Below are 100,030 nucleotides of genomic sequence, written 5' to 3' on the forward strand. Positions count from 1 at the left end.
ATGAACTCGCGCCCGCGCATGAGCCCGAAGCGCGGCCGCACCTCGTCCCGGAACTTCGACTGGATCTGGTAGAGGTTCATCGGCAGCTCGCGGTACGAGCGCACGTCGCGGCGCACGAGGTCGGTGATGACCTCTTCGTGGGTCGGTCCGAAGCAGAAGTCGCGGTCGTGGCGGTCCTTCATGCGCAGGAGCTCGCGGCCGTACTTCTCCCAGCGCCCGCTCTCCTGCCAGAGCTCGGCCGGACAGATCGCGGGCAGCAGCACCTCCTGCGCGCCTGCGCGGTCCATTTCCTCGCGAACGATGCGCTCCACCTTGCGCAGCACGCGGACGCCGAGCGGCAGGAAGTCGTAGATACCGCGCGCGACCTGGCGGATCATGCCGGCGCGCAGCATCAGCTTGTGGCTCACGACCTCGGCCTCGGCGGGCACGTCGCGCAGTGTCGGGATCAACGTCTGGGATTGGCGCATCCGGCTCTTATAGCGTGCCCACCGTCGATTGCACCCTCGTCGCCGCTGTCGACGCGCGGGGCAGAATCGTCGCGACGATGCGCTCGGCGCTACGTCGCGCGGGGTCGCTCGACGGGCAGATCGGTGCGATTCCCCCACTCGTTCCACGACCCGACGTAGCACCGCACGCGGCGATAGCCGGCCTCGCGGAGCGCGATCCAGCTCTGCGCCGCGCGGTAACCGCCCTGGCAGTACGTGATCACCTCGCGGTCGGGAGAAACGCCGAGCGCCTCGTACATGCTGCGCAGCTCGGACGGCGCGCGATAGCGGCCGTCGGGCGTCAGGTTGGCGGTGTACTCGAGGTGGACGGCGCCTGGGATCGCGCCGCCGCGCGCGGCGCGTACGACCGCACCCGTGTACTCGGCGCGCGAGCGCGCGTCGACGATCGCCACCTGCGGATCGTCGAGCGCGCGGAGCACGTCCTCGACGGTCGCCATCACCTCGGGGCGGCGCTCGAGGATCAACGTGGACGCCGTGCTCGGCTCGGCGAACGCCTCGCGCTCGCTCGGCCGGCGCTCGGCGCTCCACTGCCCGAAGCCGCCGTCGAGGAGGCGCGCGTCCGGATGGCCGAAGAACGCGAGCAGCCATACCAGCCGCGCCGCGCGCATGCCGGAGTCGTCCTCGTAGACGGCCACCGGCTCGTCGCGCACGACCCCGCGCAGCTCGAGCAGGTGCTGCATGATCCACTCGAAGGCCTTGAGCGGCGCCGGGCGGGTGTCGATCAGGCTTATGCCGAAGGGATCGAGGTGCAGCGCGCCCGGCACGTGCCCCGCGGCGAACCGCGACGCGGGCCGCGCGTCGAGCACGCGGACGGCCCGCTGCGCGATCCGTTCGGCGAGTTCGGCCGGCGTGATCAGCAACGAGGTCACCCGACGCTTCTACCGCCGGGCATCCGCGGAAGCCATCCGAGCGTGACCGCGCCGGCCGCGCTCAGCTGTGCGCGAAGTTCTCGAGGTTCTTCGCGCGCGACGGGTTGCGGAGCTTGCGGAGCGCCTTCGCCTCGATCTGGCGGATGCGCTCGCGCGTCACCTGGAAGCGCTGGCCCACCTCTTCGAGCGTGTAGTCCGATTTCTCGCCGATACCGAAGCGCAGGCGCAGGATCTGCTCCTCGCGCGGCGTGAGCGTCGCGAGCACCTTGCGGGTCTGCTCCTCGAGCGAGAGCGCCATCGCCGCGTCGGCCGGCGAGATGCTCTGGCGGTCCTCGACGAAATCGCCGAGCGAGCTCTCCTCGTCGTCGCCGATCGGCGTCTCGAGGGAGACCGGCTCCTTCACGATCTTGAGCACCTTGCGGATCTTGTCGGGCGGCATCTCCATCTGCGCCGCGATCTCGTCGGGGCTGGGCTCCCGTCCGAGCTGCTGCACGAGGTAGCGCGAGGTGCGGAGCACCTTGTTGATCGTCTCGATCATGTGCACCGGGATGCGGATGGTGCGGGCCTGGTCGGCGATCGCGCGCGAAACCGACTGGCGGATCCACCACGTCGCGTAGGTCGAGAACTTGTAGCCGCGCTGGTACTCGAACTTCTCGACCGCGCGCATGAGGCCGATGTTGCCTTCCTGGATGAGGTCGAGGAAACCGAGGCCGCGGTTGGTGTAGCGCTTGGCGATCGAGACCACGAGGCGGAGGTTCGCCTCGATGAGCTGGCGCTTGCCTTCCTGCGCCTTGTACTCGCCCCGGCGGATCGCGCCGAACGACTCGCGGAGCTCCTGCTCCGTCATCTGCGTCTCGCGCTCCACCGTCTTGATGCGCTTCTTCGCCTCGCGCACCTCGGCGGCCATTTGCGCGAGCTGCTCGGCCGACTTGCGGGGCGCGGTCGGCCGGGCAGGCTTCGCCTTCCCCTTGACCGGCGCGGCTTCCTTCTTCGGCGGCTCGGGCTCGTTCTTGCGGATCGCCGTGCGCTGCGCGTCGAGCGTCCCGATCGCCTCCTTCAACTTGTCGACGATCACGGTGACCTGGCGTGCCCCGAGCGGCACCTCGGAGAGCACGGAGTGGATGCTCGGCTTGATCGCCTCGAGCCGCTGATCGATCTTCAGCGCCGCCTTCTGCGAGGTCTTCTTCTTGCCGCGATCTTCGACGAGCTTCTCGCGCTCGTTCACGAGCCGGCGGAGCCGGGAGATGTGCTTCAAGAAGGCGCCGACGCGCGCGTCCTCGCGCTGCTCGGTGGCGCCTTCCGCGTTGGCCGCCTCTTCCTCGTCGTCGCCGAAGAGGTGCCGGCCGTCGATCTCTCCGTCACGCAGGCGATCAGCGAGGTTCAGCACGTACTGGAGCGCAAGCGGCAAGGAGAAGACGGCCTTGCGCACCTCGAGCTCGCCCGCCTCGATGCTCTTGGCAATGACGACCTCGTCCTCGCGGGAGAGCAGGGCGACGCCGCCCATCTCCTGGAGATACATGCGCACCGGGTCCGAAGAGTCGCGCAGGAGCGACGAGCGGTCTTCCCGCTCCTCCTTCTCCTCGGGGACCTCGGGCACCCACTCTTCGTCCTTTTCCTCTTCCGCCTCGGAGAACGGGCTGTCCTCGGCGGCCTCGACGGCGATCTCACCGTCGCCGTCGGCGTCGCCGAGCATCGAGATCACGCCGCCGATCTCCTCGGACGCTCCGGAATCGCCGCCGAACTGCTCACGCTCTCCGGCCGGCACGTACTTGCGCTCGCGGCCGATGTCGACGACTCGATTGAACTTCGAGCCCTTCGAGTTGTCGGCGTCGCTCGCGGCCTTGTCCTTCTTGGGTCGGGATATGCTCTTCATCGCCGAGAACGTTCTCCGATGACGGGTGCATGGACGTGGCGCCGCGGGAGCCGCGTGCGCCTGTCATGGGTCGGCACAGTGCAGCCGTAGCTGCTGCTGGCGGGAGCAAAAGACACGGTTCGAATCGCGAGTCTAAATTCCGAAGCCCGCGAAGTCAATACAAACTTTTGATCTACCGAAGGAAAAGGGCCGCTCGGGCGCGGGACATCCACGCCCTCTTGCGCGCGGCCACACGAAGGCGAATACGAGGCGAATGTCTGACCCGTCCGGCCGCGGCACCTCGCGCAATCCCGCCAACCGCTACGAGACCCTCCACGTCGAACGCGACGAGGCCGCTCGGGCCGACGACGACGCGGACGGGCGCGGATCCGAGCCGACCCGGTTCTATCGCGACACCAGCCGCTCGATACTCGCCGAGAACACGAGCCCCGACGTCGGCTTCCGCTTCAGCCTGAACCCGTACCGGGGCTGCGAGCACGGCTGTACCTATTGCTACGCGCGGCCTTCCCACGAGCACCTCGGCTTCAGCGCCGGGCTCGACTTCGAGCGGCGCATCATGGTGAAGGACGACGCGCCCGCGCTGCTGCGCGCGACCTTCCGCTCGCGCCGCTGGCATCCCGAGGTCGTCGCGCTCTCGGGCAACACCGACTGCTATCAGCCGGTCGAGCGGCGCTTGCGCCTCACGCGCCGCTGCGTCGAGGTATTTCTCGAGTTCCGCAATCCGGTCGCCGTCGTCACGAAGTCGGCGCTCGTCGCGCGCGACGCCGACCTCTACGCGGCGCTCGCCGCGCACGGGGCTGCCCACGTCCTGTGCTCGATCACGACGCTCGACGCCGAGCTCGTCCGCCGCCTCGAGCCGCGCGCCGCCAGCCCGGAGCGGCGGCTCGACGCGATCCGCGCGCTCACGGCGGCCGGGGTGCCGGTCGGCGTCATGGTGGCGCCGGTGATCCCCGGCCTGAACGACGCCGAGATCCCGCGCATCCTCGAAGCCGCGGCCGCCGCCGGCGCGCGGAGCGCCGGCTGGGTGCTGCTGCGCCTCGCGACGCCCCTCGACGAGCTCTTCACCGTCTGGCTCGCCGAGCACTATCCCGCTCGTCGTACGCGCGTGCTGAACCGCATCCGCGAGACCCGGGAGGGCCGCGTCTCGGACGCGCGCTTCGGACGCCGTATGCGCGGCACTGGCGTCTACGCCGAGCAGATCGCGACGCTCTTCGCGGTCGCCGCTCGCAAGCACGGCCTCGACCGTCCGCTGCCGCCGCTCTCGACGGCCGCCTTCCGCCGTCCGCCCTTGGTTGGCGACCAGATGCGCCTCCTGTAGAGCGTCGCGCATGGCCACGACACCCGCTTGCGAGGCCCGGGACTTCCTCGTCCGGCGCGGCGACCTTCACCGCACGTCGTTCGCGCCCGCCGTGCTGCCGCGGCTCGGCGACGGCGAGGCGCTGCTCGCGATCGACGCCTTCGGCTTCACCGCCAACAACGTCACCTACGCCGCGATCGGTGAGATGTTCCGCTACTGGGAGTTCTTCCCCGCAACCGACGGCTGGGGCCGCGTGCCGGTCTGGGGCTGCGCGAGCGTGGTCGAGTCGCGTCATCCGGGCGCCTCCGTCGGCGAGCGCTTCTACGGCTACTTCCCGATGTCGACCCACCTGGTCGTGCGCACCGACCAGGTACGCGAGGACGGCTTCACGGACGTGGCGCCGCACCGGACGGCGCTGCCGCCCGTCTACAATCGCTACCTCCGCGTGAGCGCCGACCCCGCCTACGACCCGGCGCGCGAGAACGGCTACATGCTGCTCCGGCCGCTCTTCGGCACGGCCTTCCTGCTCGACGACCTCCTCGCCGAAGAGGGGTTCTTCGGCGCGCGCGCGATCGCGCTCTCGAGCGCGTCGAGCAAGACGGCGATCGGCCTGGCGGCGCTCCTCGCCGGACGAGCCGACCGCGCCTACCGGGTCGTCGGCCTCACCTCGGCCGGCAATGCCGCCTTCGTCGGCGGGCTCGGCCACTACGACCGCGTCGTCGCCTACGACGCGCTCGACGGGCTCGCGGCGGACGAGCCGACCGTGTTCGTCGACATGGCCGGCAACGGCGCCGTGCGCGACGCCGTCCACCGCCGCTGCGGCGACCGGCTCCGCTACAGCTGCTCGGTCGGGCTCACGCACCACGACCGGATGGCGTTGCCGCCGGCGAACCTTCCGGGCCCGGCGCCGGCGTTCTTCTTCGCGCCCGACCGTATCGTGCAGCGCACGCGCGACTGGGGCGCAACCGGCCTCCAGGATCGTCTCGGCGGCGCGCTGAAGCGCTTCGTCGCGGACTCCGAGCGCTGGATGCGCGTCCGGCACGGGCGGGGTCCCGCCGACGTCGAGCGCGTCTACCGGGCGATGCTCGACGGCCGCACGGACCCGGCCGAAGGCCATGTGCTCGCGCTCTAGCACCGTCGCGGCGATCGTCGTATGACGCCGTCCATGACGCCCGAGTCCGTGGTCCTCGAGTTCTGCCGCGCCGTCACGCGCCGCGACGTCGACGCGCTCCTCGCGTTCTTCACCGACGACGCGGTCTACCACAACATCCCGCTCGCCCCGCTCACCGGTCGGGACGCGATCGCCGGCACGCTCGCGCAGTTCATCACGCCCGCGACGCACGTCGAGTTCGAGGTCACGGCGATGGCCACGACCGGCGCGACCGTCCTGACCGAGCGCGTCGACCGCTTCGTGATCGGCGACAAGCGGATCGAGCTGCCGGTCATGGGCGCCTTCGAAGTGACCCCGAACGGCAGGATCCGCGCCTGGCGGGACTACTTCGACATGCAGCAGTTCACCTCGCAGCTCGGGTGAGCGCACGCCCACCGCGATGGCCCGGCGGCGCGATCGCGCGGCGGCCGCCGCGCGGCGCGATCCGGCCGGAACGCCGGATCGCGCGCGCGCTCCTCGCCCTGATCGCGTTCGCCGCCGCCGGGTGCGCGTCGGTCGCGACCACCCGGCCCGGCGCGGTCGGCGTCGAGCGGCGCCAGTCGATGCTGGTCTCGTCCGCGCAGATCGACGGCGTCGCCGCGCAACAATACGCCGCGCTCGTCGCGCGGGCGCGCGAAAAGGCGGCGCTCAACGGCGACCCCGCGCTCGCGGCGCGCGTCCGCCGCGTCACGGGTCGGTTGATCCCGCCGACGCGCCACTTCCGCAACGATGCGCCCGGCTGGCCCTGGGAAGTGAACGTCTTCACCTCGAGCCAGCTGAACGCGTTCTGCATGCCGGGCGGCAAGATCGGCGTGTACAGCGGGCTCGTCCAGAAGCTCGAGCTCACCGACGACGAGCTCGCCGCCATCCTCGGACACGAGATCGCCCACGCGCTCCGCGAGCACGGGCGCGAGCGCGTCTCGCAACAGCTCGCGACCAGCACGGCGGTCGCGATCGGCGCCGCCGTGCTCGGCGTCGGCCAGACCGGCGCGAGCCTCGGCGCGCTCGTCGCCGACGTGACCTTCACGCTCCCGAACTCGCGCCTGCACGAGACCGAGGCCGACCGCATCGGCGTCGAGCTTGCCGCCCGCGCCGGGTACGACCCGGGGGGCGCGGTGACCGTGTGGCGGAAGATGGCGCGCGTCGGCGGCGGCAGCCCGCCCGCGTTCCTCTCGACCCACCCGTCGACCGAGCAACGCATCCGCGATCTCGAGGTGTACGCGGAGCGGGTGCGGCCGCTCGTCGGCCGGCGCTGAGCGCGGCGCCCGTGACGTCGGTAAGGCGCGCGTCGCGGTCGGCGCCGGAGGCTCGTCCGGAGCGCCCCCCTCGCGGCCTCACCACTGCTCGGCGCGCACCGCCTTCCGCTCGTAGCCGGCGGCCCGGAGCGCGTCGCGCAGCCGTCCCGGCATCGCACCGACCCCGCAGATCCAGAAGCGACGGGTGCGGTCGGCGTCGTGGCGCACGAAGCGTTCGAGCACGAGGCCTTCGAGCGCGTCGATCGAACCGAGCTCCGCCTCGGTCGTGAACAGCACGGGCTCCCATTCCAGGCGCGCATGACGGGCGGCCCACGATTCGAAGTCGTCGCGGTAGATGAACTCGTGCTCGTAGCGCGCGCCGTGGAGTACGGTGATCGGCCGCGTGCCGCCGCGCTCGAGCGCGCGGCGCACCATCGGCCGGAGCGGCGCCACGCCCGTGCCCTCCCCCACGAAGACGAGATGCGCCGGCGGCGGCTCGGCGAGCGCGAAGCTGCCGAAGGGTCCCGTGAAGGCGACTTCCGCGCCGGACGCGAGCCCGAAGAGGTAGGTCGAGCCGGGGCCGCCGGCGACGCGGTCGACGCAGATCTCGAGCTCGTCGTCCTCGGGGCTCGACGCCAGCGAGTAGGCGCGCACGAGCGGCGGATCGTCGCCGCCGTGCCCCCGGACCGGCAGCTCGCACGACACGAATTGCCCCGGTGTGAACGCGAGCCGCTCCCCCGCCGGCAAGCGCAGGAAGAGCGAGCGCGTGCCCGGCAGGTGCTCGTGGATACGGGTCAGCGTGGCACGGTGGACCGGCCGCGTCGTGTTCTCGCTCATCCGCGGGAAGCTATCACGCTCGCTTCGCTGGCTGCGACATGCAGGGCGTCGACCCATGCGCTTCGCGCCGGGTGGCGGCGAGGCCGGTCCGTACGCACGCATCCGCCGCCCGGCGGCGGCCCACGGCGACTGCCGATTGAAACGTGCATACCCATGTGTCATGCAGGTGTCATGGAAACCGTGAATGCACTGCAGCTCCGACAGTCCTTGGGGAACGTCCTCAAACGTCTGGCCAAGACCGGGCGTCCGATCCTTCTCGAGAAGGACCGCAAGCCCGCCGCCGTGATCATCTCGCTGGAGGATTACCGAACTCGATTCGTCGACGTCGAGGCGGACCGCCGCCGGACCGAGATGGTCGAACGCATCAAGGCAGCCACGCTGCGACCCCCGAAGGGCCGCACCGCGTCAGAGTTGCTCCGCGACGCACGGCGCGGCTGATGCTCGTGGTGCTCGACGCCTCGGTAGCAGTCAAATGGTTCGTGCCCGGTGAAGGCGGCCGTGCCGAAGCGCTCGACATACTCGACCAGGTTCATCATGCGCGCCACGCATTCGCCGTTCCCGAGCTCTTCTTCAATGAAATGTTGGCCGTGTTGGCGCGCCTCTCCGACAAGGACGTCGCCGTCGTCCGCTCGTATATGGAGGCGCTGCAAGACCTCGGATTCGAGCGCATCGGCAATGGTCGCGAGTTGCTGGCATGCGCCGCCGATCTCGCGTGCGCCCATCGTCTGACGGGTTACGACGCCGTGTACGCCGCGAGCGCCAAGCTCACCGGAGGCTGCTGGCTCACGGCCGATGCCCAGGCCCATCGGCGCGTCAAACGGCTCAACATCTCCAAGGCGGTGTGTCAGGGCTGAGCCGCACGCGTCACGAACCGCGGCTTCGTTCGCTCCTTGCTCACTCGCGGCTTCGCCGAAGCGGCGCGGCAACGACGCTCACGGCCGCAGTGAAAGCCGCCAGTCGATCGGCGTCTGCCCGTGCGCGACGAGCGCCGCGTTGGCGCGCGAGAACGGCCGCGACCCCGCGAACGCACGGTACGAGAGCGGCGACGGGTGCGCCGTCTCGATCACGGTGTGGCGGGCGCGATCGACGAGCGCCGCCTTCTTGCGCGCGTGGTTGCCCCAGAGGAGGAAGACGACATGCTCGCGGCGCGCGCTCACCGCGGCGAGCGCCGCGTCCGTGAAGCGCTCCCAGCCGCGGCGCGCGTGCGAGCCCGCGCGATGCGCCTCGACGGTCAGGACGGTGTTCAGGAGCAGCACGCCCCGGCGCGCCCAGGCGGCCAGGTGTCCGTGCGCCGGCCGGACGAAGCCCGGCACGTCGGCCGCGAGCTCCTTGTAGACGTTCACCAGCGAGGGCGGCGGCGCGACGCCGGCCCGCACCGAGAAACAGAGGCCGTGCGCCTGCCCCGCGTCGTGATACGGGTCCTGGCCGAGCAGCACGGCCTTCACGGCGTCGAGCGGCGTCGCCGCGAACGCGTTGAACACGTCGGGCTCGGGCGGAAACACCGGACCCGCCGCGCGCGCGGCGTCGACGAACCGACCGAGCGCGCGAAACCACTCCGCGTCGAGCTCGTCGGCGAGGGCCTCGCGCCACGACGGCGGCAACGCGACCTGCACGTGAACGGGCTCCGGGCTAGTGGCTGCCCGACACCTGGTTGATCGTGTACTTCGGAATCACGATCGTGATGTCGCCCTTGACGATCGCCTGGCAGCCGAGACGCGAGTGCATGGTGAGGCCGGGCGCGTTGTCGAGCTCGTCCTCCTCCTTCTCGGTGCTCGGCGAGAGATTCCGCTCGCCTTCCTTCACGATGACGTGGCAGGTCGTGCAGGCGCACTTCCCGCCGCAGGCGTGCTCGAGGTGGACGCCGTGGCCGAGCAGGACGTCGAGGATCGAGCCCGGCTCGCCGTCGTGATGGAACGGCCCCGAGCCCTCGAACTCGATCACCCGCTCGGGCTCGCCCGATTCGTAGATGATGCGGATCTTCGGCAAGGGCTCCGGTCCTACCATCACCACCGGCCGTGCGCGACCAGGCACGCCCGGGCGTCAGCGCGGAATCGTCGCGAGGTCCGCCCGAAAGCACGCCGGCAGCATCGCGACCGGCGAGTCGTCACCGGCGAGACGCTCGGCGGCCGCGGCGCACCACGGATCGAGGTAGCGCGCGCGGAGCTCGCGCACGAGCACGGCATCGTCGTTCTCGACCGCGGCGGCCAGTACCTCGCACGCGATCGCCAGGTGGTCGGGCGGCAACACGCGATCGCTCCAGGCCAGCCGCAGGTGGTGGATCGCGCGCAGCCAATCCTCGCGCGCCTGGGCGCCGTCCATCCCGAGGAGCGCGTGCGCCAGGAGCGGCACCGGCGGCGCCGGAAGCGCGGCGTGGAAGACGCGCCAGCACTCGGGCTCGAGCGCGTCCACGGATTCCGGCAGGCCGAGCGCGTCCCAGCTGGCGCGCTTCTCGTCGCGCGCGAGGAGGGGATTCCAGACGCGCGCCCACGCCGTGAGCAGCGCCACCGCCCGGTCGCTCAGGACAGCCGGATCCATTGCGGGGTCACCGACTTCAACCCGGCGCGCTCCCGCGCGGCGCCCTGCCACACCGCCACGGCGAGCCGCCGGAAGCGATCGAGCACCGTCCACCCGCCGAGGCGGAACGTCACGTACCAGAATCCGTCCTTCCACCGCGCCTCGGCGGTCCACTGCGGGGGCGCCGCCTGGCGCTCGACCGTACCCCACCCCCGCGCCGCGATGCGCAGCGGACGCTCGGCGTCGGCGCGCCAGAGAACGCCCTCGACGGGATCGGCCGGCGTGCCCATCGTCATCGCTTGCGCCGCCTCGGTGGCCGGGACCAGCAGCGCGGCGGCGTCGACGAAGCGCGCGGGATCGCCGTCGAGCGCGCGGACGGCGCGCGGCGCGTGCCAGGAGAGCGCGATCGTCCACGTTCCGGCCTCGCTGCTCGTCGCCAACTCGGCCTGCGCGGTCGTCGGCGTCACATGGTCGGCGTACGCGCGGGCCACGTAGCCGCCCGGAGAGAGCGCCGGCGGCGCGGCGCTCAGGACGAGGCTCGTGCGGGTCGTCATCACAGCACCTCGCGCGTGCCGGTCGGCAGGCGAAAGCTCGCGTTCCAGTCGTACGCGATCAGGAGATCCATGAGCTCGCTCGCCTCGCCGCGCCGCCGCCGGGCGCGCTCGTCCCGCACGACCCGGAGCGCCTCGTGCACGCGCGGACCGAAGAGGCGCTCGAGCAGCGCGTCCGGAATCCGCGGCTCGTCCTCGACGAGGCGCCCCGCCCCGTCGAACGCGACGGGACCGACCGGCGGCACGTAGAACACGTTCGGGCCGAGCCCGTACTCGGGATGGAGCGGCAGCGCGACCTTCCACCGCTCGACGAGCTTCCAGATCGGCCCCTCGGGATCGTCGAGGTAGCCGACGAAGCGCAGCCGTCCCGGACACTGACGGGCGCACGCCGGTGCGACGCCTTCCTCGATCCGCGGCAGACAGAAGATGCACTTGGTCGCGACACCGCGCTCGGGATCGAAGAAGACCTTCTTGTAGGGACAGGCCTCGACGCAGAAGCGGTAGCCGTGGCAGCGGTCCTGGTCGACGAGCACGATGCCGTCCTCGCCGCGCTTGCTGATGGCCCGACGCGGGCAGGCGTCCAGGCAGGCCGGGTGCGTGCAGTGGTTACAGAGGCGCGGCAAGTAGAAGTAGTGGTTGGTGCCGGGATGCTCGCCGGCGCCATGGTCCTCATCCCAGTTGGGACCCCACGTCGGCGGCGCGTCCGGGCGGAGCCAGGGCTTCCGCACGCCGCTGCCGATCTCCGTGCGCACCTGCTGGTGATTGAACGTCCACGCGCGTCCGTAGCCTTCGTCGATTCCCGGAACCTCGCCACGCTTCACCTCGCCGGTGGCCGTGCGGCCGCCCGTCTCCTCCCAGCGCCGCGGATAGCCCTCTCCCGGCTGCGTCTCGACGCTGTTCCAGTACGCGTAGGCGGTGCCGGCGTCTCGGTTCCAGAGCTTCTTGCACGCGATCGTACAGGTCTGACAGCCGAGACACTTGTTCAGATCGAGCACCATGGCGAGCTGACGCCCGCCGGCGACCCCCGCCGTTGCCATCGTCATGACGCCGACTCCTTCGTGGCCGCCGCCTGTTCCTTCTCCGCGCGCGCGAGCCACGCGTCGAGATTGCCGCGTCGGATCGACACGCGCGTGTCCTGCACGTGCGTCCCGGGCGCCCACACCCCGAAGCGCCACGTGAGCTGCCCCGCGTCTCCGGCGAAGTGCATGGGGTTCATGAGCCCCGGGGTGATCTGCTTGTAGCTCTTGTGGCCCGGGAACTGGTGCGGCTCCCAGGCGTGGAAGTAGTAGGCGACGCCGGGGCGGACCATGGTCGAGTGCTTCGCCCGCATCAGCATCGAGCCGTAGTCGTTGGCAAGCTCGGTCCAATCCCCGTCGGCGACGCGCAGGCGGGCCGCGTCGCCGGGGTTCAGGTAGATCAGCGGCTCGCCGCGCTGCAGGCGCAGCAGCATCGGATCGTCGCGCCACACGCTGTGGATGCTCCAGCGCGCGTGGCACGAGACGAGCTGGAACGGATGGTCGCCGCCGGCTTTCGGGCTTTCGATGTGGGTCGGCAGCGCCTCGCCCGCCTCCAGGAACCACGCGTGGTCGATGTAGAACTGCTGGCGCCCGGTCAGCGTCGGCCACCGCCACTTCTTCTCCGTGAAGAGCGTCGCCGCCCGCAGCACCCCGTCTCCCGTCCAGTCCTCGTTGAAGAGCTGGGGCTGGCCGCCGGTGGCGCCCGTCCCGGTGTACTTGGCGATGCCGGTTTCCTTCAGGCGCTCGACCGACATGCCCTTGGTCGACGTGCTCTTGTCGAGGATCTCCTGCGCGACCTTGGCCGCGTCACGGGGTCCGAAGACGCCGTGGTACGAGAGCTTGTCGGCGATCCGCTGCAGGTCGATCGGACGCTTGCCGCAGCCCGCGAGGATCGGCGTGCGGCGCGCCCGGGCGACGGCCTGCACGCGCTCGGCCAGCAGGGAAAAGATCTCCCACTCGTTCTTGGAGTCCCCGATCGGGCGGACCGCCTCGTCGCAGTAGTGGAGGTAGGGCACGTAGGCGACCGGGTACTTGAAGCCGGGCTTCTCGTAGTAGCCCGCGGCCGGCAGCAGGTAGTCCGCGTGCATGCCCGTGAAGGTGAGCTTCGGGTTCACGTCGACGATCAGCTCGAGCGCCGGCCACATCGTCTCGATCGCGCGCTGCGGGAGATTGGTGCGGCGGAGGAAATTGTTGCCGCCGGTGAACCACGCGCGCGGCGGTACGTTGCGCGGCAGCCGCGGCATCCACCCCTGCTTGCGGGATTCGTCGTCGTACTCGCTGAGGCTGCGCGGGTAGAGCCCGTGGAGCTCGCGGTCGAGGTCCCCGCGCACGCCTTGGTACGCGAGGTTCATGGACGCCGAGTTGGCGATGCAGGCGTTCCGCTCCTCGACGTGGCGCCCGAGCTCCCATTCGACCTGCGCCTTGCTCTTGCGGCGCATCACCTGGTCGAGCACCAGGTCGAAGAGGATGCCCTTCTCCACCAGGTCGAAGATCTCGAAGCGTCCGCGCAGCCCGGTGCGCTCGACGCCGGCCATCACGCCGTCGAACCCTTCCATCCCGACCCATCCGGTGTTGTGGAAGCCGCTGCCGCGCCGGCCCACCGCGCCCTTGAGCGCCAGGCAGAGGATCTTGGCGCGGTTCATGTGGTCCGAGTGGAGGTAGCGATTCGAGCCCCAGCTCGAGAGCACCATCGGACGCTTGGCGCGGGCGAAGCCGTCGGCGAAGCGCTCGACCTGGACGCGCGACAGGCCCGTCACCCGCGCGGCTTCGTCGAGCGTCCAGGGCTCCAGGTGCTCGCGGAGGAGCGCGCCGACCGGCGCGACGCCGACCTCCGCGCCGTCGGCGACGGTGACGGTGAACCGCCCTTCGAGCGCGGGCTCCAGCCGTCCGAGCGCGAGCTTGCCGTCGGCGGCATTGCCGGCGCAGCCGGGCGCGACCGCCGCCCGGCCGGCCGCGAGATCCCACAGGTACAGGATCTCGGGATTGCCGCCCGCCTTCAGGTCCGACTCGCGCAGGAAGCGTCCCGTGTCGAGGCGCACGAGCATCGGCAGATCGGTCTGCTCGCGGACGTAATCGTGGTCGACGTGGCCGCCGTCCCAGACGTAGCGCGCGGTCGCCAGCGCCAGCGCCGCGTCCGTGCCGGGCCGGAGCGGCAGCCAGAGATCGGCGTGGCTCGCCGTGGCGGAGTACTGCGGGTCGATCACGACGAGATCGGCGCCCGCATACTTCGCCTCGAAGAGGAAATGCGCGTCGGGGATCTGCGTGACCGCCGGGTTCATCATCCACACGACGAGATGGTCGGACAGGAACCACTCGTCGGCGCTCCCGCCCATGTGGGGAAACCCGAACGTCATCGTGGCGCCGACGTTCAGGTCGCCGATCTCCGCCCAATCGTCCATCATCGACGCGCCGAAGAAGCCGAAGAAGCGGGCGCGCACGGCCGTCGTCGGTCCCTGGTCGAAGTGCGGGCCGAGGTCGTGGACGACGGCGTCGGTGCCGTCGCGCTCCGCGATCGTCACGATCGTGGCGGCGATCTCGTCGAGCGCCTGCTCCCACGAGACGCGCTCCCACTTCCCGGCGCCGCGCTCGCCGACCCGTTTCAGCGGGACGGTCAGCCGGCTCGGGCCGTACATCACCTCGGTGTAGCAGGCGCCCTTCTGGCAGCCGCGCGGATTGAAGTCGGGTACGCCCGGCTCGGACGCCTCGTAGTTCGCGGACTGCTCCTCGCGGACGACCAGGCCGTCCTTGACGTAGAGATCCCAGTTGCAGGCGCTGCGACAGTTGAGCCAGCCGTGCGAGCCCTTCTTGACCGCGTCCCAGCTCCACCGCTCGCGATAGAGATCCTCCCAGGTCCCGAGCTTCGGGGGCCGACGCCCGGACCCGGCGGCGAGCGGCGCCCCGGCGCGGACGAGCAGGGAGCACCCCGCGGACGCAGCGGCGGTCGCGAGCGCCGCGAGGCGGAGGAAATCGCGCCGACGGAGCACCGGATCGAAGCGGTCGTTGACGTCGCGTGTCACGGCTCCTGCTCCTTTTCGATGCGTCACGGTGACCCATCGAACATCTACTTGTTGCCGACAAGCCAATTGCATCGGCAACTCACCATGTACAAGTGACCTATACGCGCAATTCCTTGTCGGCGACAACCGATTTCGCTAGCATCCCGTCCATGGCCACCCCCAGGGCCCGCCGCCGCGAGCCCCTCAGCCACCGGGAGCGCAGCGATCTGGCCGTCGGGCGCATGGTCTCGGCCGCCCTGCGGATGATGGGCGAGCAGGGCTACGAAGCCGCGACCCTGGCGGCGATCGGCGAGGCCGCCGGTTACAGCCGCGGCCTCGCGACCCACCACTTCGGCTCCAAGGCCGACCTCTTCGCGGAGGTGCTCCGCTCGGTCACGAGCGAGTTCATGGCGACCGTCGAGCGGCGGGTCGGGCGCCGGACCGGCGTCGACGCGTTGATCGCCTTCGTCGCCGCCCACCGCGAGCTCGCCGAGGGCGAGCCCGAGCGGGTGCGCGCCCTCTTCGTGCTGTCGTTTCAGTCGCTCATCGTGCACTCGCCCATGAAGGACGCCGCCATCCGCCAGCTCCTCGGCTATCGCGACTGGGCCCAGCGCATGATCGAGCGCGGCATCGCCGACGGCGTGGTGCGGCGCGACGTCGATCCCCACGCCGAGGCGATCCAGTTCTGCGGCGCGCTCTTCGGCCTCACGTTGCAGTGGTTGATCGACCCGGTCGGCACCCCGCTCGACCGCGCCCACGCGCAGCTCAACGCGCGGCTGGAGCGCGACCTGCGCGCCGTCGGGTCGCGTCGCGTCCGCGCGCCGCGCGCGTGAGCGGCACGCGTCGGACCCCCGCCTTCCGCGCCGACGCCTCGATGTACTTCCGGCTCACCGGCGAGAGGTCGTACGGGTCGACGCGGGTCTCGATGATCGCGAAGCCGTCGGCGCGCTCGGCGTCGGCGAGGGCGTCGCGGAGCTCGGCGACGGTCGACGCGACGTAGCCGGCGCCGCCCCACGCCCGCGCGAGCTCGGCATAGGGCCAGTTCGGAATCGCGAGGAGGTCCTCGCGCTCCGCGATCGGCCGGAAGATGCCCCACCCGCCGTTGTTCATGAGAATCACGATCGGGCGCAGGCCGTAGCGCGGCGCTTGCGCGATCTCGACGCCCGTCATCTGGAACGCGCCGTCGCCGCAGAGCACGATCGGCCGCTTGCCGGTGCCGATCTCGAGCCCGAGCGCGCCCGGCACGCCGAAGCCCATCGACGCGTAGTACCCCTGCGCGAGATACGCGCCGCCCCGGCCGATGCGGACGTCGAGGCCGGCGAAGAGCATGTCGCCGGACTCGGCGATGACGGCCCAGCCACGCTTGCCCGCGAGGAAGCGGTTCACCTCGCGCAGCATGCCGGCGACGGTGACCGCCCGGCCGAGGGGTCCGCGCGCCGGCTTCAGGTTGTCGGCGTACGCCACCGGCTCGTGATGGCGGCGCAGGCGCTCGCGCCGGAGCGCGCGTACGAAGTCGCGGATGCCGACGTCGGTATAGGTGTGGCAGCTGACGTTGACGCGGTTGCCGACCGCCCAGATGGAGCGGTCGCGGGTGATCTGCGGCGGCTGGCTCCCGAGGTTCATGTCCGTGAGGAGCGTCCCGAGGTTGAGCACGAGGTCCGCCTCGTCGACCCGGCGGCGGATCGGCGGCGGGCTGAGGGGCCCGATGTGCACGCCCATCGCGAGGGGGTGGTCCATCGGAAAAGCGCCCTTGCCGAGCACGGTCGTCATGCAGGGCGCGCCCATGCGCCCGACCAGCTTCACGACCTCGCGCTGCAGCTTGTAGCGGAAGGTTTCGATGCCGACGATCACGACGGGCTTCCTGGCGCCGTTGAAGCGCGTCGCCGTCTCGCGCGCGGCCTCCGCGGTCTTGCGCTCGTCGGAGCGCGCGAACTCGAGGCCGCCGTCCCAGGCGCGGATCGCGTCGGGCACCTCGATCACGCGATCGACCATGTCGCGGTGGATCTCGAGGTAGCCGGGACGCTGCTCGCGCCAGATCGCGCGCACGACGCGATCGATCTCGTCCGCGACCCGACGGGGATCGTCGAGGATCGCGGCGGCGCACGTGATCTCGTCGTAGACCTTGTATTGCGACTCGATCTCCTTCGCCTGATGGTGGATCAGCTGGCCGAGCTTGCGCTCCTCCTCGCCCGGACCGCCGCTCACGACGAGGATCGGCACGCGCTCCGAGAACGAGCCCGCGACGGGGTTCACCATGTTGAATCCGCCCGCGCCGTACGTGACGCAGACGACGCCGATGCGGCCGGTCGCGCGCGCGTAGCCGTCGGCGGCGAAGCCGACGCCCGGCTCGTGCGACAGCGTCACGATGCGCATACCGCGCGGCCGTCCGAACTTGAAGAACAAGTTGATGACGAGGTCGCCGGGGATGCCGAAGAGGTGCGTGACGCCGATCTTCTGGAGGTAGGCGACCAGGAAGTCGCCGACCCGCATGCGGGGCTTCATGCGAAGAACTCCTCCACGTTGACGCTCGGGACGACGACGGTGCGCGGGGCGTCGTCGCGGAACACGCGCAAGAACACCTCGTCGCCCGCCCGGTGGTCCCACAGACGCTCGTAGAGCTCGCGGCGCGATCGCACCGCGTGATCGCCGACGGCGAGCACCATGTCGCCCGGCGCGAGCCCGGCGGCGGCGGCCGGCCCGCCGTCCAGGAGCCCCGCGACCACGACGTGGCCGCGCAGGAGGTAGCAGAACATCCCGAGCCAGGCGCGCGACGGCCGGGTGGTACGGCGACCGTGCCGCAGCAGCTCGTCGCGGTGCGCGACGTAGTGTTCGATCGGGATCGCCAGCGAGAAGCGGCCGATCTCGCTCATGTTGAGCGAGACCACGCCGGCGATGCGGCCGCGCCGGTCGATCAGCGGACCACCGCCGAGGCCGGGATTCATGGCCGACGCGAAGATCGCGCGCTCGAGCGCGTACTCCCAGTTGGCGTCGAAGTGCTCGAGGGCGGTGATGCCGCCCGAGCTCGCGCGCCGCCCGGCGTCGCCGATGCTCGCGACGATGAAGATCTCGTCGCCGACCGCGAGCGGCCCGGACCCGTCGGCGAGCGGCAGCGCCTGGAAGTCGTCGCCCGACGCCTGCACGAGCGCGATGCCCGAGGCGAAGTCCTGCGCCACGACCTCGGCCGGAGCCTCCCGCCCGTCGAACGTCGTGACGTGCACGGCGTTCGCGCCGAGGACGACGTAGTTGGCCGTGACGATGAGGCCGCCCTTGTCGATCACCGCCCCGCTGCCGGAGCGCTCGGTGCCGAGTACGCTCGCCGACCGGTGCGCGTCGGGCACCGTCGCCCGCAGGTGCACCGTCGCCGGGAGCGTGCGCTCGAGCAGTCGGACGGAGGCATTCATGCGACGCAACGCCTCGAGCGCGCCGGCGCGCGCGCCGCCTTGCGGAGGCCGATCCCGGTCTTTATGACGGAACCGGCCATGCACGTCCGCGAGCTCCCGCTCGGTTGCGAACCGTGGTCGCTCTTTCGCGTGCTCGCCAGCAAGGAGCGGCCTTTCTTCATCGACGCCGGACAGCCCTGGGGAGAGGAGTGGTTGTCGTGTATGGGTTTCCGTCCGCGGATGCAATTCCGCGTGACGGCCGCCGACGCGGCCGAGGCGCCGCTCGCGACCCTCGATGCGCGGCTCGCGGAGGTCGCTCCCGAGCGCCGCGCGGCGGCGCGCCGGCGCGCGACGCTCGGACCGCAGAGGGTGCCGTTCGCCGGCGGCGTCGTCGCCGCGCTCGCGTACGAAGCACGCCACGCGATCGAGCGCGCGGCCCCGGCGCCGGGCGAAGCCGTCGACGCGCCCCGGCTCGCGGGCGGCGTGTACGACTGGGCGCTCTCGTACGACCATCGGGCGCGACGCTGGCGGCTCGCGAGCTGGCATCTCGACGCGCGCGCGCTCGCGGCGGTCGCCGAGGAGATCCGCGACGCGGCGCGCGACGCCGCGCGGAGCGCGCGTCCGGCGGTCCTCCCGACGCACGCCTCCGCCGTCGTCGCCGGCCGCGACGCCGACGCGTACGCCGCGCGCGTCGCGCGCATCCGCGAGTATATCGCGGCGGGCGACGTCTATCAGGTGAATCTGACCGACCGCTTCACGATCCGCCTTCCCGCGCCGCCCGTCGACGTGTACGAGCGCCTGCGCGCGACGCAGTCCGTGCCGTTCGGCGCGTACCTCGATCTCGGCGTCGAGCGCGTGTTGTCGGGGTCGCCCGAGCTCTTCCTTCGCCGCCGCGGCGAGCGCGTCACGACGTGCCCCATCAAAGGGACCCGGCCGCGCGGCGCCACGGCGGCCGGCGACGCCGCGCTCGCCGCCGACCTCGCGCGCGACCCGAAAGAGCGCGCCGAGCACGTGATGATCGTCGACCTCGAGCGCAACGATCTCGGGCGCGTGTGCCGGACCGGCAGCGTCGCCGTCGAGCGCCTCGCCGCCGGCGTGCCGTTCGCGACGGTGCAGCACCTGGTCTCGACGGTGAGCGGACGGCTCCGGCCGGCGGTCGCGACGAGCGATCTCCTGCGCGCGACCTTCCCGAGCGGCTCCATCACCGGTGCGCCGAAGATCCGCGCCATGGAGATCATCGCCGAGATCGAGGGCGCGCCGCGCGGCTTCTACACCGGTGCCGTCGGGTGGATCGACGCGAGCGGCGACTGTGACCTGAACGTCGCCATCCGCACCGCCGTCGCACGCGGCGAGACGCTCGCGTACCACGCCGGGGGCGGCATCGTCGCCGACTCGCGCGCCGAGCGCGAGTATGCCGAGCTCCACCTCAAGGCCGCGGCGTTCTTCCGCGCGCTCGGCATCGCCGACGCGGACGACACCGCCGCCGCGACGCGGCGGGCGTCGCGATGAGCGGACGCGACCTCGTCCTGCTCCTGAACGACCGGCTCGTCCCAGCGCGGCGCGCGACGATCTCGGCGCTCGATCGCGGCTTCGTCTACGGCGATGGCCTCTTCGAGACCGTCCGCACCTACCGCGGTCGGCCCTGCGGCCTCGCCCGCCACCTCCGCCGGCTGGCGCGCTCGGCGCGCGTGTTCCGCATCCCGTTCGACGGATCGCTCGCGCACTGGGAGCCGCGCGTGCGGCGCGTGCTCCGCGCCAACGATCTCCTCGCGACCGACGCCGCCGTCCGGCTCACCGTCTCGCGCGGCGCGGGCCCGTTCGGCATCGTGCCCCCGCCGCGCCCGAAGCCGACCGTGATGATGCTCGCGACGCCGGTCGATCCGCGAATTCCCGTGGCGCAGGCGCGCGGCGTGACCATCTGTTTCTTTCCCTTCCGCCTGGTCACGGCGACGCTCCCGAGCCACAAGACACTGCACTACCTCCCGGCCGTGCTCGGCAAGATGATCGCGCGCCGGCGCGGCGCATGGGAGGCCGTCTATCTCGGCGCCGACGACACCGTCTTGGAAGGCACGACCAGCAACGTCTTCGCCGTCACGCGCGGACGGCTCGTGACGCCACCGCTGCACGGCATCCTCCCCGGGGTCACGCGCCACGCGCTGACGACGCTCGCGAAGCGCGCCGGCATCCCGCTCGTCGAGCGCCCGCTCACGCGCCGCGCGCTCCTCGCCGCCGACGAAGTGCTGCTCACCGCCTCGACGATCGAGGTGCTGCCGGTGGTGCGGATCGAGACCGTGCGGATCGGGAACGGAACGCCGGGACCGATCACCCGCCGGCTGCAGGACGAGTACCGCCGGCACGTCGCGCGCACGCTCGCGGCTCGTCGCGTCGCACGCGCGACGCGACGGCGCCGCTGAGAGGACCGGCTGCGTGAACGCCGCACGCCGCCTCGGGTCTCACCTCGCGCTCGCCGGGCTCGCGGCGGCGCTCGCGATCTGCCCGTGCGCCCATGCCGCACCGCCGAACGTCGTCGTCGTGATCGCGGACGACATGGGCTGGGGCGACGTCGGCGTGCACGGCGCGACCGACGTCCCGACGCCGAATCTCGACGCCATCGCTGCCGAGGGCGTCCGCTTCGCGAACGGCTACGTCAGCGGCCCGCAGTGCTCGCCCGCCCGCGCCGGCCTCCTCACCGGCCGCTACCAGGAGCGCTTCGGCCACGAGTTCAACCTCGGCCCGCACGCCGCCGGCTTCGGTCTCCCACTCGACGAGACGACGCTCGCCGACCGCATGAAGGCGGCCGGCTACGCCACCGGGCTCGTCGGCAAGTGGCATCTCGGCCTCGCGCCGCAGGTCCATCCGCTGCGCCGCGGCTTCGACGAGTTCTTCGGCTTCCTGGCCGGCACGCACCCCTACCTCCCCGGCCGCGAGCCGCTCCTGCGCGGCATCGAGAGCGTCGCCCAGACCGAGCACCTCACCGACGCGATCGCGCGCGAAGCGATCGCCTTCGTCGCCCGCCACCGCGCGCGGCCGTTCTTCCTGCTCGTCGCCTTCAACGCGGTCCACGGACCGCCCGAGCCCGACCCGGCGCTGCTCGCGCGTTTCGGCGCGATCGCAGACCCGAAGCGCCGGGCCTACGTCGCGACGCTCGCCGGCATGGACCTGGCGATCGGCCGCCTCGTCGCGGCGCTGCGGGACGCGCGGATCCTCGACGAGACCCTCCTCGTCTTTCTCAGCGACAACGGCGGCTGGACGATGCCCGGCAACTCGCAGAACGGCGCCTCCAACGCGCCCTTCCGGGGCTCCAAGCGGACGCTGCTCGAAGGCGGGATCCGCGTACCCTTCTTCGTGCGCTGGCCGGCGCGGCTGCCGAAGGGCGCGGTATTCGCGCCGCCCGTCATCCAGCTCGACCTGGTGCCGACCGTGCTCGCGGCCGCGGGAATCCCGGCGCCGCCCGCCGCGCGGCTCGACGGCGTGGACCTGCTGGCGCATCTCGCCGCCGGCGGGACGAAGCTCTCACCGCCGCATGAAGCGCTCTACTGGCGGTTCGGCCGGCAGATGGCGATCCGCCGCGGCGACTGGAAGCTCGTCCGCTACGATCGCGCCGTCGAGGGCGGCAGCGGCCTCTCGGACGCGCGACTCTACGACCTCGCGCGCGACCCCGGCGAGTGGACCGACCTCGCGGCCGAGCACCCGGACGTCGTGCGCGGGCTCCGCGACGCCTGGGATCGTTGGAATGCCGCGAACGCCCGGGCGCGCTGGAGAGCGGCGCCGCACTGAGCGCGGCGCCCTCCGCCGCCTGTCGGTTGCAAACCCACTGTCACGGATCGTGCGATGATGCCTGAAGAACTCGTGTTTACCGGCAGGACCCGCGTGATCGCCGAGCGGCTCGTCGAAGCAGCATTCCCGGCGGGCGAACAGTTGCCGGCACCGGATGCGGCGGCGCTGCTGTCCTCCGTCGAGGCGTCGCTCGCCGGCAACGCTCCGGTGCGGCGCGCAATCACCGGTCTTCTGTGGTGGCTGGAGTTGCGCCATTTCGCCGGCCACGGGCGTTCGTTTTCCGCTGCCACACGTGCCGACCGCAGCGCATTCCTGCGCGCCAAGGCCGGCGGCCTGCTCGGCGGCAATCTGCTGCGCGCCGTTTCGGCTCCTTTCCGCACGGCTTACCTGCTCGATGAAACAAATATGGCGCGCATGCAAACGCGCAACGGCGTGCGCGTATCGGCACTCCTCGACGACGCACGCTGGCGCACGCAGGTTTCCCTTGCGGAGCAGGCCGCCGGCGATGAAGAAATCGAGTGCGACGTCGTCGTCATCGGCACCGGCGCCGGCGGTGCGGCCGCGGCATACGAACTGGCCAGCCACGGCCTTGCGGTGGTGATGATCGAGGAAGGCAAGTATTACGATCGTCGCGATTTCAACGGCAAGCTCACCGAAGTCATCCCGAAGCTGTATCGCGCCTTCGGCTCGACCATCGCCATCGGCAACACCTTCATCGCCATCCCCATCGGCCGAAGCGTGGGCGGCACGACGACGATCAACTCCGGAACCTGCCTGCGGACACCGGAAGCCACGCTCGCCGAATGGCGCGAAGCGGGGCTCGCCGATTTCACGCCGGAGAACCTCGCACCGTATTTCGAGCTGGTCGAAGAAGTGCTCAAGGTGCAACCGGCCGATCCGCAATACGTCGGCGAGATCGGCAAGGTGATCGCCGAGGGCGCGAAACGCATCGGCATGAAGGACATGCGTCCGTTGCAACGCAACGCCGAGGGATGCGATGGTCAGGGGCTCTGCCAGTTCGGCTGCCCGACCGATGCCAAGCAGTCGACCAACATCAGTTTCGTGCCGCGCGCACTCGAACGCGGCACGTTCCTGTTTACCGGCTTCCGGGCGGACGAACTGATCAGGAAAGACCAGACCGTCACCGGCATCGTGGCGCATGGCCGCAATGCCGAGGGCACCCCCATCACGCTCACCGTGAAAGCCCGCGCCACCGTGGTCGGCATGGGCACACTGCTGACGCCGAACTTCCTGCGCGCGAACGGCGTGAAGAATGCCTGGCTCGGCAACAACCTCTCGATCCATCCCGCCGGGGTCGTCACGGCATGGTTTCCCGGCCGCACGCTCGGCAATTCGACGACGATTCCACAGGGCTACGGCGTCTATGACTGGAAGGACGAAGGCCTGATGTTCGAAGGCGGCACCCTTCCGTTCGTCGGCCACGGACTGTTGAGCCCGTTGCAGGCTGACGACTTCGTGCGGTTCACCGAGCGCTACCAGCAAACCGCGTATTTCGGCCTCATGGTGAAAGACACCTCGCGCGGGAAAGTGCGTCGCGGCCTCTCGCGTGACCTGCCCTTGATCACCTACCACATGAACGATGCCGACTTCACGAAATTCAAGCGCGGCCTCGACACGCTCGCCCGCATGTATTTTGCCGCCGGGGCGCGCGAGGTCTGCTTTCCGGGGCTTTCGCGCCTGACAATGTTCAAGAGCGTGGCGGACCTGGAGGCGTTCTGGGCCACGAAACCGAAGCCGCGGCATTTCCTCGTCACCGCCTACCACCCGCTGGGCACCGCGCGGATTGCCGCGCGCGAGGACCGGGGCGTGTGCGACAATGCCCACCAGGTCTGGAACACGGAAGGGCTTTACGTCATGGACGGTTCGTCGGTTCCGGGTTCACTCGGCGCCAACCCGCAAGTCACCATCATGGCGATGGCGACGCGCGCGGCACGGATGCTCGCGGAGAAACTGTCGGCCTGAACCTACGGGTACGCATCGACCGGAGAAATCACCATGTCCCTCGGCATCGTCCTCGAAGAAACCATGAGCGGCTGGATCCGGCTGGAAGGCGACCGTACCGGCCACCCGTTCGCTTTCACCATCCGCGCCTTCACGCCGGAAATCCTCTCGATTTCTGCACCGCGCCATTTCCGTGGCGTCGTACGCGTGGCGGACCGTGAAGTGCCCACCGAAGGCGTATTGACCATCCGCGTGTCCGGCCCGCGCTACGAGCTCGATTTCGACCACCCCGTGCACGGGCCGCTCCACGCCGAGGGCGCAAAGACGTACTCGGCCAATCCGGCAAAGCTCCTCGCCTCGCTGATCACTTGCCCGCTCACCGTCTACAAGAACGGCAAGCCCTTCGGCAGCGCGGAAGTCGTCTACCGCGATTCGATGATCGCCTTCCCGTTCAAGGCGGTGCGCTTCGTCAGCGAAGAAAAAGCATTCGGCCGGTACGCCTGATAGCGTCCATGCCGATCGCACGCCCGACGCGGATGATGTTCGAGCCGAGGTTCACGAGCACGCGCACGAGGTCGTCGGAGTCGCCCCACACCCTGACCGGCAGGTGCCTACTCGCTCGTGTCGAAGGGGTTCCGCACGTCGAGGAAGTCGAACTTCCGAAAGTCGCGATCGTTGCTGTAGAGAACCTTCACGCCGTGCTGTCTGAGGAGCGTGGCGAGGTGGGCATCCGGCACGAGCTTTCCCCGTACGATCACGTCGCGCGTGCTCGCACGGTAGAGATCCCAGAATCCGTCCTGCTCGGCGAGGAGTCGCACGTTCGGGAGCTTCACGAGGGACGCGACATTCTGTTCGGCATCACGAGGCGGCAGAGGTGGTGACACGATCGCCGGATGGGTGACCATGCGGAGGTACGACATGAGCGTGGGCCATGCGAGACAGAAGAGATCCGCCCCTCGTCGACATTCGGAGAGGAACGCGGTCGCGCGCGCATGCAACGGGCTCTCGGTCGTGCTCGCGTAGAGCAGCACGTTGACGTCGACGGAAAAGCTCACCGCCGCGCCGGCTGGACGGCCTCCGAGTCGAGAATTTCGTAGAGGCGGTCCTTGTCGTCCAGGTCGACCAATGGCCGACCGCGCGTCACGTTCCAGTCGAAGCGTGGGGGCGCCGCCGCCTTGCTCTTGCGCCGTCCGAGAGCTTCCGCGAGCAGCTCGGACATCAAGCGGCCGAGCGACTTGCCTTCTCGCCGCTGCAGGCGCTTGAGATCATTCAGAATCGGCTGGTCGATATCGACGGTCGTCCGCATGATGCGATGATGCTCTCGGACTAAACATCAGATGTCAAGACCAACGAAACTGCTGTTCGGTGTCCCCGGGAGGCAACATAATCGTCAAAGTCGGACGTTGCCCTGAAACTGCTGTTCGCCACACGCAAACAAGGCGGCTCCCGCGTGTCGTCCCCAGGGCGCGGGACACCGGTGGCCCGTGCCGGACAGTGCCGTCAAGGCGCAGCGCGGCCAGCCCGCCTGGGCGCACTGATGTTGAAGGACCGCTGGGGTAGCGATCAGTCAGGCGACGTCGAACCCGGCGGGTTCGGGTGGTGGCCGCGCAGGCGTGAGGGCAGGTGCCGCGGTGGGTAGCCCGAGGTGGGCGAGGATCTTGGCAACGACCGGCGGGTCCTCGATGGTGGCGAGGAAGCGGAGGCGACCGCTGCAGGCGGTGCATGCGAGCACGTCCAACGCGAAAACCCGGCGCATCAAGTCGGCCCACGCCCACGCGCGACGCGTCCGTTCGGCACTCGGCGACGGATGTGAGGCAACGGGTGACGTGGGGATCATCGACACGGCGCACGACGGGGCCGGCGGGTCCGGGTCCGCGACGGCCGGTGCCGACGATGGTGGCGTCGATGTCGGCGCCGCCGCGACCGGCACCAGCGGAAGCGAGGGCGCGGGCGGCCGTGTCAGCGGTGTGGAGATCGCGGGCGCACTCGGTGCGGGCGGGCGCCATCGAGCGCGCGGGGCCAGGACGCCGTGGTACAGGACCAAATTGATGTGCGGCCGCGGCGTGATGGCCGCCAGGCGTTCCAGGAATTCGTGGGGCGTAAAGATCAGGTGGCGGGTGCCGTCGTGCCATGGGCGCGCGAGCGTGCAGACGATGCGGCCGTCGGTGAGGCGGGTGAGCCGGTCCTGCGCCAGCGGTGGGCGCAAGAGGTAGCGGCACAAGCGTTCGAGCCCGGCCCGGTCATCGGCGGGAACCGCGCGATCGGCATGGAGATCGAAGCACGCGAGATGCGCGTGGCGGCGACCGACGGTCGCGACCCACGGCGCATCGGGTTCCCGGCCGACCCGCAGGACCGGCGTGCCGGCGCGGTCGCCGAAGGCCGATCGCCCGCGGACGGCGGCGGCGGTGAGCTCTGCGAGCACAGGCGCCGCGTCGGCAAGGGGATCGGTCGCGAGGTCGGACGCGTCGTCGGCAGCGAGCACGCCCCGGCGTCGCAAGAGGCGCAGGATGCGGGTGCGCACGGCCGCGAGCAGCTGCGCGACCTCGCGATCGGTCGGCGGGGGCGCGGGATCGAAGCGCGTGGTGCCGTCGGGGGCGGTGGTGAAGACACCCTCGAGGATCAGGGTGTGAAAGTGCACGTTCGTTTGGAGTCCGCCGCCGAAAGCACGGGCGGATGGCGCGCTTCGAGCGCGGGCGCCAGCGGCGGTCGGCAATCGCGGCGGCGGCCGACCGCCGAAGCTCCTCCGAGAGATCGCGACTCCACCGCGCTCGGCGAAGCGCCCGGCTGGGAGAACTACGAGTACGCGAGACCCGTGTGCGCCTGCGCGCTCAGCGGACGTAGCCGAGGCTCTTCAGACGCTCGAGCTGCTCGGGCGTGAGGGTCACCGAGCTTGCGCCCGTCGCCGCGTGCTTCTTCGCGAACGCCTCGAGGTCGGCGCGGAAGGCTTCGACGCGCTCCGGGCGCGCGCGCGACACGTCCCGTTGCTCGCCGGGATCGGTCGCGAGGTCGAAGAGCAGCGTCGTCCCCAACAAGCGATCGAAGTGGAGCTTCTCGTGGTCGTGCCGTACGGCGCGGGTCACGTCGGGTTCGGCATTGTTGTGGTCGGCCTCGTGGAAGAGCGTGCGCTCGCCGATCGCCGCCGCGTTGCCGCGCCAGGTCGGCGCGAGGTCAACCCCGTCGAGCGGACCCGGCGGCGGCACCCCCACCGCCGCGAGGATCGTCGGCATCACGTCGATCAGCGAGACGGTCGTATCGACCCGGAGGCCCGCCGGCGCGCCGGCGCCGCGCACGATCAGCGGGATGCGGACGACCTCCTCGAACTGCGTCCGGCCGTGCAGGAAGCCGCCGTGCTCGCCGAACTCCTCCCCGTGGTCCGACGTCACGATCAGCATCGTGCGCGGATCGTCGCCGAGCGCATCGAGCAGGCGGCCGAGCTCGTCGTCGTACTGCCGGATACCGGCGTCGTAGAGGTCCTTCAAATGTTCGGCGTCGGCGCGGTCGAGGCTGAGCATTCCCGTGCGCGCTCGAATCATCTGCGCCGTCGTTCCGTCCGCGGGCCCGGTGTAGGGGCGTACGAACTGGCGCTCGTACTCGGGCAGCGACTTGTAGTCGCTGTGCACGTCGTAGGTGTGGAGGAAGAGGAAGAACCGATCGTCCCTGTGCTGGCCGAGCCACTCGATCGCGCGATCGGTGATGCCGCGCGACGGCTCGCGCCGCGCGACCTCCTCCTTCACGTACTCGTACTGCTGGAAGCCGCGCTCCAGCCCGAAGAGCGGGCTCAGGTTGTGCGAGTTCACGACCGCGGCGGTCGCGAACCCGTGCGACGCGAGCACCGAGGCGAGAGTCGCGACGCTCTCGGGCAACGTGACGTCGTGGTCGCGAAGGCCGTGATGGCTCGGGTAGAGGCCCGTCAGCATCGAGGCGTGTCCCGGCAGCGTCCACGGCGCCGGCGACGTCGCGCGCTCGAAGACGACGCCTTCCTTCGCGACCGCGTCGAGACGTGGCGACGTCGGACGGTCGTAGCCGTAGCACCCGAGGTGGGTCGGCACGAGCGTGTCGATCGACACCAGGACGACGCGCCGGGGCGGGACCGCCGTGGCCTGACGCTGGCAGGACGTTCCCGCGAGCGTCGTCGCGACGAGGAACGCGGCCAGCGCCGCGCGCGGCACGGCGCCGGAACGGAGGATCATCGACACGCTCCCGGCATCGGCTAGATCATCATGAGGTACGGCGCCGCCATCATGCCGAGCGTGACGAGCACCGTCATGAGCGAGAAGAACACCTTGCCGAACTTCGTACCGCCCTTCTGCATGTCGTCCCAGCGCGACGGCGGCTCGGGCGGACCCACGAAGTCGAGCGGCGGGATGTCCTCGTCGCGCTCCTGATACTCGGCGGAGCTCTTCGGCGGGTCGTCGGTGAGAAGCTCGCCGTCGTCGCCCCAGGGATCCGACGCGAGCTCGCGCCGCCAGCGCGCCTCGTCGCGCGCGTTGTCGCCGGTGATCATCGGCTCCTGCGCCGGACGCTCGCCCCACTCGTCGCCGCCACGATGCGACGTGGGACCGCACGTCGCGAGCCCCGCGAGCATTCCGATCAACACGACGACGACCGAGAACCGCATGCCGCTCCTTTGCCGACGCGGCGCGCGCGCCTGGCATCCGCCCCGACCGCGCAGCTATAGTCGCTGGCTCGCGGGCGTACAATCCAACGTACGCCGCGTGCGCCAGCCGACGCGCGCGGTGCGCACCAGCGAGCTTGGGAGGCCGCATGCGGGTCTGGGTCGAGGACGTGCATCGTCACGTCGACGGCGAGGTGACACTCCGGGGGTGGCTCTACGGCCGGCGCTCGAGCGGCAAGCTGCACTTCCTCCAAGTGCGCGACGGGAGCGGCACGATCCAGTGCGTGGTGTTCGTGAAGGACGTGCCGACCGACGTGTTCGAGCGCGCCGGCCACGTGCCGCAGGAGTCGTCGCTCGAGGTCACGGGCACCGTGCGCGCCGACGCGCGCTCTCCGCTCGGGTTCGAGCTCGCCGTGAAGGACGTGCGCGTCCTCCAGGAGGCGCACGACTACCCGATCACGCCGAAGGAGCACGGCCCGCACTTCCTGCTCGACCACCGTCATCTCTGGCTGCGCTCGTCGCGCCAGCACGCGATCATGCGCGTCCGGGCGAGCGTCGTGCGGGCGTGCCGCGACTACTTCGACCGCCGCGGCTTCACGCTGATCGACGCCCCGATCTTCACGCCGTCGGCTTGCGAAGGCACGACGTCGCTCTTCGAGGTCGGCTACTTCGACGACAAGGCCTACCTCACGCAGAGCGGCCAGCTCTACATGGAGGCCGCGGCGATGGCCTTCGGCAAGGTCTACTGCTTCGGCCCGACCTTCCGCGCCGAGAAGTCGAAGACGCGCCGGCACCTCACCGAGTTCTGGATGATCGAGCCCGAGGTCGCGTTCGCGGACCTCGACGACGACATGGCGCTCGCGGAGGATTTCCTGGTGGAGGTCGTCGGACGCGTCGTCGGGGAGCGCACCGCCGAGCTCGCGCTCCTCGAGCGCGACACCGCCCCGCTCGCCAAGGTGCAGAAGCCGTTCCCGCGCGTGAGCTACGAGGAGGCGATCGCGCTCCTGAACGCCGCGGGCAAGCCCGTGGCGTTCGGCGACGACCTCGGCAGCGACGAGGAGACGGTGCTCTCCAAGCAGTACGACCGGCCGGTCATGGTGCACCGCTATCCGGCCGCGTCGAAGGCCTTCTACATGAAGCCGGACCCCGCCGACCCGCGGCTCGCGCTCTGCGTCGACGTGCTCGCGCCCGAGGGCTACGGCGAGATCATCGGCGGCGGGCAGCGCGAGGACGATCTCGACGCGCTCGCCGGCCGCATCCGCGCCCACGGCCTCCCGGACGAGGCCTTCGGCTGGTACCTCGATCTCCGCCGCTACGGCTCGGTTCCGCACGCCGGCTTCGGGATGGGGATCGAGCGCATGGTCGCCTGGCTCTGCGGCCTGCACCACGTCCGCGAGACGATCCCGTTCCCGAGGATGCTCGAGCGCCTCACGCCGTGAGCGCGCTTCTCCTTGACAGATCGTCGGCATCGTGGGCCGATCGGGGTCGCACGGCCGATCCCGATGCGCGACGACCTCGCCGCCCCCTTCCTCCCGGTCAGCACCTACCTGGAGTCCACGCCGGAGCGCACGCCGGCGCTCGCCGGCGAGGCGCGGGCCGACGTCGCCGTCGTGGGGGGAGGGCTCACCGGGCTGTCGACGGCGCTCGCGCTCCGCCGGCACGGCGTCGACGTGGTCCTCCTCGAGCGCGAGTTCTGCGGCTTCGGCGCGAGCGGGCGGAACGCCGGCCATCTGACGCCGACGATCGGCAAGGACCTCCCGACGCTCCTCATGATGTACGGCGAGGAGCGCACGGCCGCGATCGTGCGCTTCGCCGACCACTGCGTGCATCGCACCGAGCGCGTCATCGCCGAGCTCGGCATCGACTGCGACTACGCGCCGTCGGGAAACGTGCTGGCGGTCGTGCACCCGAAGCAGGAGAAGCGCCTGCGGCGCGCGGCCGAGGTCGCGACGCGGGTGGGCGCGGACGTCCGCTTCCTCGAACCGGACGATATGCGCGCCCGCGGCCTGCCGCCCGCGTTCCTCTGCGGCGCGCTCGAGGGCGCCGGCGGCACGCTCGATCCCGGAAAGCTCGTGCTCGGCCTCCGCCGCGCCGCGCTCGCCGCCGGCGTCCGCATCCACGAGAGCACGCGCGTGCTCGAGGTCGCGACCACACCGTCACCGGCCGTGCGCACCGCGCACGGCGCGGTGCGCGCCGAGCGCGTCCTGATGGCGACGAACGCCTGGACGCGCGAGATCGGCGCGCCCGGCGCGAAGATCCTGCCGCTCTACGTAACGCTCTTCGAGACCGCGCCGCTCGACGACGGCGCGCTCGCGCGGCTCGGCGGCTGGCCGAACCGCGAGGGCGTCTACACCGCGCACGAGGTGCTCGAGAGCTATCGCCTGAGCGCCAGGCGCACGATCGTCGGCGGCTCGAAGATTCCCCTCTACGTCTGGGGCGGTCGCCCGACCGGACACGGCGGACCGAACGCTCACACGCAAACGGTCATCGCCCGCGCCTTTCGCGACCGCTTCCCGGCGCTCGCCGGGACGCCGATCGCGCGATTCTGGGGCGGCTGGATCGCGATGACCCTCACCTTCCTGCCCTCGCTCGGCCCGCTCGGCGCCGACCGCCGCCTCTGGCACGCGCTCGGCTACAACGGGCACGGCGTCGCGCAGGCGACCGCGGTCGGCGAGATCCTCGCCGACGGCATCGTCGGCCGCGACAACGAGTGGGCACGCGTCTTCCCGAAGCCCGCGCCGACGCTTCCTCCCGAGCCGCTCCTGTGGCTCACCGCGCGCGGCCTCCTCACGCTCTTCGGCGCGATCGACCGGGTGACGGACCACCGCCTCCGTTCGGCGCGCAGTTGAGCGGACGCCGCGGCCGCGCAGCGGCGCGCCGCCGCCCGCCGCCGGCGGCCCAACGCTACGACCCCGTGCGGCGCGCGCGGACGCGCGGCGGCGACTCCGGCGCGAGGATCTCGACCACGCTCGCGATCGGCGCCCCGGCCGCGTCGCGAATCGTGCGGCGGCGGCCGTAGAGCCAGCCGGGAGCGCCGGCCTCGAGCTCGAGGGCGGCAGCGATCGACGCGTCGCACGCGACCCGCAGGAGCGCATCCGGCTCGGCGATCGCGTCCCCCAGGATGTGCCCGAATGGAACGTCCTCGGCGAGCACGGCCGCACGCGTCCGCGCGTCGAGGCGGGCAAGGTCCATCGCGATCGCGCCCATCGCGACCGGCACGCCGTCGGCGCGCGCCAGCACGACCCGGCGCGCGTAGCGGTCGCCCACCCGGCGGCGCTCCAGCACGCGGAGCGCGAGCCGCGCGCCGTGGCGGGTCTCGAGGCGCGGCGTCAACGGCTCCGGCGCGCGCAGCAGCGCGCGCTGCTCCGACGGAACGTCACCGTCGGCGATCGCCTCCGCCGCGGGCAGCGCGCAGCCGGCCGCGGCGTAGAATCCGGCGAGCGGCGCCAGGATCGAGGCGTCGCGCTCGTCCATGGCGTCGTTCTAGCCGAGCCGGCGGCCATGGTCTATTTTCACCGGCCGATGGCGAGCCCGTTCGAGAAGGCCTTCGAGGACGAGCTCGCGCACGTCAGGACGGCCGGCCTCTGGCGCGAGCTCCGCCGCATCGAGGGTCCGGTCGACACCTGGGTGACGGTCGACGGCGTACGCGCGCTGGCGCTCTGCTCGAACAACTACCTCGGCCTCGCCAACCACCCGACGCTCGCCGCCGCGGCGGCGCGCGCCGCCGCGGCGTACGGCGTCGGGGCGGGCGCCTCACGGCTGATCTCCGGCTCCCTCGCGATCCACCGCGACCTCGAGGCACGGCTCGCGCGCTTCGAGCACACGGAGGCGGCATTGCTCTTTCCGACCGGCTACCACGCGAACGTCGGCGCCATCACGACCCTCGTGCGCCGCGGCGACGCGGTGTTCAGCGACCGCCTGAACCACGCCTCGATCATCGACGGCTGCCGCCTCTCCGGCGCCGACGTGCACGTCTATCCGCACGCCGATGCCGCCGCGCTCGACGCCCTGCTGGCGCGCGCGGCGGCGCGGCGACGCCTCGTCGTCACCGACTCCGTGTTCAGCATGGACGGCGACCACGCGCCGCTCGGCGAGATCTGCCGCGTCGCCGCCGCGCGCGACGCAATGGTGATGGTGGACGAGGCGCACGCGACTGGCGTCGAGGGTCCGACCGGCGCCGGCCTCGTCGAAGCGCTCGGGCTCGGCGGCGCCGTGACCGTGCGGATGGGGACGCTCGGGAAGGCGCTCGGCGGCGCGGGAGCGTTCGTCGCCGGGAGTCGCGCGCTCGTCGACCTGCTCGTGAACCGCGCGCGGAGCTTCATCTACACGACCGCGCTGCCGCCGCCGGTGGTCGCCGCCGCCGACGCCGCGCTCGACGTCGTCGCGCGCGAGCCGGAGCGGCGCGCCCGCCTCGGCGCGCTCTCGGCGACGCTCCGCGGGCGCCTGCGCGCGCTCGGCTTCGAGATCTCCGCGGGCGCGGGCCCGATCATTCCCGTCATCGCGGGAACGAGCGAGCGCGCCCTCGCCTGGTCGCGCGGACTTCTCGAGCGCGGCGTCTTCGTGCAGGCCATCCGCCCGCCAACGGTTCCCGACGGCACCGCCCGCCTGCGCGTCACCCTGATGGCCACCCACACCGACCAGGACGTCGAGTACGCCGTGACCGCCTTCGCCGCGCTCCGCGATCGAACCGCGAGCAGCTGAAACGCGACCGACAACGCCTCGTGGCGGCAGGTGCCGCTCCTCCGGCGCAGATCGACGAGGTCGAAGCTCCGGAGCATCGACGGCGCGTCGAGATCGGCGCGTATCGCCGCGAGCCGGGCAAGCTCGAGGTGCTCGAGGTCGTTGCAGGAGCCGATCATTGACGCGAGCGCCCGGGCCGACGCCCGGGCGCTCGCGCGGCGTCTTTTCGGTCGCTGTCCCCGCCGTTTCACGCTACGCTCGGTGCGTCCGATCGCACCGAGGAGGTCTTCGTCCCATGGCGCTTCGTCTCCGTCTCGCCAGGTTCATCGCCGCCCTGTGCCTGGTCGCGCTCCTCTCCCCGGCGACCAGCCACGCCGCCGACGGCGACGTGCTCGCGTGGAACCGCAACAACGCGTGGGTGGTCGCGGCTCCGGTCGAGCTCTTCCTCGGCCCGCTCCCCTTGAGCAGCTGGAACGTCGATGCGTTCGCGTTCAGCTATCCCGACCCCGGGGATCCGAAGATCGTCGAGTCCGAGATCTTCGTGACCGGTGTCCCCTTCCAGCCCTTCTATACCGCCGTCGGCAAGGCCGCGGGAACGCAGGGCCTGAAGCTCAAGTTCAAGCTCGACGACCCCACACACGGCCCGGGTACGCTCGTGCTGATCATGGATCCCGGCCTACATCGCTTCACCGGCGCCGTGAAGTTCAAGAACGAGGGCCTCAAGGGAACGTTCGTCGGCATCTACGACCGCACCCTCCCGGGCACGCCCGACGTGTCCGACGTCGCGCTCCGCGTCGCCTTCACGGAGAAGCAGAAGGCCAAGGGCCTGAAACCGGGCGGCAAGGCGACCGTGCTCGTCGCGCTCTCGAACCTCGGTCCGCAGGCCTTCCCCGTCGGCATCCAGGACCTCCGCCTCGTCTTCGAGTTCGCCCCGGGCCTCTTCGGCCTGCCGTTTCCAGTCGAGATCCTGAAGGTGGTCCCCATCGACGGCGTCCGCGACTTCGCCATCGAGCTCCCGCCCGCGCCCATGGCGCCCCTCCAGGTGCCGTTCGCGATCAAGGACGTCCTCCTCCTCGGCGTCCAGTTCCGTGTCCCCGCCGAGGCCGCCGGTCATCGGCTGACGGCGATCGCGGACCTGCCGTCCGTCGATCCCGGCGACCCCGGCCCATTGGCGCTGACCGACCAAGACAGCGCGCCGATCGTCGGGCTCGGCGTCGCGGTCAAGCTCAAGAACACGAACGACGCGAATCCCATCCACATCGTGCGCGACGACGGACGCCCCGCGAGCCAGCAGTTCGCCGAGGAGAACCGCATCGCTCCCGGCGGCTCGCGAACGATCAAAGTGACGGACCTTCGCGCCGGAACGGTCCTGACGTTCATCGCCGGGCGGGGCGGCGCGGCCCTCGCCTCCTGCACCGGAACGGTGGTCCAGTCCGGCAAGGCGACCGTCACCTGGGACCCGACCATGCCGTCCTTCCTGCGGCTCGTCTGCGCCTGACCTCGAGTCGCGGGCGCGCCGTGGACACCGGGGCGCGAGTTTGCGACAGGAGGGCATGCCCTGCGCGCCCTTCGATCTCTCCGGCAAGGTCGTCCTCGTGACCGGCGGCCACGCCGGCGACACGCTCGTCGTCGACGGAGGCTACTCGATCTTCTGATCCGGAGCGCGCGCATGCCTCTCGAGGAATACCGCCGCAAGCGCCGCTTCGGCGTCACGACGGAACCCGAGGGCGCCGCCAAGCCCCGCAAGCGCGCGCGCACACTCCGCTTCGTCGTCCAGAAGCACCGCGCCGGTCGCCTGCACTACGATTTCCGCCTCGAGTGGGACGGCGTGCTGCTCTCCTGGGCGGTGCCGAAGGGTCCCTCGCTCGATCCGAGCGTGAAGCGGCTTGCGGTGCGGGTGGAGGACCACCCCATCGAGTACGCGAAGTTCGAGGGGGTGATCCCGGCCGGCGAGTACGGCGGCGGCACGGTGATGCTCTGGGATCACGGGACCTGGACGCCCGACGATCCCGATGTCGCGAGGCGCCTCGCCGAGGGCGATCTCAAGTTCACCCTCCGCGGCAAGAAGCTCGCGGGGTCGTGGGTCCTCGTACGAACGCGCGGCTACCAGGGCGGCAAGAGCTGGCTCCTCATCAAGCACCGCGACGAGGCGGCGTCGACGCGCGACGTCGCGACCGAGGAGCCGCGCTCGGTCGTGAGCGACCGACTGCTCGCCGAGATCGCGTTCGAGGAGGGCGGCGACGTGCGGCAGGCCGTCACCGCCGACCCACGGAGCGCGGTCGAAGCGGCGCTCCGCGATCCGCGGACGGCGGCGCGCAAGCGCAAGCGCGCCCCCGCCGTCTGGCGCCCGAACCCCGCCTCGTGACCGACGACCCGTCCGCGCCGCCGCGTCCGACCCCGGCGCCGTCCTCCATGGCGCTGACGACCGCGGTCTTCACGCGCGCGCTCGGCCTCGTCTACCTGATCGCGTTCCTCGCGTTGCGGGTGCAGCTGCTCGGCCTCTTCGGCGGCCACGGCCTCCTGCCGATCGCCGAGTATCTCGGCCTCGTCGCCGAGCGCCTCGGCGCGGAGCGCTACTGGCTCCTGCCGACGCTCGCCTGGCTCGACGCGAGCGACGCGACCCTGCTCCGCCTCTGCGACGCCGACGCCGTGGTCGCGGTCTTCGCCGTGAACCCCTTCCCCGACCACCCGCCGCGCCACGTCCGCGCCGTGACGTGGGAGTACCACTTCACCGCGCCGGACGACGCGAGCGAGGCGTGGTGGCGGCGGGAGTGGCGCGGCGTCTACGCGCCGCCCCGCTCCCGCCGCTGAACGGGGTCAGCCGGGGCTAGCTGTGCCGGCCGCGCCGCGCGCGGCGCGTCTGCGCGCTCGGACGACGGTCCTGCCGCGCGCCCGCGAGGCCGAGATCGGCGAGACCAAACGGGCGATGCGCCTCCCGCGTGGAACGCGCCGCCCGGGCGTCGACCGGGCGCGGCGCGCGGTACGGAGGCGGCGGCGCGACCGGACGCGGCGCCCGATGCGGCGCCGCCGCGGCCGGGCGCGCGGCCAAGGGCGCGGGCGCCGACCCGCGCGGCAACGCGCGGCCGATGTGCCGTTCGATCGCCTTCAGCTGCCCGCGCTCCTCGGGCGAGGCGAAGCTCGTGGCCCGGCCGTGCGCCTCGGCGCGCGCCGTGCGCCCGACGCGGTGGACGTAGTCCTCGACCGTCATCGGCAGGTCGTAGTTGATGACGTGGCGGATGCCGGCGACGTCGATCCCGCGCGCCGCGATGTCGGTCGCGACGAGCACCCGGTAGCGTCCGCGGCGGAAGCCCTCGAGGGCGTCCCGGCGCTGTTGCTGGGTGCGATTGGAGTGGAGCCGCTGCGCCGCGAAGCCGGCATCGCAGAGCGACCGCATGACGCGGTCGGTGCGGTGCTTGGTGCGCGCGAACACCAGCACGTTGCCGGGGTTGGTCGCGACCATCGACAGCAGGAGCGGGGTCTTCTCGGCATTGCCGACGAGGTAGACGTCCTGCGTCGCCTTCGGCGGCGGCACCGACCGCGGGCCGACCGAAACGCGCGCCGGGTTCTTCAGGTGCATGCGCGCGAGCGCGCCGAGATCCGGCGGCATCGTCGCCGAGAAGAGCAGCGTCTGCCGCTCGGCGGGAAGGCTCCGCATGATCGCGTCGAGCTGGGGCTTGAAGCCCATGTCGAGCATGCGGTCGGCCTCGTCGAGCACGAAGATGCGGACGTCGGAGAAGGCGAGGGTCTTGCGCTCGAGATGGTCCACGAGGCGACCGGGCGTGGCGATGATGATCGACGGCCGGGCGCGGAGCGCGGCGATCTGCGGGCCGTACGCGACGCCGCCGACGACGAGGGCGGTCTTGAGGCCCTTGCCGAGCCGGCTCGCCCAGCCGTGGATCTGCTCGGCGAGCTCGCGCGTCGGCGCGAGCACGACGGCGGCGCCGCGCGAACGGCCGTCCCGCAGGCGCTCGACGATCGGGATCATGAAGGACGCCGTCTTGCCGGTGCCGGTCTGCGCCGCGCCGATGACGTCGCGGCCCGCGAGCGCGGGCGGGATGGTCGCCGCCTGGATCGGCGTCGGCGTCACGTAGGACGCGCCGCGGAGCGCCGCCTGCATGGCGGGCGACAGCGGCAGGTCGGCGAAGGTGGGGGTGGCCACGGGGGTGGCGTCGGTCGGTGCGGCGGATGCGGCTGCCGCGGAATGCGAAGATACGTTCACTGAAACTACTTCCTTTCGGATGGTCGGAGCGGCGGTCGACTCGACCGGCTCCGGCAGGGGGAAATGGGGGCGTTCGTCGTGGGACTAGCAGGCGCGCTCAGCGCGTCGTCCGCGGATGCCTCGAACGCCGATCAACCACGGGCGCTGCGCTTGGTGGGCGCGCGCCGGGCCGCGGTTTCCGGCTTCGCGATCGGCACGATGTGCACGTGCCCGCCGCGAATGCCGCTGCGGATCTCGAGTTCGGCCAGCAGGGTTTCCAGCTCCTGTTGGTCGTCCAGCGAGACCCCGATGAAGAAAAGAATGCTGCCCCGTCGGCGGGTCCGCCGCTGCGAGAACGCCCGCAGCCGGTCGTGACACCGCTTCTTCTTGAGATCGCCCTTGAGGACCGTCTCGCCGTACGCGATGCGCCGGCGGACCGGGCTCATGCGGAGGATCTCCGGCTCCTCCGGTCCCGGGGCTTCCAGGGAGAGGGAGTAGCCGAGCTCACAGACGTGCCGCGCGAGCTCGCGGCGGAGGTGCAGGCGTCGGGCGTCGGTCGCGGCCATGCTCAGCGCCATCCTCGGCCGTATGCCTGCCTCTGCGTTGCCATGCGTCGATCTGGTCGGAATACGGGCACCCGGGAACGCGCGCGACTGCTGAGGAACCAAGGAAGGAACGGTCCGGAGGAGCGTGCGGCGGGGGCTCGCGTCGAACAGCTTGTTGACCGGCACCTTACCAGGGTGTCGGCGGTCGTACAACCGATTGGTTGCGGGGGCCTCGCGGCCCGCCGATGCGGACCCCGGACCCGCGCCCGCGCCCGGGGCGTCCGCCGACGCTCCGACCCGTCTTTACGGTCCGACGATTTCTGGTATCCCCACGTCCCCATATGGATACAGGCATCGCGGCCGTGAACGACCGCATCAAAGAAGGCTCGACCTTTCTCTACCGACTGCGCGAGGAGATCGGCACGGTCATCGTCGGGCAGCGCTACCTGGTCGACCGCCTGCTGATCGGGCTCCTCGCGGGCGGCCACGTGCTGCTCGAGGGCGTGCCCGGCCTGGCGAAGACGCTCGCCGTGAAGACCCTGGCCCAGGCGATCGCGGCGACCTTCCGCCGCATCCAGTTCACGCCCGACCTGCTGCCGGCCGACCTGATCGGCACCATGATCTACAACCCGCGCGACGGGGTCTTCACGGTGAAGCAGGGGCCGATCTTCGCGCAGCTCATCCTCGCCGACGAGATCAACCGCGCGCCCGCCAAGGTGCAGAGCGCCCTCCTCGAAGCGATGCAGGAGCACCAGGTCACGATCGGCGACGAGACCCATCCCCTCCCCGATCCATTCCTCGTGCTCGCGACCCAGAACCCGATCGAGCAGGAAGGAACGTACCCGCTGCCGGAGGCCCAAGTCGACCGCTTCATGCTGAAGCTCAAGATCGACTACCCGACCCGCGAGGAGGAGCGCCAGATCCTCGAGCGCATGGCGGTGATCGGAAAGCCGCGCCAGGTGACGCCGACCGTGACGCCGTCCGACATCCTCGCCGCGCGCGCGCTCGTCGACCAGATCTACCTCGACGACAAGATCAAGGAGTACGTCGTGAACCTGGTGTTCGCGACCCGCGAGCCGCAGACGTTCCAGCTCGACCTCGGACCGCTCATCGAATACGGCGCCTCGCCGCGCGCGACCCTCTACCTGACGCTCGCCGCCAAGGCGCACGCCTTCCTCCAGGGCCGCGGCTACGTGACGCCGCAGGACGTGAAGTCGATCGCGCCCGACGTGCTCCGCCACCGGCTGATCGTCACCTACGAGGCCGAGGCCGAGGACATCGATGCCGACGAGGTGGTCAAACGCGTCTTGGACGGCGTGCCCGTCCCGTGAAGCGCGACTGAACGGGCGATCTTCGCGATGCGAGGCGAGCGTCCGGGCGTCCGGCTCGTCGTGCCGCTCGGCGGTTTGACATAACTAGTAATCTAGTTATATGAGGTCCTCGCCATGGACTTCACCGCCACCGCCCGGCAACTCGCCGCGCTCGGTCACGCGCATCGGCTCGAGCTCTTCTACCTCCTGGTCCGCGCCGGGCACGACGGCATGACCGTCGGCGAGATCCACCAGGCGATGCAGCGACCCACCTCGACCGTGACCTTTCACCTGCGCGAGCTCGTCGCCGCCGGCCTGGTGAGCCAGGAAAGAGCGGGACGATCCGTGCGTTGCCGCGCCGAGTTCGCCGTCCTCGGCGCCGTGCTCGATGACGTCCGTACCGCATGCTGCAGCAACGCTCCGGCCCGCCGCCGGAAGGTGGCGAGGCCCTGACGTGCGGCGCGCCTCTTCGGCCGGGCTCGTGTTCCGCCGTCTCGCCTGGGGCGTGCCGCTGGCGCTCCTCGTGCTGGCGCTCGTCCTGACCGCCCACGCGGCGCGCCAGCAGAGCCGACAGCCCGCCGCGACGCCGCTGCCGTCCTGGCAGATCGACATGCGGGCCGCGGCGGAGCGGCTCGCAGGCGCCGTGCGGATTCCGACGATCTCACACGATCGCTCGCCGGCACCCGTCGAGACGTTCCACGAGCTCCATGCCTATCTGAAGCGGCACTACCCGAAGACGCACGAGATCCTGCGGCGCGAAGTCGTGAACGGCGCCAGCCTGCTCTACACGTGGGACGGCACCGACGCCGGCGCGCCGCCCGTCCTGTTGATGGCCCACCAGGACGTCGTGCCGGTCGCGCCCGGCACCGAGGCCAAATGGACCCATCCGCCCTTCGCCGGGGTCGTGGCCGACGATCACGTTTGGGGTCGCGGAGCGTGGGACGACAAGGGCAGCCTCCTCGCGATCATGGAGGCCGCCGAGCAACTGGTCAGCGGCGGCTTTCGGCCCCGAGGCACCGTCTACTTCGCCTTCGGGCACGACGAGGAGACGGGCACGGCCGGCGGGCAGCAGGGCGCGAAGGAGATCGCCGCCCTGCTGCAGTCGCGCGGAGTGCACTTGGCCTTCGTGCTGGACGAGGGGCTCCTCGTGTCCCACGGCAGCATCAAAGGTCTCGAGGCTCCCGTCGCCCTGATCGGAGTGGCGGAGAAAGGGTACCTCACCCTCGCTCTCTCCACGGAGGCCGAGCCGGGACACTCGTCGATGCCGCCGGATCGAACGGCGATCGGCGCGCTGACGACCGCGGTCAGCCGACTCGAGAAGCATCCGATGCCGACACGCATGCATCCCGTCGTGCGCGAGATGCTCGAAACGCTCGCCCCGGAGTCGAGCGGCGCGAACGGCCTCTTCCTGTCGAACCTCTGGCTCTTCGAGCCGTTCGTGCGCCGACAGTTGGAAGCGAGCCCGGCGGCGCGGGCGATGCTGCGCACCACGACGGCGCTGACGGTCCTGCGCGCCGGCGAGAAGGAGAGCGCGCTGCCCGGCTACGCGGAGGCGCGAGCGAACTTCCGTCTCGTCCCAGGCGACGCCTCGCACGACGTCATCGAGCACGCGCGGCACGTCATCGCGGACGAGTCGATCGCGATCGCCCCCGCCGGGCTTTCGTGGGAAGCGTCACCGGTGTCGCGGACCGACGGCGCCGCGTTCGCCACCATTCGCCAGGCGATCCGCGACGTCTTCCCCGATGCGGTCGTCGCTCCCGGCTTGATGGTGGGATTCACCGACGCCCACCATTTCGTGGACGCGGCCGACGACGTCTATCGCTTCACCCCGGTGCGCGCGCGCCAGGAGGACCTGGCGCGTTTCCACGGCACCGACGAGCGCGTCTCCCTGACGAACTACGAAGAGATGATCCGCTTCTACCATCGACTGCTCACCACGGCCGCGGCGGAGCCGAGCGCTCCGGAATCGCGCCGGTAGCGATCGCGCGCCGGAGCGCAGGTTCGACGCTCGCGCCACCCCGGCTTTACCGGTTCCCTTTTTCTGCTATCGACACCACTCCATGCATCGACGGGACCTGGTCGATCTCACGCTGCACGCAAGCGTCCATCGGGGGTGTCCGCTCCCTTGATCCCGACCGCCGGGAGCGCCGCGCGATGCTGACGCGCGAACAACTGAAGGCGGTCCGGAAGATCCAGATCCGGACGTCGCATCTCGTCTCCGACTTGTTCGCGGGGCAATACCAGTCGGTGTTCAAGGGCCGGGGGATGGAGTTCGCGGAGGTGCGGCTCTACCAGCCCGGCGACGAGGTCCGGACCATCGACTGGAACGTGACGGCGCGGACCGGGGTGCCGCACGTGAAGCGCTACGCCGAGGAGCGCGAGCTCACGGTGATGCTGCTCGTCGACGCGAGCGCGTCGACGCGCTTCGGCAGCGTGAAGCAGTTGAAGAGCGCGCTCGCCGCCGAGCTCGGCGCGCTCTTCGCCTTCTCCGCGATCACCAACAACGACAAGGTCGGCCTCGTGATGTTCACCGATCGGATCGAGCTCGCGGTGCCGCCGCGCAAGGGCACCCGCCACGTGCTGCGCGTGATCCGCGAGGTGCTCTCGCTACAGCCGCAGGGTCGCGGCACCGATCTCGCCGCGGCGCTCGAGCACCTCCAGCGGGCGAGCAAGCGGCGCGCGGTCGTCTTCGTGCTCTCCGACTTCCTCGACGCGAGCGCCGAGCGCGCGCTCCGCATCGCGGCGCGCCGGCACGACGTGATCGCGGTCGTGCTCGACGACCCGCGCGAGCGCGAATTGCCGGACGTCGGGCTCGTCGAGCTGGAGGAGGCCGAGACCGGCGAGCGCTACGTCGTCGACACGGGGGACGCGCGGCTCCGCGAGGCCTTCGCCGCGAGCGCGGCGGCGGCGCGAACGGCGCGCGACCGCTGGCTGCACGCGGCCAACGTCGACGCGATCATGATCGGAACCGAGCGGCCGTACACGGAGGCGCTGCTGCGATTTTTTCGCATGCGAGAGCGGCGGCAGTGACGCTTCGGAGCCCGCGACGTTCGCCCGCCGGGCCGGTCCCGACGATCCGCGTCGGGCTGCTGGTGGTGTTGCTCTGCGCGGTGGCCGCCCGCGCCGACGAGCCGTCGCCCGCGCCCGCGCCGAGCCCGTCCGCGCCGCCCTCGCCCGTCACGGTGCACGGCGCGATCGAGAAGGGCGAGGTCACGATCGGCCAGCGCTTTCGCTACACGGTCGAGGTCGCCGCGCCGACCGGCGTCGAGATCCTGCTCGCGCAGCCGACCGAGAGGCTTGGCGACTTCGACATCGTCGACTTCGGCGACGCCAAGCCCGTCGAGCGTGACGGCCGCACCGTCCTCACCCGCTGGTTCGAGCTCGTCGGCTACGCGACCGGGCATTTCCTCGTGCCATCGCCGCCGGTACGCTACCGCCTCCCGGGCGAAGATCTCGCCGAGGCGCCGGCGGACGAGACCGTCGTCGAGATCGCGAGCCTCCTCGCGCGCGAGCCGACGGCGGCCGACATCCGAGACGTCAAGCCGCCCGAGGAGCCGCCGATCGACTGGCGTCCCTACTCCCTGGCCGCGGGTGCGCTCGCCGCCCTCGCCGTCGTCGGGCTCGTCGTCTGGCGCGTCGTGCGCCGCCCGGGACGGCGCCCCGCGGGGCCGCCGCCGCGCCCGGCGCACGAGATCGCGCACGAGGAGCTCGCGCGGCTGCGCGCCCGCGGGCTTCCCGAACGCGGCGCCTTCAAGGAGTACTATTCGGCGCTGACCGGCATCGTGCGGAGCTACCTCGAGCAACGCTTCCGCGTGCGCGCGCCGGAGATGACCACCGAGGAGTTCCTGCTGGTGACGGCGCGTGGCGGCGCGACGCTGCAGAGCGGACATCGCGCGCTGCTCGGCGATTTCCTCGGCGAGTCGGACCTCGTGAAGTTCGCGCGCCACCACCCGACGCTCGCCGACGCCGAGCGCGCGTACGGCGCGGCCGCGCGTTTCGTCGACGAGACCGCGGCGGGGGGCTCCGGCGCGGTGGAGGGATCGCATGCACCTCGCTGATCCCTGGTTCCTCCTGCTCCTCGCGTTGCTGCCGCTGGTCCTGCGCGCGGCGCGGCGGCCGGCCCGGCGCGCGACGGTGCGCTTCCCGAGCCTCGGCATCCTCCGCACCATCGCGCCGCGCGGCGCGGGCGCGCGGCGCGGCGCGCTGCTCGCGCTCCGCGCGGCGGCGCTCGCCGCGATCGCCGTCGCGCTCGCCCGGCCGCAGGCCGGCTCGGCCGCGACCAAGATCCATCGCGAGGGCGTCGACGTCATGCTCGCGGTCGACGTCTCGGGCAGCATGCTCGCCGAGGACTTCACGGTCGACGGCGAGCGCGCGAACCGCCTCCAGGCGGTGAAGTCGGTCGTGAAGGAGTTCGTGACGGCGCGTCCCGAGGACCGCATCGGCCTGGTCCTCTTCGCCGCGCGCCCCTACACGCAATGTCCGCTTACCCTCGACCACGGCTGGCTCCTCCAGAACCTCGACCGCGCCGAGATCGGCATGATCGAGGACGGCACGGCCGTCGGCTCGGCGCTCGCGACCGCCGTGAACCGCCTGCGCCCGTCGACCGCGAAGAGCAAGTTCGTCGTGCTGCTCACCGACGGCCAGAGCAACGCCGGCAGGATCACGCCGCAGACCGCGGCCGACGCGGCGGCCGCGCTCGGCATCAAGGTCTACACGGTCGGCGCCGGCACGCGCGGCATGGCGCCCTTCCCGACCCAGGACTTCTTCGGCAACAAGGTCTACCGCCCGATGCAGGTCGACGTCGACGAGGCGACGCTCCAGAAGATCGCGACCACGACCCATGGGCGCTACTTCCGCGCCACCGACACCCCGACGCTGCGGGAGATCTACGCCGAGATCGATCGCAGCGAGAAGAGCGAGTTCGAGGCCCCCGAGTACCTCGACTACCGGGAGCTCTATCCCTGGCTGCTGTGGCCGGCGCTCGCGCTGGTGCTGCTGGAGATCGGCCTCGGCGAGACCGCGCTGAGGAAGCTGCCGTGATCCAGTGGCGCGATCCGACGAGCCTCGCGGCGCTCGGGCTCGTCCCGGCGCTCGTGGCGTTCCTCGTGTGGAGCCTGCGCCGGCGGCGGCAGGCGCTCGCCGCGTTCGTCGAGACGAAGCTCCTGCCCGCCGTCACGCCCGACCTCGACCCGCGCCGACGCCGCGTCCGCGCCGCGCTCCTCTGCCTCGCCGTAGGGCTCCTGGCGGTCGCGCTCGGCGGCCCGATGTGGGGCTTCCGCTGGCAGCAGGTGCAGCGCGAGGGCATCGACCTGATCGTCGCGATCGACACCTCGCGCAGCATGCTCGCGACCGACGTGAAGCCGAACCGGCTCGGCCGCGCCAAGCTCGCCGTGCAGGACCTCCTCGCCCAGATCGGCGGCGACCGCGTCGGGCTCGTCGCCTTCGCGGGAAGCGCGTTCCTCCAGTGCCCGTTGACCCTCGACTTCGGCGCGTTCTCGCAGAGCCTGCAGGCGATCGAGGCCGGCATCATCCCGCGCGGCGGCACCAACCTTGCCGCCGCGATCGACGCCTCGCTCGGCGCCTTCGAGGGCCGCCAGGCCGCACACCAGGCGCTCGTCGTCATCACCGACGGCGAGGACCACGGGAGCGATCTCGACGAGGCGATCAAGCGCGCGACCGAGCGCGGCGTGAAGATCTACACGGTCGGCATCGGGACGTCGGAAGGCGAGCTCATCCCGCTCGAGAAGGGAGGCTTCCTGAAGGACCGGAGCGGTCAGGTCGTGAAGTCGCGCCTCGACGAGACGACGCTGCAGAAGATCGCGAACGACACGGGCGGCGCCTACCTGCACGCGACCGACACCGCCTTCGGCCTCACCGAGCTCTACCGCGACTACATCGCGACGATGGAGAAGCGCGAGCTCGCGAGCACGCTCGAGCGGCGCTTCGAGCATCGCTTCCAGTGGCCGCTCCTGGCGGCGTTCGCGCTGTTGCTCGTCGAGCCGCTGGTCGGCGAGCGCCGCCCGGCGGCGCGTCCCGCCGGCACGCGCGGGCTCCGCTCTCCGCGGCGCCGGAGTCGCGACCGGGAGGCCGCATGACGCCGCCGCGCCGCCTCCGCCTCGCCGCGGGCCTCGTCGCCGCGACCTCGATCGCGTGGCTCGATCCGCACCAGTCCGTCCGCGAAGCGAACCGGCTCTACTCCGAGGGCAAGTACGAGGAAGCCGCCGCCGGGTACAACGCCGCGCTCGTCGACCATCCAGACTCGCCCGAGCTGCATTTCAACCTCGGCGACGCCACCTTCAAGCAGGGCAAGTACGACGAGGCGGTCGCCGCGTACCAGAAGGTCGAGACCGCGAGCGATCCCGCGCGCGCGAGCCGCGTGGCGTACAACGTCGGGAACGCCACCTTCCGCAAAGGCCAGGCCCTCGAGCAGAGCGAGCCGCAGAAGGCGCTCCAGCTCTACGGCGAGGCGCTCGCGTCCTATCGCCGCGCGCTCGGCCTCGCGCCGGACGACGCGGACGCCAAGTTCAACCACGAGTTCGTGACCCGCCGCATCGAGGAGGTGAAGAAGCGCCTCGAAGAACAGAAGCAGAACCAGGACCAGAAGCCGAGCCAAGACCAGCCGCAAGACCAGCCGCCGGACCAGCAGCAGAACCAGGATCAGCAACAGGACCAGAACCAGCAGCAGGATCAGCAGCGACCCGAGGAAGAGCAGCAGGACCAGGCGAACGACGAGCAGCAGCAGCAGCAGGAACAGCAGGAGGGGGGCGAGCAGCACCAGGACGAGCAGCACCAGGATGAGCCGCACCAGGGACAAGAAGAGCAGCCCGCGGACGACGAGGCGCGAGAGCAGCAGCCGCCCGCGGAGCAGGACCAGGGCGAGAGCGGCGAGCAGCAGGACGCCGCGCAGCGAGCGGGCGACCAGCAGCACCCGCAACGGCCGCCGGAGGGCGACGTGTACGCGGACGAGAAGAAGGACGGCGAGCTCTCGAAGGGCGAAGCGGCGGCCATCCTCGACTCGCAGCGCGGCGAGGAGGTGTCGCCCGAGGACGTCATCCGGAAGCTGCAGGGCGCACGCGTCGCCGAGCCCGCCCAGGACTGGTAGGAAGGCCCGATGCGCTTCGCGCCGTTCGTCGCGCTCGCCCTGTGCGTCGTGGGCGCCGCCGCCCCTCCCGCCGGCGCCGGCGTCACCGTGAAAGCGACGTTCGACCGCGCCCGGGTCGGGGTCGGCGAGGAGGCCGACCTCGGCGTCGAGGTGCAGGGCGTACAGAGCAGCGGCGTCCCCGAGATCGTCAACGCGGGCGGCGCCAAGGTCGGCTACCGCGGGCCGTCGTCACGCGTCAGCTTCGTGAACGGCGCGATATCGGCCTCGGTCACCCACCACTTCTCGGTGAGCGCGCCGAATCCCGGCAAGGTGACGCTCGGACCGATCACGGTCGCCGTCGGCGGCACGCGCTACGACGCCGGCAGCGTGACGCTGGAGGTGGTGGCGGGGACGCCCGGCGCCGGCGGCGCCGACAACCCGGCGGGCAACCAGCTCCGGCTCGAGCTCTCGGCGCCGCGCACGACCGTCTATGTGCACGAGCGGCTGCCGATCCGCGTCAAGCTCCTGGTCGGCCAGGTGCGCGTCACCGACGTCCAGTACCCGACCGTCCCCGGCGACGGCTTCGCCGTCGACAAGCTCTCCGAGCCCGACCAACGCCAGGAGCAGACGCCCGACGGCACCTTCCAGGTGCTCGACTTCGCGACCGTGCTGACCCCGCTCCGGAGCGGCACGTTGACGGTCGGCCCGGCCGAGATGGGCCTCACCATGGTCGTGCGCGGGCGCGGCGCGGGACGCGGCTTCGACCGCTTCTTCAACGATCCCTTCTTCGGCGGCGAACAGCGTCGCCTCGAAGCGACGTCGGATCCGCTGACATTGACGGTCCTCCCGCTCCCCGACGCCGGCAAGCCCGCCGACTTCTCGGGCGCGGTCGGCACGTTCGACTTCGAGGTGAAGGCGGCGCCGCTCGAGGTCGCGGCGGGCGACCCCGTCACGGTGACCCTCACGATGCGCGGGACCGGGAGCCTCGAGAACGTCACGCCGCCGGCGATCGCCGCGGGCGACGCGCTCCGCGTCTACCCGCCGCAGCAGACGAGCACGGGCTCAGAGCCCGCCGCCGTCGCGAACGTCCAGGAGCGCGTCTTCGAGCAGGTCGTCATTCCCGAGCGCGCCGGCGCCCTGGAGCTGCCGACGCTCCGCTTCAGCTACTTCGACCCGACCGCCGGCGCGTACCGGACCGCCACCCACGCGCCGATCCCGCTGCGCGTCGCGCCGCGCGCCGCCGGGAGCGCCCCGTCGCACGTCGTCGGCGCCGCGCCCGCCGCGCCCGCGCCGAAGCCCGAGACGCTCGGCCACGACCTCGTCTTCATCAAGGACACGCCCGGACGGCTGCGGCCGATCGGCGCGCGCCTCTACCGGAACGCCGTGTTCTGGCTCGTGCAGGCGGCAGCGTTCGCGGCGTGGATCGGCGTCGTGGCGTTCGACCGGCGGCGCCGGCGCCTCCGCGGCGACGCCGGGTACGCGCGCTTCACGCGCGCGGGCCGTGAGGCGCGCCGCGCGCTCGAGGCCGCGAAGTACGCGCTCCGTCCCGGGAACCAGACCTCGTTCTACGATGCCGTCGCGGCCGCCCTCACCGACTACCTCTCGGCCAAGCTGCAGCTCGCGCCGGGCGCGGTCGAGCCGGACACGGTCGCGGCGCACCTCGCGAGCCGCGGCGTCGGCGCCGACGTCACCCAACTCGCCCGCGACCTCCTCGCCCATTGCGAGCAGGTCCGCTTCGCGCCCGGCGCGGCCGGCGACGAGGACATGCGGCGGACGCTCGCCCGCGCCGACGCGATCGTCCGCGCCCTCGAGCGCGAGCGCCGCCTCGGCCCGCCGCTCGCGGCGATGCTCGCCGCGGGACTGCTCGCCGGCATCGTCGCGGCGGGCGTCGCCGGCGCGGCCGACCCGGCGAGCGAAACGCCGCAGGCGTTCTTCTCCCGCGGCAACACGCTCTACGGCGACGAGAAGTATCCCGAGGCGGTCGCTGCCTACGAGAAGGTGCTGGCGGCGGGCGTCGAGAGCGGCAACCTCCACTTCAACCTCGGCAACGCCTGGTTCAAGACGGGCGACATCGGCCACGCGGTGCTCGCCTACGAGCGGGCGCGCCGCCTCGCCCCGCGCGATCCCGATCTGCGCGCGAATCTCGGCTACGCGCGCGGGAAGACCGGCGACGGCGACCCGACGCCGCTCTGGGCGCGCCTCGCCTTCCCGCTCGCGGCGCGCGCCTCGAGCGACGAGCTCGTCGCGGGCGCGGGCGCGTGCTTCCTCCTGCTCATGGCCGCGCTCTCGGCCGCCCGCCTCCTGCCGAACGCCGCGCGCGCCGGCCGCGCCGCAGCGCTCGCCGCCGGCATCGGGCTCGCGGTCACGGGCACGGCCGCCGCCTATCGCATCGCGACCGTCGACGCGCCGACCTTCGCGGTCGTCGTCGCCGCGACCGACACCGACGTCCGCTTCGAGCCCTCGGCGAACGGGACGGCGCATTTCACGTCCAAGCCGGGCGCCGTGCTGCGCGTGCTCGTCGAGCGCGAGGGCTGGGCGCAAGTCGCGCGCCCCGACGGCAAACGCGGCTGGATCGCCCGCGACGCCATCGCCGAGCTCTGAGTCGCCCGCCGGCGCGTCGCCACGGCGTCCACCGGGGAAGCTCCCGCGCCGGCCGCGCTCAACGGTCGGCGCCCTCGTGCACGATCTCCCACGCGAGCTGGGCGAGGAGCTGACAGATCGCGCCGTACATCATCGCCTGCTCCGAGCTCGCGTTGCCGTCGAGGCCGCGCTTGTAGACGCCCTGCGCGATCGACGCGAGGCGGAAGAGCGCGAACGCGAGATAGAAGCTCCAGTGCTGGACGTCGGGGCGGCCCATGCGGCGGCAGTAGTCGGCGACGTACTCCTCTTCGGTCGGGAGGCCGAGCGCGGCGAGATCGACGCCGGCGAGCGTGCCCTGGGTCGGGCTGTTCATGTGGTAGAGGAGGCAATTGTAGGCGAGGTCGGCGAGCGGGTGGCCGAGCGTCGAGAGCTCCCAGTCGAGCATCGCGAGCATGCGCGGCTCGGTCGGGTGGTAGATCGAGTTCTCGAGCCGGAAGTCGCCGTGGACGATGCAGGTCTCGTCGCCCGGGGGGATGTGCGTCGGCAGCCACGCGATGAGGTTCCGCATGGCTTCCACATCGTCGGTCCGCGCCGCCTCGTACTGCTTGGTCCAGCGCCCGATCTGGCGCTCGAAGTAGTTGCCGGGCTTTCCGAAGTCTCCGAGGCCGACGGCCTCGTAGTCGACGCGATGGAGCCGGGCCATGACGTCGTTCATCTCGTCGTAGATCGCGCTGCGCTCCTCGGGTGTACAGCCGGGCAACTGGGGATCTCGGAAGATGCGGCCCTCGACGCAGTCCATCACGTAGAAGGCGCTGCCGATGACGGCGTCGTCGGTGCAGAGCGCGTACACCCGCGCGACCGGAACGTCGGTCGACGCGAGCGCGTGGATCACCCGGTACTCGCGGTCGACCTGGTGCGCGGAGGCGAGGAGCTTCCCGGGCGGCTTCTTGCGCATGACGTAGCGTCCGCTCGCGGCGGCGAGGAGGAAGGTCGGGTTCGACTGCCCGCCCGTGAACTGGCGCACCGACAGCTGGCCGCGAAACCCTGCGACGTGCGTGCGCATGTAGTCTTCGAGCGCGCCGACGTCGAAGCGATGCGCCGCACGCACCTCGCCGGTCTCGTGTCGGAGGCTCTCGCCGGCGCCTTCGGCCATGAGGAAGTCGGTACCAGCCGCCCCCCGGGGCTTTCAAGCGTCGCGCACAGCGTCCGGAGGGCAAGTGACGGCCCGGGCTGACAAAGCGCGGCGCCGCCGGAGGGCCGACCGGCGCCACGCGTCCGCCGTCCGTCATCGGCGTGACGCCCGAGCGGCCGCCGGAGCCTAGCGGGCACGCGCGGGCGGGCGGCACGAGCGTTGCTGCCGAGGAACGTGTGGCGAGGACACGGACCCCCTTCGACCGCGGTGCGAGCCGCACGGACATGCGACCTCAGATCGCATCCGGCGCGCCGCCGCGCGTCACCGCCCTCCTCGCCGCGGCCTGCGCCGCCGTCGTCACGGCGGGCGCCGCCCCGGCGGCGATCGTCGGCGGCGGCGGCAGCGCGAAAAGCGACTGCCTCGCCGTCTTCGACGCTCCCGCCAACGAGCCGGCGCGTCGACCGCGCACCGTCCGCTGCGCCGACGGCGATCCGTGCGACGCCGACGGGCTCGTGAACGGGAGCTGCGAGTTTCCGATCTCCGTGTGCGCCAACAGCACCGCGGACGCGCGCTGCGTATCGCCGGGCGTGACCCGGGTCACGGTCGCGCACTCCGTCGACGACGGCACGCCCGGCTTCGATCCCGAGATGCAGGCGGTCGCGACGCGCCTCGGCTTCGTGCTCGAGCTCCCCGAAGCGCGCGCCGACCGCTGCGGCGCGCCGACCGCCGTCCACGTCGCGGTCGACGGCCCGCGCAAGAACGACCGCTGCCGAAAGGGCGTGAAGACGATCCGCCTGACGGCGCTCTCGATGCCGATCGCCGGCCGCGCCCGCGCCGACGTCGATCGCCTGAAGATGATCTGCGAGCCGTCGCCCGCCGGGTGCGACGCGCGCGCGTTCTTCACCTCGACCTTCGACCGCATCCAGACGCAGATTCTCGACCGCTCCTGCGCGGTCGGCGGCTGCCACGACTCGCAGAGCACCCGGGCGGACCTGCTGCTCGAGCGCGGCGCCGCCTACGACAACCTCGTCGGCAGGACGCCGACGAACGCCGATGCGGCGGCCGCCGGCTGGCGCCGCGTCACGATGCTCGACGCGACGCACGGCGACCCCGCGACGAGCTATGCCTTCCACAAGGTCACCGGAGACCTGCCGCCCGGCTTCGGGGAGCGCATGCCGCTCCACCGCGCCAGGCTCGACGAGACGCTCGTCGACGTGATCCGCCGCTGGATCGAGGCGGGCGCGCCCGTCGAGGGCTGGGTACCCGGGACCGACTGACGCCGCCGGAGGGATCGACCGATGGGCAACGCCAGCAGCATCCTCACCGAAGCCGAAACGCGCCACCTCATGCGCCGCGCCGGGTTCGGCGCACCGCCGAAGGATGTCGCCAAGCTCGTGAAGCGCGGCCTCACGCGCGGAGAGCTCGTCGACAAGCTCCTCAAGTTCCAGGCGAAGCCGATCAAGGTCGGCAAGAAGGACGACCTGGACGACGTCTACGACCGCTGGCTCGAGCTCATGCTCAAGACGAAGACGCCGCTCCTCGAGAAGCTCGTGCTCTTCTGGCACGACCACTTCGCGACCGCGAACGCCAAGGTGCAGAGCACGGAGCGGATGGCGCGGCAAAACGCCCTCCTGCGCGCGATGGCGAAAGGGAGCTTCCGCCAGTTCCTGAAGAGCATCAGCAGGGACCCGGCGATGCTGGACTTCCTCGACACGCTGCGGAACCGCCCGAAGACACCGAACGAGAACTACGCGCGCGAGCTCCTCGAGCTCTTCTCGCTCGGCGTTTTCGACGAGGCCGGCCAGCCGAACTACGCGCAGGAGGACATCGTCCAGATCGCGCGCGCGTTCACCGGCTGGCGCCTCGACGACGACGGCAATCCGGTGTTCCGCGAAGACCGCCACGACTACAATGCCGACTACCCGGAGCGCGGCCCGAAGGTCATCTTCACCACCTACGGCGGGTTCGGCGCGGGCGGCGTGGACTTCGCCGCCGCGGGCGAGGGCGCGGGCGAGATCGACCGCGTGATCGACGCGCTGCTGAGCCACCGCGACAGCGAGGGTCAGAGCACCGTCGGCCGCCGCATGACGCGCCGCCTCTTCGAGTATTTCGCGTGGAGCGCGCCCTCGACCGCGCTCGTCGACGCGTTGCTGTCGATGTCGGGCTTCGCGACGACCTGGGACGTCGGGGTGCTCGTCAAGACGATCCTCACCCACGACGCGTTCTACGAGACCGCCCTGCCGCTGCACGCCGGCGGCACCAAGAAGTCGGTGAAGTGGCCCATCGACTACGTCGTCAGCACGCTCCGGCTCCTCAAGGTCGTGCCGAAGCGCCGCAAGTACGTCGGACTCGCGCTCGAGGACAGCGACTCGCTGCGCGGCCACCTCGACGACATGGGGCAGCGTCTCTTCGACCCGCCGAGCGTCTTCGGCTGGGACTGGGAGGCCGCGTGGATCAGCAGCGCGACGCTCCTCGCGCGTTTCCGGTTCATGCGCGATCTCGCCGCGACGCGCGTCAAGGGCAAGCGGGGATTCCATCCCGAGAAGCTGATGCCCATGGACCTGCAGGCTCCCGGCGCGATCCTCGACGCGGCGAGCGCGCTCCTCGGCCTCACGGACCAGCTGAGTCCCGACGAGCGGACCGCGCTGATCGACTACCTGAGCGACGGCGGCACCGTCTCCGCCTTGAACTTGAACGATCTCGACACTCGCGGCCGCAAGCTGCACGGGCTCTTCGCGCTCCTGTTGCAGTCGCCGGCCCACCAACTTCACTAGAGGACCCGACCCATGGCGATCTCACGACGCAGCTTCCTCAAGGGCAGCGGCCTGGCCGCGGCGAGCTCGCTCGTCGCGCCGGCGCTGCTCGGCAACCCGTTCGTGCGCAAAGCCTTCGCCGACACGATCGGCGACCGCTACTTCGTCTCCATCTTCCTCGACGGCGGAAACGACGGCTTCAACACCGTGATCCCGGTGAACGACGGCGGCGCGACGTTGCGCGCCGCCTACGACGCCGCGCGCGCGACCGGCACCGACGGCATCAACATCGGCGCGGCCGCGCTCGGCGCGACGCTGATCGGCACCGACCCCGGGAGCGGCGCCCAGCTCGCGCTCCATCCCGCGCTCGCCGGGCTCAAGCAGCTCTACGACCTCGGCAAGGTCGCGGTCATCCAGGGCTGCGGCTACCCGCGCCCGAACCTGTCGCACGAGGAGTCGCGGCTCGCCTTCGCGGCCGGCACGCCGCCCGGGCTCAGCACGGGCACGGGGTGGCTCGGACGCTATCTGGCCGCCAACTACGGCGGCAGCGACATCCCGGGCCTCTGCCTGCGGTCCGAGGTCGCGGGAGAGTTCCGGCAGACCGCGACGAGCGTGCTCGCCGCGCGCCGCCTCCGCTGGCTGCGCTTCCCCTACGACGACGACTACGGCGACGACGTCACGCGGAAGCGCGCCGCCTTCAACGCGCTCTACCAGGGCGCCTCGGCGCAGGCGCTCCCGATCGCCGAGTACCTCGGCACGAGCGGGGTCGCGACCCTGCTCGCGACCGAGAGCTATGCCGGCCTGCACGACCTCTACCAGACGGATCGCGCCGCGTTCGACGAGGCGTACGACGCGCTCGACCAGGGCCTGGCGTACAACCTGCGCGAGGCCGCGAAGGTCGTCCACGGCATCGCGAGCGGCGTCCCGAACGTCCAGGCGCGCCTCATGCAGTGCGCGACCGGCGGCTACGACACCCACTCCGACCAGGGGAGCACGACCTCGGACGGCCATCACTGGCAGCTCCTCGCCGAGGTCGGCGACTCCCTGAAGCTCTTCTACGACGACTGCGCCGACATGGGCGTCGCCGACAAGATGGTCGTGCTGGTCTGGAGCGAGTTCGGCCGGCGGGTGCCGCAGAACGACGGCGGCACCGACCACGGCACGCAGTACCCGATGTTCGTGCTCGGCGGCGCCGTGCAGGGCGGCGTCTACGGCAACCACCCCAACATCAACGAGAGCGCGCTTTCCGATGACGGCAACACCGTATACTCGCAAGCGGCCGCCGACCCGTTCCGCTCGACCGACATGCGCGACGTGTACGGCACGATCCTGAAGCACTGGCTCGGCATGCCGCACGGGACGATCCTCTCGAACGTCCTCACGCTCGACGGCGGCGACCCCGCGGAGCGCTGGACCGAGGAGAACTTCGACATGGGATTCCTCGTGTGAAGCCCGTCGGCCGCCGTCGGAGCTCCGCCGGGGACGCCGCCACCGCCGCCGCTCTCGCTACCTGGCCCGGCGGCCGTCCCGGCGTCTTGCGGCTCCTCGAATGCCGCCTCCTGCACCGCGCCGACTGGCAGTACCTCGGCACGCGCGACGATCGGGCCATCGCGCCCTGGCCGCTCGACAGCTACCGTTGCGACCGCTGCACGCGGACGTGGGAGGTCGCGAGCTAGCCGAGCGCGCGCGTCAGTCGAGCAACGTCACGGAATCGCCGCGCCCCACGGTGCCGGGCGTCTCGACGCTCGCGTAGACCCCGAGCAGCCCACCCGTCTCCTGCACGAGCGCCCGCATGACGCCCGGATCCTTCGGCAGGTCGCCGAAGCCGTGGGTCGTCATGACGCAGCGCGGGCACGCCGCGAGGAGCTGGAGGACGGCGTCGCCGACGCTGAGGCGCCGCCCGGCCCAGGCCGCCTCGGGGAAGCCGTCGCCGGCCGCGGCCTCGTCGGTCGCGATCAGGAGGTTCGGACGGAAGCGGCGGACGTCGAAGCGCGACGCCGGCCGACGGCTCGCCATCGTCCCGAGCGAGCCCGTCGTCACGACCAGCAGGGGAAACGCGTCGAAGTACGTGCCGAGGGGCGACTCGTACTCGAAGAGCTCGGGCGGGAACACGGTCAGGTCGGGGAGGGGCTCGCCCTCGGCGCGGCCGAAGACCGCGCGCATCTCCTGCTCGAAATCGGCGTGCGTGGGCGCGCCGCGCCGGTAGTGGTCGAGCGCGTCGGCGGGCAGGAGCGGCCAGAGGCTCACGCGGTGGTCGAGCGCCCGCGAGAGCCGTTCGTTCACGTCGGCGTCGCCGGTGCGGCACGTGGTGCCGTCCGGGAACGTGATGACGGCGGGGCTCGATCCCTCGGCGGGCGGCGGCTCGGGATAGGCCGCCGCGAGCCGCATGAGCCCCGGGATCTTCTTGGCGCCCCGGATGCCGCCGTTCACCTCGTCGCGCACCGCCCAGGCGCGATCGCCGGGAATTCCGCGCGCCCCGAGCGCCGTCGTCGCCAGCTGCTCGCCGCCCATGCTCTTCACCGGGTAGCGCCGGATGTCCTCGATCCGCCCGACCGTCGTGCCGTTCGCCATGGAGCGGTGCCGTAGCAGGAACGCGCGGGTGAATCGACACGCGCTTCGACCGTTCCCCTCGGCGCCCCGAGCCGTGCGATCCCGTTGGCGGGGGCCGTGCGCCCGGCGGGGCCATGTGCTACCTCCCTCCCCCGATGGCCGCACCGACCCGGCTCCGGGCCGACGCCGAGCCCGTGGACGGGACCGGACCCCTCGCGCGCTTCTTCGCCGCCGTCATCGCGCGGCGCTGGCTGGTGATCGCCTTCTACGCGGTGCTCCTGCCGCCGGCCGCCTTCTACGCCGCCAGGGTCCAGCAGGACAATTCGGTCGACCGGCTGATCATCGCGACCGACCCCGACGTCGTCGCGACCCGCGCCTTCGAGCAGGTCTTCGGCGAGGGCGAGTTCGCGCTCCTCCTCGCCGAGGCGCCCGATCCGCTGGCGCCGGCCGTGGTCGCGCGCGTCGACGAGATCGAGCGATCGCTCGCCGGCATCGACCACGTCACGGTGAACTCCACCCTCTCGATCTACCGGCGCGCCAGGGCCGGCTTCGAGCCGACCCCCGAGGACCTGGCCGCGTTCCGCGCCTTCGTCTCCGGCACCGACCTCTTCAAGCAGCAGGGCCTCGTCGGCGATCGCTACCTCGCGATCGGCCTCATCTTCGACGTCGCCAACACCGAGGAGCGGCGGACGGCGCTCGACGCGATCGAGCGGGCGATCGGGAAATATCGCGCGAAGCCGGCCCCGCTCGAGAAGCTCACCGAGCTCGGCGCGCCCTGGGTCGATCAGTACCTCGACGAAACGCAACAAGAGGCCTGGAAGTACTTCGTGCTCTTCCTGGCGTTCGTCGTCGCGCTGAACCTCATCCTCTACCGCTCGGTGGCGACGCTCCTCGCGTTCCTGATCACGCTCGCGGTCTGCCTGGCGTTCTCGGTCGGCATCATCGGGATCCTCGACGGGACGCTCACGATCGTGTCGCCGATGGTGCCGATGACGATCCTCGTGACGGCGACGGCGACGCTCGTGTACCTGCACTCGCGCTTCGTCGACCGGCCGCCCGATCGCGAGGTCGTGGCGCACCAGGTCTTCTCGTACGTCAACAAGTTCGTGGCCTGCACCGCGTCGATCTTCGCGACCGCGGTCGGCTTCGCGGCGCTCGCGGTCTCCGACATCCGGCCGATCCGCGAGATGGGCATCTGGGTCGCGCTCGGCCTCACCGCCGTCTGGGTCGTCACGCTCACCCTCTTTCCGGCCCTGCAGGCGATCCTCCGGACGCCGACGGGCCAGGAGCGTCGCACCTTCGGCCCGTGGATCCAACGCGTCGCGGACTGGCTGCCGCGCGCGACCTACCGCTGGCGCTGGCCGCTCGTCACGAGCTCGCTCGTCCTCTCGGCGCTCGGAGCGATCGCCCTGCTCGGGCTCCCCGGCGTCGTCGCGCCGATGAAGATCCTGACGAACCCGGCCGCGTACATGAACCCCGAGGCGCCGCTCTACCTCGACATCCAGCGCCTGCAGCCGCAGATCCCCGGCTTGTCGGTCACGCAGGTGTGGCTGAAGGGCAGCCTCGGCAGCGTCTCGGAGCCCGCGGTGCTCAACGGCATCCACGAGTTCCAGAAGGCGCTCGAGCGGAACCCCGACGTCGGCGCCGTCGTCGGGCCGACGACGATCCTCCGCATGATCCGCTACATCGGCGGCCAGGGCGACACCTGGCCGGCGGACCCCGGCCAGGTCGAGGAGGCGGCGGGCCAGCTCGAAGGGCTCGTCGGCCAGGAGCCGCTCCTGCAGCGCTTCGTCCAGCCGCACGAGCTCGCGGAGGCCCAGATCACCGTCGTCAGCCGCAAGCCAGAATACGAGGACCTGAAGCGGCTCGCCGACGGCATCCGCGCGGCGTGGGCCGGGACCGTCGCGAACGTCCCGGCCTTGAAAGCGTTCGAGCTCCAGATCGTCGGGCTCGCCCCGCTGCACGCGAAGATGGCGCAGGGCCTCGTACCGACCCTCGTCGAGAGCTTCATCCTCACGGTCGTCATCATCTTCGCCGCGTTCTTCGTCGTGTTCCGCAGCGGCACGGCGCGGCTCATGGCGATGATCCCGTCGATCTTCGCGATCCTCGTGATGTTCCTCGTGATGCGGCTCACGGGCATGCAGCTCAACATCGCGACGATCCTGATCGCGTCGACCGTGCTCGGCACGTCCGAGAACGACCAGATCCACTTCTTCTACCACTTCCTCGAGGGCCGGAAGGACGGCGACGTCGAGCACGCCCTCACCCACACGCTGCTCGTCGCGGGCCGCGCCATCCTCTTCGCGACCATGATCAACGCCGGCGGCTTCGTCGCCTTCGGGTTCGCCGAGCTGCCGCCGATCGCGCAGTTCGGCATGCTCGCGGCGCTGGCATTCGTGCTGTCGATGATCGCCGACTTCACCGCGCTGCCGGCGGCGTTGTGGATCCTCTTCCGCGAGAAGCCGTCGGATCGCTGACGCCGCGGCCTTCGGTCCGCCGGAAACAGCCGGATCCGACTACGCCGGGAACTCGCCGAGCAGGGCGACGACGAAGCGGGCGTCGTCGAGCGCCGCCTGCGCCGGGTGGCACCCGCATGACGGGACCGTTAGAACCGCAGCGCTCATGTTCCCCTACCACGACGAGAACGAGACCCAGCGCACGCCGGTCGTCACGTTCGTCCTCATCGGCCTGAACGTCGTGGCGTGGATGCTCTTGCAGGGCGCGGGGGCGGAGCTGCCGCTCGCGAAGTCGGTCTGCGAGCTCGGGCTCATCCCAGCGGAGCTTCTGCAGACGCGGCCGGTGGGGTCGCGCTTCCCGATGGGCAACGGCATCGCCTGCCTCACCGACCCGGGGCGGCAGGTCGGCAACATCCTCTCGTCGATGTTCCTGCACGGCTCGTGGATGCACCTGCTCGGCAACATGTGGTTCCTCTGGCTCTTCGGGAACAACATCGAGGACTCGATGAACCGCGGGGCGTTCCTCGCGTTCTACTTGACGTGCGGGCTCACGGCGGCGCTCGCGCAGGCCGTCACGAACCCGACGTCGGTGGTGCCGATGGTGGGGGCGTCGGGCGCCATCAGCGGCGTCATGGGCGCCTACCTCGTGCTCTTCCCGCGGGTTCGCGTGTTCTGCATCGTCCCGCTCGGAATCATCCTCACCCGCATGGCGCTGCCCGCCTGGGTGATGCTGCTCTACTGGGCCTTCCTCCAGCTCGCGAGCGGCCTCATGACCGGCGCGCACGATGGCGGCGGCGTCGCGTTCTGGGCCCACATCGGCGGCTTCGTCGCCGGCGTCGTCCTGGTGAAGCCGCTCGTCCGTCAGGACCTCCTGATCGAGCACCGCCGCCACCGGTGGCTGCCGGAGCGCTCCTGACGCGGGCGATCGCTCAGTTCGGAGCGTCGCAGCCGAGGCTCTTCCCGCCCGCGGTGAGCTGGGCGAAGAGCTGATTGAGCAGATTCTGCTCGTCGCGCCGCATGCGCGTCCGCATCGGCAGGCACAGGCAGACGTGCGGGCGCGCCGACGCGTTGTCGCCGAGCGAGACGTAGGCCTCGGCGAGGCGGAGATGGTTCTCCGGCAGGTCCGGATGGTTCCGCGTCAGGGTCTCGAGCATCTCGAGGCCGGTCTCGGAGTCGCCGTGCTTGATGAGCGCGGCGGGCGCGAGCACGTAGAGCGTGCCGAGCATGCGGGTCGCCGCTTCCCCGCGGAACCCGGGATCGAGTTCGCGGCTCCGGCGCGCGTAGAACTCGACGTCGCGCACCAGGTTGGCGGCGAGGAGGCCCTTCTGTTGCACGAGCCGGCCGGTCACGGCGGCGCGCCCGAACGCCGCCCCCGCCGTTTCGCTGCACGACGCCTGGCGGACCTTGTCGTACGCGGCCTCGCGCGCCTCGGGCGTATCCGTACCCTTCTCGACGAGCGCCTCGAGCTCGTCGGAAACCGCGAGGCAGTCGACGGGCGCGCGGAGCGGCAGCGGCACCTTGATGCCCTTGAGCGGCCCGCAGGCGGCGAGCGACGCGAGCACGACGGCGGCCACGGCGCGGCGCATCAGTTGCCGTACGCCTTCTCGACGGCCGCGTACCTGCCGGCGTCGGCGCCCGCGAGCGCGATGATGCCGACCTCGGCGCACGCGGTCTTTCCTTCGCCGTCGCACACCCGGCTGAGGCCGTCCTTGAACTTCTTGCGCTCCGCGGCCGGCGTGGTGCCGAACGCGACCACCGTCATCGACGGGAACTTCGCGCTCTCCCATACCGACCGGATGCCTTCGGCGCCGTCGATGTGGGGGAGCTCGGCCATCTGCGCGTCGTCGACGAGCGCGCACTCGGCCTCGCCGGTCAGCACCTTCTTGATCGCCTGCAGGGGACGCTGGGTCTCGACGAGCTGGAAGTCGCCGAGCACGAACGCTCGTCCGGAGACGACGCGCTCGAGGAAGCGGGGGTCGTCGGCATGGTCGGTCGCCATCGTCTTGCCGAAGCAGCCCTTGGCGTCGGGCGCGTTCTTGCTGATGAGGAAGTACTGCTGGCCGCCGGCGCGCGACACGAGCACCGTCCCGAGCACCTCGAGCTGGTACTTCTTCTGCAACGCGAGAAAGGCGGCGAGCGAGAGGATGCCGAAATGCGGCTTCTCGTCGCGGATGTACGCCTCGGCGGCGGCGCGCGTCGTGTGGTACTGCCCGTGCGCGTCGTTGCCCCAGCCGTACTGCTTCGCGGCGAGCGCGATGAAGCGGTCGAGGTAGCTTTGCGCGAGCGACGCGCCGCCGACCCCGTGCTCCTTCAGCACGAGCACGTTCACGCGCGAGGGCGGCGACGCCGCGAGCGCACCCGTCGCGACCACGGCGGCCGCGAGGGCCGCCGCGATTCCCTGGACCGCGTCCGGCCTCATTCGACGGGCACCGCGGAGGGGGAGGATCCGGCGGGCCGCCGCCGACGCCGCCGGCGGCGCTTGGCGGGCGCGCTCGCCGCGCCGTCGCCGCCGTCGCTCGCCGCCGCCGCGGAGGTCGCGACCGGCACCGCAGAGGCGGCCGCGCCCGCGCGTCCGCGGCCGCGTCCCGCACCGCCGCGACGTGGGGCGCGGCCGCGCCGTCCACGCCCGCCGCGATCGTCCTCGACCACCGGGCGCGGCACGTGCTCGTGCACGCCGTGGTCGAAGTTCGGCAGGATCACCCGCGGCAACGTCATCCCGATCGCTTTCTCGATGGACTGCAGCTCGTCTTCCTCCTCGGGGGCGACGAAGGTCAGCACCTCGCCAACGGCCCCGGCGCGCGCCGTCCGGCCGCCGCGATGGATGTAGTCGTCGGAGGAGAACGGCACGTCGTAGTTGACGACGTGCGAGATGCCCTCGACGTCGATGCCGCGCGCCGCGACGTCGGTTGCGACCATCACGGGATACTCGCCGCGGCGGAACGCCTCGAGCGCCGCCACCCGATCCTCCTGCCGGCGGTCGGAGTGGATGCTCGTCGCCGGCGAGGCGCCGCGCGTGATGGCGCGCGCCAGCCGGTCGGCGTCGGCCTTGCGCTTCACGAACACCAGAACGGAGCGCCACTGCTGCTGCTTGATGAGCGTCGTGAGGAGCGGCGTCTTCCGATCCTGCGCGACCGGATAGACGCTCTGCACGATGCCGCTCGCGACCCGCTGCGCGCCGCCGATCAGGATCGGCACCGGGTCGCGCAGGATGTCGCCCGCGAGCTGGCGGATCTCGGGCGCCATCGTCGCCGAGAACATCAAGGTCTGACGGTCGACGGGAAGCGCGCGCAAGATCCTCTTGATGTCCGGAAGAAACCCCATGTCGAGCATGCGGTCGGCCTCGTCGAGGACGAGGACCTCGAGCGACTTCAGGTCGACGTAGTCGAACCGCATGTGGTCGAGGAGGCGCCCAGGCGTCGCGACGACGATCTCGGCCCCGGCGCGCAGCGCCCTCTCCTGCGGCCGCATGTCGACGCCGCCGACGACCGACACCGCCGTGATGCCGAGGTGGTAGCCGAGGGCGAGCGCCTGCTCGTCGATCTGGAGCGCGAGCTCGCGCGTCGGCGACAGGACGAGCCCGCGGCAGACGTTGCGGGGACCGGTGCTGAGGCGCTGGAGGATCGGCAGCAGGAACGCCGCCGTCTTGCCGGTGCCGGTCGACGCGCACCCGATGAGATCACGTCCCGCCAACGCGACGGGAATCGCCTCCGCCTGGATCGGCGTCGGCCGCGTGAACCCCATGTCGGCGACGGCCTCGGTGAGCGCGGGGATGAGAGCGAATTCGCTGAAGGACGTCGTCATGAGAACCCGACCGGTGCTTATCCGATGAAAGTCGTTCCTGAGCAAACGGTCAGGCGCGCGCGCTGTCCGATCCCGTCAAGCCTCGAATTCAACGGGGCTTCGGAGATTGCGCGCCAAAATACGATCCGGCACGTCACCAGCATGCGGAAATTGCTGGCGGGACAACCTGCCCCCTGTGCTAACGCGGTGCACGGCCGCCCCCCACAGCCCGCGGCCAGGAGGAAGCAAGATGCAAGATCGCGCCGGCATGCTCGTGCACCCCTTCATGTTCCCCCTCAACCGCGACCGCGACCCGGAAGATTGGAAGATCCACTGGTTCCGTGACGGGACGGCGATGGGCCACGTCCTCTGGGCGCTGAGCACCACGGGTCTCGCCCGGTCCTTCGACGTCGTGAACGCCGCCGACAGTCCCTGGCCCGCGAGCATCTCCGGCGAGAGCGCCCGGCTCGTCCTGTTCGTGACCGCGACCCGGCTGCCGCTCAGCGACGACGATCAGCGCAAGGCCATCGCGCGCAGCGGCTGCGTGATCGAGAACGCGATCCTGAACCGCCTCCTCAACTACTTCACCTACCTCGAGCGCGGCCGCGCCGTGCTGACGCGCGAGATGTCGGGCGTGCTGGAGCGCCGCAACCGCGCCGACATCGAGTTTCCGCAATACCATCGCCCCTGCAAGTACTTCCGCGACCTCTACGCCGAGACCCACGCTGAGCGCCGCCCCGTCGAGAACAAGAAGCCGTGGCGCACCTACGGCTACGTGGTGCGGGACCAGCTCTGGATCGACGGTCCGCACTTCCTCTCCTTCTTCGCCATGGACGGTGAGACGAACATCGGCTTCGCCCACCTCCTCCGCACGCGCCACGCGAGTCTGCTCGAGGGTCCGGGCCTCTCGATCGTCGAGCTGAGCGGCATGATCCCGCCCAAGGTCGGGTCGCTCGAGTTCATCGACGAGTGGAAATCGGATGTCATCCTCGACCGCGCTCCGACCCGCGTTCGGCCGCCGCGGACGCGCGAGCAGGCCTGTCGCGAGGCGCCGCTTTGCGGTCCCGATTTCATGGATGCGTACCTCGGGAAGTTCGGCCTCGGCGCCTCCGCCGCCGTGCCGCCGGCCGCCGACCCGGGAGCACGCGACGACCGGAGCGCCCGCACGACGCACCCCCTGCCGCGGCATCGCGTCGCCTAAAGGAGGTTCGCCGGGAATTTCCTTTCGCCGGGACCGCCCGGGCGGTCCGGAACGTGCGCATGTACCGCGCATGCCGCACCTCTGGACCGCCCCCGCTCCCGACACCGCAGCCGCCCGCGACGACCACGCGCCGCGCTGGTCCCGCCGGCTGATCGACGCGACGTGCACCGTCGGCGACGCGACGCTCGCGCGCGCGGACCTCACCGGCGGCGCGCGTTGGCTCGTGCTCGGGCCCGCGACGGTGCGCGTGAACGGCGCGCCGCTCGCGACCGGCATCGCGGTCCTCCGCGACCGTGACGAGCTCCTGATCGACGGCGCGCGCCTCTACTTCTCGACCGAGGCGCGCCCGGTCGTCACGCCGCTGCCGCCGAGCGAGCGTCCGCTCCGCTGCCCGCGCTGCACGGTCGTGATCGCGAGCGGCGCGGCCGCCGTGGCATGCCCCGCGTGCGGCATCTGGCACCACGAGAGCGCGGAGCGGCAGTGCTGGACGTACGCGGCCGTCTGCGCCTCGTGCGACCAGGCGACCGCCTTCGACGCGCCCTTCCGCTTCGACCCGATGGTGCTCGGATGACGGCCACCCGCGGAGCCACGGTCGTGGTCGTCGGCGCCGGCGGCAGCATCGGCAGTCAGCTCGTCCCCCACCTCGCGCGCACGCCGGGCATCGGACGGGTCGTGCTCGTCGACGGCGACCGTTACGACGAACGCAACCTCTGGGGTCAGAACATCCGCCGTCGCGACCTCGGACATCTGAAGGTCGCCGTGCAGCGGCGAGTGCTGCGCGAGATCGACGGCACGCTCGCGGTCGACGCGATCGCGGACGTCGTCGAGAACGTGCCGCTCGGGCGCATGCGGGGCGACGTGGTGCTCGGCGCCGTCGACTCCAAGGGCGCCCGGCGCTCGCTCAACACGATCGCGACGCGCCTCGGCATGCCCTGGATCGACGCCGGCGTGAACGGCGATCAGCGCCTCGCACGCGTGAGCATCTACCGCACCGACGCCGCGGCGCCCTGTCACGAATGCGCGTGGGACGACGGCGACTACGCGCTCGCCGACACGGAGCGGCCCTGCCTCGCGGGCGCGTCGTGGACGCCGACCCGGGCGCCGAGCGCCCTCGGGGCGCTCGCGGCGTCGCTGCAGGCGCTCGAGTGCCGGCGGCTCCTCGCCGCCGAGGACGCCTTCGACGGCGCCGGGCGCGAAGTGGTCGTCGCCGCCGACACGCACCGCATGGTGGTGACCCGGTTCGCCCGCAACCCCGACTGCCGCTTCGATCACCGCGCCTTCGCGCTCCTCCCGCTCACGCCGAGCGTGGCGACCGCGACGCTCGCCGACGCGTTCGCGCTCGCGCGCCGCGCGCTCAGGGGCGACGCCGTCGAGCTCGGCGTGCCCGGCCATCTCTTCGCGACCCGGCTCACGTGCGTGCGGTGCCGGAACGCGCAGTCGCTCGCGCCGCATCTCCGCGGCCGCCTCGACGCGACCGCTCTCGCCTGCCCCGCCTGCGGCGCCGCGCGCGAGGTCGGCGGCTTCGACGCGCACGAGCGGCTCGACCCGACGCAGCCGGCGGCCGTCGCCGCGCTACCGCTCGCGCGGCTCGGGCTCCGCGCCGGCGACGTCGTCGGCGCGACCGACGGCCGCACGGTCGTCCATTTCGAATGTGGAGGTGACGCACCATGATGGATCCGAAGCTCCGCGACTTCCTCGAGACGCAACGCACGCAAGGCCTGGCGCTCGCCGCCGCGAGCGACCTGCTCGAGCTCGTGCCGCTCGACGGCCCGCCGACGCGCCGTTGGGTCGCGCGTTTCCGCTGCGCCGGGCTCGTCGAGACCGAGACGGGAACGATCGTCGAGGGCGACGACTTCTGGGCCGGCATCACGTTCCGCGAAGACCACCTGCGCGCGGTCGACCCGCGCATGCTCGTGACCTGGCTCCGCCCGCGCCTCTGGCACCCGAACGTGCTGGGGCCACTGGTCTGCCTCGGGCACACCGGCGTCGGCATCTCGCTCGTCGAGATCGTCTACCAGCTGCACGCGATCGTCACCTACACCAAGGCCACGCTCGACGACGCGCTGAATCCCGCGGCCGCCGCGTGGGCACGCGAGCAGGCGCACCGCTTCCCGGTCGATCGCCGTCCGTTGAAGCGCCTGGACGCTCCGGCGCCGGTCGGCGCGCCGGACGCGGTCGATTTCGTCGTCGCAGAGGTGGCGCCGTGAACGCGCGCGCGGTCGCGGCACTGACGGCGGCGGTCGACGTGATCGTGCCGGCGGGACCCGACGCGTGGCGCTTCACCGCCGACGTCGCGGGCGCCCCGCTCACCGGCGATGCGGTGAGCGACGGCGACTGGCTCGACCTCACGGTGCCGGCCGGAGAATCCCGCGCCGTCCTCGACGACTGGCGCTCCCTCGAGCGGAACGCGACGCTCCCGGCGGGCGTACGCCTGGTCGCCACCACGGCGGGCATCGGCCTCCGCGCCGACGTGCCGCTCGCGGCAGACGGCGACGCGACATCACTCCTGCGCGCCGCGGTCGGCGCGTTGGCGGCGGCCGCGGGGCTCGCCGGCGCGCCCGCGCGGTCCGACGCCGCGGCCGCGCCGGCGACGAACGCCGCGCCCGAGCGCATCACCGCGCCGCGCTTCGCGACCGCGCCGCGCGGCGCCGACGAGTGGACCGTCGACCTCGCCGTCCCGGACCTCGCGGCGCGCGCCGTCGTGCGCCGCGCGCCCGACGCGACGCTCGCCGTCACCGTCGCGCTCCTCGACGAGATGCCGCAGGCGCTTTCCGCGACGGCGCGCCGCGCCGTCGCCCGCCTCCTCGGACGCGTCGCGACCCTCGTCCGTCTGGCGCGGCCCGCGGTCGACGTCGGCGCGCCGGCGTCGCTGCGCTTCGAAGTGCTCGGCGTAGACGCGGACGCGGTGGCGCTCGACCACGCGTGCGGCGCGCTCGCTGCCGCCTGCCGCCTCGCCGCCGCGGAGACGCCGGCGCTGCTTTCCGACGACGCTCTCGCGCGTCGCTTTCTCGCGCTCGACACCGCCGTGACCATCGCGCGCGCGGCATGACCCCCAACCCGACCCCACCCAGGAGGAACCGACGATGACCCAGACCGCCACCCTCACGATGGATCTCCGCGCCAGCGACATCACCGGCCAGAAGCATGTCCGGGCGGCCGCCGTGCCGAAGCACTTCACGATCGCCGAGGTCGTGCAGCGCCTGATCGCCAAGATGGGCCTCGCGCGCGCGAGCAGCGGCGGTGCGCCGCTCGCCTACCACGCGCGCCTCGACCGCGTCGGACGCCATCTCCACGGCAACGAGACGGTCGGCGACGCGCTCGAGCCCGACGACGAGCTGGTACTGACGCCCGACATCGACGCGGGCCGCGCCGCGCGCCGCTGCGCCGCGACGCGCGCCAAGCGGCGCGGGAGCTGAGCCGTGGCGTACGAGTGGGCCATCGAGCTCGTCGGCGACGACGGGCACGCGGTCGGACGCGTCGGCATCGCGCCCGACTGGCGGCCCGCCGTCGATTGGACCCATTTCGACGGCGTCCGCGCGGGCGTGCTGCCGGCCCGCGCGCGCACCGACGCGGGCGCCGTCGAGCCGCTCTGGGACACGACGCGCGGCGCGCCCTACGTGGACGGCTTCCGCGTGAGCGTGCGGGCCGACGACCGGATCGCGAGGCGGGACATCCCGCGCCGCTACGTCGGCGGCCTCGCCCGCGAGGCCGCCGCCGCGCTCGCGACCCGCCTCGGGCTCCGCGGCGAGCGCGACGTCCGCTGGCTCGTGCGCGCCACCCCCGATGCGGTTCCCACGCCGGCGCCGAACGACGAGGGCTTCGCGGTCGAGCCCGAGGCGCGGCCCTGGCCGGTGCGCGACACCCCGCTCGCGCCCTTCCTCGGCGCGGCGATGCGGGTCGGCGCCGCCGACGGCGGCCTGCCCGTCTTCGTTCCGCCGACGGTCCTCGAGGAGGCCCACGCGCGCGCCGCGGGCGACGTCGAGACGGGCGGCCTGCTCCTCGGCCGCCTGCACCGCGACGTCGAGCCGCCGTACGAGCTCTTCGTCGAGGTCACCGCCCAGCTCCCGGCCGAGCACACGGTCGCGACCGCGACCGCGATCACGTTCACCGCCGAAACGTGGAGCGCCGCGCGCCGCGCGGTCGCGGCGCGCGGCCGGAGCGAGATCGTCGTCGGATGGATCCATAGCCACCCGGACTGGTGCCGATTGCACGACTGCCCGCTCGAGCGGCGCCGCACGTGCACGGCGTCGCAACCGTTCTTCAGCCCGGAGGACGTGCACCTCCACGCGTCGTGCTTCCCGATCGGCTGGCAGGTCGCGCTCCTCGTGAGCGACAGCGCGGCGACCGGCGGCCTCACCTCGTCGCTCTACGGGTGGTCGGAGGGCCTGGTCGTGCCCCGCGCGTTCCACGTTCTGCTGCAAGGAGTCTCCCATGCCTAGATCGCCCGCATCCACCCTCGACGCCGACGTCGTCGCGCGTCTGCTCGCCACCGGCGACGACGCGCCCTCGCTCGACGAGCAGGTCATGCTCGCCGCGCTCCTGCGGGCGCGTACGCGCGACGCCGGCGGCCAGCTCGACCGCCTGCTCCTCGAGCAGCTGGCGGCGCTCCGCCAGGGCCTCGCGGCCGCCGACCACGTGCAGCGCGAGCTCCGCGCCGTCCTCGATCGCCTGGCGGCGCCGCCGTGGCACCCGGCGCTCTTCCTCCGCGTCGTCGCGACCGACCTCGGCCCGCGCGCGATGGTCGCGCAGGCCGGGAGCCGGCGCGTCGTCGCCCTCGGCGAGGACGTCGCGATCGACGAGCTGGCGCCGGGCGAGGAGGTCCTGCTCGGTGCCGACGGCTCGATCGTCGCGGCGCGCTCGCCGTACGGCGCGCCGCCCTTCGGCGAGACGGCGACCTTCGAGCGCCTCCTCGCGGACGGGCGCGTGATGCTGCGGTGGCGCGACGAGGAGGTCGTCGTCGACGTTGCGGGAGCGCTCGCGGCGACGGCGCTCGCGCCCGGCGATCTGGTGCGCTGGGACCGCACCGCGTGGATGGCTCTCGAACGCGTCGGCGCGGGCACGCGCGACGATCTCGGCTTCGCCGACGTCCCGGACGTCGGACGCGCCGACGTCGGCGGCCTCGACGACGCGCTCGAGCTCGTACTGTCCGCCCTCAGCGCGACGCTGGTCGCGCCCGCGAAGGCGCGCGCGTACGGCCTGCGCGGCCGGCAGGCGATCCTCATGGTCGGGCCGCCGGGCTGCGGCAAGACGCTGATCGCGCGCGTCGCCGCCGCGGAGGTGGGACGGCTCGCGGGCCGGCGCTGTCGCTTCGCGATCGTGAAGCCGTCGGAGTGGGACGATCCCTACTACGGCGTCACCGGGCAGCGCATCCGCGCGACCTTCGCGGCGCTGGCGCGCGCCGCCGACGAGGACGGCTCCGCCGTGCTCTTCCTCGACGAGATCGAGGCGATCGGCCGGGCGCGCGGCGGCGCCGGCAACCTGCACGGCGACAAGTACCTGACGGCGCTGCTCGTCGAGCTCGACGGATTCGCCGCGCATCGCAACGTGGCGGTGATCGCCGCGACGAACCGGCGCGACCTCCTCGACGGCGCCCTGCGCTCCCGCTTCGACGTCGAGGTGCCGGTCGGGCGTCCGACGCTCGCCGGCGCGCGCGCGATCTTCGCGCTGCACGTGCCGCCGAGCGTACCGCTCGCCGACGGCGCCGGGCGCGACGCCCTCGTGGACCTCGCCGTGTCGCGGCTCTACGCCCCGAACGCGGGCGCGATCGCGACCCTCGTCCTCCGCGACGGACGAACGCGGGTCGTCGCCGCGCGCGAGCTCGCGAGCGGCCGCCTCATCGCGCAGATCGTCGCCGCCGCGTGTCGGCGCGCCTACGTTCGCGACCTCCGCGGCGGCGCGCCGGGACTCCGCGCCGCCGACCTCGAGCACGCGATCGACGACGCCCTCGGACGGCTCGCGACCCTGCTCACGCCGCGGAACGCGCACGACCACCTCGTCGACCTGCCGGCGGACGCCGACGTCGTACGCGTGCGGCCGTGCGCCGCCGTCGCGACCCGGCCGTACCGCTACGAGCGTGCCGCGTGACCGCCGTCGTCCGACGTCCGGCCGCGCGGCGGCCCATCGTGTGCGGCGCCGACGTGGAGCTCGGGAACTTCGTCGTCGGCCTCGACGACGCGCCCGGGCTCGCCGGCGCGCGCCTCGCCGCCCGCCTCCTCCTGCACGCCATCCCCGGCCCGTACGCGCGCCCGACCGACCCGCTCGGCTGGCAGCGCGGCTGGGATCCGCAGGACGCGGGGCGGAAGTTCCTGCGCACGAACGGCGGCTGCTTCTACATCGACCTCGACCACCTCGAAGCATGCGTGCCGGAGATCCGGAGCGCGTGGGACCACGTCGCGGCCTGGCACGCCATGCTGCGCATCGCCGCCGCCGCCCGCGCCGACGCCGAGGCGCTGCTCCCCGACGGCTGCACGCTCCAGCTCCTCGCCAACAACAGCGACGGCCGCGGCAACGCCTACGGCAGCCACGTCTCCTTCCTCGTGTCGCGCCGGCTCTGGAACGACCTCTTCGAGCGCAAGCTCCATCAGCTGCTCGTGCTCGCGAGCTTCCTCGCGTCGAGCGTCGTCGTGACCGGCGCCGGCAAGGTCGGGGCCGAGAACGGCCGGCCGCCGGTCGACTACCAGCTGAGCCAGCGCGCCGACTTCTTCGAGTCGCTCGTCGGCCCGCAGACGACGTACCGCCGCCCGCTCGTGAACAGCCGCGACGAGCCGCTCTGCGGGACGACCGGCCCGCACGCCGCGTCGCTGGCGCGCCTGCACTGCATCTTCTTCGACGCGACGCTCTGCCACGGCAGCACGCTCCTCAAGATCGGCACGATGCAGCTCCTGCTCGGCATGCTGGAGCAGGGACGCGTACGGACCGACCTCGTCCTCGAGGATCCGGTCGCGGCAACGGTGCGCTGGAGCCACGATCCGACGCTCGTCGCCCGCGCCCGTCTCCTGGACGGACGCCGGCTGACGGCGGCCGAGCTGCAGCTCGCGTTCCTCGACGCCGCCGAGCAGGCCGCCGCGGCGGGCGACTACGAGGGCGTCGTGCCGCGCGCCGCCGAGATCCTCGCGCTCTGGCGCGATACGCTGGAGCGCCTGCGCGCCGGCGACGTCGCGAGCCTCGCGCCGCGCCTCGACTGGGTGCTGAAGCGCGAGCTCCTCACGGGCGCGATGGCGCGCCGGCCCGGCCTCGGCTGGACGGACCCCGGCGTGAAGCACCTCGACCACCTCTACGCGAGCCTCGATCCCGCCGACGGCCTGTACCTGGCGTGCGAGCGCGGCGGCGCGGTCGAGCGGTTCGCCGACGAAGCGGCGATCGCCCGCTTCGTGCGCCAGCCGCCGCCCGACACGCGCGCGTTCGGACGCGCGCTCCTGCAGCGGCTCGGCGGCCGCGCGGTCGCCGACGTCGACTGGGACCGGATCGCGATCGTGCGTGCGGGCCCCGACGGCGTTCCGGTCACGCGAACCGTCCACCTCGACGACCCGCTCGGCTTCACGCGCCACGCGCTCGGCCTGATGCACGCCGAGCTCGGCTTCGCCCGCGACGCGCGCAGCTTCCCACGCACCGCGCTGCGGCCGCCGAGCGCCGGCGCGGACTCCCTGGACGAGCTGCTGGACGCGCTCGACGCCACGACGTCGGCGTGGCCGGACGCGTCGTCCCCCCTGCCACCCGAGGCGTCGGCGACCGGCGCCTCCGAGCCCGCCGGTGCAACCGGCGCCCGAGGAGACTCCCATGAGCACGCGTGAACGCGACCGCCACGACCGCGAAACCCCACCCGCCGCCGCACCGCCGACGCCCGACGCCGAGATCCGCCGCACGGCGGAGCGCCTCTTCGACGAGGCGGAGCACGCGATCGCGCGCGCCCTCTCCGGCGACAGCGCCGCCTTCCTGATGGCGTCGCGCCAGGCCAGTGCCGAGTGAGCGAGGCGGCGCGCATCCTCGGCGTCGAGACCGAGTACGCCGTCGTCGGGGGCGGCGACGACATGGAGCACCTGGCGATCGTCGAGGGGCTCATGCGGCACGCGCGCCGCCGGCTCGCGCACCTTCCCGACGAGCTCGGCCGCGGGATCTTCCTCGCCTCGGGCGGACGGTTCTACCTCGACTGCGGCGCCCATCCCGAGATGACGACGCCGGAGTGCGGCGACCCCTGGTCGCTCGTCGGCGAGGTCCGCGCCGGCGAGCGCACGATGCTCGAGCTCGCCGGCGAGTGGAGCACGCGCCTCCGGGGCGGCCGCGTACTCGTGCTGCGCACCAACGTCGACCTCTCCGGCTCGCAGGCGACCTGGGGGACGCACGAGAACTACGGGCACCGCGCGGCCACGAACCTCGCGCCCGCGATCGTGCCGCACCTCGTTTCGCGCGTCGTGTTCACCGGCGCCGGCGGCTTCGACAACCTCTCGCACGGCATCGACTTCACGCTCTCGCCGCGGACGCCGCACCTCGTGCAGGAGGTCTCGGACGACTCGACCGGGCGGCGCGGGATCTTCCACGACAAGCAGGAGCACCTGGCGCGCACGCACCGCCGGCTGCACCTCCTCTGCGGCGAGAGCCTGTGCTCGGATCTGGCGCTCTGGCTCCGCACCGGCACGACCGCGCTCGTCGTGGCGCTCGCCGAGGGCGGCGTGCAGCCGGGCGCGGCCGTCACCCTGCGCAATCCCGTGGCCGCGATGCGCTACTTCGCGCGCGACCCGACCTGCCGCGCGACCGCGCCCGCGGCGCACGGCGGCTCGCTCACCGCGCTCGACGTCCAGCGCCATTACCTCGCGCTCGCGGAGGCGCACGCCGGCGCGCCCTTCATGCCGCCGTGGACCGAGGCCGTCTGCCGCGCATGGCGCAACGTGCTCGATCGGCTCGCGCACGGCCCCGACGCGGTCGCGACGCGCCTCGACTGGGCCGTCAAGCTCGCGCTCTTCCGCGCCCACGCCCGGCGGCGCGGCGTCGCGTGGGAGACGCTCGCCGCGTGGAGCCCGATCGTCGCGCAGCTCGGCACGGCGCTCGCCCGCGCGGATCGGCGGGAGCCGCTCACCTCGCGGCTCGTGCTCGGGCCGGAGAGCCCGATCGCGGCCGAGGTCGCGCGCCTCGGGCCGATCGTGACCGGCATGGGCCTGAGCTGGAAGGAGATCGAGGCGGTGCTGGCGCTCCGGCTCGAGCTCTTCGAGCTCGATGCCCGCTTCGGCCAGCTCGGCGAAGGCGGGATCTTTGCGCAGCTCGACACGGCCGGCACGCTCGACCACCGCGTCGAGCCGGCGCCCGGCGCGCCGCCGATCCCGCGCGCTGCGCTCCGCGCCGCGCTCGTCCGTGAGCTCGCCGGCAACGGCACACGCTACTCCTGCACGTGGTCCGGGATCTGGGACTCGGACACCGACAGGTACGTCGACCTCGACGATCCCTTCGAGGTGCGGAACGAGTGGATCGGCTGGCGCCCGAACGGCCCCGGCGTGCCGCCCGAGCGCTTCCTCCGCGGCCGGGAGCGGCGCGCCGCCGACCCGATCGCGCTCAGCATCCGGGCGCTCGAGCTCCGCAAGCGCCACCAGCTGCCGCAGGCGGAGCGCGCGCTCCGTCGCGCGATCGCGCTCGAGGACGAGCAGGTGCCCGCCGACTCCCCGAAGCGCCCGCACCGGCGAAACAACCTGGCACTCGTGCTCCTGCGCGCCGAGAAGCTCGACGAGGCGCGCGCCGCGAACGCGGAAGCCTGGCGTCTCAAGACGCCGCCCCACGACGTCACCAGCGGTCGCATCCTCTTCACGCGGGTCGCGCTCCTCCTGCTCGCGGGCGAGCGCGCGGTCCGCCTCCATCTCGGACAGCTGAAGACGCTCCTCGCCCCAGGCACACTCGCGTGCCTCGGCGACGTGACGACCATCTGGGACGTCCCCGACGTGCTCGCGTTCCTCGCGGAGCGCCTGGCGTCCGACGAAGCCGCCCTCCTCGCCGCGATCGCGGAGACGCTGAACGCGCCCGCGGAGGTCGCCGCCCTCGATGCGCACGCGCGCTGGGCCGCGGCCGACGCAACGCCCCTCACCGCGCCGTGGCCGAGCCCGTAGCCGGATGGGATCCCGACGCCCCGCGGCGGTTGACCCGCCGCGGCGCCGAGCGTACGACGGCGGCGATGTCCGTCGTCGCGCTCGCCGGCATGAACCACCTGTCGTTCCCGGTCCGCGATCTCGAGCGCTCGGTCCGCTTCTACCGCGACGTGCTCGGGCTCGCGCCGATCCCGCGTCCCGATCTACCGATCCCGGGCGCGTGGCTCGGCGGCAACGGCATCCAGGTACACCTGATCGTGCCCCCCGAGGGGGTGCCGCTCGGCGCGCCGCCGCCGTCGCTGAATCCGCTCGGCGGGCACGTCGCCTTCTCCATCGACGACTACGACGCGGCGGCGGCGGCGCTGCGCGCCGCCGGCATCGAGACGCTCGCAGCGGGGAGCGAGGTCGGCCAGCTCTGGATCCGCGATCCGGACGGTCACCTCATCGAGCTCATCCGCGGCGACGTGCGCCGCTGAGAATCGCCATGGAGCTGCCGCGCCTCCTCGACGTCGCGACGTCGATGTTCTCGAGCGTGAGCCGGCTCGGAGCCGGCGTGCAGGCGCGCCGGCCCGCGCGCCGACCGGCGCAGCCGCTCGAGCTCTACGAGTTCGAAGGCTGTCCCTACTGCCGGAAGGTGCGCGACGCCTTGACCGAGCTCGATCTCGGGGCGGTGATCTACCCGTGTCCCCCCGGCGGCGCGGTCCATCGGCAGCGGGCGATCGCGCTTGGCGGGAAGGCGCGGTTCCCGTTCCTGGTGGATCCGAACAACGGCAAGCGCCTGTACGAGTCGGACGACATCGTCGCGTATCTCTTCGCGACGTACGGCGGGCGCGAACCCGGCATCCTCCTGCGCGGCCCGCTCGCCACCGCGAGCTCGAAGCTGGCGTCGGCGTTCCGGCCGATCTTCGGCACGAAGGCGCGGCCGTCGCACCAGCCGGCCCACCCGCTCGAGCTCTGGAGCTTCGAGGCGAGCCCGTTCTGCCGGATCGCGCGCGAGACGCTCTCGGAGCTCGAGCTGCCGTACGTGCTGCACAACGTCGGCAAGGACGGCGAAGCCCGGCCGGAGTTCGTCGCGCGCTCGGGCAAGATGATGGTGCCCTACCTCGTCGACCCGAACACGGGCCGCGCGATGTTCGAGTCGGCGGAGATCCGGCGCTACCTGAACGAGACCTACGGCGCGTGAGACGCGGGCCGGCCGCGTCTCCCGAAGGAGTCCGGTGCGCGGACGCGACCCGACTTTCCAGGATGCCCGCCCGGCGCTAAGAGCCGGGGTCGGGAGGGGCGGAACGATGCGATCGCGATGGCTCGTGGCGGTAGTCGTCGTGCTGGCGGTGGCGGCGGTCTCGGAAGCGAAGACGCCGCCGGTACAACGCAAAACGGTGCCGGCCGCGGCGCCGGCGCCCGCCTCGCCGACCAGCGGCTTCCATCCGGAAGCCCCCTACACCGCGGCGCTCTTGCTCGACCGCGACTCCGGGCAGGTGCTCTTCGCGAAAAACGAGCACCTGCGCTGGCCGCCCGCGTCGATGACCAAGATGATGACCGTGCTGCTCGCGCTCGAGCAGGTGCGCGCGCACGCGCTCCGGCTCGACGATCCGATCATCGCGTCGGCCTGGGCCAGCAAGATCGGGGGCTCGCAGGTGTATCTCGCGGAGGGCGAGCAGTTCACGCTCGGCGACCTCCTCGGCTCCATCATGATCGCCTCGGCGAACGACGCCTCGGTGGCGGTCTCCGAGCGCATCGCCGGCTCGACCGACGCCTTCGTCGCCATGATGAACGAGCGCGCGAAGGAGCTCGGCATGGCCGACACCGAGTTCCACAGCGTCCACGGTCTACCGCCCGGCAAGGGCCAGCTGCCCGACCTCATGAGCGCCGCCGACCTCGCGATCCTCGGGCGTGCGCTCGCCGCCTACCCCGAAGCCATGGAGTGGGCGAAGACCTCCGAGGCACCGTTCCGCGGCGGCGCGCTCCAGATGCGCAACACCAACCACCTCGTCCGCACCTACCCCGGCGCCGACGGGCTCAAGACCGGCTTCTACGACGCCGCCGGCTTCGAGGTGACGGCGACCGCGACGCGCGACGACCTGCGCCTCATGGCGGTCGTGCTCGGCGTGCCGACCAAGAAGGGATGCTTCGACGAGGCGGCGAAGCTGCTCACGAGCGGCTTCAACGGGTGGAAGGCGATCGTCGCGGCGAAGAGCGGCGCGACCGTGGGCGGCCCGATCACGGTGACGCGCGGCAAGATCCCGCAGGTCACCGGGGTCGCGTCCGGCGACCTCCGCCTCGTGCTGCCGCGGAGCGAGGCGCAGGGCGCGAAGGTCGAGGTGAAGGTTCCCGCCGAGATCGCGGCGCCGGTGAAGAAGGGACAGGTGGTCGGCGAGGTCGTGGTCACGCGCGCGGGCCGGCAGCTCGGCCGGGTCGACGTGGTGGCGTCGAGCGACGTCGAGAGCACGTCCTGGCTCTCGGGCTGGTACTGACGTCCTGCCGAGCGTCCCGCCCGCGTGACGCTACAACAACGCGTCGACGCTCTCCGGCGGCCGGCCGAGCACTGCGCGCTTTCCGTCCTTGATGACGATCGGCCGCTCGATGAGGACCGGGTGCGCCGCCATCGCGGCGACGAGCTTCTTCGGATCGGCGACCTTGGCGAGCCCGAGCTCGGCGTAGATCGGCTCCTTGGTCCGCATGAGCGCGCGCGGGTCGTCGAAGCCGAGAAGCCGCAGGATCTCGTCGAGGCGCCGCGCGGTCGGCGGATCCTTCAAGTACTCGACGATGGTCGGGGTCACGCCGGCGTCGGTGAGCCGCGCGAGCGTCTCACGCGACTTCGTACAACGGGGGTTGTGGAGGATCTCGTAGCGGGCCATCCCGGACCTCTACATCAGATCGGTCGAGCGCGGACAGTTCTTTCCACCTCAACCGATCAACCGTTGGTCGAGCAGAAACGGGACCGGGCGACCGAAGCGGAGGCGGCGCCAGGTCGGGCAGTATAAGGCGATCATGTGAAAGCCGGCAAGCCGGTTGCGCGCGTCGGCGAGCAGGTAGCCGAGATCGGCGCACTCTGCGATATACCCGCCGCATGAACCGTACGACCGAGATCGGAGACCGCGACGCCACCGGCCAGGCGGAAGCCGTCCGCCGCCGCGAGGTATCGCCGCGCGAGCTCGTCGACGAAGCGATTCGTCGCATCGAGCGCCTGAACCCGCGCCTGAACGCCGTGATCCACGAGCACTTCGCGCGCGCCCGCACGGAAGCCGACGGCCCCCTCCCCGACGGCCCGTTTCGCGGCGTGCCCTTCCTCTTGAAGGATCTCGGGGGCGGCACGCGCGCCGGCGACCCGATCCACTGGGGCACGCGCTTCCTGAAGGACGCCGGATACCGGGCGCCCGTGACCTCCTACCTGGTCGAGAAGTTCATGAAGGCCGGACTCGTCATCGTCGGCCGCACCAACGTCCCGGAGCTCGGGGCCTGGACGACGACGGAGCCCGAGGCGTACGGGCCGACGCGCAATCCGTGGAATCCGGAGCACTCGAGCGGGGGGTCGAGCGGCGGTGCGGCAGCGGCGGTCGCCTCCCGCATGGTCGCCGCGGCGCACGCGAGCGACGGCGGCGGGTCGATCCGCATCCCCGCGAGCGAGTGCGGACTCGTCGGGCTGAAGCCGTCGCGCGGCCGGATCTCGATGGGGCCGGCGATCGGCGAGATGTGGGCCGGGATGGCGTTCGAGCTGGCGGTGACGCGCTCGATCCGCGACGCGGCGGGGCTCCTCGACGCGGTGGCCGGGGCCATGCCGGGGGATCCGTACGTCGCCGAGCTGCCCCTCCGTCCCTACGCGCAGGAGGTGGGCGCACCGACCGGCACGCTCCGCGTCGGGCTCATGCCCGCGATCGCGACCGCGCCCGTCCACGCCGACTGCGCCGCGGCCGTCGAGCGGGCGGGCCGGCTCCTCGCCGACTTCGGCCACCACGTCGAAGTCGCGCACCCGCAGGCGCTCGAGGATCCGGCCGTCAACGGCGCCGTCATCCGAGTCATCGCGACCTCGCAAGCGCACGCCATCGACCACTTCGGGGCGCTGCTCGGCCGCCCGCTCGGAGCGGCCGACATGGACTGCGACAACTGGGCGATCACCGAAATGGGCAGGAAGGTGAGCGGACCGCAGTACCTCGCCGCGCTCGCGGTGCTGCACGAGTGGAACCGTCGCATGGCGAGCTTCTGGTCCGGCGGCTTCGACCTTCTGGTGACGCCGACGATCCCGGTGCCGCCGCCTCGGCTCGGCGAGCAGACTCCCGATCCGTCGGCGCCGCTCAGCGCCTGGGCCAGGGCCGGCGTGATGGTGGCGTTCACGGCGCCCTTCAACGTGACCGGTCAGCCCGCGATGTCGCTGCCGCTCCATTGGAGCGACGCCGGACTGCCGATCGGCGTGCAATTCGTCGCCGGCTTCGGACGCGAGGACGTGCTGATCCGCGTCGGCGCGCAGCTCGAGGCGGCGGCGTGCTGGGCCGAGCGCCGGCCGCCGATCTCGGCCTGAGCGGGCGCGCGCGCGTCACCTCGAAGGCCGTCGCGAGCCGGCGGGCGATCACCACTTCGCGTAGTGGTCCTCGCAGAAGCCGAGCATGTTCGCGATCGCCACGCGGTCGCCGGCCGCCGTCACGAGCGTCCCCGTGAAGCGTCCGAAGAGCTGGTGGAAGTTGGTCGCGAGCACGAGCGCGTTCACACGCTCGACGTGCATCCCTTCGGGCGCGAACGCCAGATCGACGCGGCCGTCCGCCGAGCCGAGGCGCCACGGCCGCATGAGGTCGCGCGGGTCGTAGTCGAACGCCACCGTGTCGATCTTGTGGAGGCGCCCGTCGAGCCAGAAGCAGTTCTCGGTGGCGCTCGTCTCGTTGACGCCGCACGAGACGTTCAAGCCGGCGATGCGGCCGTCGGCCGTGCGGCCGGCGAGACAGCCCCAATTCCAGAACGTCTCCGGACGCATGAAGCCCGCGCTCCAGTCGTGGTGGCCGTAGACGTCGATCGCCCCGAGATCCCAGGTCGCGTCGGCGGTGCGGAGCGTGCCGCGCATACCGAGACCGGCCGTCTTCCGCGCGTAGACCCAGCCGGTCGGGCCGGCGCGGGTGCAGATGCGCATCGGCTCCATCGGCGGCGTCTCCTCGCTGAACGTCGCGTCGATCGTGATCGGGCCGCCGGCGACCTCGAGGCGGCGGGCGCGCGGCGAGGCGTCGGCGTGCATGGCGATGCGCGTGCCGCCGGCCTCGAACGACATGGTGCCGACCTCGGGCGTCGCCACAGCGCGGAGCCCCAGGCCGAACGGCCGCTTCACGCCGTGCTCGACCCGCCGCCGCGTCGTCGGATCCCAGCAGTAGACGAACGCCGTGCCGAACCAGCGCGTGTCGATGATCGCGCAGCCGAAGACCAGCTTCTCGGACAAGCCCCCGAGGAACTGGAACTGATGGAACCCGAAGTGACGCGCCAGCCGGCCGCGCGACTTCCCGAAGGGATCGCGCAGAACGAAGTCGCGGTGGTTCACCTCGTCGATCGGCTCGGAGAAGACGCCGAGCCGCACGCGGCCGTCGGGCGCGACGAGACGCGCCGCCATCGATCAGTCGAGCGGACCGAGCTGCGGCACGTCGGCCTTGGCGTAGGTGTGCTTTTCCTTCACCAGGGGCCCCTCGAAGTGCAAGAGGTCGAGGCCGCGCCAACCGCGTTTCAAGCCGTCGCGCTCGAGCGTGCAGACCCAGCGGATCATCGCCTTCCCGGCGGGCGCGTCGACGAAGCAATCCTCGGTGAGGAAGCGCATCGTGCCGTAGTCGCCGCGGAACTGCGGCACGAAGGCCTCGCGGATCGCCGCCTTACCGACCGCGCGCACGCCGTTGAGCTGGTCGTAGACGGCGTCGTCGGTCAGGAGCGCCATCACGCCGTCGAGATCCTCGCGGTTGAAGGCATCGGTGAAGGCGAGCACGCGCGCTTCGAGCTCGGCGCGGGTCGGGGCGGGTATGGGCACGATCGATCTCCTCGCGAAGGGCGGCATCGCCCGCACGGCGCGCCGCAGTCGCGGCATCGTTGGCTCACTCGCCGACGAGATGCAAGACGAGCTCGCGCACGTGCGCCGCCGCGCGGTGCTCGAACACGTACACCGCCTGCCACGTCCCGAGGGCGAGCGCGCCGTCGACGACCGGAACGGAGAGCTGCGCCGCGGTGAGCGCGGCGCGGATGTGCGCCGGCATGTCGTCGGAGCCTTCCGTCGTGTGCCGATACAACCGATCGTCCTCCGGCACGATCCTCCGCAAGAACGCCTCGAGGTCGCGTAGCACATCCGGGTCCGCGTTCTCCTGGATCACGAGCGACGCCGACGTGTGGCGGATGAAGACGGTGAGCAGGCCCTCGCGGATCTCCTGGCGCGCGACCCATCCGCGGAGCTCGGACGTGACGTCGTAGAGCCCCGCGCCACGGGTCCGGACCGGGAACCGATGCGTCGCCTGGCGCACGACGCGAGCATAGCGGCGACGTACCGCCGCCGCCATCGCCGGCGACCGCGAACGCGATGGCACGGCCCCCAGGCGCGCGCGCATCGCGGGGCCCGTGCTTCTTGCATGATCGCCTTGCGTGATCGCATTGACACGAGGCGCGGCCGGCGTGGTACACGAAGCGGGCCGCGCTGGTTCCCCGAACCCGCGGCCGTCCGAGGACCAGTCAACGTGCCGAACCCCTCCCGACGCGTCGAGGCTTCACGGATGAAGGTCGCGCGCCGCCGGCGACTCTTCCGTTCGCTCGCGGCGCCAATCCTCGTCGCGCTCGCCGTGGCGGCCGGCGCGGTCGCGCACGCGGCCACCATCGAGACCGACAAGGACGACTACGCGCCGGGCGACACGGTGGTGATCTTCGGATCGGGCTGGGAGCCCTGGGAGACCGTCGAGCTCCTGCTGCAGCAGACGCCGGGCGATTTCGACGACGTCGTCTTCATCACGGTCGCGAACGGCGACGGCGACGTGTTCGACGACTCGTTCGCCGTCGAGTGGCGCCATTTCCACGCGAGCTTCCTCCTGACCGCGACGGGGCGCGCGTCGGGCCTCGGCGCGCAGACGACCTTCACCGACGGCATCCTCTCGGACACGATCGACGCGACCGGCGACAGCATCACGCGCGGCTTCAACGCCGATAGCTGCAGCTACGGCGACCAGGTCGATCGCAACTGGGCGACCGGCGACGACCACGGCACGAGCTGGTGCACGTCGGGCGGCGACGGAACGTTCAGCCACGCCGAGCGCCTCGAGTGCGCGAAGCCGGGCCAGATCGTGAACCTGAACGACGGCGAGAGCGGCGCCACGATGCGCGGCGACTTCCAGGCCCAGGCGACGGCGGCGCGCGCCAACATGAGCGGTCAGCCGGCCCCGCGCTACGTGACCGTCCTCATGGGCCACAACGACGCCTGCACCAACACCGAGGACAAGACCGGCAACGGCTGCGGCGGCGACCAGAATCCCGACAACTACTGCCGCACCACCAACGCCGCCTTCGAGCGCGAGCTGCGCGACGGTCTCGACCAACTGATCCAGGTTCCGTCGTCGCGCATCCTCGTCTCCGCCCTCGTCCGCATCTCGGAGCTCTGCAACTTCGGCTCGAAGAACAGCTGCGGGCTCGGCTTCGGCACCAACTGCAGCTTCTTCTGGCAGAACCTGACGACCATCTTCGGCGCCGGCGGCGTCTGCCACTCGCTCACGGCCGACTGCTCGAACGCGCGCCGCATCGACATGTACGACACGACCGTCGCCTACAACGCGATCCTCGCGGCGGTGACGGCGGAGTACGCGGCCATCCCGGCGGGCGGCACGTCGGCGACGGGCGCCGTGAAAGCGAGCGACGTCGGCCTCCGCTTCGTCGAGGCCCCCTTCCATTACAAGTTCTCGAGCGGCGACATCTCGTGCTGCGACTGTTTCCACCCGGCGGCGAGCGGCCAGGCGAAGCTCGCCGAGGGCACGTACGCGGGCTTCCAGTGCAGCGCCGCGACCCCGTGCTGCGCACCCTCGGCCGACCCGCTCGTGAACGCGGCCTGCTCCGCGACCGACGAGACGAGCTTCCATCCCGGCGGCTTCTGGGCCGGCGCCCCGTGCGGCAACGGCGTCGTCGATCCGGGCGAGCAGTGCGACCTCGGGGCCGCGAACGGCACACCCGGCGCGTGCTGCCTCGGGAGCTGCGCTTTCGCGCCGGCGGGTACGACCTGCCGCGCTTCGGCCGGCGTCTGCGACGTCGCCGAGACCTGCACCGGGGCGGCGGCGGCCTGCCCCGCGAACGGCTTCGCGTCGAGCGCGACCGTCTGCCGCGGCTCGGCGGGCGCCTGCGATCCCGCCGAGACCTGCAGCGGCAGCGCGGCGAGCTGCCCGTCCGACGCCAAGAGCGCCGGCGTCTGCCGGCCGAGCGCCGGCTCGTGCGACGTCGCGGAGAGCTGCGACGGCGTGAGCGACGCGTGCCCCGCCGACGTCGTGCAGCCGGCGAGCTTCGTCTGCCGGCCGGCGGGCGGCGTGTGCGACGTCGCCGAGAGTTGCACCGGCTCGAGCGGGGGCTGCCCCACGGACGCGAAGAGCACGGCGACGTGTCGCGCCGCCATCGGCGTCTGCGACCTCACCGAGACCTGCGACGGCGTGAACGATGCGTGTCCCGCCGACGCGTTCGCCCCGCCGACCGTCACGTGTCGCGGCGCGGCCGGCGTCTGCGACCTCGCGGAGAGCTGCACGGGGAGCTCCGCGGCGTGCCCCGCCGACGCCAAGAGCACGGCGGTCTGCCGCGCCGCCGCGGGTGCATGCGACATCGCCGAGAGCTGCGGCGGATCGTCCGACGCGTGTCCCGCCGACGTCCTCGTGACGAGCGGCACCGTCTGTCGCGCCGCGGCCGGCGTCTGCGACCTCGTCGAGAGCTGCGACGGGGCCTCGCCGACCTGCCCCGCCGACGCCAGGAGCACCGCCGTCTGCCGGCCGCCGGCCGGGTTCTGCGATCTCACCGAGAGCTGCGACGGCGTCGGCACCGCCTGCCCGCCCGACAGCCTGCGCCCCGCGAACGTCGTCTGCCGCGCCGCCGCCGGCGTCTGCGACGTCGCCGAGCTCTGCACCGGCGTGAGCGCCGCCTGCCCGGACGACGCCAAGAGTACGGCGGTCTGCCGCGGCGCCGCGGGCGTCTGCGACGTCGGCGAGAGCTGCGACGGATCGTCCGACGCGTGCCCCGACGACAGCTTCGCGGCCGCGACCGTCGTGTGCCGGCCGGCGACGGGCGATTGCGACGCCACCGAGCTCTGCAGCGGCGGCGCGGCCGGGTGTCCGGCCGACGGCGCAGCGGCCGACGGCGCGCCCTGCGACGACGGCGCCGCCTGCACGCTCCCCGACAGCTGCGTCGCCGGCCAGTGCCAGGGCAACACCGACATCTGCGGCGACGGCGCGACCCAGGGAAGTTGCGGCGAGCAGTGCGACGACGGCAACGCGACGAGCGGCGACGGCTGCTCCGCGAGCTGCCAGATCGAGGACACGCCCGGGTGCGGCGCGGCGCCGGCGGCGGGATGCCGCCTGCCGATCGCGTCGGCGCAGGCGGCTCTCTTCCTCCGCAACGCGACGCTCGCGGACAAGGACAGCCTGCAGTGGAAGTGGCATCGCGGCGCCGCCACGCCGAAGGCGGACTTCGGGAACCCGACCGTCGACGCGAGCTACCAGCTCTGCGTCTACGACGGCGGCACGCTCCGCACGAGCCTGCCGCTCCCCACGGCCGGCGTCTGCGGCGGACGGCCGTGCTGGAAGGAGAACGGAGCGGGCTTCCAGTACGCCGACAAGACCGGGCTCCACGGCGTCACGCGCCTCGTCCTCAAGAGCGGCGCGGCGCCCGGGAAGGCGAAGATCCTGCTCAAGGGCCGGGGCGCGAACCTCGCGCTCCCGGCACTGCCGCTGGCGCAGCCGGTCCGGGTGCAGCTCCTGAGCTCGACCGGCGTCTGCTGGGAAGCCGCGTTCAGCGCACCGGCGATCCGCAACCAGCCGGACCAGTTCAAGGACAAGTCGGACTGACGAAGCGCCTGGTCCATGCGCCAGTCCGCCCGTGCTCACACGTCGACCATCGCCATCGTTGCTCGCGTCGTGGCAATTGTGCTACCCGGTGCTACATGTCTCGTGTCGCGCGCCGGGTCGGGGTCCGCGAGCTCCGGCAGAACTTGAGCGTTCATTTGCGCGCCGTGGCCGACGGGCACACACTGGAGGTCACCGAGCATGGCCGACCGGTCGCTCTCCTGGCCCCCCTCCCACAACCCGCGTCGACCGTGGCGCGGCTCGTGGCCACTGGACGCGCCACCCGACCGGAGGGAGACCTCGTCGAACTCGGGCCTCCCAAAGGGCGTCCCTCACGGCGACTGACCCGGGCGTTACGGAGCCTCCGGGCCGACCACCGGTGAAATGCCGGCGCTCTATCTCGACTCGTCGGCAATCGTGAAGCTCGTGACCCCCGAGGTGGAATCCCCGGCGTTGCTCGAGTTTCTCCACGCCTTCGAGGAGCGGATCTCGAGCGTACTCGCGCGCGTCGAAGTCCATCGAACCCTCCATCGCGCGCACGGCACCCCCGCGGAGCGGCGGCGCGCCGAGCGCGTCCTGCGACGCATCGCCTTGGTTCAGATCGACGGTCCGATCATCGCCGTCGCGTCGCAGCTCGCGCCCGCCGATCTTCGCTCTCTCGATGCGATCCACCTTGCTACGGCGCTCTCGGTCTCCGGAGCTCTCGCGGGCATGGTCACGTACGACGAGCGACTTGCGCGAGCGGCGACGGTCGCACGCGTCCGTGTGTACGCGCCCGAATAGACAGCCCCGTTGACGGCGGACGCGCGTCAGCGTGGCAGCACGGCGAGCACGGCCGCGGCCTTGGCGCGGAGCGCCGCCGACGGCGCGCGCGCCGCGAGCGCGCTCATCCACTCCTCGACGCTCCGCGGATCGCCCGCGGACGCCTGGAGGATACGCGCGAGGACGGCGTCGTCGACGGGCGTCAGCGTCGAGAGGTACGCCGCCTCGACCTCGGGATCGCGCGCGAACGCGGCGAGCCCGGCGTCGCGGGCCGCCGCGCGCGCCGCCGGGTCTCGCTCCATGACGGCGGCGTGCAGCACCCGCCCGACCGGCGCTTCGTCGCTGCCGACCGCCGCCGCGAGCGGTCCCGCGACGGCAACCGGACGCTGCAGAACGAACGCCTGGTCTTCCTCCTCGGCGAGCGGCGGCCGCGGCGAAGGCGCCGACCCGACGGACGGCGCTGGCGCCGCCGGCGCGCCCCGCGTCAGCAGGTCGATCGTGCGGAGCGAGCCGTCGCCGGCATAGGTCAGCATGAAGCTCTCGGCGCCAAGGAGGCGCGCGAGGCCGTCGGCGATCGGCAGCGCCGTGAAGTCGATGGTGACCGGCCGCGCCTCGACCTCGCCGCGCACGGTGGCGCGCGTCACCGCTGCGATCTCGGCGAGCACCCGGTCGAGCGGCGCGTCGACGACCCGCACGCTCAGCCGGCCGTCCGCCCAGCGCACGGCCGCGGGCGCCGGCGTCGGCGTCGCGGCGGCGCGCGCGGCCGCGGCGAGGCTCCCGAGCCAGAGCGCGGCGAGCGCGATCCCGAGCGAACGCACGCCGCGACTCTGCCGCCAATCGGCGCCGGATGCGAGGACGCGTTGACGCCGCGCCGGACCCGGGTCCAGCGTCGCCGCGCATGGGGCTCACGATGCTCGCGCTCATTGCGATCCGGCGCGACCTCGTACCCCTTCCCATGATCGGCGCGTCCGCCGCAGCGCGACCTCGGGCCGCTCACGCCCTGGCGGCCTCGCGCGAACGTCGCGGCTGACGGCGCGCCTCGTCGACCCGACGAAGCGCACGCGCCCGACGACGCGTCCCGTCAGCCGCAGGTCATCGTGACCGCGCCTCCGCGGCAGCGCGGCTTCGGCGCCGCCGGTCCGTTCCAGTGCGCGCTCGCGCACTCGGCGGCGGCGCCGAGCCGGATCGCGAGGTCGAGCGGACCGACGAGCGGCAGCGCCGGCGCGCTCACCATGCGCACCGCGAACGTCACGCGGCCCGGCGCGCGCGCCGTCGAGCGGTCGGCGACGTCGATACGGCGGACGCCGCCGTGTGCGCCGCTCGGATCGTCGAAGCGCCAGCGCGTCCTCTTCTTGTTGACGGTCCAGCCGACGCCGCCGGGAATCGTGACGTCGAGAACGCCGGGGATCGTCACCCGCACGCCGTTCGCGGCCGGGTCGACCCCGCTCCACGGTTTCGGCAGCACGGCCGTGCCGCTCGCCGCGAGCGCGCCGGTCGCGTAGGTCGCCTTGAGGCGCGCCCTGGCCGCGACGATGCCGCTCGCGCACGGGCTCGCCGCGCTCGGGCTCGGCGTCGGGGCGGGAGGCGTCGCCGTCGCGCCGGCCGCCGGCGTCGGCCTCGGCGTCGGCGCGCCCGGCCCGTCGCCGTTCACGGCCTTCCATTCGACGAGCAGGTCGCGGAGCGCCTCGGGCTCGTTCGTCGGCGGCGGGTCGCCGGTCTGGCTCCGGGTGTTGACGCCGTGGCAGCTGCCGCAGACGCGGATCTCGCCCGGCTGGAAGCTCAGCCAGTTGCGCTCGCGGACGACGCCCGCACCCTGCGCGTCGACGAGCTGCCACGAGAGCGCGCGCCGCGCCGGCACGAGCGCCGCCATCGAGCCGTCGAGCCCGAGCGCGACCGCGCTCGCGGGACCGCCCGGCGCCTGCGACACGCCGTCGCCGTGCATCGGCCGCGCCAGCACGCGCCGGCCGGATCGCGGGTCGGCGACGCCGCCGTAGCCGCGCACGGCATCGGCCTGGAAGATCTGGAAGAACGCGACGTCGTAGATCGTCCCGCTCGCGCCGACCGACTGGACGCCGCCCGGTACGCGGAGATTGAACGGCTGATGCCGGTCGGCGCGGTCGCGCTGGGTGACGTCGCGCGACACGATCAGCGCGAGCCCGTGCTGGCGCAGGAACTCCTTGAAGCTCCCGACGTCGACGCCGACGTCCGCGAAGACGCCGGCCTCGACGGTCGGCAGCGTCTCGACGCGCGCGGTCGGCACGGGACGCGCCGCGACCTCCACCGGATCGAGCTCCCAGAGCGTGCCGTCGAACGTGGCGAGCACGTCCGGCGTCCACCAGCTCACGCTCTTCTGGATGCCGGCGGTGACGGCGCTGCTCGGAGCCCAGAAGCCGCCCTGGAGCGTCAACCGCTTCAAGCGGAACTGATACGACCAGCTCGGCGACGCCGTGCTGCCGTCGTTCGCGAGGCTCCCGGTCGCGGGCGTGTGCACGGCCACGAGCGTGCCGTCCGCGAGCGGCAGCGGGTTCCGGAAGTAGCCGGTGTCGGCCGGGACGTCGGCGTCGGCGCTCGTCGGCGTCACCGCCGTGAGCGTCATCTCCTCCGCGTTCAGCGTCGGCGCGCCGGTCAGGCGCATGAGCGTGCCGGCCGTGCCCGTGCCGAACTCCGGAGCGTGCGTCGCGAGGAAATCGCCGGGGCTCACCGGGTCCTCGCGCAGATGGAAGAGCCCGCCGTCACCTCCGATGCGAAGCTCGTTCGCGTGCAGGGACGGGCTCACGAAGTAGGTCAGATTCGGGTCGGCGACGAAGCTCCCGTCGGAGTACGTGCCGCCGAGCTCGTGGCGGCCGACGTGGTTCAGCGTCTCCTCGGCGGTCCCGTCCTGGTTCAGCTCCCACGGGAAGAACTGGTTGAAGGTATGGGTCGAGAGCGCCGGCGAGTAGGCCGGGTCGCCGGCGGTGCGCGGCTCCGGGAACACCTCGGCGCCGGCGAGGCTGGTCGTGGTCGCCGCGTTCGCGGCCTCGCTCGCCCACGTGAAGGCGCCGTAGCTCGCGGCCGTGCCCGGGGCGTCGCCCTGCTGATCGCGCTGCAAGTGATCCCACTTGGTGAAGATCACGCGCCCGAAGGAGTCCAGCGAGAGCGAGAAGGCGCCGCTCGGCGCGTGCTCGAGGAGCATGAGGTCGCCACTCGTCTCGTCGAGCGAGTAGATACCGGCGACGACGTCTGCCGACTCGTACTCGTCGCGCTGTGGGTAGAGGTGCGCTTCGCCGGTCGGCGGGCGGTCGGAGGTGAAGAGAATGCGGCCGTCGGTCGCGTAGATCGGCGACACGTTATTGTAGGCCGGCTGGTTCGCGATCGTGCGGATCGCCGCGGTCTGGCCCTGCCCGAGCCCCGTCACCTCGTAGATCTGCCAGCGAAAGGTCGCGACCTGGTACCGCTGGGTCGGCGCGCCGACGACCATCGCGAAGAGCGCCTTCGTGCCGCTCCAGTGCACGCACGGCTCGCGGACGGCGATGGCGTTCGCGCCCTGCTGGCCGCTCGAGCCGTAGCCGGCCTCCTGGGTGAGGAAGCGCAGCGAGCCGTCGGGATAGCGAACCACGAGGTCGCCGCCGCGGGGTGCGTCGCTCGGACCGGCGAGATGGTTGCCGAAGGTGCTGGTGAGGACGGTGAAGCCGCCGACCGGCACCTGGGTCACGAAGAGGATGGGGTTCGTCTGCGCGGCGGCGGGAACGGCCCACGCCGCGAGCACGAGGACGCCCGCGACGAGCCTACGACAAATGACCAGCGGTTTGCCTCGCATCGCTCGGCCTCCTCGGCCTGCGAGGCAGCAAGCATCGTTCCGCGCGAACCGGCGCGCTTCCGTCCGCGATGGCGCCGCTCCGCGCCACCGAGCCGTACGGCGATGACGGCGCGCCACGCCGGTGACGGCCGATGCCAGGGCGAGTGCGGCGGGCCGCGGGCCGATCAGCGCATGAGGGCCATGGGCTCGGCCGAGACCCCGTAGCGCGGGCGCGCCGCGACGCGCCCGAGGCACGCGCGCGCTCCGATCCGGCCGGCGAGGAGGTCGGCGTAGGCGGCGAGCACGCGCGCGGCTTCCTCGCGGGTCTCGCGCACCAGCTCGACCCGGAAGCGGCGCACGCCGCGCGCGACGAGCTCCGGCGCAAGCTCGGCGGCGGACTGCAGCTCGCCGTTGAAGACCGTGTTGCGGCAGCCGACGTCGACGATCACCGGGTGCGTCCGGCCGGTGCGGTCGCGGAGCGCGACCTCGTGGCGCTCGCACGGTCGGCCGCAGGTGCGGTAGTCGCGCCCGCCCGAGAGCAGGTGCGCATACACGCAGTGCTCGGTGTGGAAGGTCGGGATGCGGTGGTGCAGGACGACGGTGAAGCGCTCGGCGGGCGCGGCGTCGAGGAGCGCCGCGAGCTGGGCGCGATCGAGATCGTAGGACGGCGTCAGCGTGTCGAGGCCGCGAGCGAAGAGCTCGGCCGCCGTGATCGAGTTGGCGACGTTCAGCGAGAAGTCGCCGTGCAGGAAGGGGCGCGGCGCGCCGGGGGCGAGCGCCTGGAAGGCGACGAGCGCGCCCCAGTGCCGCACGAGCACGGCGTCGGGCGCGAGCGCCGCGAGACGGCGGTCGTAGCCCTCCTCGCCGGGCTTCTGCACGCGCACGGTCGCGAGCGTCACGTGCAGACCCGCTGCGCGCGCCCGTGCGACCGCCTTCCCGAGGCCGACGAGCTCCATCCAGTCGAGCTCGACGGCGCGGGCGCCGCTCGCGATCACGGCCTCGAGCTGCTCGGCGCTGCGACAGAGCGCGACCAGCTCCGGCGCCTCGGGCGCGATCCAGCGCGGTGGACGCACCGACCGCGCCGCCGCACGAAGCCCGGCGGCGACCGATTCCTCGCGCACCTCGCGCACTGGACCGCGCTCGATCGCCGGCAGCAGCGCGGCGACGAGCGCCCGCCGCACGCGCTTCAGCTCGGAGACCGGCACGTGGAGCCCCGGCGCGAGCCCGGAGGTATCGAGCGCGACGCGCGCGCTCCTCTCGAGCGCGACGCGCGCGCTCCTCTCGAGCGCCACGCGCGCGCCCCCCTCGAGCGCCGCGCGCGCGCTCCCCTCGAGCGCCACGCGCGCGCTCCTCTCCTGCGCCGCGAGCGCGAACGGCGTGCCGCCGAACGCCGCGAGCTTGTGGCGCAGCACCTCCGGCGTGAGCCCCTCCCCCGCCGCGGGCTGCAATGCCGACGCCGTCGTCGCCTCGGCCCGCGCGTGGCCCGCGGTCGCGACCGCGCGGAGCGGCGTCCCGGCGCGCCCCTCGACGACGAGCGCCACCGGCACGCGACCCGCCGGCTCGTCGGACGCCACCACGCGCTCGGCCTCGCGCGCGATCGCCGGGTCGCTCGTCACCCACACGCGATCACCCGCCGCGACCCGCGCCAGGTCCGGACCGGGCGCTCCGAAGCGCAGCATCCAGCCGTCGCGCGTCGGCTCGACCGCGAAGATCGGTCCGCCCGGCTCGCGCGGGTCCTCGGGGTGTCCGGCGTCGAAGACGACGCCCATGCCCGGCCGCGGCGCGACCGCGGCGGCTCGCGGTCCACCGCTCGCGTCATCGGCGCCGCCGAGACCGCGGAGCGCCGCCGCCGGCGCGCCGAGCGGCGCCGCGACCGCGACGTCGCTCGCGCGGCCGCCCGTCCACGGCCGTCCGCTCGCGTCGCGCACGACCGCCACCGCACCCCGCCCGACGGTCGCCACGCGCCCGAGGAAGACGCCGCGGTGCTTCGGGAAGCGCCCCTCGACGAGCGCCTGGTGATCGGAGCCGCCGAGGAAGCCGTCACCGAAGCCGCGCGTGTACACGAGGCTCGTGCGGAGCAGATCGTCCCGCGCTGCAGCAGCGGCGGCGGCGGCGCGCGCGCCGCCCGGGCGCGCCACCGCGTCGACCCAGTGCCGGTAGGTCGCGGTCGCGGTCGCGACGTAGGCGGCGCCCTTCTGCCGTCCTTCGATCTTGAGCCCGCGGACGCCGAGCGCGGCGAGGTCGCCGACGGCGCGAAGCCCGGCGAGGTCCTTCGGCGAGAGGAGGTAGGCCACGTCCCCGAGGTCGCGCACCTCGCCGTCGAGCACGAGGTCGTACGGCAGGCGGCACGATTGCGCGCACTGGCCGCGGTTCGCGGAGCGTCCGCCCCACGCTTCCGAGGTGAGACACTGTCCCGACCACGCCACGCAGAGCGCGCCGTGAATGAACACCTCGAGCTCGAGGTCGGTTCCGGCCGCGAGCCGCCGGATCTCCTCGACCGAGAGCTCGCGCGGCACGACGATCCGCACCGCCCCGAGACTCGCCGCAAAGGTCGCGCCCTCGGCGCTCGAGATCGTCATCTGCGTGCTCGCGTGCACCGGGAGCGCGGGACAGAGCGCGCGCGCCAGCACGGCGACCGCGGGATCCTGCACGATGAGCGCGTCGACGCCGGACTCCGCCGCCCGCCGCACCACGCGCTCCACGACGTCGAGTTCGGACTCGAAGACGAGCGTGTTCACCGCGAGGTGCGCCTTCGCGCCGGCGCGATGGATGCGTGCGACCGTCGCCGTGAGGTCGGCGAGCGCGAAGTTGCCGGTGCGCGCGCGGGCGTTGAAGCCCTCCCGGAGCCAGAAGTAGACGGCGTCGGCGCCGCTCGCGAGCGCGGCCTTCAAGGCGTCGAGGTCGCCGGCGGGCGCCAGGACCTCCGGGACGGACGGCGGTCGCATGGGAAGGCGGAAACGGTATCACCGCGCGCCGCCGCCCGGAACGCAGGCGCGCTCCTGCCGGCGGCCGTCGCGGCGGCCGCGCCGCCCCGGCTACGCGACGAGCGCGCGCGCCTTGGCGGCGAGGCGGGCGACGCTCTCGTCGTGCTCCACCGCGAGCGGCGCATCGGCGCGAAACCAGCGCAGCGCCAGCGACTCGCCGCTGAGCGCGAGGCGCGCGCCGGGCGGCGCGATCACGAGGAAACGCACGTCGTAGTGGACGTGCGCGGGCTCGCCGGGCCGCGCCGGGATCTCGTGGGCGTCGAGGTCGAACGGCTGCACGCGCCCGTCGATCGCGGCGAGCGACAGGCCCACGATGCCCGACTCCTCACTCGCCTCGCGCAGCGCCACGCGCGCCGCATCCGTGTCGCCGTCGGCGTGGCCGCCGAGCTGGAGCCAGCGCCCGAGCTTCCGGTGGTGGGTCAGCAGGAACTCGGCGCGGTCGTGCGACACGAGCCACGCGGAGCCGGTGACGTGCCCCGGAACGCAGGCCCGCTCGAAGCAGTCGGAATGGGTGCGCACGAAGTCCGCGAAGCGCGCGGCGACGGCCTCCTCGGCCGGGAAGCGGCGCGCGTAGGCGGCGACGAGATCGAGCAAGGGACGCCGGTGCACCGCCGGGTCACCGCCCCGGCCCGGGCATGCCGGGCTTCGCGCTTCGCCACCGACCCCGCACCGCCCGCACCGCGCGCAGCATCCGCGCGCGCCTCAAGCAGGCGGCACGAACCACACCGGACACGGTGCCCGATGCAGCACGTCGCGAGCGGTGTCGTGCGTGAAGTAGCGGCCGACGAAGCCGCGCGCGTGCTCGCCCATGACAGCGAAGGCCGGCGCGCGCTCGTGCAGGAACGACATGATCCGCTCGCTCGGATCGCCGCTGTCGAGGTGGCAGTCGACGCGCGCCACGAGATCGGGCGGGACGCGCTCCGCGAGCCGACGATGCGCCTCGTCGTGCGCCCGGCTCGTCGCCCCGGCGGCCTCGACGTGCAGCAGATGCAACCGGAGCCCGAGCGTCCGCGCCAGGTCGAAGGCATGACCGAGCACGCGCCCGCTCACGTCGGTCCGGTCCACGGCGACGACGACCTCGGGGGCCGCGTGCCCGGCTTGGGCACGCATGCGGAGAGGCGCCGTCGCCGCGTAGCCGTCGTGGATCGAGACCACCGGACACGGGGCGCGGGCGATGACGCGTTCGGCGACCGACGCGTGCTCGTCGTTGCTCCACCCGTGACTGCCGAGCACGAGGAGATCGGCCGGAAGGCGGTTGGCGAGATCGAGGAGGATCGGAACGAGCGCGCCGCTCGTGACGCTCGCCTCGACGGGCACCGTCCTCGGCACCCCACTCATGAGCACCCGCATCGCGTGGTCGACCTCGGTCGCCGACTCCCGCGTGTCGCGGTGCACCTCCTTCCATTCCCAGGCCCGCGTGAGCCCCGGAGCAACCGACGCGACGTTGTGGTGCAGGACGAGCCGGGCGCCGAAGGCCTCGCAGAGCTCGCTCGCGATCGCCACCTCGCGTGCGGCGAGCTTGGTGAGGTCGACGGCGCAGAGCACGATCTTCGGTGGCCACATGATGGGTGCCTCCTCTCGATCCTGAACCAGCACGCGACGTGCCAGCGCGCCGCACTGGCGAACCGCCCGTCGCGCCATCGGCCCGAACCGGCGTGCCCGCCCCGAGCGACGCGGGAATCGGAATGTCCTTCCCGCGGGCGGGAAGGCCCGCATACCGGCCCGCACCCCGCCGTGCTAGCGGAGACCGATGGCGCGCCGCGCTCGCATGATCGTCGTCCCGCACGTCGACCTCGTCGGTCGGACGGTCGTGCTCGCGGTCGCCCGGCTCGACGCGGCGGGCGCGTTCCTCGCGGAGCCGGATAGGAGCGCGAGCGCGGAGCCGGATCGGGGCGCGGGCGGCGATCCGGCGACCGACCCCGCGCCGCTCCTGCTCCCGAAGCGCGAGGTGCCGGCCGGGACGCGGGTCGGCGACGCGCTCTCCGTCTTCGTGACGCTCGACTCCGAAGACCGGCCGATCGCGACCACGCGCAAGCCCGCGCTCCAACTCGGCGAGGTCGCGTTCCTGCGAATCACCGCGGTCACGCCGGTCGGCGCCTTCGCCGACTGGAGCCTGCCGAAGGAGCTCCTGATCCCGTTCCGCGAGCAGACCCGCGACCTCCGGGTCGGCGAGCGGCACCCGGTCGGGCTCTTCGTCGACAAGACGGGACGCCTCGCCGGCACCATGCGCGTCAGCGAGATGCTGCGCGCGCAGCCCGTCGTGCGGCCGGGCGAATGGGTCGCGGGCGAGGCGTGGCGGACGGATCCCGCGGTCGGCCTCTTCGTGATCGTCGAGCGCCGCTTCGTCGGCCTCCTGCCGAAGAGCGAGCCGCACGGCCTCGAGCGCGGCGCGTCCGCGATGTTCCGCGTGACCCGCATCCGCCCCGACCGCAGGTTCGAGCTGTCGCTGCGCGCGCCCGCCCACGAGGAGATCGGCGACGACGCCGCCCACGTGCTCGCGATCCTGCGCGCCAGGACCGGCGGCCCCATCGGCGACGCCTCGAGCCCCGAGGAGATCCGCGCCCGCTTCGGCCTCAGCAAGAAGGCGTTCAAGCGCGCCATCGGCCGGCTCTTGAAGGAGGGCGCCGTCGCGCTCGGCCGCGACGGCGTCGTGACACCGGTGGCGGGGGGACCGCGGCGCCGCTGAGCTACACCCGCAGCGCCGGGAAGAGCCGGCGCGCCAGCGACGGCACGATCAGCATCGCAAGCAGCACGACCCCGCCCACCACGCGATCGTCGTCGGCGAACGACGCGGCGACGACGCTCGTGGCGAGCAGGATCGCGAACCAGACGAGGTCGCCCGCGATCGCGCAGAGCCAGCGCAGGACGCGCGGCACGTCGAGCCCGGTCGCGACCGCTCCCGCCGTGTAGACGTCGACGCCGAAGCCGATCGTGGCGACGCGAAAGAGCGCGGCCGGGCGGCTCGACGCGGCGCCGCGCGCCTCGCCGTGGGCGGCCGGCGTCCCGAGCATGGCGAGCTTCAACATCCCCTTCCCGACGCGGCGGAGCGCGGGCACGTGCCGCGCGAGCCGCTTGAAGCCGACGAAGAGGGGATGGCAGATCGCCGCCGCCAGCACGTCCGAGGCGGCATAGAGCCCGAAGGTCGCCGCGGGGTGGAGCGGGATGTGCCGGGCGAGCAACACGCCCGCCGGGATCCCGGGCCCGACCGGGGCCCAGAAGAGGGCGAACACCAGACCGATCGGCCCGCCCGGAAAATCCTTGCCGGCCTCCAGCAGCACGCGCGCGCCGTCCGGCCCCGCGAGCCCGCTCGTCGCCAGCATGTTGTTCGGATCGAAGAGCTCGGTCGGCGTCATCGCGAGAAGGGACAGCTTCCGGTCCGCCGGCCGCGAAGTCAATGCCGCGCGACGCACACGCCGCGCCCCGCCGAAATTGCGTTGCCGCGCGTCTTTGGGGTAGGACGCGACATCTCGCGGCAGGAGGAGGAGTGGCGATGAGACACGCACGTCATCTGGTGGTCCTTTCGGGAGCCTTGCTCGTACTGACGACCTGGGCATGCGGCGACGGCGGCGGCGGCGGCGCTGACGACGACCGGCGCAACCCCGTGGTCTTCACCGGCGACGGCACCGAGGTGCCGGAGATCGTCGCGGAGTTCCGCGCCCAGCTCGGCCGCGACAACGGCGGCGTCCCCGAGCGCGGCTTCACCGGCCGGCGCGAGATCGACTGGGACGGGATCGCGGACGAGATCGCGACGCCCGCCTTCCTCCCGCCGGACTATTTCAACAGCCGCTCGGATCCCCTGGCGCGCGGCGCCCGCGTCACCTCGCCGGGCAGCGGCGTGCAGGTGAGCGCCGACGCCGACAACCCGAGTGGCACGCCGATCCGCTTCGGCAACTTCAACGCGACCTACCCCCTGAACTTCCAGACCTTCAGCGCCGAACGCCTGTTCTCCCCGATCGGCAGCAACGTCGTGGACGTCGTCTTCACGATCCCGGGATCGCCCGACGAGCCGGCGCTCACGCGCGGCTTCGGGGCCGTCTTCACCGACGTCGAGGGCGGCGGGAGCAAGATCGAGCTCTTCGCCGAGAACGACACCTCGCTCGGCGACTACTTCGTCCCGACCGACGCCGCGGGCCTCTCCTTCCTCGGCGTGCTGTTCGACCAGCCGGTCGTGAAGCGCGTCCGCATCACGTGCGGCAACGAGCCCCTCGGTCCGCTCGAGGTGGACGAGGTCGACGTCGTGGCGCTCGACGACTTCATCTACGGCGAGCCGCAGCCGCAGGACTGAGCGCGACGCGGGGCGCGCCGGTCCGCGACGCGTCCCGTCGTCACCCCGCCGCGGGGATGCGCGGCACGAGGAGGTGGGCGTCGTACCGGCCGCCCACGTGCAGCACGTGGCGTCCGCGGTTGCAGGACGCGTCCTTCCGATACGGCGGCGACGGGATGATCTCGTCGGCGGCCACGATCAGCTCGAGGGCCTCGCCCACGACGAAGAAGGTGCTGCTCGGGTAGATCTCGATCTCGACGGGCACGATCTCGCCAGGCCGCAGGCGCTCTTCCGACGTGCCCGTGAGGACGGGCTGCCACGGGGTCGAGCGCGCGGGATCGATCGCGCGGCGCGAGACGCGGCAGGAGCCGCGGCTCACGAGATCGTAGTGGTTCCCGACCGAGCCCTCGAAGTGGACGGTCGCGCCGTCGCGGTCGCGCTTGCTCACCGCCACGAAGATCACCATGTCGTCGGGCGGCGGTGCGGCGCCGTCGGGGCGCGCTTCGACCCAGAGCCGGAGCTTCATGTAGCCGGTGAGCTCGGTGTCGGCCGCGAACCCCTGGCGGAAGACGACGCGCCCGCCGCGCGCCGGATACGTGATCGTCGCGGCTTCGGCGGGCGGCGTCGCGACAAGCGCCGGCGCCGGCACGGCCGCGAGGTGCAGAGGGACGTATTCGGTGCGGGCGAGCGGCCACTCCCGCTCGTCGCGGACCGCGTGGATCACGTCCCGGCTCGCGCGCACCTCGAGGCGCACCGGCGGCCGCGCGAGGAAGCCGCTCGACGTGTCGCCTTTGACGAAGCAGTCCATGAAGTCCTTCGTGAGGCGCTGCACCTCGGGCGCGTAGTAGGCCGCCCACTTGCCGGTGCGGTGGGTGTAGACCCACTTCCGCTCCGAACGGGCCTCGCGGAAGGGGCGAAACGAGCCGACGGTATGGAGCCCGTGATCGGAGAACGAGGCGCACACCAGCATCGGCAGGGTGATCGCCTCGAGCTTCGGCGCCAGCGCGCGCCAGAACTCGCCGCGAAACGGGTGGCGCGCGAGGAAGTCCATCGGCAGCCCGCCGTTCAGCCGCGCGAACTCCTCGGGTGTGCAGGTGGATGGTTGTCGTAGGGATGCGCGCACATCACGACGGGCACCCGCTCGCCGGCGGCGGCGGCGCGGCGCGAGCGGACCACGTTGACCGTGATGTCGAAGCCGTCGCGCATCGGGATCCGCACGTCGTACTCGCAGAGCACGTCGGGATCCGGATCGGTGAGCACGCACTGCGGATTCCAGAGCTGTCCCGTGAGCACGGCGCGCCGGAGGATCGGCCACACCGACCGCGCGGCGGCCCGGAGATCGGTGATCCGACGCAGCGTCGCGAGCGCCATCGTGGCTGCTCTCTACGCCGACCCCGCCGCCGGTGCGAGAGGACGCCGCCGACCCGCCACGGCCGAGGGCCTCTCTACGAGGCGAGCAGGGCGACCCGCACGAGGAAGAGCGGAACGCCGCCGACGAAGGCGACCCAGTACGCTCGCTCGGCCAGGCGCCGGACGCGTGCGGTGGCCGGCGGCACGATCCAGGCGGTCGCGAGGACGACGGCCTCGACGAGCGCACGCAGGACGGCGGACCAGAGCACGAGGTAGATCGCGAGCGTCCACCAGTACGCGGCGAACCCGAGGAGATAGGCCCGCAGCCCGTACGTGTAGTACTCGCCGAAGGTCCCGCCGTAGGCGACCCACTGGTGGAGGCGAAAGAGCGGCAGCGTCGGAACGAGCGCGAACGCGACGTACTGGAGAAGCGGACGATACCAGCGGCCGGTCCCATCGACTCGCGACGTCGCGTACGCGGCCGCGGGCGTGCACGCCGCCGTACGCACGCCGTCGCCTCCCCCGCCGGCGGCGATGACGTCCAGGAGGACGCCGAGCGCCGACGGGGGGGCGAGCGCGAGGCCGTAGGCGGCACGCGCCCCGGACCGTAGCCGGAACGCGACGCCCGGAGCGGGAAGCGGCGTCCGCCACGCCTCGACCGCGACGATCGCGGCGCAGGGGATCTCGATGCGCCGGTCGCGGCGCGCGATCACCAGCAGGCCGTCCGCGACGCTCACCGACGCCGCGAACGCCCGCGCGAGGAGCCACGCGGCGAGCCCCGGAGCCGCGCTCGCCACGACGAACGTGCGGAGCAGCCGGAGCGGGTTCTCGAGCGGGGTCTCCGTGAACGCCAGCGCGAACGCCATGGCGAGCAGGCTGCCGCGGCCGAGCGCCACCAGCAGTGCGACAACGACACGCCAGGATCGGGAGTACGCGGTCGCAGAAGTCGGCATCGGGTGAGCGCGCCGTCTGCGGAATCCGCTACCTGAGCTTCGTCGCAAATACGCGCGGCAAGTTCAGATCGAATCCCGGCAACAGCGGCGTCGCCAACCGCTGCCGCAACGCCGCCGCCCGCGCGAGCCCCCGTCCCGACCATCGCTCGACGGCCCCAGCCGGCTCGACCACCCAGTACTCCTGGACACCGGCCGCGGCATAGAGCAGTCGCTTGGTCACTCGGTCGTACAGACGGTCGCTGGACAGAACCTCGATGCAGAGCTCGGGGACGCGATCGATCGGACCTTGGTGCGCACGTGGGATCCGGCCGAAAAGCACGAAGGCGTCCGGCTGGAGAATCCGCCCGGGTGCGAAGTGCATGTCGAGCGGCGCCTGCCCGACCGTCACCGGGCTCTTCCGCTTGCTCGCCCACGAACGGAGGGCCACGACGATGCGCGCCAGGACCTCCTGGTGCCAGTAGCCCGGGCTCGACGACACGACGACCTCCCCATCCACGAGCTCGATCTTCGAGGTCGACTCCGGCAGGCGAAGGAACTCCTCCTCGGTGATCAACGGACGCTGAGCGGCGGACGTCATTGCCGTGTGAGGCTATGGCCGGTGGCTCGACAGTGTCAACGGCGCGATCCAGCACATGAGGGTCGCCATGGCGGTCGTCATCCCGCCGTGCGCGTCGTGCGAAACCTGCGGGCCGCGCGACGTGCCGACGCCGCGCGCTCGCCGGCGCTGACCCCGCTACGCCGCGCGCTCGATGAGCTCGGCGATCTTGGCGCGCTGGTAGGGACCGTCGCCGAAGTAGAACTGGTTGTGCTTCTGGCGCTTCACGTAGATGTGGACGTCGCACTCCCACGTGAAGCCGATGCCGCCGTGCAGCTGGATCGAGCGGCTCGACGCGAAGGCGCCGGCGTCGGAGGCCGCGGCCTTCGCCATGCGGGCGAGGCGGAGCGCACTTTCGGGCTCGGCGTCGATGGCGCAGGCCGCCGCGTAGGTGAGCGAGCGGGCGCGGTCCACGTCGATCATCACGTTCACGATCGGGTGCTTCACGGCCTGGAAGAAGCCGATCAGGCGGTCGAACTGCGTCCGGACGCGGGCGTACTCGGCGGTCGTCTGGAGCTGCCACTCGGCGGCGCCGCAGAGGTCGGCGGCGACGATGGTCAGGATGGCGGGCAGCGCGGCGGCGACCGCCTTCGCGCCGGCGCTTCCCGCGGCGGACGCGACGATCGCGGACCTGTCGACCTTCACGTCGTCGAACTCCACGTGCGCCTGATCGCGGGTGAGGTCGACGACGCGGTCGGGACGGATCTTCAGGCCCGGCGCGTCGGCCGCGACGGCGTAGAGCCCGACGCCGCCCTTGGCGTCGCGCGCGGCGACGACGAAGAACGCGACCTTCCGCGCCTCCTGCACGTAGGGCACGGTGCCCTTCAGGACCGCGCCGTTGCCGCTCTCGGTGACGGTGATCGACGTGGCGTCGGGGAGCCACGAACCCTCGGCGCCCGGACCCGCAAAGGACGCGGCGTCGCCGCCGACGACGCGCTCGAGACACGCCTGCGCGACCCCGGTACCGGCCTCGCGCAGCACGGCGGTCGCGATGAGCGTCGCGATCAGCGGGGACGGCAGCGCGGCGCGGCCGATCTCCTCGGCGAGCGCGGCGACCGCGATCGTCTTCATGCCGACGCCGCCCGCCGACTCGGGCACCGCGAGCGCGGTCCAGCCGAGCTCGACCATCTGCTTCCAGAGGCGTTCGTCCCACGCGAGCGGCTGCACGTCGCTCTCGTAGGCGAGCTTGTGGTCCTTCGCGACGAGCGCGCGGAGCTTCTCGATCGGCGAGTTGTCCTTCAGGAACTTCCGCGCCGAGTCGCGCAGCATCTGCTCTTCCGAACCGAAACCGAAATCCTTGGGCTGGGCCATCGTCCCGTCTCTCCTAGTCTGGCTTCGCGTTACTTCGACTTCGCGAGGCCGAGCACGCGCTCGCCGAGAATGTTGCGTTGGATCTCGTTGCTGCCGGCGGCGATCGTGAACCCGTACGAGTTCAGGTACGCGAGCGGCCACTGGCCGTTGTCGGGCGCGCCGGGGTCGCCGACGTAGAGACTCGCCGCGGGTCCCTCGATCTCGAGCGCCACCGCCGCGATGTCCTGCATGAGCTCGCTGACGGTGACCTTGGCCTGGAGCGGGAGACGCATCGGGTGGTCGGTGAGCGGCTCGACGCGCATGCGCCGGTGCACCTGGCGCATGCCCTCGACGCGGATCGCGAGCTGGGCGACGCGGTCGCGGATGACGGCGTCGTCCCACGCGGGCTTGCCGTCGCGCCGCGAGCGCTTGGCGAGGCTCACGAGCTGGGTGACGCGCTCGTCGAGCGAGATGCCGCCGCCGCTCCCCGCGCCCTCGGCCGCTCCGCGCTCGTAGAGGAGCGTCGTCATCGCGACCGTCCAGCCCTTGCCGATCTCGTCGACGCGATACGTGTCGGGCACGACGACGTCCTCGAACAGCACCTCGTTGAAGCCGGTCTCGCCGGTGATCTTGATGAGCGGCCGCACCGTCACGCCCCTCGTGTCGGCGATCGGCACGATGAAGTACGTAAGGCCGTTGTACTTGTGCTCGTTGCTGGTGCGCGTGACCATGATCATCCAGCTCGCGAAGTGCGCGAGGCTCGTCCACACCTTGTGGCCGTTGATGATCCAGTTGTCGCCGTCGCGAACGGCCGACGCTTGCGCGTTCGCCAGGTCGCTGCCGGCGTTCGGCTCGGAGAAGCCCTGACACCAGATCTCGTCGGCGGCCAGGAGCGGCGGGATGAAGCGGCGCTTCTGCTCCTCGGTGCCGTGATTGAGGATGGTCGGCGCCGCCATCGAGAGGCCGATCACGTTGATCAAGTACGGCACCTGGGCGCGGCTCATCTCCTGGCTCGCGATCTGCTGGAAGCCCGCGTGGCCGCCGCCGCCGTACTCCTTCGGGTAGTCGCAGCCGATGAGGCCGGCGTCGTAGCACTTCTTCTCCCAGGCACAGAGGTAGCGCCGCTG

At 72.3% G+C, this 100,030-nt stretch carries 95 protein-coding genes; 54 read left to right on the forward strand and 41 right to left on the reverse strand.

The features are described 5' to 3' along the window. The 3 genes from IT293_12755 to rpoD all read right to left on the reverse strand — a co-directional run. Window positions 1–467: proline--tRNA ligase (locus IT293_12755; GenBank protein MCC6765522.1), on the reverse strand; the 467-nt coding region annotated here is incomplete at its 3' end. Window positions 468–556: 89 nt separating this feature from the next. Continuing rightward, entirely contained in the window at window positions 557–1,375 is an 819-nt protein-coding gene (locus IT293_12760) for a sulfurtransferase (GenBank protein MCC6765523.1), read from the reverse strand. Window positions 1,376–1,436: 61 nt separating this feature from the next. Further along, the gene (rpoD, locus tag IT293_12765; GenBank protein ID MCC6765524.1) at window positions 1,437–3,248 is read right to left on the reverse strand and encodes an RNA polymerase sigma factor RpoD; all 1,812 of its coding nucleotides are present in this window, start codon (window positions 3,246–3,248) and stop codon (window positions 1,437–1,439) included. A 253-nt stretch (window positions 3,249–3,501) separates the two neighbouring features. On the opposite strand from rpoD, the gene IT293_12770 reads away from it, so the two are divergent. From IT293_12770 to IT293_12785, 4 genes are all read left to right on the forward strand, one after another. After that, entirely contained in the window at window positions 3,502–4,566 is a 1,065-nt protein-coding gene (locus IT293_12770) for a PA0069 family radical SAM protein (GenBank protein MCC6765525.1), read from the forward strand. 10 nt (window positions 4,567–4,576) lie between these two features. Then, window positions 4,577–5,677, forward strand: coding sequence for a DUF2855 family protein (locus tag IT293_12775; protein ID MCC6765526.1), 1,101 nt, complete (start codon window positions 4,577–4,579; stop codon window positions 5,675–5,677). A gap of 33 nt (window positions 5,678–5,710) precedes the next feature. Next, window positions 5,711–6,079 carry a nuclear transport factor 2 family protein gene (locus IT293_12780; GenBank protein ID MCC6765527.1) on the forward strand — a complete coding sequence of 123 codons (369 nt, stop codon included), beginning with the start codon at window positions 5,711–5,713 and terminating at the stop codon, window positions 6,077–6,079. Between the two features lie 179 nt (window positions 6,080–6,258). Continuing rightward, window positions 6,259–6,951: a M48 family metallopeptidase gene (locus tag IT293_12785; GenBank protein MCC6765528.1), complete on the forward strand. Its 693-nt coding sequence runs from the start codon at window positions 6,259–6,261 to the stop codon at window positions 6,949–6,951. 78 nt (window positions 6,952–7,029) lie between these two features. Here IT293_12785 and IT293_12790 read toward each other — a convergent pair whose 3' ends face one another. Continuing rightward, a complete protein-coding gene (locus tag IT293_12790) occupies window positions 7,030–7,767 on the reverse strand; it encodes an FAD-dependent oxidoreductase (GenBank protein MCC6765529.1) in 738 nt (245 codons plus the stop codon). A gap of 207 nt (window positions 7,768–7,974) precedes the next feature. Between IT293_12790 and IT293_12795 the strand changes: the two genes are divergently transcribed. Both IT293_12795 and IT293_12800 read left to right on the forward strand, forming a co-directional pair. Then, window positions 7,975–8,205: a hypothetical protein gene (locus tag IT293_12795; GenBank protein MCC6765530.1), complete on the forward strand. Its 231-nt coding sequence runs from the start codon at window positions 7,975–7,977 to the stop codon at window positions 8,203–8,205. After that, a complete protein-coding gene (locus IT293_12800; GenBank protein MCC6765531.1) occupies window positions 8,205–8,621 on the forward strand; it encodes a type II toxin-antitoxin system VapC family toxin in 417 nt (138 codons plus the stop codon). The genes IT293_12795 and IT293_12800 overlap by 1 nt, the downstream gene beginning before the upstream one ends. 78 nt (window positions 8,622–8,699) lie before the next feature. On the opposite strand, the gene ung is transcribed toward IT293_12800, so the two are convergent. The 6 genes from ung to IT293_12830 are packed head-to-tail and all read right to left on the reverse strand — an operon-like array spanning window position 8,700 to window position 14,865. Continuing rightward, window positions 8,700–9,380 carry a uracil-DNA glycosylase gene (ung, locus tag IT293_12805; protein ID MCC6765532.1) on the reverse strand — a complete coding sequence of 227 codons (681 nt, stop codon included), beginning with the start codon at window positions 9,378–9,380 and terminating at the stop codon, window positions 8,700–8,702. 16 nt (window positions 9,381–9,396) lie between these two features. Beyond that, window positions 9,397–9,771 (reverse strand): 2Fe-2S iron-sulfur cluster binding domain-containing protein, encoded by a 375-nt coding sequence (locus tag IT293_12810; protein ID MCC6765533.1) that lies wholly within the window; start codon window positions 9,769–9,771, stop codon window positions 9,397–9,399. Window positions 9,772–9,807: 36 nt separating this feature from the next. After that, complete coding sequence (locus tag IT293_12815) at window positions 9,808–10,302, reverse strand: hypothetical protein (protein ID MCC6765534.1); 495 nt, start codon at window positions 10,300–10,302, stop codon at window positions 9,808–9,810. Then, on the reverse strand, window positions 10,284–10,835 hold the full coding sequence (locus tag IT293_12820; GenBank protein MCC6765535.1) for a hypothetical protein: 552 nt from the start codon (window positions 10,833–10,835) through the stop codon (window positions 10,284–10,286). The genes IT293_12815 and IT293_12820 overlap by 19 nt, the downstream gene beginning before the upstream one ends. Then, the gene (locus IT293_12825) at window positions 10,835–11,830 is read right to left on the reverse strand and encodes a respiratory nitrate reductase subunit beta (GenBank protein ID MCC6765536.1); all 996 of its coding nucleotides are present in this window, start codon (window positions 11,828–11,830) and stop codon (window positions 10,835–10,837) included. The genes IT293_12820 and IT293_12825 overlap by 1 nt, the downstream gene beginning before the upstream one ends. Before the next feature lie 41 nt (window positions 11,831–11,871). Beyond that, window positions 11,872–14,865 carry a molybdopterin-dependent oxidoreductase gene (locus IT293_12830; GenBank protein MCC6765537.1) on the reverse strand — a complete coding sequence of 998 codons (2,994 nt, stop codon included), beginning with the start codon at window positions 14,863–14,865 and terminating at the stop codon, window positions 11,872–11,874. 149 nt (window positions 14,866–15,014) lie between these two features. On the opposite strand from IT293_12830, the gene IT293_12835 reads away from it, so the two are divergent. Next, window positions 15,015–15,677, forward strand: coding sequence for a TetR family transcriptional regulator (locus IT293_12835; protein MCC6765538.1), 663 nt, complete (start codon window positions 15,015–15,017; stop codon window positions 15,675–15,677). On the opposite strand, the gene IT293_12840 is transcribed toward IT293_12835, so the two are convergent. Beyond that, entirely contained in the window at window positions 15,610–17,346 is a 1,737-nt protein-coding gene (locus IT293_12840) for a hypothetical protein (GenBank protein MCC6765539.1), read from the reverse strand. The genes IT293_12835 and IT293_12840 overlap by 68 nt on opposite strands. Beyond that, complete coding sequence (locus IT293_12845) at window positions 17,343–18,245, reverse strand: serine protease (protein MCC6765540.1); 903 nt, start codon at window positions 18,243–18,245, stop codon at window positions 17,343–17,345. Before IT293_12845 ends, IT293_12840 begins: the two co-directional genes overlap by 4 nt. A gap of 78 nt (window positions 18,246–18,323) precedes the next feature. On the opposite strand from IT293_12845, the gene pabB reads away from it, so the two are divergent. The 5 genes from pabB to IT293_12870 all read left to right on the forward strand — a co-directional run bounded on the left by pabB (window position 18,324) and on the right by IT293_12870 (window position 24,467). Further along, window positions 18,324–19,733, forward strand: a complete 1,410-nt coding sequence (pabB, locus tag IT293_12850; GenBank protein MCC6765541.1) for an aminodeoxychorismate synthase component I — start codon at window positions 18,324–18,326, stop codon at window positions 19,731–19,733. Next, entirely contained in the window at window positions 19,730–20,638 is a 909-nt protein-coding gene (locus tag IT293_12855) for an aminotransferase class IV (protein ID MCC6765542.1), read from the forward strand. The genes pabB and IT293_12855 overlap by 4 nt, the downstream gene beginning before the upstream one ends. Window positions 20,639–20,771: 133 nt before the next feature. Beyond that, complete coding sequence (locus IT293_12860; protein MCC6765543.1) at window positions 20,772–22,001, forward strand: sulfatase-like hydrolase/transferase; 1,230 nt, start codon at window positions 20,772–20,774, stop codon at window positions 21,999–22,001. 57 nt (window positions 22,002–22,058) lie between these two features. Next, window positions 22,059–23,984 (forward strand): GMC family oxidoreductase, encoded by a 1,926-nt coding sequence (locus IT293_12865; protein ID MCC6765544.1) that lies wholly within the window; start codon window positions 22,059–22,061, stop codon window positions 23,982–23,984. Window positions 23,985–24,017: 33 nt separating this feature from the next. Next, window positions 24,018–24,467, forward strand: a complete 450-nt coding sequence (locus IT293_12870) for a hypothetical protein (GenBank protein ID MCC6765545.1) — start codon at window positions 24,018–24,020, stop codon at window positions 24,465–24,467. A gap of 107 nt (window positions 24,468–24,574) precedes the next feature. On the opposite strand, the gene IT293_12875 is transcribed toward IT293_12870, so the two are convergent. The 5 genes from IT293_12875 to IT293_12895 all read right to left on the reverse strand — a co-directional run bounded on the left by IT293_12875 (window position 24,575) and on the right by IT293_12895 (window position 28,581). After that, window positions 24,575–25,018 carry a PIN domain-containing protein gene (locus IT293_12875; GenBank protein ID MCC6765546.1) on the reverse strand — a complete coding sequence of 148 codons (444 nt, stop codon included), beginning with the start codon at window positions 25,016–25,018 and terminating at the stop codon, window positions 24,575–24,577. Further along, the gene (locus IT293_12880) at window positions 25,015–25,269 is read right to left on the reverse strand and encodes an antitoxin (GenBank protein MCC6765547.1); all 255 of its coding nucleotides are present in this window, start codon (window positions 25,267–25,269) and stop codon (window positions 25,015–25,017) included. Before IT293_12880 ends, IT293_12875 begins: the two co-directional genes overlap by 4 nt. Window positions 25,270–25,530: 261 nt before the next feature. After that, window positions 25,531–26,601 carry a transposase gene (locus tag IT293_12885; protein MCC6765548.1) on the reverse strand — a complete coding sequence of 357 codons (1,071 nt, stop codon included), beginning with the start codon at window positions 26,599–26,601 and terminating at the stop codon, window positions 25,531–25,533. A gap of 190 nt (window positions 26,602–26,791) precedes the next feature. Then, window positions 26,792–28,153 (reverse strand): sulfatase, encoded by a 1,362-nt coding sequence (locus tag IT293_12890; protein MCC6765549.1) that lies wholly within the window; start codon window positions 28,151–28,153, stop codon window positions 26,792–26,794. 20 nt (window positions 28,154–28,173) lie between these two features. Then, on the reverse strand, window positions 28,174–28,581 hold the full coding sequence (locus IT293_12895) for a hypothetical protein (protein ID MCC6765550.1): 408 nt from the start codon (window positions 28,579–28,581) through the stop codon (window positions 28,174–28,176). 146 nt (window positions 28,582–28,727) lie between these two features. Between IT293_12895 and asnS the strand changes: the two genes are divergently transcribed. Together asnS and IT293_12905 are read left to right on the forward strand one after the other, a co-directional pair. Continuing rightward, window positions 28,728–30,017 (forward strand): asparagine--tRNA ligase, encoded by a 1,290-nt coding sequence (asnS, locus tag IT293_12900; protein ID MCC6765551.1) that lies wholly within the window; start codon window positions 28,728–28,730, stop codon window positions 30,015–30,017. A 63-nt stretch (window positions 30,018–30,080) separates the two neighbouring features. Next, complete coding sequence (locus IT293_12905; GenBank protein MCC6765552.1) at window positions 30,081–31,427, forward strand: FAD-dependent oxidoreductase; 1,347 nt, start codon at window positions 30,081–30,083, stop codon at window positions 31,425–31,427. Between the two features lie 55 nt (window positions 31,428–31,482). Here IT293_12905 and IT293_12910 read toward each other — a convergent pair whose 3' ends face one another. After that, complete coding sequence (locus IT293_12910) at window positions 31,483–32,052, reverse strand: hypothetical protein (protein MCC6765553.1); 570 nt, start codon at window positions 32,050–32,052, stop codon at window positions 31,483–31,485. Between the two features lie 48 nt (window positions 32,053–32,100). Between IT293_12910 and bioF the strand changes: the two genes are divergently transcribed. From bioF to IT293_12935, 5 genes are all read left to right on the forward strand, one after another. Beyond that, complete coding sequence (gene bioF, locus IT293_12915) at window positions 32,101–33,279, forward strand: 8-amino-7-oxononanoate synthase (GenBank protein MCC6765554.1); 1,179 nt, start codon at window positions 32,101–32,103, stop codon at window positions 33,277–33,279. A gap of 20 nt (window positions 33,280–33,299) precedes the next feature. Further along, entirely contained in the window at window positions 33,300–33,440 is a 141-nt protein-coding gene (locus IT293_12920) for a hypothetical protein (GenBank protein ID MCC6765555.1), read from the forward strand. A gap of 113 nt (window positions 33,441–33,553) precedes the next feature. Then, window positions 33,554–34,756, forward strand: a complete 1,203-nt coding sequence (locus tag IT293_12925) for a hypothetical protein (GenBank protein MCC6765556.1) — start codon at window positions 33,554–33,556, stop codon at window positions 34,754–34,756. A gap of 171 nt (window positions 34,757–34,927) precedes the next feature. Continuing rightward, complete coding sequence (locus IT293_12930) at window positions 34,928–35,623, forward strand: hypothetical protein (GenBank protein ID MCC6765557.1); 696 nt, start codon at window positions 34,928–34,930, stop codon at window positions 35,621–35,623. Between the two features lie 47 nt (window positions 35,624–35,670). Next, window positions 35,671–36,069 carry a lipase maturation factor family protein gene (locus tag IT293_12935; GenBank protein MCC6765558.1) on the forward strand — a complete coding sequence of 133 codons (399 nt, stop codon included), beginning with the start codon at window positions 35,671–35,673 and terminating at the stop codon, window positions 36,067–36,069. A gap of 16 nt (window positions 36,070–36,085) precedes the next feature. Here the strand turns inward: IT293_12935 and IT293_12940 are convergent, their stop codons facing one another. Together IT293_12940 and IT293_12945 are read right to left on the reverse strand one after the other, a co-directional pair. Next, the gene (locus IT293_12940; GenBank protein MCC6765559.1) at window positions 36,086–37,417 is read right to left on the reverse strand and encodes a DEAD/DEAH box helicase; all 1,332 of its coding nucleotides are present in this window, start codon (window positions 37,415–37,417) and stop codon (window positions 36,086–36,088) included. A gap of 191 nt (window positions 37,418–37,608) precedes the next feature. Further along, entirely contained in the window at window positions 37,609–38,022 is a 414-nt protein-coding gene (locus IT293_12945; protein ID MCC6765560.1) for a hypothetical protein, read from the reverse strand. Between the two features lie 320 nt (window positions 38,023–38,342). Between IT293_12945 and IT293_12950 the strand changes: the two genes are divergently transcribed. From IT293_12950 to IT293_12990, 9 genes are all read left to right on the forward strand, one after another. Next, window positions 38,343–39,332 (forward strand): MoxR family ATPase, encoded by a 990-nt coding sequence (locus tag IT293_12950; protein ID MCC6765561.1) that lies wholly within the window; start codon window positions 38,343–38,345, stop codon window positions 39,330–39,332. Window positions 39,333–39,446: 114 nt separating this feature from the next. Continuing rightward, complete coding sequence (locus IT293_12955) at window positions 39,447–39,764, forward strand: helix-turn-helix transcriptional regulator (protein ID MCC6765562.1); 318 nt, start codon at window positions 39,447–39,449, stop codon at window positions 39,762–39,764. Further along, entirely contained in the window at window positions 39,700–41,289 is a 1,590-nt protein-coding gene (locus IT293_12960; GenBank protein MCC6765563.1) for a M20 family peptidase, read from the forward strand. The genes IT293_12955 and IT293_12960 overlap by 65 nt, the downstream gene beginning before the upstream one ends. Window positions 41,290–41,465: 176 nt before the next feature. Beyond that, a complete protein-coding gene (locus IT293_12965) occupies window positions 41,466–42,341 on the forward strand; it encodes a DUF58 domain-containing protein (protein ID MCC6765564.1) in 876 nt (291 codons plus the stop codon). Continuing rightward, window positions 42,338–43,369, forward strand: coding sequence for a hypothetical protein (locus IT293_12970; GenBank protein MCC6765565.1), 1,032 nt, complete (start codon window positions 42,338–42,340; stop codon window positions 43,367–43,369). The genes IT293_12965 and IT293_12970 overlap by 4 nt, the downstream gene beginning before the upstream one ends. Continuing rightward, entirely contained in the window at window positions 43,356–44,351 is a 996-nt protein-coding gene (locus IT293_12975; protein MCC6765566.1) for a VWA domain-containing protein, read from the forward strand. The genes IT293_12970 and IT293_12975 overlap by 14 nt, the downstream gene beginning before the upstream one ends. Next, the gene (locus IT293_12980; GenBank protein MCC6765567.1) at window positions 44,348–45,406 is read left to right on the forward strand and encodes a VWA domain-containing protein; all 1,059 of its coding nucleotides are present in this window, start codon (window positions 44,348–44,350) and stop codon (window positions 45,404–45,406) included. Before IT293_12975 ends, IT293_12980 begins: the two co-directional genes overlap by 4 nt. Beyond that, window positions 45,403–46,413, forward strand: coding sequence for a tetratricopeptide repeat protein (locus tag IT293_12985; GenBank protein MCC6765568.1), 1,011 nt, complete (start codon window positions 45,403–45,405; stop codon window positions 46,411–46,413). Before IT293_12980 ends, IT293_12985 begins: the two co-directional genes overlap by 4 nt. A gap of 9 nt (window positions 46,414–46,422) precedes the next feature. Then, window positions 46,423–48,993, forward strand: coding sequence for a BatD family protein (locus IT293_12990; protein MCC6765569.1), 2,571 nt, complete (start codon window positions 46,423–46,425; stop codon window positions 48,991–48,993). Window positions 48,994–49,051: 58 nt separating this feature from the next. Here IT293_12990 and IT293_12995 read toward each other — a convergent pair whose 3' ends face one another. Then, entirely contained in the window at window positions 49,052–50,125 is a 1,074-nt protein-coding gene (locus IT293_12995; GenBank protein ID MCC6765570.1) for a phosphotransferase, read from the reverse strand. A 263-nt stretch (window positions 50,126–50,388) separates the two neighbouring features. Here IT293_12995 and IT293_13000 point away from each other — a divergent pair, with 263 nt between their 5' ends. From IT293_13000 to IT293_13015, 4 genes are read left to right on the forward strand one after another with little or no spacing between them, the layout of a single operon-like run. Continuing rightward, window positions 50,389–51,381: a hypothetical protein gene (locus IT293_13000; protein MCC6765571.1), complete on the forward strand. Its 993-nt coding sequence runs from the start codon at window positions 50,389–50,391 to the stop codon at window positions 51,379–51,381. A 21-nt stretch (window positions 51,382–51,402) separates the two neighbouring features. Beyond that, complete coding sequence (locus IT293_13005) at window positions 51,403–52,878, forward strand: DUF1800 domain-containing protein (protein MCC6765572.1); 1,476 nt, start codon at window positions 51,403–51,405, stop codon at window positions 52,876–52,878. A gap of 12 nt (window positions 52,879–52,890) precedes the next feature. Further along, a complete protein-coding gene (locus IT293_13010) occupies window positions 52,891–54,306 on the forward strand; it encodes a DUF1501 domain-containing protein (protein ID MCC6765573.1) in 1,416 nt (471 codons plus the stop codon). After that, complete coding sequence (locus tag IT293_13015; GenBank protein ID MCC6765574.1) at window positions 54,303–54,533, forward strand: hypothetical protein; 231 nt, start codon at window positions 54,303–54,305, stop codon at window positions 54,531–54,533. The genes IT293_13010 and IT293_13015 overlap by 4 nt, the downstream gene beginning before the upstream one ends. Window positions 54,534–54,546: 13 nt before the next feature. On the opposite strand, the gene IT293_13020 is transcribed toward IT293_13015, so the two are convergent. Further along, window positions 54,547–55,428 carry an MOSC domain-containing protein gene (locus IT293_13020; GenBank protein ID MCC6765575.1) on the reverse strand — a complete coding sequence of 294 codons (882 nt, stop codon included), beginning with the start codon at window positions 55,426–55,428 and terminating at the stop codon, window positions 54,547–54,549. Window positions 55,429–55,562: 134 nt separating this feature from the next. Here IT293_13020 and IT293_13025 point away from each other — a divergent pair, with 134 nt between their 5' ends. Both IT293_13025 and IT293_13030 read left to right on the forward strand, forming a co-directional pair. Next, window positions 55,563–57,884, forward strand: coding sequence for an MMPL family transporter (locus IT293_13025; protein MCC6765576.1), 2,322 nt, complete (start codon window positions 55,563–55,565; stop codon window positions 57,882–57,884). Window positions 57,885–58,029: 145 nt separating this feature from the next. After that, the gene (locus tag IT293_13030) at window positions 58,030–58,779 is read left to right on the forward strand and encodes a rhomboid family intramembrane serine protease (GenBank protein ID MCC6765577.1); all 750 of its coding nucleotides are present in this window, start codon (window positions 58,030–58,032) and stop codon (window positions 58,777–58,779) included. Between the two features lie 13 nt (window positions 58,780–58,792). Here the strand turns inward: IT293_13030 and IT293_13035 are convergent, their stop codons facing one another. From IT293_13035 to IT293_13045, 3 genes are read right to left on the reverse strand one after another with little or no spacing between them, the layout of a single operon-like run. Continuing rightward, window positions 58,793–59,449: a hypothetical protein gene (locus IT293_13035; GenBank protein MCC6765578.1), complete on the reverse strand. Its 657-nt coding sequence runs from the start codon at window positions 59,447–59,449 to the stop codon at window positions 58,793–58,795. Continuing rightward, window positions 59,449–60,282 (reverse strand): hypothetical protein, encoded by an 834-nt coding sequence (locus IT293_13040; GenBank protein MCC6765579.1) that lies wholly within the window; start codon window positions 60,280–60,282, stop codon window positions 59,449–59,451. Before IT293_13040 ends, IT293_13035 begins: the two co-directional genes overlap by 1 nt. Further along, window positions 60,279–61,664 (reverse strand): DEAD/DEAH box helicase, encoded by a 1,386-nt coding sequence (locus IT293_13045; GenBank protein MCC6765580.1) that lies wholly within the window; start codon window positions 61,662–61,664, stop codon window positions 60,279–60,281. The genes IT293_13040 and IT293_13045 overlap by 4 nt, the downstream gene beginning before the upstream one ends. Window positions 61,665–61,893: 229 nt before the next feature. Between IT293_13045 and IT293_13050 the strand changes: the two genes are divergently transcribed. The 14 genes from IT293_13050 (at window position 61,894) to IT293_13115 (ending at window position 75,382) form a co-directional block, all read left to right on the forward strand. Beyond that, window positions 61,894–62,844, forward strand: a complete 951-nt coding sequence (locus IT293_13050; GenBank protein ID MCC6765581.1) for a hypothetical protein — start codon at window positions 61,894–61,896, stop codon at window positions 62,842–62,844. A gap of 70 nt (window positions 62,845–62,914) precedes the next feature. Beyond that, window positions 62,915–63,415 (forward strand): hypothetical protein, encoded by a 501-nt coding sequence (locus IT293_13055; GenBank protein ID MCC6765582.1) that lies wholly within the window; start codon window positions 62,915–62,917, stop codon window positions 63,413–63,415. Next, complete coding sequence (locus IT293_13060; GenBank protein MCC6765583.1) at window positions 63,412–64,515, forward strand: ThiF family adenylyltransferase; 1,104 nt, start codon at window positions 63,412–63,414, stop codon at window positions 64,513–64,515. Before IT293_13055 ends, IT293_13060 begins: the two co-directional genes overlap by 4 nt. Continuing rightward, window positions 64,512–65,051: a hypothetical protein gene (locus IT293_13065; GenBank protein ID MCC6765584.1), complete on the forward strand. Its 540-nt coding sequence runs from the start codon at window positions 64,512–64,514 to the stop codon at window positions 65,049–65,051. The genes IT293_13060 and IT293_13065 overlap by 4 nt, the downstream gene beginning before the upstream one ends. Continuing rightward, a complete protein-coding gene (locus IT293_13070; protein MCC6765585.1) occupies window positions 65,048–65,893 on the forward strand; it encodes a hypothetical protein in 846 nt (281 codons plus the stop codon). Before IT293_13065 ends, IT293_13070 begins: the two co-directional genes overlap by 4 nt. Window positions 65,894–65,927: 34 nt before the next feature. Then, window positions 65,928–66,260, forward strand: coding sequence for a hypothetical protein (locus IT293_13075; protein MCC6765586.1), 333 nt, complete (start codon window positions 65,928–65,930; stop codon window positions 66,258–66,260). Between the two features lie 3 nt (window positions 66,261–66,263). Continuing rightward, window positions 66,264–67,283 (forward strand): Mov34/MPN/PAD-1 family protein, encoded by a 1,020-nt coding sequence (locus IT293_13080; GenBank protein ID MCC6765587.1) that lies wholly within the window; start codon window positions 66,264–66,266, stop codon window positions 67,281–67,283. Then, a complete protein-coding gene (locus IT293_13085) occupies window positions 67,276–68,928 on the forward strand; it encodes an AAA family ATPase (GenBank protein ID MCC6765588.1) in 1,653 nt (550 codons plus the stop codon). The genes IT293_13080 and IT293_13085 overlap by 8 nt, the downstream gene beginning before the upstream one ends. After that, window positions 68,925–70,634, forward strand: a complete 1,710-nt coding sequence (locus IT293_13090) for a proteasome accessory factor PafA2 family protein (GenBank protein ID MCC6765589.1) — start codon at window positions 68,925–68,927, stop codon at window positions 70,632–70,634. Before IT293_13085 ends, IT293_13090 begins: the two co-directional genes overlap by 4 nt. Continuing rightward, complete coding sequence (locus IT293_13095; GenBank protein MCC6765590.1) at window positions 70,621–70,809, forward strand: hypothetical protein; 189 nt, start codon at window positions 70,621–70,623, stop codon at window positions 70,807–70,809. Before IT293_13090 ends, IT293_13095 begins: the two co-directional genes overlap by 14 nt. Next, window positions 70,806–72,929 (forward strand): proteasome accessory factor PafA2 family protein, encoded by a 2,124-nt coding sequence (locus IT293_13100; protein ID MCC6765591.1) that lies wholly within the window; start codon window positions 70,806–70,808, stop codon window positions 72,927–72,929. The genes IT293_13095 and IT293_13100 overlap by 4 nt, the downstream gene beginning before the upstream one ends. Continuing rightward, complete coding sequence (locus IT293_13105) at window positions 72,914–73,384, forward strand: VOC family protein (protein ID MCC6765592.1); 471 nt, start codon at window positions 72,914–72,916, stop codon at window positions 73,382–73,384. Before IT293_13100 ends, IT293_13105 begins: the two co-directional genes overlap by 16 nt. A gap of 8 nt (window positions 73,385–73,392) precedes the next feature. Next, window positions 73,393–74,091, forward strand: coding sequence for a glutathione S-transferase N-terminal domain-containing protein (locus IT293_13110; GenBank protein MCC6765593.1), 699 nt, complete (start codon window positions 73,393–73,395; stop codon window positions 74,089–74,091). A 106-nt stretch (window positions 74,092–74,197) separates the two neighbouring features. Then, window positions 74,198–75,382 (forward strand): D-alanyl-D-alanine carboxypeptidase, encoded by a 1,185-nt coding sequence (locus tag IT293_13115; protein ID MCC6765594.1) that lies wholly within the window; start codon window positions 74,198–74,200, stop codon window positions 75,380–75,382. A 30-nt stretch (window positions 75,383–75,412) separates the two neighbouring features. Here the strand turns inward: IT293_13115 and arsC are convergent, their stop codons facing one another. Beyond that, the gene (arsC, locus tag IT293_13120; GenBank protein MCC6765595.1) at window positions 75,413–75,766 is read right to left on the reverse strand and encodes an arsenate reductase (glutaredoxin); all 354 of its coding nucleotides are present in this window, start codon (window positions 75,764–75,766) and stop codon (window positions 75,413–75,415) included. A 212-nt stretch (window positions 75,767–75,978) separates the two neighbouring features. Between arsC and IT293_13125 the strand changes: the two genes are divergently transcribed. Further along, window positions 75,979–77,424 (forward strand): amidase, encoded by a 1,446-nt coding sequence (locus IT293_13125; GenBank protein ID MCC6765596.1) that lies wholly within the window; start codon window positions 75,979–75,981, stop codon window positions 77,422–77,424. A gap of 48 nt (window positions 77,425–77,472) precedes the next feature. On the opposite strand, the gene IT293_13130 is transcribed toward IT293_13125, so the two are convergent. The 3 genes from IT293_13130 to IT293_13140 are packed head-to-tail and all read right to left on the reverse strand — an operon-like array spanning window position 77,473 to window position 79,417. Beyond that, window positions 77,473–78,492, reverse strand: a complete 1,020-nt coding sequence (locus IT293_13130; GenBank protein ID MCC6765597.1) for a DUF2804 domain-containing protein — start codon at window positions 78,490–78,492, stop codon at window positions 77,473–77,475. Between the two features lie 3 nt (window positions 78,493–78,495). Next, entirely contained in the window at window positions 78,496–78,924 is a 429-nt protein-coding gene (locus IT293_13135) for a nuclear transport factor 2 family protein (protein ID MCC6765598.1), read from the reverse strand. A gap of 37 nt (window positions 78,925–78,961) precedes the next feature. After that, complete coding sequence (locus IT293_13140; protein ID MCC6765599.1) at window positions 78,962–79,417, reverse strand: YjbQ family protein; 456 nt, start codon at window positions 79,415–79,417, stop codon at window positions 78,962–78,964. 210 nt (window positions 79,418–79,627) lie between these two features. Between IT293_13140 and IT293_13145 the strand changes: the two genes are divergently transcribed. The 3 genes from IT293_13145 to IT293_13155 all read left to right on the forward strand — a co-directional run bounded on the left by IT293_13145 (window position 79,628) and on the right by IT293_13155 (window position 83,713). Next, the gene (locus IT293_13145; GenBank protein ID MCC6765600.1) at window positions 79,628–82,933 is read left to right on the forward strand and encodes a hypothetical protein; all 3,306 of its coding nucleotides are present in this window, start codon (window positions 79,628–79,630) and stop codon (window positions 82,931–82,933) included. 95 nt (window positions 82,934–83,028) lie between these two features. After that, window positions 83,029–83,313: a type II toxin-antitoxin system prevent-host-death family antitoxin gene (locus tag IT293_13150; GenBank protein ID MCC6765601.1), complete on the forward strand. Its 285-nt coding sequence runs from the start codon at window positions 83,029–83,031 to the stop codon at window positions 83,311–83,313. Window position 83,314: 1 nt separating this feature from the next. Further along, window positions 83,315–83,713, forward strand: a complete 399-nt coding sequence (locus IT293_13155; GenBank protein MCC6765602.1) for a type II toxin-antitoxin system VapC family toxin — start codon at window positions 83,315–83,317, stop codon at window positions 83,711–83,713. Window positions 83,714–83,739: 26 nt separating this feature from the next. Here the strand turns inward: IT293_13155 and IT293_13160 are convergent, their stop codons facing one another. The 5 genes from IT293_13160 to IT293_13180 form a co-directional block, all read right to left on the reverse strand. Continuing rightward, window positions 83,740–84,510 carry a hypothetical protein gene (locus IT293_13160; GenBank protein MCC6765603.1) on the reverse strand — a complete coding sequence of 257 codons (771 nt, stop codon included), beginning with the start codon at window positions 84,508–84,510 and terminating at the stop codon, window positions 83,740–83,742. Window positions 84,511–84,773: 263 nt separating this feature from the next. Next, window positions 84,774–87,488: a hypothetical protein gene (locus IT293_13165; protein MCC6765604.1), complete on the reverse strand. Its 2,715-nt coding sequence runs from the start codon at window positions 87,486–87,488 to the stop codon at window positions 84,774–84,776. Between the two features lie 164 nt (window positions 87,489–87,652). Next, window positions 87,653–90,412 (reverse strand): DUF3656 domain-containing protein, encoded by a 2,760-nt coding sequence (locus IT293_13170; protein ID MCC6765605.1) that lies wholly within the window; start codon window positions 90,410–90,412, stop codon window positions 87,653–87,655. A gap of 90 nt (window positions 90,413–90,502) precedes the next feature. Next, window positions 90,503–91,060, reverse strand: coding sequence for an NUDIX hydrolase (locus tag IT293_13175; GenBank protein MCC6765606.1), 558 nt, complete (start codon window positions 91,058–91,060; stop codon window positions 90,503–90,505). A gap of 93 nt (window positions 91,061–91,153) precedes the next feature. Next, window positions 91,154–92,014, reverse strand: a complete 861-nt coding sequence (locus IT293_13180) for a universal stress protein (protein ID MCC6765607.1) — start codon at window positions 92,012–92,014, stop codon at window positions 91,154–91,156. Between the two features lie 187 nt (window positions 92,015–92,201). On the opposite strand from IT293_13180, the gene IT293_13185 reads away from it, so the two are divergent. Beyond that, window positions 92,202–93,137 carry a nucleic acid-binding protein gene (locus tag IT293_13185; GenBank protein ID MCC6765608.1) on the forward strand — a complete coding sequence of 312 codons (936 nt, stop codon included), beginning with the start codon at window positions 92,202–92,204 and terminating at the stop codon, window positions 93,135–93,137. Window position 93,138: 1 nt separating this feature from the next. On the opposite strand, the gene IT293_13190 is transcribed toward IT293_13185, so the two are convergent. Then, window positions 93,139–93,804: a hypothetical protein gene (locus IT293_13190; GenBank protein MCC6765609.1), complete on the reverse strand. Its 666-nt coding sequence runs from the start codon at window positions 93,802–93,804 to the stop codon at window positions 93,139–93,141. Window positions 93,805–93,941: 137 nt separating this feature from the next. Here IT293_13190 and IT293_13195 point away from each other — a divergent pair, with 137 nt between their 5' ends. Continuing rightward, the gene (locus IT293_13195; GenBank protein ID MCC6765610.1) at window positions 93,942–94,736 is read left to right on the forward strand and encodes a hypothetical protein; all 795 of its coding nucleotides are present in this window, start codon (window positions 93,942–93,944) and stop codon (window positions 94,734–94,736) included. Between the two features lie 40 nt (window positions 94,737–94,776). Here IT293_13195 and IT293_13200 read toward each other — a convergent pair whose 3' ends face one another. The 6 genes from IT293_13200 to IT293_13225 all read right to left on the reverse strand — a co-directional run. Beyond that, window positions 94,777–95,766 carry a CocE/NonD family hydrolase gene (locus tag IT293_13200; GenBank protein MCC6765611.1) on the reverse strand — a complete coding sequence of 330 codons (990 nt, stop codon included), beginning with the start codon at window positions 95,764–95,766 and terminating at the stop codon, window positions 94,777–94,779. A 14-nt stretch (window positions 95,767–95,780) separates the two neighbouring features. Continuing rightward, window positions 95,781–96,086: a hypothetical protein gene (locus tag IT293_13205; GenBank protein ID MCC6765612.1), complete on the reverse strand. Its 306-nt coding sequence runs from the start codon at window positions 96,084–96,086 to the stop codon at window positions 95,781–95,783. A gap of 74 nt (window positions 96,087–96,160) precedes the next feature. Beyond that, on the reverse strand, window positions 96,161–97,018 hold the full coding sequence (locus tag IT293_13210) for a hypothetical protein (GenBank protein ID MCC6765613.1): 858 nt from the start codon (window positions 97,016–97,018) through the stop codon (window positions 96,161–96,163). A gap of 28 nt (window positions 97,019–97,046) precedes the next feature. Beyond that, entirely contained in the window at window positions 97,047–97,595 is a 549-nt protein-coding gene (locus IT293_13215; protein MCC6765614.1) for a Uma2 family endonuclease, read from the reverse strand. Window positions 97,596–97,751: 156 nt separating this feature from the next. Further along, entirely contained in the window at window positions 97,752–98,924 is a 1,173-nt protein-coding gene (locus IT293_13220) for an acyl-CoA/acyl-ACP dehydrogenase (GenBank protein ID MCC6765615.1), read from the reverse strand. Between the two features lie 29 nt (window positions 98,925–98,953). Then, window positions 98,954–100,030 (reverse strand): acyl-CoA dehydrogenase family protein (locus IT293_13225; protein ID MCC6765616.1); only part of this gene is annotated, 1,077 nt, incomplete at its 5' end.

The organism is Deltaproteobacteria bacterium, from assembly GCA_020848745.1.
Classification (GTDB): domain Bacteria; phylum Desulfobacterota; class Binatia; order UTPRO1; family UTPRO1; genus UTPRO1.

What these genes read in the sequence shown, in the direction of transcription:
- IT293_12965 (MCC6765564.1), top strand. Translation starts at nt 41,466, where the DNA reads ATGCTGACGCGCGAACAACTGAAGGCGGTCCGGAAGATCCAGATCCGG.
- IT293_13140 (MCC6765599.1), bottom strand. Translation starts at nt 79,417, where the DNA reads ATGGCGGCGGCGGTACGTCGCCGCTATGCTCGCGTCGTGCGCCAGGCG.
- IT293_13060 (MCC6765583.1), top strand. Translation starts at nt 63,412, where the DNA reads ATGACGGCCACCCGCGGAGCCACGGTCGTGGTCGTCGGCGCCGGCGGC.
- IT293_12990 (MCC6765569.1), top strand. Translation starts at nt 46,423, where the DNA reads ATGCGCTTCGCGCCGTTCGTCGCGCTCGCCCTGTGCGTCGTGGGCGCC.
- IT293_12840 (MCC6765539.1), bottom strand. Translation starts at nt 17,346, where the DNA reads ATGAAGCCCCGCATGCGGGTCGGCGACTTCCTGGTCGCCTACCTCCAG.
- IT293_12855 (MCC6765542.1), top strand. Translation starts at nt 19,730, where the DNA reads ATGAGCGGACGCGACCTCGTCCTGCTCCTGAACGACCGGCTCGTCCCA.
- bioF (MCC6765554.1), top strand. Translation starts at nt 32,101, where the DNA reads ATGGCGAGCCCGTTCGAGAAGGCCTTCGAGGACGAGCTCGCGCACGTC.
- IT293_13035 (MCC6765578.1), bottom strand. Translation starts at nt 59,449, where the DNA reads ATGCGCCGCGCCGTGGCCGCCGTCGTGCTCGCGTCGCTCGCCGCCTGC.
- IT293_13030 (MCC6765577.1), top strand. Translation starts at nt 58,030, where the DNA reads ATGTTCCCCTACCACGACGAGAACGAGACCCAGCGCACGCCGGTCGTC.
- IT293_13025 (MCC6765576.1), top strand. Translation starts at nt 55,563, where the DNA reads ATGGCCGCACCGACCCGGCTCCGGGCCGACGCCGAGCCCGTGGACGGG.
- IT293_13195 (MCC6765610.1), top strand. Translation starts at nt 93,942, where the DNA reads ATGAGACACGCACGTCATCTGGTGGTCCTTTCGGGAGCCTTGCTCGTA.
- IT293_13180 (MCC6765607.1), bottom strand. Translation starts at nt 92,014, where the DNA reads ATGTGGCCACCGAAGATCGTGCTCTGCGCCGTCGACCTCACCAAGCTC.
- IT293_13205 (MCC6765612.1), bottom strand. Translation starts at nt 96,086, where the DNA reads ATGGCGCTCGCGACGCTGCGTCGGATCACCGATCTCCGGGCCGCCGCG.
- IT293_13055 (MCC6765582.1), top strand. Translation starts at nt 62,915, where the DNA reads ATGCCGCACCTCTGGACCGCCCCCGCTCCCGACACCGCAGCCGCCCGC.
- IT293_12770 (MCC6765525.1), top strand. Translation starts at nt 3,502, where the DNA reads ATGTCTGACCCGTCCGGCCGCGGCACCTCGCGCAATCCCGCCAACCGC.
- IT293_12930 (MCC6765557.1), top strand. Translation starts at nt 34,928, where the DNA reads ATGCCTCTCGAGGAATACCGCCGCAAGCGCCGCTTCGGCGTCACGACG.
- IT293_12790 (MCC6765529.1), bottom strand. Translation starts at nt 7,767, where the DNA reads ATGAGCGAGAACACGACGCGGCCGGTCCACCGTGCCACGCTGACCCGT.
- IT293_13000 (MCC6765571.1), top strand. Translation starts at nt 50,389, where the DNA reads ATGCGACCTCAGATCGCATCCGGCGCGCCGCCGCGCGTCACCGCCCTC.
- IT293_13110 (MCC6765593.1), top strand. Translation starts at nt 73,393, where the DNA reads ATGGAGCTGCCGCGCCTCCTCGACGTCGCGACGTCGATGTTCTCGAGC.
- IT293_12985 (MCC6765568.1), top strand. Translation starts at nt 45,403, where the DNA reads ATGACGCCGCCGCGCCGCCTCCGCCTCGCCGCGGGCCTCGTCGCCGCG.
- IT293_12925 (MCC6765556.1), top strand. Translation starts at nt 33,554, where the DNA reads ATGGCGCTTCGTCTCCGTCTCGCCAGGTTCATCGCCGCCCTGTGCCTG.
- IT293_12905 (MCC6765552.1), top strand. Translation starts at nt 30,081, where the DNA reads ATGCGCGACGACCTCGCCGCCCCCTTCCTCCCGGTCAGCACCTACCTG.
- IT293_13130 (MCC6765597.1), bottom strand. Translation starts at nt 78,492, where the DNA reads ATGGCGGCGCGTCTCGTCGCGCCCGACGGCCGCGTGCGGCTCGGCGTC.
- IT293_13155 (MCC6765602.1), top strand. Translation starts at nt 83,315, where the DNA reads ATGCCGGCGCTCTATCTCGACTCGTCGGCAATCGTGAAGCTCGTGACC.
- IT293_12810 (MCC6765533.1), bottom strand. Translation starts at nt 9,771, where the DNA reads ATGGTAGGACCGGAGCCCTTGCCGAAGATCCGCATCATCTACGAATCG.
- IT293_13045 (MCC6765580.1), bottom strand. Translation starts at nt 61,664, where the DNA reads ATGACGACGTCCTTCAGCGAATTCGCTCTCATCCCCGCGCTCACCGAG.
- IT293_12995 (MCC6765570.1), bottom strand. Translation starts at nt 50,125, where the DNA reads ATGGCCGAAGGCGCCGGCGAGAGCCTCCGACACGAGACCGGCGAGGTG.
- IT293_13050 (MCC6765581.1), top strand. Translation starts at nt 61,894, where the DNA reads ATGCAAGATCGCGCCGGCATGCTCGTGCACCCCTTCATGTTCCCCCTC.
- asnS (MCC6765551.1), top strand. Translation starts at nt 28,728, where the DNA reads ATGCGGGTCTGGGTCGAGGACGTGCATCGTCACGTCGACGGCGAGGTG.
- IT293_12945 (MCC6765560.1), bottom strand. Translation starts at nt 38,022, where the DNA reads ATGGCCGCGACCGACGCCCGACGCCTGCACCTCCGCCGCGAGCTCGCG.
- IT293_13005 (MCC6765572.1), top strand. Translation starts at nt 51,403, where the DNA reads ATGGGCAACGCCAGCAGCATCCTCACCGAAGCCGAAACGCGCCACCTC.
- IT293_13220 (MCC6765615.1), bottom strand. Translation starts at nt 98,924, where the DNA reads ATGGCCCAGCCCAAGGATTTCGGTTTCGGTTCGGAAGAGCAGATGCTG.
- IT293_13040 (MCC6765579.1), bottom strand. Translation starts at nt 60,282, where the DNA reads ATGAGGCCGGACGCGGTCCAGGGAATCGCGGCGGCCCTCGCGGCCGCC.
- IT293_12860 (MCC6765543.1), top strand. Translation starts at nt 20,772, where the DNA reads ATGGGCTGGGGCGACGTCGGCGTGCACGGCGCGACCGACGTCCCGACG.
- IT293_13145 (MCC6765600.1), top strand. Translation starts at nt 79,628, where the DNA reads ATGAAGGTCGCGCGCCGCCGGCGACTCTTCCGTTCGCTCGCGGCGCCA.
- IT293_12835 (MCC6765538.1), top strand. Translation starts at nt 15,015, where the DNA reads ATGGCCACCCCCAGGGCCCGCCGCCGCGAGCCCCTCAGCCACCGGGAG.
- IT293_13150 (MCC6765601.1), top strand. Translation starts at nt 83,029, where the DNA reads ATGTCTCGTGTCGCGCGCCGGGTCGGGGTCCGCGAGCTCCGGCAGAAC.
- IT293_12880 (MCC6765547.1), bottom strand. Translation starts at nt 25,269, where the DNA reads ATGCGGACGACCGTCGATATCGACCAGCCGATTCTGAATGATCTCAAG.
- IT293_13215 (MCC6765614.1), bottom strand. Translation starts at nt 97,595, where the DNA reads ATGACGTCCGCCGCTCAGCGTCCGTTGATCACCGAGGAGGAGTTCCTT.
- IT293_13200 (MCC6765611.1), bottom strand. Translation starts at nt 95,766, where the DNA reads ATGGACTTCCTCGCGCGCCACCCGTTTCGCGGCGAGTTCTGGCGCGCG.
- IT293_13020 (MCC6765575.1), bottom strand. Translation starts at nt 55,428, where the DNA reads ATGGCGAACGGCACGACGGTCGGGCGGATCGAGGACATCCGGCGCTAC.
- IT293_12960 (MCC6765563.1), top strand. Translation starts at nt 39,700, where the DNA reads ATGACGTCCGTACCGCATGCTGCAGCAACGCTCCGGCCCGCCGCCGGA.
- IT293_13010 (MCC6765573.1), top strand. Translation starts at nt 52,891, where the DNA reads ATGGCGATCTCACGACGCAGCTTCCTCAAGGGCAGCGGCCTGGCCGCG.
- IT293_13190 (MCC6765609.1), bottom strand. Translation starts at nt 93,804, where the DNA reads ATGACGCCGACCGAGCTCTTCGATCCGAACAACATGCTGGCGACGAGC.
- pabB (MCC6765541.1), top strand. Translation starts at nt 18,324, where the DNA reads ATGCACGTCCGCGAGCTCCCGCTCGGTTGCGAACCGTGGTCGCTCTTT.
- IT293_13185 (MCC6765608.1), top strand. Translation starts at nt 92,202, where the DNA reads ATGGCGCGCCGCGCTCGCATGATCGTCGTCCCGCACGTCGACCTCGTC.
- IT293_13095 (MCC6765590.1), top strand. Translation starts at nt 70,621, where the DNA reads ATGAGCACGCGTGAACGCGACCGCCACGACCGCGAAACCCCACCCGCC.
- IT293_12955 (MCC6765562.1), top strand. Translation starts at nt 39,447, where the DNA reads ATGGACTTCACCGCCACCGCCCGGCAACTCGCCGCGCTCGGTCACGCG.
- IT293_12870 (MCC6765545.1), top strand. Translation starts at nt 24,018, where the DNA reads ATGTCCCTCGGCATCGTCCTCGAAGAAACCATGAGCGGCTGGATCCGG.
- IT293_12950 (MCC6765561.1), top strand. Translation starts at nt 38,343, where the DNA reads ATGGATACAGGCATCGCGGCCGTGAACGACCGCATCAAAGAAGGCTCG.
- IT293_12895 (MCC6765550.1), bottom strand. Translation starts at nt 28,581, where the DNA reads ATGCGGTTCTCGGTCGTCGTCGTGTTGATCGGAATGCTCGCGGGGCTC.
- IT293_13210 (MCC6765613.1), bottom strand. Translation starts at nt 97,018, where the DNA reads ATGCCGACTTCTGCGACCGCGTACTCCCGATCCTGGCGTGTCGTTGTC.
- IT293_12935 (MCC6765558.1), top strand. Translation starts at nt 35,671, where the DNA reads ATGGCGCTGACGACCGCGGTCTTCACGCGCGCGCTCGGCCTCGTCTAC.
- IT293_12800 (MCC6765531.1), top strand. Translation starts at nt 8,205, where the DNA reads ATGCTCGTGGTGCTCGACGCCTCGGTAGCAGTCAAATGGTTCGTGCCC.
- IT293_12975 (MCC6765566.1), top strand. Translation starts at nt 43,356, where the DNA reads ATGCACCTCGCTGATCCCTGGTTCCTCCTGCTCCTCGCGTTGCTGCCG.
- IT293_13135 (MCC6765598.1), bottom strand. Translation starts at nt 78,924, where the DNA reads ATGCCGCCCTTCGCGAGGAGATCGATCGTGCCCATACCCGCCCCGACC.
- IT293_13165 (MCC6765604.1), bottom strand. Translation starts at nt 87,488, where the DNA reads ATGCGAGGCAAACCGCTGGTCATTTGTCGTAGGCTCGTCGCGGGCGTC.
- IT293_12820 (MCC6765535.1), bottom strand. Translation starts at nt 10,835, where the DNA reads ATGACGACCCGCACGAGCCTCGTCCTGAGCGCCGCGCCGCCGGCGCTC.
- IT293_12780 (MCC6765527.1), top strand. Translation starts at nt 5,711, where the DNA reads ATGACGCCCGAGTCCGTGGTCCTCGAGTTCTGCCGCGCCGTCACGCGC.
- arsC (MCC6765595.1), bottom strand. Translation starts at nt 75,766, where the DNA reads ATGGCCCGCTACGAGATCCTCCACAACCCCCGTTGTACGAAGTCGCGT.
- IT293_13115 (MCC6765594.1), top strand. Translation starts at nt 74,198, where the DNA reads ATGCGATCGCGATGGCTCGTGGCGGTAGTCGTCGTGCTGGCGGTGGCG.
- IT293_12815 (MCC6765534.1), bottom strand. Translation starts at nt 10,302, where the DNA reads ATGGATCCGGCTGTCCTGAGCGACCGGGCGGTGGCGCTGCTCACGGCG.
- IT293_12785 (MCC6765528.1), top strand. Translation starts at nt 6,259, where the DNA reads ATGCTGGTCTCGTCCGCGCAGATCGACGGCGTCGCCGCGCAACAATAC.
- IT293_12910 (MCC6765553.1), bottom strand. Translation starts at nt 32,052, where the DNA reads ATGGACGAGCGCGACGCCTCGATCCTGGCGCCGCTCGCCGGATTCTAC.
- IT293_12890 (MCC6765549.1), bottom strand. Translation starts at nt 28,153, where the DNA reads ATGATCCTCCGTTCCGGCGCCGTGCCGCGCGCGGCGCTGGCCGCGTTC.
- IT293_13065 (MCC6765584.1), top strand. Translation starts at nt 64,512, where the DNA reads ATGATGGATCCGAAGCTCCGCGACTTCCTCGAGACGCAACGCACGCAA.
- IT293_12865 (MCC6765544.1), top strand. Translation starts at nt 22,059, where the DNA reads ATGCCTGAAGAACTCGTGTTTACCGGCAGGACCCGCGTGATCGCCGAG.
- rpoD (MCC6765524.1), bottom strand. Translation starts at nt 3,248, where the DNA reads ATGAAGAGCATATCCCGACCCAAGAAGGACAAGGCCGCGAGCGACGCC.
- IT293_13075 (MCC6765586.1), top strand. Translation starts at nt 65,928, where the DNA reads ATGACCCAGACCGCCACCCTCACGATGGATCTCCGCGCCAGCGACATC.
- IT293_13125 (MCC6765596.1), top strand. Translation starts at nt 75,979, where the DNA reads ATGAACCGTACGACCGAGATCGGAGACCGCGACGCCACCGGCCAGGCG.
- IT293_13170 (MCC6765605.1), bottom strand. Translation starts at nt 90,412, where the DNA reads ATGCGACCGCCGTCCGTCCCGGAGGTCCTGGCGCCCGCCGGCGACCTC.
- IT293_12825 (MCC6765536.1), bottom strand. Translation starts at nt 11,830, where the DNA reads ATGGTGCTCGATCTGAACAAGTGTCTCGGCTGTCAGACCTGTACGATC.
- IT293_12775 (MCC6765526.1), top strand. Translation starts at nt 4,577, where the DNA reads ATGGCCACGACACCCGCTTGCGAGGCCCGGGACTTCCTCGTCCGGCGC.
- IT293_12845 (MCC6765540.1), bottom strand. Translation starts at nt 18,245, where the DNA reads ATGAATGCCTCCGTCCGACTGCTCGAGCGCACGCTCCCGGCGACGGTG.
- IT293_13085 (MCC6765588.1), top strand. Translation starts at nt 67,276, where the DNA reads ATGCCTAGATCGCCCGCATCCACCCTCGACGCCGACGTCGTCGCGCGT.